Origin of the sequence: Variovorax nivicola (assembly GCF_051216475.1) — a bacterium.
Lineage (GTDB): Bacteria > Pseudomonadota > Gammaproteobacteria > Burkholderiales > Burkholderiaceae_C > Variovorax.
This window is the reverse complement of sequence record NZ_JBPJZK010000008.1, coordinates 223,836-325,431: the sequence shown is the minus strand read 5'-3', so window position 1 is coordinate 325,431 and position 101,596 is coordinate 223,836. Positions and strand designations below refer to the sequence as shown.

Sequence of the window (101,596 nt, the reverse complement as noted above, 5' to 3'; positions counted from 1 at the left end):
CTCCCCTCTGGCTGCGCCGAGGAGCGGAGCGTTTCGCGGATCAGGGCCGCAGCTGTTTGAGCGAAGCGAGTTCTGCGGACCCCGCGAAACGCGAGCACCGCAGGTTGCCCCGTAGCGAAGCGAAGGGGTCGCAGACAGTGGGGTCGCCTTTTCTTTGGCTACTTTCTTTTGGCGAAGCAAAAGAAAGTAGCTCGCCCGCCGGGGCGAGACCCGGCCTCAGCCCTCCGCAAGGAGAGCAGCGATGAATCTCTCATTACCTTTCGTCCGCCGCCCCATAGGTACAGTCCTGCTAACCATAGGCATAGCCCTGGCCGGCATAGCCGCGTTCTTCGTCCTCCCAGTCTCGCCACTACCCCAGGTCGACTACCCGGTAATTTCAGTACGAGCATCGATCCCAGGTGCAAGCCCTGAAACGATGGCAACCAGCGTAGCAACCCCGCTGGAGCGCCACTTAGGCACCATCGCAGGCGTCAACGAAATGACGTCCACCAGCTCGGTAGGCTCCGCCCGCGTCACCCTGCAGTTCGACCTCAGCCGCAACATCGACGGTGCCGCCAGAGAAGTGCAGGCCGCCATCAACGCAAGCCGCGTCGACCTGCCCGCCACACTGAGAAGCAACCCGACCTACCGCAAGGCAAACCCTGCCGCCTCGCCAGTCATCATCCTGGCCCTCACGTCCAAGACCAAGACCCCGGGCCAGATCTACGACGCCGTCTCGAACATCGTCAGCCAGCGCCTGTCCCAGGTAGACGGCGTGGGCGATGTCGAAATCGGCGGCGGCTCGCTCCCAGCCGTGCGCATCGAGCTGCTGCCGTTCGCACTCAGCCGCTATGGCATCAGCACAGAAGACGTGCGCGCCGCCATCCAGGCCTCGAACGCCAACCGCCCCAAGGGCACGGTCCAGGGCGAGGGCCGCAAGCTGCAGATCTACACGCAGACGCCGGCCCTGCGCGCCAGCGACTACGCGCCGATGGTCATCGCCTGGCGCAATGGCGCGGCCGTGCGGCTGCAGGACGTGGCCGAGGTGGTCGATGGCGTGGAAGACACGCGAACGCTGGGCCTGTTCAACGGCGAGCCCGCGATCATCGTGCTGATCACGCGGCAGCCCGCGGCCAACATCATCGAGACCGTCGACAGCGTGCGCGCGCTGCTGCCCGAGCTGCAGGCGCAGCTGCCGCCAGACGTCACGCTGCAGGTGGCGTCGGACAGCACCAACTCCATCCGCGGCTCGCTTCGCGAGGTCGAGCTCACGCTGGTCATCTCCGTCATCCTGGTGGTGCTGGTGGTCAGCCTGTTCCTGCGCAGCGTGCGCGCGACCATCGTGCCTGCGGTGGCCACGGTGGCGGCGCTGCTGGGAACCTTCGGGGTCATGTACCTGCTGGGCTTCAGCCTCAACAACCTGAGCCTGATGGCGCTCACGGTGGCCACCGGCTTCGTGGTGGACGACGCCATCGTCGTGCTCGAGAACACCAGCCGGCACATCGAGTCGGGCATGACGCGCATGAAGGCGGCGTTGCTGGGCGCGAAGGAAGTTGGCTTCACCGTGCTGTCGATCAGCGTGTCGCTGGTGGCGGTGTTCATTCCGCTGCTTTTCATGGGCGGACAGGTCGGCCGGCTGTTCCGCGAGTTCGCGATAACGCTGTCGGCGGCGGTGATGATCTCGCTCGTCATCTCGCTGACCACCACGCCCATGATGTGCGCGTGGCTGCTCAAGCCCGGTGGCGAGCATGACAAGAGCAAGCCGCAGGGGCGCTTCGGCCGCATGGCTGCAAGCAGCTACGACTGGGTGCTCAAGCGCTACGAGACCAGCCTCGACTGGGCGCTCGACAGCAAGGCGCTGGTCATGCTGATTCTGGTGGCGGTGGTCGGGCTCAATGTGTATCTCTTCAGCGCCGCGCCCAAGGGCTTCTTCCCGCAGCAGGACAGCGGGCAGCTCAACGGCGGCCTGCGCGCCGACCAGAGCATTTCGTCGCAGGCGCTGGCCGCCAAGCTGCGGCAGGTGGTCGACATCATCCGCAAGGACGAGGCGGTCGATACAGTGGTCGGCTTCACCGGCGCAGGCCGGGCAGGGGGCGGCTTCATGTTCGTCAACCTGAAGCCGGCCAACCAGCGCAAGGACAGCGGCCTGGCGGTGATCGCGCGGCTGCGGCCTCAGCTCAATGAAGTGACCGGCCTGCGCGTGTTCCTGGGCACGGTGCAGGACGTGCGCTCGGGCGGCCGCGCCAGCAATTCCACCTACCAGTACACGCTCAAGAGCGACAACCTCGCCGACCTGCGCACCTGGGCCCTGAAGCTGTCCGACGAGCTGAAGATGCAGCCGGTGCTGACCGACATCGACACGGACCAGGATGAGAACGGCGTGGAGACGGTGGCCAAGGTCGACCCCGACAGCGCGCGCCGGCTGGGCCTTACTTCAACGGCCATCGATAACGCGCTCTACAACGCCTTCGGGCAGCGGCAGGTGGCGACCATCTACACCGAGCTGAACCAGTACCACGTGGTGATGGAGTGGGCGCCGCGCTACTCGCGCAGTCCCAACGCCTTGAGCGACGTGTACGTGCCGGCCACCAAAACGACGGTGGTGGCGGGCCAGACCGTGACCACGCAGGTGGCGGCGAGCACCACGACGACGAGTTCAAGTTCGTCGTCGTCCTCGAGCACGGCCAGCACCACCACCGTGCCGGTGTCGGCCAACGCGGGCCTGCGCAGCGCGTCGACCGGCAACGTGCTGAGCAACACGGCCACCGCGCTCGTGCCGCTGTCGGCGGTCGCGAAGTTCGAGGAGCAGTCGGTGGCCACCTCGGTGAGCCACGAGGACGGCGAACTGGCCACGACCATCTCGTTCAACCTCGCTGAGGGCGCCAACCTTGGCGATGCGCGCGAGGCCATCGCCAAGGCCGAGGCCAACATCGCCATGCCCACCAACGTGCGCGGCTCGTTCGCTGGCACGGCGCTGAGCGCGCAGCAGTCGCAGGGGCAGCAGGCCATATTGATTCTGGCCGCGTTGATCGTGATCTACATCGTGCTGGGCATCCTGTACGAGAGCCTGGTGCACCCGATCACCGTGCTGTCGACGCTGCCGTCGGCCGGCGTGGGCGCGGTGCTGGCGCTGCTGATGTTCCGCATGGAGTTCTCGATCATTGCGCTGATCGGCGTGTTTTTGCTGATCGGCATCGTGAAGAAGAACGCCATCTTGATCATCGACTTCGCGCTGGAGGCCGAGCGCTCGCGCGGGCTCACGCCGCTGGAGGCGGTGCGCGAGGCCTGCCTGCTGCGCTTCCGCCCGATCCTGATGACCACGCTGGCGGCCGCACTGGGCGCGCTGCCGCTGGCCATCGGCTTCGGGGAGGGGGCCGAGCTGCGCCGGCCGCTGGGCGTGGCCATCATCGGCGGGCTGATCGCCAGCCAGCTGCTGACCCTGCTGACGACGCCGGTCGTCTACCTGCTGCTTGACAAATTGCGCCGCCGCGGCAAGAACGAACACGAACTGAGCCGGGTCGCGCCAGCTTGAGAACAACACCGCCATGAACGCACTGCTTTCCTTTTCCTCCTTCCGCGCGAGCCGCTTTCCGCTCTCGGCGCTCGCGCTGGCCGCTGTCCTCACTGGTTGTGCCGTCGGCCCGCGCTACGAACAGCCGACAGTCGCCGCCTCCGTCAACTGGAAAGAGCAGAAGGCCGCCGAAGGCTGGCTGCCCGCCGCGCCGGCCGATGCGCTCGACCGTGGCGAATGGTGGAAGCTGTTCGGCGACGCCACGCTCGACGAACTGGCCGGCCGCGTGCAGGTGTCGAACCAGAACATCGCCGCGGCGGTGGCCAATTATTCGCAGGCCCAGGCGCTGGTGCGGGGCGAGCGGGCGGCGCTGTTCCCGTCGGTGTCGCTCGACGGCAGCGGCAAGCGCTCCGGCACGGTGGGCGGAAGCAGCACGTCGAGCCCGTCGAATACCTTCTCGGCCACGCTCGGCGCGAGCTGGACGCCGGACGTGTGGGGCCGGCTGCGCGAAGCAGTAAGCAGTGCGCAGGCCAATGCACAGGCGAGCGAGGCCGATCTGGCCGCCGCGCGCCTGTCGGCCATCGGCGACCTGGCCACCAACTACTTCTCGCTGCGCGAGTCCGACGCCGAGATCGTGCTGCTCGACGAAACCATCCAGGGCTACCAGCGCGCCTTCGAGATCACGAGCAACCGCTACCAGGCCGGCATCGCCGCGCAGACCGACGTGCTGCAGGCGCAGACGCAGCTCGTCAACGCCAAGGCCGAGCGCGTGGGCTTGCAGCGCACGCGTGCCACCTACGAACACGCGATTGCCGCGCTGCTGGGCGTGGCACCGGCCGACTTCAGCCTGCCGGCCGCGCAATGGACACCCGTGGTGCCCGGCGTGCCGCTCGGCGTGCCCTCGACGCTGCTGCAGCGCCGGCCCGACATCGCGGCCGCCGAGCGCACGGTGGCGGCCGCCAATTCGCAGATCGGCATTGCGCGCGCGGCCTACTTCCCGAACATCGGCCTCACGGCTTCGGTCGGCAGCAGCGCCAGCCGCGTGAAGGATCTGTTCGGCTCCGCCAATACGCTGTGGGGGCTCGGGCTGTCGGTGGCGCAGGTGGTGTTCGACGCGGGCGCTATCGCGGCCAACGTCGATTCGGCCAAGGCCTCCTACGAGTCGAGCGTGGCGCGCTATCGGCAGACGGTGCTCACGGCTTTCCAGGCCGTGGAAGACCAGCTCACCGCGAGCGCGACGCTCGCCGAGCAGGAGGGCTTCCGCCGCGAGGCCTCGGCCGCGGCCGACAAGACCGAGCAGCAGTTGCTGAACCGCTACCGTGCCGCGCAGGTGAGCTACACCGATGTGGTCACTGCACAAGCCGCCGCGTTGAGCGCGCGGCGTACGCTGGTGCAACTGCAGGTCAGCCGCCAGACCACGGCCATCGCGCTGATTCAGGCGATGGGTGGAGGCTGGCAGGCTGGCTGGATGGGCGACAACAACAACGCCAAAGCAGACGCGGCAGCACCGCAACCCGCCGCTTCCCGCACGCAGTAAGCGGCTGATCGATATGGAGGATGGGCACGGAGCCCATCCTCCGGCCCGGCGCTCAGGTCAATGCGCCGGACGGTCGATGCTGTGGCCCAGATAGTCCTTGTCGGTCACCAGCACCCAGAGCGCCAGCACGAGGATCACCGCGGCGACGAGCACCGCATTGACCATCGCCGTCTCGGTGCCACGGAAGCCGACCACCCAGGGCGATATCGCGAGCCAGGCCGCCAGCGCGACCTCGGTCCATTCTTCCCACTGTCGGGGCACGAAGGTCGCACCGAGCGCCACCGCCCCGAGCACGATGCCGGTCGCCACCATCGTCCACATGGCGGGCGTCATGTCCGAAAAGCCCAGGACCCAGGGCGAGACGATCAGCCAGGCGCCGGCGACGGCGTTGACGGGGTCTTGCCAATGCTTCACTTGCTTCATGGTCATTACCTCCTGTCGCGACAAGGCGCCGCGACAAGCGGTTGGACCCGCGCTGACGAGGGAGGGTTCCTGGCCGTGCCGTACTAGAGTGGCAACTCCAATGTTTCCCACTTGCGCAGCATGGTCACCTGCCGGCGGAGGTAGTCGGTCGGTATGGTCTGGGAGCCCCAGACAGGAACCCGTCCTGCGCACTCTCCCAGCAGCCAGAACTGCCGCACCGCCATGAAGCGTGCGATGGCGGCGAGGTCGGCGTCAGCGACAGGCCGGGCCTCGCGATAGGCGGATATGAAGTTCCGCCACTGCCCCGCTGCCTTGTCGCTCAGTGCGCCGTCGGGCGTACGCGGATGCAGGCTCCACGGATAGACCGCCAGTTCATAGGCCAGGTAGCCGGGGCCTGCCTCGTCGAAGTCGAAGAACACCGCCTCGCGCTGGTCCTGCGCACCGCGCACGATGAAGTTGTTGCTGCCGTGCGCATCGCCATGGCACAGCACGCGGCTGAGATCGCCCAATGCCAGGATGTCGGCATGCAGACGCTGGCCCAGCTTCTCGAATTGGGGGCGCAGTTCGGCAGTCATGGTCGGAGCGCGCAGCAGGCCTTGCAGGGGGCGCAGCAGCAGGTAGTCCAGGTCCAGGCGATAGCTGCTGGCCGGCCCTTGGTAGCTTTCGCCCGCGACGTGCAAGGCGGCCAGCCCGTGCGCAAAGGCTTCGATGTCATCGGCCGAGTCGCCAGTGAACTCCCCGTCCAGATACTCGAACAGCATCAGCGCCCGGGAGCCCTCGGGCAGCGACACGTGGATGGCGACTTCACCGTCCGCGGTGGGCAGGCAACGGGATACGGGGCATCCGGCCTGCGCCCAATGCTGCAGCGCGGCCGATTCGAACAGCACATTGGGGCCGCCCCGGGGCCGCTCGGCACAGAGCCGCGCCACGGCACGTCGCCCGCTGGCAAAGCCCAGCCGATAGACTTGATTGAAGCTGCGCCGCAGGAACTCGCTCTCGACCACCTCGCCCAGGCCGTAGTGCGCCTGAACGAGCATCGCAATGCTTGCCGCCGTCGGCGTGGATTGCGCGATTTCCAGATTCATCTGGCGTCCCTAGGGAAAAAGGGCGCGATTATGCAGGTCGGCGGCAAACGGGCCTAAAGCTGTACTCCCAGGAGATCGTCGATGCGCAACATTGCCAGGTACTGGATCGCGGGCTTTCTCTTCCTGATTGCGCTGGTTTCGCCAGCTCAGGCGCAGACCACGCAGAAGGTGGTGGACATTCCCACCCGGCCCGGGGTAACGCAGCGGATGCTCGTGCTGTCACCGCCGGCGCCAAAGGCTGCCGTGATCCTGCTCGCGGGCGGGCATGGCGGGCTGCAGATATTTCCCAATGGTTCGTTCAACTGGGGCGCCGGGAATTTTCTCGTTCGCACGCGGCAGCTGTTTGCGGACCAGGGACTCATGGTCGCCGTCATCGATGCCCCATCCGATCGGCAGAGTCCACCGTACCTCAGCGGTTTTCGCCAGAAGCCGGAGCATGCGGCCGACATCAAGGCGGTCATTGCATGGATGCGCGAGCAATCCAAGGCGCCTGTGTGGCTCGTGGGCACCAGCCGGGGTACGCAGTCCGCGGCATACGTCGCGACCGAGCTTTCCGGCCCTGAAGGACCGGACGGCATCGTCCTGAGTTCGACCATCCTCACCGACGACAGGGGACGACCCGTTCCGGCAATGCCGCTGGAAAAGATCCGGGTGCCCGTTCTCGTCGTCCATCACGAGCAGGATGGCTGCCCGCTCTGCGCGTTTGCCAACGTGCCCACCCTCATGGGGAAGCTCGAAAACTCGCCGAGGAAGGCGCTACTGAGCTTCAAGGGCGGGGAGAACAGGGGCGACCCGTGCGAGGCCATGGCGTACCACGGCTTCAACGGGCTCGATCGCGAAGTTGTCCCGCAGATCGCCGACTGGATCCTTGCCCGATAGGCGGGCTGTCCGAAAAGGCTACCGGGGCGGGTTAATGCGTACAGCGGAAGAGAAGTTTACAAAAGTTAATAAATTTGAAGTAATCATCGAAAAAGTCCCGGAATAAAATTTTTACGGAAATCGGGGATATGAAGCTTTTGTACGCGGCCGTACCATCCGCGCGACCCGCTTCCGGCCGCCCCCAGTTCCCGACTTTCGATGACCCCCCAAGACCCCTCTCGGACACGAGCGTTGTCCGTGGCCGACACGCTGCGCAATCGCATCTTCGATGGTGTGATTGCCCCTGGCTCCCACTTGATGGAGATTTCGCTCGCCAACGAGCTTGGCGTGTCGCGCACCCCTGTGCGCGGCGCCATGGCGCGGCTGGCCGACGAGGGGTTGCTGTTGTATTTGCCCAACAAGGGCTTCCAGGTACGCCGCTTCAACGCCAAGGACGTGTTCGACGCCTTCAGCGTGCGCGCCACGCTGGAGGGCATGTGCTGCCGCCTGATCAGTGAGCGCGGCCTCGAAAGCGGGGCCCTGGCGCAACTGACGGCCATGCTCGACGAGCAATACGAAGTGCTGCACGGCAGAGGCGAATGGACCGACGCCCGGGCCGAGCACTGGCAGGACCTGAACCAGGCCTTTCACGGCAAGCTGCTGGCACTGGCGGACAACCGCTGGCTGACCGAGGCGGTGCAGCGGGCCAGCCAGCTGCCGATCATCTTCGACAGCAAGCTGCGCCCGCACAACCGCGACGCGTCGATGCAGCTGTACCGCCACGAGCAGGCCCTGCAGGCGCTGGAAGAGCACTGCCGCATCGTCGAAGCGCTGGGCCGGCAGGAAGCCTCCTGCGCCGAAACCGCCATGCGCGACCACATCATCGCCAACCGCGACCTGCTGGTGCTTTACCTGAGCCAGCAGGCGGCCGGCCGCACCCGGGCGCTGACCTGAGCTCCCGGCCCTAGCTGCCGCGCGCCGCCGGCGGCGTGAGGTAGGCCCCCGATTCGAACAGCTGCGCCTCGGCCTGGTCGATGCGCCGGATCACCGGCTTGCCCGCGCGGCTGGCCAGCAGCTCGACCAGCGCTTCGGTCACTGCCACCCCGGCCGCGACCGACGGGAAGAACGAGGGGCTGTTGATCGTGAAAAGCAGCGTCTCGTCCGCCAGCAGCGACAGCGGCGAGGTCACGCTGTCGGTAATGGCGACGATGCGGCAACCCGCCGCCTTGGCCGCCTGCGCCACCTGCAGCGCCTCGCGCGAGTAGGGCGCGAAGCTCGCCACCACCAGCGCGTCGCCCTTGGCGAAGGCGCGCTGCTGCATTTCCAGCGAGCCGCCCTGGCCGTCGACCAGATGCACGCTGGCCCGGAAGAGCCGGTACACGTAGACGAATGAAAAGGCTATGGGAAAGCACGCCCTGAACCCCGCGGCGTGCACGGCCGGCGCCTTCTCGATCAGCGCGCAGGCCTTTTGCAGCGCCTGCTCGCTCTGCTGGTGCGTAGCTTCGAGGTTGCGGCGCTGCACCTCGAACATTTCGCCGGTCAGCGTCTGGTCTTTCGCGCGGCCGACGAGCTGCTTGGCGCGCCCGCCATAGGTTTCGGCGGAGCCCAGGCCCATGTCGGCGGCGAAGGCCTCCTTGAGCTGCGGCCAGCCTTCGAAGCCCAGATGCTGCGCGAAACGCACGAGGGTGGCGGGCGTGCTCTGCGAGCGCGTGCCGACGTTGCGCATCGAGCCCGTGACCACCTCGTTCGGATGGTCGAGCACATAGCGCGCCACCTGCTGCAGGGCGGGGCTCAGTTCGTTGAAACGCTGACGGATCTGCTCTCGGGCGCCCATGGCGGTGTCTCTCTTCGGCTGTCGTTGGAACAAATGTACCGGAGGGGTCGAATGGCGGTAGTTGACGGAACAAATGTTCCAAACAATAATCCGCCGGAAACGTTAGTTCCAACCCGAGAGTCCAGTTGCCAGCCGCCATGACGCACGTCTTCCACCGCCACCTTCGCCAGACCCCACCCGTTGCCGCCGGCTCCCACGGCATGTTCATCCGCGACGCCGAAGGCCGCGAATACCTCGACGCCTCGGGTGGCGCGGCGGTGTCGTCGCTCGGCCATGCGCACCCCGAGGTGCTGGCCGCCATGCACGCGCAGATCGACAAGCTCGCCTATGCGCACACCAGCTTCTTCACGAGCGAAGTGGCCGAGCAACTGGCCGACGAAATGATCGGCTCCGCCCCCGAGGGCATGAGCCACGTCTACCTGGTGAGCGGTGGCTCGGAGGCGGTGGAGTCGGCGCTGAAGATGGCGCGGCAGTACTTCGTCGAAATCGGCCAGCCGCAGCGCACGCACTTCATCGCGCGCCGCCAGAGTTACCACGGCAACACGCTGGGCGCGCTGGCCGTGGGCGGCAACGCCTGGCGGCGCGAGCCCTTCGCGCCCATCCTCGTGCCGGCAACGCACGTCTCACCCTGCTATCCGTACCGCGAGCAGCGCGCCGACGAAAGCGCCGAGCAGTACGGCCTGCGTCTGGCGGCCGAGCTCGAGGCAGCCATCCTCGCGCAGGGCGCCGATCGCGTGATCGCCTTCGTGGCCGAGACCATCGGCGGCGCCACGGCCGGCGTGCTCACGCCGGTGCCGGGCTACTTCAAGGCGGTGCGCGCGGTGTGCGACAAATACGGCGTGCTGCTGATCCTCGACGAGGTGATGTGCGGCATGGGCCGCACCGGCTCGCTTCACGCCTGCGAGCAGGAGGGTGTGGTGCCCGACCTCATGACCGTCGCCAAGGGCCTGGGCGGCGGCTACCAGCCCATCGGCGCGGTGCTGGCGCAGCGCCGCATCGTCGAAGCCATGTCCAGCGGCAGCGGCTTCTTCCAGCACGGCCACACCTACCTTGGTCACCCGATGGCCTGCGCTGCCGCGCTCGCGGTGCAGCGGGTGATCCGGCGCGACGGGCTGGTCGCCAAGGTGCGCGAAGACGGCGATGCCTTCGGCGCGATGCTTGCCGAGGCGCTGGGCGCGCACCCGCACGTGGGCGACATTCGCGGCCGCGGCTTCTTCTGGGGCATCGAGCTGGTGGCAGACCGCGCGAGCAAGACGCCCTTCGATCCGGCGCTGAAGCTCAACGCCACCGTCAAGAAGGACGCCATGGCGCGCGGCCTGCTGTGCTACCCCTTTGGCGGCACGGTCGACGGCCGCCAGGGCGACCACGTGCTGCTGGCACCGCCCTTCATCGCCACGCGGCAAGACCTGCAGGAGATCGCCGCGCGGCTCGCGGCCTCCATCGACGCGGTCACGCGCGCCGCCGCTGCGCGCTGAGCACCACTTTCCCGTTCGTTTTTTCTTCAACCATCGTTCCGAGGAGCGTTCCATGCCCAAGCTTCGTCTGCCGTTTCCCTTTGGTGCCGCGCTCGCGGTGATCTTTGCGGCCTTCATGCCGCTCACGGCCGCGCAGGCCCAGGAAAGCGACACGCTCGCGAAGATAAAGGCCAGCGGTGCCATCACCTTCGGCTACCGGGAGTCGTCCTTCGGCTTCTCGTACCTCGACGGCAACCTCAAGCCCGTGGGCTACAGCATTGAGATCTGCAACCGCATCGTCGAGGCGGTGAAGAGCGAGCTGAAGATGCCGGTCGTTGAGATCAAGTACCAGGCCGTCACCTCGGCCAACCGCATCCCGCTGGTGCAGAACGGCACGGTCGACATCGAGTGCGGCTCCACCACCAACCTGGTCGAGCGGCAGAAGCAGGTGGCGTTCTCGCCGGACATCTTCCGCTACAACGTGCGCATGTTGGTGAAGGCCGATTCGGGCATCAAGAGCATTGCCGACCTGCAGGGCAAGACGGTGGCCACCACCAGCGGCACCACCTCGTTCCGCCTGCTGCGCGAGGCCGACCGCGGCCGCAGCCTCGAAGTGAACAACCTCGCGGGCAAAGACCACAGCGACTCTTTCCTGCTGGTGGAAAGCGGCCGCGCCCAGGCCTTCGTGCTCGACGACATCCTGCTGGCCGGGCAGATCGCGAATGCGCGCAGCCCGAAGGACTTCATCATCACCGGCGAGAGCCTGCGCACCGAGAACCAGTCGCTGATGTTCCGCAAGGACGACCCGGCCTTCAAGGCGCTGGTCGATCGCGTGGTGTCGGGCATGATGAAGTCGGGCGAGATGGAAAAGCTCTATGCCAAGTGGTTCATGTCGCCGATTCCGCCGAAGGGCATCAACATCAACTACCCGCTGAATGCCGAGACGAAGGATGCGTTCGCCAATCCTTCTTCGAAGGGCATCTGAGCTTCTGAAGAGCCTCTGAATTCATGACCCGCATCGCCCTGATCCACGCGCTCTCGCACTCCGTCTCGCCCATCAACGAAGCCTTCGTGCGCGACTGGCCAGAGGCCGTGCGCATGAACCTGCTCGACGACAGCCTCTCGGCCGACCTGGCGCGCAACGGCAAGGGGCTCGACGCCGCCATGCACGAACGCTTTCAGCGCCTGGCGCAGTACGCGGTCGATACGGGTGCGCAGGGCATTCTCTTCACCTGCTCGGCCTTCGGGCCGTGTATCGAGGCGGTGGCGCGGCGGCATGCGGGCATTCCGGTGCTCAAGCCCAACGAGGCCATGATCGACGAGGCGGCGCAAGGGCAGGGGCAGGGACGGCTGGGGCTGATCGCGACCTTCGCGCCCACGCTGGCTTCGATGCCGCCCGAGTTTCCGCAAGACACGGCACTCGAACTCGCGCTGGCCGAGGGTGCGCTAGACGCACTGAATGCCGGCGATGTGCAGCGCCACGATGCCTTGATCGCCGCGCAGGCCGCGGCTCTGCGCGAGCGCGGCTGCACGCGCATCGCGCTTGCGCAGTTCAGCATGGCCCGAGCGCGCGCTGCCTGCGAGGCCGCCGGCGGACTGCCGGTGCTGACCACGGTCGACAGTGCGGTGCGCGCGCTGCGCCGGCGCACCAGTCCCGGTTCAGTAGCGTGAGCGCGAGCCTTCGATGACCGTGAACAGCGCCGTGATCGCGATCTGGGCCGTGTCGCTGCGCCCCAGGTTGCGGGTGAGGCCGGTTTCGCGATCGGTTGCTTCCAGCCCCTGCGACAGGCGCCGGTAGATGTCCGCCGAAGGCATGCTCGCCGAGGTGCCCAGCGCGTCGCAGTAGGTGTCGGTGAGAACGCCCGCGAGCTGTTCGCTCTGCGCGTTCGACAGCTTCATTGGGTCCCCCGCGAACATGGCGGCAATGCAGTGCATCAGGTAGGCCTGTGTTTCGAGCGAGAACGACTGTTGCCGCACGTAGCATTCCACGGCCGCCCAGAAGAGCGGCTCCGAAGTGCGGCGCCAGCCCTCCAGCACCTTGCGCGCCTTGGCCACCAGGTCGGCGTGCGTGTCGCCGGGCTCGGTGGGGCGCAGCGCCAGGCCCTGCAGGGTGAGTGCGGCTTCGGAGCCGGACGCGCCGAGGATGAAGCTCCAGAACTTCCAGCGGGCGTACCACTTCTTGTCGTGCGCCGGGTCGAGCGGCTCGAGCAGCCAGAAGTCGATGCTCTGCGCGGCATCGCCGTGCTGTTCGGCTACATGGCCGTCGCCGAGGTCGAGTGCCTGCATGCCCGACTGCATGCGGTCGGCCGCGATGTGGCCCTGCGCGACGATGCCAGCGCTCGAACCCGAGCGGTCGATGTCGAGCAGCCGCTGCATCAGCTGCTGCAGTTCGTGGGCCGACGCGCCGGTGGCCTCGGTAACGCGCCGTATCGAGGCGCACTGCTCGCGCTCGAGGTCCTGTGCATTCTTGCGGCGGTCCTCGCCGTGGTCGTCGACGGTCGAGGTATGTTCTTCGTGCCCGTTGCCGGGCATTGGCGTTCGCATTTGGCACAAGCTCCTTCGGACATCACACATGCCCGGCAATGCACTACTTTGTGTTAACACGCCGCATCTGAACATCACCGGAACTGGGGAGTTTGAATTTCCCCTGACCGACCCATCGCGATAATGGCCGCTCTTAAAAGGAGTACGCGTGGATATTGTTTTGCTGGCCAAGGCCGCCGTCATGGGCATCGTCGAGGGGCTGACCGAATTCCTTCCGATCTCATCGACCGGCCATCTGATTCTTGCGGGCTCGCTGCTCGGCGGCTTCGGCGACAACCGGGGCAAGGTTTTCGAGATCGCCATCCAGACCGGCGCGATCTTCGCGGTGATCCTGGTCTATTGGCAGAAGATCAAATCGACCGTTGTCGCGCTGCCGCGGCAACCGAAGGCACAGCGCCTGGCGCTGAACATCTTCATCGGCTTTCTTCCCGCAGTGGTGCTGGGCCTGCTGTTCGGCAAGGTCATCAAGGAGCACCTGTTCATTCCGACCGTGGTTGCGAGCACCTTCATCATCGGCGGCTTCATCATTTTGTGGGCCGAGAAGCGGCCGCCGGGCTCGGTGCGCGTCGAGCACGTGGACGACCTGACGCCGTGGGATGCGCTCAAGGTCGGTCTGGTGCAATGCTTCGCGATGATCCCGGGCACCAGCCGCAGCGGCTCGACCATCATCGGCGGCATGCTGCTGGGCCTCTCGCGCCAGGCGGCGACCGATTTCTCGTTCTTCCTTGCCATTCCGACGCTGATCGGCGCGGGGCTCTACAGCATCTACAAGGAGCGCGCGGCGCTGTCGATGGCCGACATCCCGCTGTTCGCCGTGGGGCTGGTGTTCTCGTTCATCAGCGCCTGGCTGTGCGTGCGCTGGCTGCTGAAGTTCATCAGCACCCACAACTTCATTCCGTTCGCCTGGTACCGCATTGCCTTCGGCATCCTGGTGCTGGCCACGGCGTGGACCGGCACGGTGGTCTGGGCAGACTGATTCAGCCCTGAAACTTCAGCCCGCGGCGCCCAGCAGGGCGCTCGCGGCCCGGGCCTCCTGCCGCACGGCCGTGGCAATGGGCCCGTCGATGGCCGGATCGAAGCCGCCCGTGGCGCCCAGCGCGGTGATCACGGCGCATACCCGGCCCGCATAGTCGTACACCGGCGCCGCCACGGCGCTGATGCCGCGCAGGTAGGTGTCCTTGACGCTGGCGCAATGCGCCAGCCGCACCTCGCGGCGGAGCTGGCCGATCGGGTCTTTCGCATCGAGCAGCGAACGCATCTCTGGCGTGGCCTCGCCCAGCTCCTGCTCGGCCAGCGCCAGCACGCGCGATTCGTCGAGCAGCCCGAGAAAGGCGCGTCCGGTGGCCGACCACAGCATCGACATCACCGAGCCTGCGCGCACGTTCACCGTCACCGGCAGGCCCGGTTCCTCGAAACGCACGATGGTCGGACCCTTGTTGCCCATGACCGCGACGAAACACGTCACCTCCAGCGACTCGCGCAGGCGGATCAGGCAGGGCTCGGCCGCGCGGATCGGGTCGGCCTGCCGCATCGCGGCCAGGCCGATCTGGATGGCTTCGGTGCCCAGGTAGTAGTGCTGCGAGGCGGCGTCCTGCAGCACGAGGCCCGCTTCCATCAGGCTGGCGAGGTAGCGGTGCACTTTTGCAGGACTCTCGGCGACGTGCGCCGACAACGCCGTGAGGCTGCTGCGGCCGCCCAGGTGCGCCAGCCCCTTCAGCACGGCCATGCCGGTTTCGGCGGACTGCACGCGCTGGCGGCGCTCGCGGGCGGGGGAGGAAGGGCTGGGTTCCGGGGATGAGGTCATGACGCCTTCATGTTAGGTGCTCGGCCTGCGTGGCCGGGTAAACCCGTGATTTTGTGATTACGCTATGCGTATGATAATTACGCAATACACAATATCCAATTCGGAGACACCCCATGAAGAAGTGCATTGCCGTGATCCTTTCGCTGGTAGCTGCTGCCAGTGCAAGCGCCCAGACCTTTCCCGCCAAGCCGATCCGCTGGATCGTTCCGTATGCGGCCGGCGGCGGTTCCGACTTTCTCGCGCGCACGGTCGCCCAGACGCTCTCCACCCAGGTCGCGCAGCCGGTGCTGGTCGACAACAAGCCCGGCGGCAACACCGCGCTGGCCGCCGCCGAAACCGCACGCTCGCCGGCCGACGGCTACACCGTCCTCTCGGCCGACAACGGCACGCTGGTCTTCAACCCCGCGCTCTACAAGTCGCTGAGCTACAGCCCCACCAAAGACCTCGCCCCCGTCACGCTGATGGGCAAGTTCCCGATGATCCTGGTGGTCGGAGCCAACTCGGGCTTCAGCTCGGCCAAGGACTTCATCGCACAGGCCAGGGCCAAGCCCGGCGGCATCAACTACGCATCGGCCGGCGCGGGCAGCCCGCACCACCTCGCGATGGAGCTGCTGAAGGTGGAGGCCAAGCTCTTCATGGTCCACGTGCCGTACCGCGGCGCGGCGCCGGCACTGGCCGACGTGGTCGGCGGACAGCTGCCGGCGATGATGGTCGACCTGGCCGCGGGCTCCGGCTTCATCAAGGGCGGCAAGGTGCGCGCGCTGGCCGTGGCCAACCCCACCCGCCTGCCGCAGTTGCCCGACGTGCCCACCTTCGCCGAGCTCGGCTACAAGAATGTCGAGGCGGCCGCACTGGTCGGCGTGGTGGTGCCTTCGGCCACGCCCAGTGAGGTGGTGAACACGCTCAACCGCCAGATCGTCGCGGCCATCAACGAGCCCTCAGTGCGCACGCGCATGGTCGACTTCGGCGTGGAGCCCGCGGGCAACACGCCAGCCCAATACACCGAGCTGCTGAAGAACGAAACCGTGCGTTGGCACAAGCTGATCCGCGATTTGAAGATCACCCTCGACTGAGTCTGCCGCCATGCCTGACACCGCCATGCCACCTCGCGCTTCCGGCTGCCCCGTCGCGCACGGGCCGCTGTCTTCCGAGCGCACGCCCACGGGCTGTCCCGTGAGCCAGCGCGCCGCCGGCTTCGACCCTTTCGAGGACGGCTACCAGCAGGACCCGCCCGAGTACGTGCGCTGGGCGCGCGAGCAGGAGCCCATCTTCTACAGCCCGAAGCTGGGCTACTGGGTGCTCACGCGCTATGCGGACATCAAGGCGGTGTTCCGCGACAACATCACCTTCAGCCCATCGAATGCGCTGGAAAAGATCACCCCGACCGGCGAGGAAGCCAATGCGGTGCTCGCCTCGTACGGCTTCGCGCTGAACCGCACGCTGGTCAACGAAGACGAGCCTGCCCACATGCCGCGTCGCCGCGCGCTGATGGACCCGTTCACGCCCGAGGCGCTGAAGCACCATGAGCCGATGGTGCGCGAGCTGGCCCGCACGTATGTCGACCGCTTCATCGACGACGGCAAGGCCGACCTCGTCGACCAGATGCTGTGGGAAATTCCGCTCACCGTGGCGCTGCATTTCCTTGGCGTGCCCGAGGAAGACATGGACACGCTGCGCAAATATTCCATCGCGCACACCGTTAACACCTGGGGTCGCCCTAAGCCCGAAGAGCAGGTGGCCGTGGCGCATGCGGTCGGCAACTTCTGGCAGTACGCCGGCAAGGTGCTCGAGAAGATGCGGCAAGACCCCGACGCTCCCGGCTGGATGCAGTACGGCATCCGCAAGCAGATGCTGCACCCCGAGGTGGTGACCGACTCGTACCTGCACTCGATGATGATGGCCGGCATCGTGGCCGCGCACGAGACCACCGCCAACGCCACCGCCAACGCGATGAAGTTGCTGCTGCAGCACCCTCACGTGTGGCGCGAGTTGTGCGAAGACCCGGGGCTCATTCCCAACGCGGTGGAAGAGTGCCTGCGCCACAACGGCTCGGTGGCTGCATGGCGCCGCCTTGTCACCAAAGACACGCAGATCGACGGCGTCGACCTGCCCGCGGGCTCGCGCCTGCTGATCGTCACCTCGTCGGCCAACCACGACGAAGGGCACTTCGCCGACGCCGACCTGTTCGACATCCGCCGCGACAACGCCAGCGACCATCTCACCTTCGGCTATGGCTCGCACCAGTGCATGGGCAAGAACCTGGCGCGCATGGAGATGCAGATCTTCCTGGAGGAGTTCACGCGCCGGCTGCCGCACATGCGCTTTGCGGAGCAGCGCTTTACCTACGTGCCGAACACTTCGTTCCGCGGGCCCGAGCACCTGTGGGTGGAATGGGAGCCGGCTGCCAATCCTGAGCGCGCGAACAAGGGCCTGCGCGACGTGCAGGTGCCGGTGCCGGTCCGTATTGGCGAGCCCTCGGCGCATTCGATCGCGCGGCCCGTGGTGGTCGAGCGCGTGACGCCGGTGGCCGATGGCATCGTCAAGCTGCGCCTCGTGTCGCCCGACGGCAAGGCGCTGCCGCGCTGGGCGCCGGGCTCGCACATCGACGTTGAATGCGGCACGCCCGAGCTGTCGCGCCAGTACTCGCTGTGCGGAGACCCCGACGAGGCGGGCGTGCTGGAGATCGCCGTGCTGCACGAGCCCGAAGGGCGGGGCGGCTCGGCGTGGGTGCATGCGAACGTGAAAGCGGGCGACCGGCTGCGCATTCGCGGTCCGCGCAATCACTTCCGGCTCGACGAGTCGCTGAAGAAGGCGATCTTCATTGCCGGCGGTATCGGCATCACGCCGGTCAGCGCGATGGCGCGGCGCGCGAAGGCGCTGGCCATGGACTACGAACTGCACTACAGCGGCCGCAGCCGCGCGAGCATGGCCTTCGTCGACGAACTGGCCGCGCTGCATGGCGAACGCCTGCACGTGCACGCCGCTGACGAAGGGCGCCGCAACGACTTGCAGGCCCTGCTCGCTCAGCCCGTGTCCGGCGCACAGGTCTATGCCTGCGGCCCGCTGCACATGCTCGAAGCGCTGGAAAGCTGCTGCGCCGCGTGGCCTGAAGGCGCGCTGCGCGTGGAGCATTTCGAATCGACGCTGGCCACGCTCGATCCGTCGAAGGAACACGCCTTCGAGGTCGAGCTGAAAGACTCCGGCCTCGTCCTCACCGTGCCGCCCGACCAGACTTTGCTGACCGCGCTGCGCGCCGCGAATGTCGATGTGCAGAGCGATTGCGAAGAGGGCCTGTGCGGCTCGTGCGAGGTGCGCGTGTTGTCCGGCAAGGTCGATCACCGCGACGTGGTGCTGACGCGTTCGGAGCGCGATGCCAACACGAAGATGATGGCTTGCTGCTCGCGCGCCTGCGAAGGGCGCCTGGTGCTCGAGCTCTAGTCAGCTCGCAAGCGGCATCCGCAGCGCCACCTGCGTTTCGCCGGGGCGCGACTGCAGCTGCAGCTCGGCACCGAGGCGGCGCGCCCGCGTGCGCAGGCTGCGCAACCCTGCGCCGCCGGCTTCGCCCGTGCCTTCGACCGCAAAGCCGCGGCCGTCGTCGCGCACGCTGAGCCGGAGCTCGGCGCCCGCGCGCGCCACGGTCACGTCCACGCGCCGGCTCGCGCTGTGCTTGAGCACGTTGGTCAGCGCCTCCTGCAAAAAGCGCATCAGGTCGAGGCTCTGCGAGGGCGGCAGTTCGAGCGTGTCGATGCCGGACACCTGCCAGCGGCAGTCGATGCCGTTGGCGTCGAGCAGCTGCGCGCTGCGGTGGCGCAGCGGCGCGAGCAGTTCGCCCAGCGCGCGGGCGCCGTCGTCGCGGCCGGTGGCGTCGATGATCAGCCGCAGGTCGTCGCGCAGGCGCTTGAGCATGGCGAGCAGCTCGGGCGCGCTGAGGTTCTCGGGCGTGCGCTCCAGCGTGGCGATGCTGCCCACCAGCATGCCGCCGAGCCCGTCGTGCAGGTCGCTCACCAGGTTCACGCGTTCGCCGATGCGCGCATGCGTCAGCTCCAGTGCATGCTGCTGCGCGAGCGTGCCGGCCAACTCGGCCTTGGCTGCGTTCACTTCCTCGATCAGCTCGGTGTTGAAGTTCTCGATGCGCTTGAGGCTCTTCACGAACTGCGCGGCCAGGGTCAGGGCCATGCCCAGCAGCAGGATGTACGAGGACATCGTCGTGTAGTAAGTGTTGCTGTCGATCACCTGCGTGAACACCAGCAGGTCGTGCGCGTCCGTCAGCGCCGACACCGCCATGAACGGCGCGAGCGAGCGCATCGGGCTGTTGCGATGGCGCAGGGCGTGAACGATCGAGGTGCCGTTCACCGCGATGACGGTGAGGCCGCCCACCAGCGTCCAGATGGCGCGGTGCGCGATCAGGTCCGCGCCGGGCGCCAGCCACAGGTCGAGCACGCCGACCACTGCAACCAGCAGCGCCGCGCCTTCCAGCCGAGGCATGCGCCGTCCGCAGAAGCGCAGCGCGAAGATGACGTAGGACACGCCGAAGACCAGCAGCGTCGAGATGTTCAGCGCCTGCCAGCTGTGGTTGCTGGCAAAGGGCCAGGGGCTGGTCGCGATCTGGTTGTAGCCGAACAGCAGCCACAGCATGGACATCAGCGCGAACCAGCCGTAGGCCGTCTCGCGCCGGCGCAGCAGCCACAGGGCTGCGAAGAAGGCCGAGGCCGCCGCGCTCACCGCGAGGCCCAGCACCTGCAGGTCGCGGCGCACGAGGCGTTCTTGCTCGAACTCTGCCTGCATCGCGGCCGGCGTGCCCAGGCTCACCGGCCCCAGCCCCGCCTGGTAGGCGAACAGGCCCGACACACGCACCAGCAGCGTGTTGGTGCCGGGCTTGAGCAACGGCGGGGCCAGCAGCCAGTAGCGCGGCGTGTTCCAGGCGCGTGTGAGCGGTTCGACCAGGCTGTCGTCGCGCGAAATCGGCGTGCCATTGAGCGACACCTCGCCGGCCATGTTGAGGTAGTGCAACAGCAGGCCCGCTTCACGGACCTGCTCGGGCTGGTTCCAGGTGAGGCGGTACCAGACCACGCCGTCGAAGCCGGGCCAGCGCGTGGCCCAGCTGTCGGGCAGGGTGACGGGCGTCCAGCCTTCGGTGGGCGGGGCCGTGTCGTTCCAGCCGGTGCCGCGCACGGCTTCGACGTGGAGGGCAGGCGCGGCGTTTGCCTGGGCGAAAGCCGGGCAGGCCGCAAGGAGCAGGAGGAATACGCCCGTCAGCGCAGCAAGCCATGCCGTCGCGCCTGAAAGACGGCTTCGGTGCGCGAATTGACGGCCAGCTTGCGGTAGATGTTCTTGGTGTGGCATTCCACGGTCAGTCTGGAGATCGACAGCGACTCTGCCATGTCGCGATTGCTCAGGCCTTGCGACACGAGCTCGAGGATCTTGCGCTCGCGGCGCGTCAGCGGGGCCCGTCCATCGGCGGCGGGTGCGGCGTCGGGGGCGTGCACCTGCGCGTCGGCCGTCGGCTGGTGCGTCGCGAGCCACGCGAGGATGTGGCGCGCGATGCTCGGGTCGATGGGCGCGCCGCCCTGTTCGATGCTGCGCAGCGCGATGCCGAGTTCGACGTCGTCGCGCTCCTTCAGCAGGTAGCCGATGGCGCCCGCGCGCAGCGCCGCGAAGATGATCTCCTCGGTGCGCCAGGCCGAGATCACCACCGCCGGAATGCCCGGGTGGTGCACCTGCAGCCAGCCGATGAGCTCCACGCCGCTGCCGTCGGGCAGGCCGATGTCCACCAGCACCACGCCGTAGCCATGCTCGCCGACCAGTTGCTGCGCTCCGGCAACGCTGTCGGTCACCGCGATGTGTTCTGCGTCGCAGCCGAGGGTGGAGAGCACGTAGCGCAGGCGTGCCTGCATGGCGGGGTCGTCCTCGACGATGAGGGTGGGGCTCAGCGAGACGGGCTCGGCGTCTTCGATTGGGAGAGGGGACATTCGGCGGATTCTTCGGCCAACGGCGGAGCGATGGGTAGGAGTATTTGCTTATTTTCCGGGGTTGCTGCCAAGTATGTCCGCGGCGGGCCGGCACATGATCGCGTACGTCGAGTTCGTGACTGGCTCCAGGTGCTCTGCCGCGCTGCGGAAACCCAGCCTCTCGTAGAACGCCACGCTGCGGGGCGTGAAGGTTTCCAGGAAGCACGGCACGCCCGCCGCGTCGGCCTCGGCCAGCGTCGGCGCCAGCAGTTGCGCGCCCAGCCCGCGCCCTTGTGCGGCGGGCGAGATGCCGAGGATCGACAGGTACCAGGCCCCCACCGGCACCACGGCCGGCGAACGTGCGGCCATGAATTCGACGATGCGGTGGTAGTTGCGGTAGCCACGCGGGCCAAGCGTGCCCGCGAGGAATTCGTTCTTTGCCGCTGACTCGGCCGCGTCGATGGCATCCGTGCGCGGCAGCAGCCAGGCGGCCGCGCCGAGCTTGCCGTCTTCTGGCGTCGTCAGGTAGCGCCCGGTTCGCGCGGCCTCGCCCAGCGAATAGGCGAAGTACTTGGCGAGCACCGCCTTGCGGGCCGGCATGTCGTGCTCGAAGTCGACGGAGATCGCGAGATAGAACGGATCGACGATGAGTGCGTCGGCCAGTGCGGGCGTTGACGGAAATTCAGGTGGCATGCGGGTCGGCAGGGTGCGGATGACCCGCGCGATTCTTTCAGACCTGCGGAATCCGCGCCGGAATCACGCCCGGGTCGTACCAGGTGACCGGCCGGATCTCGAACACGCCGGTCTCGAAGGCCAGCCGGTGCGCGGCATGCGTGGCTTCCTCGACGGTCTCGCACTCCACGATGTACATGCCCATCAGTTGTTCCTTGGTCTCGGCAAAGGGGCCGTCGGTGACCAGCGGATGCATGTCGCCCGCTCGGCGCACCGTGGCGGCCACGTTGGGCATCAGCCGCAGCACCGTGCCGAGCCGGCCCTGCGCCTGCAGGTCGTCGCGCAGGTCGGCATGGCGGTCGAGCATTTCCTCTTCGACGCCGGGCTCCCAGGTAGCCACTGCGGATTCAGAACCGTAGATGAGGATGGAATAGAGCATGGTCTTCCTTTTCTTGCGGTGGTTCGTGGCGAGGGACGTGGCGAGAGAGGGGCTTCGGCGCGCGAGTATGCGTCGCGCTGACACGCTCGGCAAAATCGGACGCTCAGTCTTTGAAAAGAATGGAGCACCTTGGATGACGCTGGCAATGAGCTGGAACGAATGGGCCGATCACGACGGCATCGGGTTGGCGGAACGGGTCCACAAGGGCGAGGTGACGGCGGCGGAGCTGGCGACACAGGCGGCGGCCGGCATCGCGAAGCTCAACCCGCAGCTCGATGCGGTGGTCGAGGTGTTCGACGACGTGGTGGCCGATCCGCTGAAGGACGGCATGAACCCCGATGGCGTGTTCGCGGGCCTGCCCTACCTGATGAAGGATCTGGGGCCGACGCTGAAGGGCCGGCTGCAGGAGTTCGGCTCGATGCTGATGCAGGGCCATCGCCCGGCGGCCGACAGCTTTCTCACGCAGCAACTGCGCAAGGCGGGCCTCAACATCGTGGGCCGCAGCACGACGCCGGAGTTCGGCGTGTGCAGCTCGGCGGAGAACGCGTTCTGCACCACGCGCAACCCCTGGGACCTTGAATACACCACCTGCGGCTCGTCGGCCGGCACGGCCGCGGTTGTCGCTGCCGGCGTGCTGCCGCTGTCGCACGCCACCGACGGCGGCGGCTCCATCCGCATTCCGGCGGGCGTGAACGGCAACATCGGATTGAAGGTGTCGCGCGGCGTGTTCTCGCTGGCGCCGGGCCTGTCGGACCTCTCGGGGCTGGTGTCGATCCAGGGCTGCCACAGCCGTACGGTGCGCGACACGGCGGCCTTCGTCGACCACTGCCGCGGCGGCGCGCCGGGCGAATTCATGCCCTTCTGGTCGCCGGCCGAGCCATACAGCGAATTGATCCGGCGCGACCCGGGCTGCCTGCGCATCGCGCTGTCGCATGAGTGGGGCGACTTCCGCGCGACGCCGCATTTCGTGGCTGAGCTGGAGCGTGTCGGCAAGTTCCTGGAAGGGCTGGGCCATCACGTGGAATGGGTGCTGCCCGAGGTCGATTTCAGGGCTGCTTTCGCCGCGCAGACCACCTGCTACATCAGCAACTTCGCGCAGGTCATCGACGGCCACCTGCACCGGCTGGGGCTGGAGCGCCCCCCGGCCGAGCTGCTGGAGCCGATCAACATCAAGATCTGGGAAGCCGGGCTGCACACCTCGTACACCGAGCGCTCGAAGATGCAGGCGGTGTTCAACAGCACCTCGCGCGCCTTCGGCGACTTCTTCCAGCGCTGGGACATCATCCTGACGCCGATCACCGCGCTGCCCACGCCCAGGGTCGGCACCAGCGAGTACCTGACGACCAGCACGAACCCATCCGTCTACGACTGGTTCGCCAACCTCTGGCAGAACTTCGCGTACACGCCGCTGGCCAACCTGTGCGGCATGCCGGGCATCTCGCTGCCGATGGCGACGCAGGAAAACGGCATGCCGCTGGGCATTCAGGCACAGGCGGCGCAGGCGAACGACGGGCTGCTGCTGCAGCTGGCCGCGCAGATCGAGCGGGCGCTCGGGGGCAAGTGGAATGCGGGCCGGCGGCCGGGAGTGCACGTCACGCAGGGGTGACGGCGCGGTCGCTCAGAGCAGGTTGCGCAGCGCGGCTTCGATGGCCGCGGCTGTTGCCAGCGGCTTTTCCATCGGGAACAGGTGCGTGCCGTCCATCATGGCGATGCGGCCCTTGGTGACCTGCTCGGTCATCGTCATGCCCACCCGCTTCATCTCGGCCGACTGGCGCCCGCCGATGAAGGCCGCCTTGCACTTGAGCGGATGCGCGCGCAGCAGTGCGCCGAGGTTGTGGGGCAGGGTGTTGTAGATGGCGGTCTCGACATCGCGGTCGAAGCTCAGCGCACGGCCGTCTTCGCCGCCCTTGTCCGCATCGAAGGTGCCGTGGTCGATGTAGTCGTGCAGCACCTGCTCGTCCCACTTCGCGAACGCCTTCTTGCTGCGGAAATGCTCGAACACCGCCTCGCGATGCTCCCAGCTGTTCTTGCGTTTGCGGCTGATGGCGCCGGGCGAAATGCTCTTCATGAGCGGCGTGCGCTTGACCACGTTGAGCGTGTTCGCGCGCCAGCCGCCGAGGATGGGCGAATCGATCAGCACCACGCCGCGCGCCAGCTCCGGGTGCAGGGCCGCGCACATCAGGCTCAGGAATCCGCCAAGCGAATGGCCGATCAGGAACACGGGGGCGCCCGCGCGGTCGGCGCGCAGCTTGGCGAAGTCGGCCAGCTGCTGCACCAGGTGCGGCCAGTTGTCGGTGACGGGGTACTTCGGGTCGTGCCCGAATTTCTCGATGGCATCGACCTCGAAGCCGCGGTTGCGCAGGCTGTCGAGGACGACGCGGTAGGTGCTCGCGGGGAAGCTGTTGCCGTGCGAGAAGACGACCGGGGGCACGGGGCTCAGATCAGCTTTTCGTCTGGCGTGGAGATTTTCCGCAGCGGGCTGTGGCGCGTGGCAGGCATCTTCAGCGGGTGCTCGGTCTGGCTGTCGTCCCACACCGGGTCTTCGATGCTGTCGAACACCTCGCGCAGCTTCTGGCCCCAGCTGCTGTGCACCATGCGGTAGTAGGGGTTGTCGGCGTCGATGCAGATGACGCGGTCGGTTTCGAGCTTGTTGGCCTCGTACACCACCAGGTCGAGCGGCAGGCCGACCGACAGGTTCGACTTCATGGTCGAGTCCATCGACACCAGGGCGCACTTGGCGGCTTCGTCCAGCGGCGTTTCGGGCGTGAGCACGCGGTCGAGCACGGGCTTGCCGTACTTCGACTCGCCGACCTGGAAGTAGGGCGTCTCGGTGGTGGCTTCGATGAAGTTGCCGGCCGCGTAGACCAAGAACAGGCGCATACCTTCGCCCTTGACCTGCCCGCCGAAGATGAAGGACACGTTGAAGTCCAGCCCCGCATGCTTCAGCGCCTCGGCGTCGCGGTCGTACACGTGGCGCACCGCCGAGCCGAGCACGCGCGCGGCATCGAACATGCTTGTGGCGTTCCAGATGGTGATGGGCTCGCCCTGCGTGCCGTCTTCGCGTGTTTCGCGCAGCTCCTCGATCTGGAGGATTTCGCGCACCGACTGCGAGATGCTCAGGTTGCCCGACGACAGCAGCACCATGACGCGGTCGCCCGGCTGCTCGTAGACGATCATCTTGCGGAAGGTGCTGATGTGGTCTACGCCCGCGTTGGTACGCGAGTCGGAGAGAAACACCAGGCCGGCGTTGAGTTTGATGCCTACGCAGTAAGTCATGGGTTCGTCTTGCATGACCGGCGCCGGCTCATGCGGCACCGAGTTCACGTTTATTCAGTTTTTGAAGGGCATACAAGGCATCGAGGGCCTCGCGCGGGCTCATGGTGTCGGGGTCGAGCGCGGCCAGCGCGGATTCTACGGCGCTGGCCAGTGGTGTCTCGGCCACCGGGGGCGGTGCAAACAGGTCAACCTGTGCACGAGTTTGCGCATGCTGCGATTCAAGCGCTTCCAGTGCCTGCCGCGCATGGTTGACCACCGCTGCGGGCATGCCCGCGAGCCGCGCCACCTGGATGCCATAGCTCTTGCTGGCAGGGCCGGGCTGCATTTCGTGCAGGAACACGATGTCGCGGCCCGCTTCGGTTGCGCTCACGTGCATGTTTACCGCGCCGTGATGAGTGGCCGGAAACTCGGTCAGCTCGAAGTAGTGGGTGGCGAACAGTGTGAAGGCCTTGCTGCGGTCGTGCAGCTGGGCCGCGATGCCGGCGGCCAGCGCCAACCCGTCGAAGGTGCTGGTGCCGCGGCCGATCTCGTCCATCAGCACCAGCGACTGCGCGGTGGCGCTGTGCAAGATTTGCGCGGCCTCGGTCATCTCGAGCATGAAGGTCGACTGCGCATTGGCCAGGTCGTCCGCCGCGCCGATGCGGGTATGGATCGCGTCGATGGGCCCCAGCCGGCACGCGGCGGCCGGCACGTGCGAGCCGATGGAGGCCAGCAGCACGATGATTGCCACCTGCCGCATGTACGTCGACTTACCGCCCATGTTGGGGCCGGTGATGACCTGCATGCGCTGCTGCGGCCCGAGTTGCGTGTCGTTGGCGATGAAGCCGCCCGACGACTTCTCGGCCAGCCGCGCCTCCACCACCGGGTGGCGGCCCTGCTGGATCTCGATGCACGGATGCGCCACGAAGCTCGGCGCGCGCCAGTGCAGCGTGTGCGAACGCTCGGCCAGCGCGCACAGCGCATCGAGCGTGGCGATGCCGCCGGCCAGCTGCGTGAGTGCGGGCACCGAGGGCTGCAGAGCGTCGAGCAATTGCTCGTACAGCCACTTCTCGCGGGCCAGGGCGCGGTCTTGTGCGCTCAGGGCCTTGTCCTCGAAGGCTTTCAGCTCGGGCGTGATGAAGCGCTCGGCATTCTTCAGCGTCTGGCGGCGGCGGTAGTTGTCGGGCACCTTCGAGAGCGCGCTCTGCGTCACCTCGATATAGAAGCCGTGCACGCGGTTGAACTGCACCCGCAGGTTGCTGATGCCGGTGCGCTCGCGTTCGCTGATTTCGAGCTTCAGCAAAAAGTCATCGCAGTTGTCGCTGATGGCGCGCAGTTCGTCGAGTTCGGCGTCGTGGCCGGTGGCGATCACGCCGCCGTCGCGCACCAGCGCGGACGGGTCGGGCTTGATGGCGCTGGTCAGCAGGTCGGCGCAGCCGGGCGGCGGGGCCAGGCGTTCGGTGATCTGGGCCAGCAGCGCCGCAGTGCCGGGCAGCAGCGGCGCAAGCTGCTCCGCTTTCGATAGCGCCAGGCGCAGTGCCAGCAGTTCGCGCGGGCGCACCTGCCGTAGCGCGATGCGGGCGGCGATGCGTTCCACGTCGCTCGTGTTCTTGAGCTGCTCGCGCAGCGTGCGCCAGGGCGCGGCCGTGCCGCCGAGCACGGTCGATTGCAACGCGCCGATGGCTTCGAGCCGGGCTTGCGCCTCGGAGCGCTCGCGCCGGGGCGAGAGCAGCCAACGCTTCAGCAGGCGGCTGCCCATGCCCGTCATGCAGGTGTCGAGCAGCGAGAACATCGTGGGCGAGTCTTCGCCGCGCAGCGTCTGCACCAGTTCGAGGTTGCGGCGCGTGGTGGGCGGCAGTTCGATCAGGTCGCCGTCGCGCTCGACCGACAGGCGCTGCACGTGCGAGAGCGCGCGGCCCTGGGTGTGCTCGGCATAGCCCAGCAGCGCGGCGGCTGCGGCGTGTGCATTGGTCAGCGATTCGGCGTTCCAGGCGGCAAGGCTGTTGCTGCCCATCTGCTCGGCCAGCTTGCGTTCGCCCAGGCCGCCGTCGAACTGCCACGCCGGACGGATCGACAGCGTGAACGGCGTGGCGCTGCGCGCGGCCTTCAGTCGCTGCTCGAAAGCTGGCGTCACTTCAGCGCTGTACAGCAGCTCGCTGGGTGCGATGCGGGCGATCCAGGCTTCGAGCGCGTCGGCCGGACACTCGGCCAGCCGCAGTTCAGCGCCGGTCACGCTGAGCCACGCCAGCCCGCAGAAATTGCGCGAACCCGCATGCACCGCGAGCAGCAGCGATTCGCTCTTGTCGTTGAGCAGTTCGGAGTCGGTCAGCGTGCCGGGCGTGACCACCCGCACCACCTTGCGCTCGACTGGGCCCTTGCTGGCGCCGACTTCGCCCACCTGCTCGCAGATGGCGACCGATTCGCCCAGCTTGATGAGGCGGCCAAGGTAGGTGTCGACGGCATGGAAGGGCACGCCGCACATCACCACCGGCTGGCCGGCCGACTGGCCGCGCTGGGTGAGCGTGATGTCGAGCAGGCGCGCGGCCTTTTCGGCGTCGGCCCAGAAGAGTTCGTAGAAATCGCCCATCCGGTAGAACAGCAGGGTGTCCGGATGGTCCGCTTTGAGGCCTAGATACTGGGCCATCATCGGGGTGTGCCCGAGCGTTGCTTCTGCCCCGCCAGGGGATGCCGTCGATTTATCCTTCGAATTCAATGATTTCGCCTTGTGTCTGTGTCGGGGTATCCGAGCGAGCCTTGGCTCGGATTATCTTGTATGGGACATCCGCAAGGCGCCGGCTGGGCCTGCACTCACCACTCTAAAATCCCCCGACGCGACCCCCGCGTGAAGAACAAACAAGGCGCCCATGGCCCAGCTGGATGATTTCAAAGGCCTTGAAGCGAATGCGGCTGCGCTGCCCGGCAGCGCCACCTTGCCCGCAGAGCTTGCCGCGCTGTATCTGTGCATAACACCGGCGCAGCTTGCGGAGCTGCGAAAGTCGAAACGGCCCGAGGGGCGCGCGGGCCACAGCCCGTCTGTCATCAGGCCGGTGGAAGGCGGCGCAGCGGGTTCCAGGGACCCGGTGCTCTACAACTTGAGCTCCTTGCGCGACTTTGCGAAAGCGCACGCCGCTCCATCCGCCTTCGACACCGCGGCCAGCACCGGCATGCTGGGTTGGGTGTCGGCGAAGCTGCCTTTCTTCGCGGAACTCGAACCCCGCATCAAGCGCGGCAAGCGCGTGATCATCGGCGGTGCCTGGGACCGGACCGACCCCCTGCGCGAGGCGCGCTTCGTCGATCTCGCGAAAGGCCGCATCCGATTCGCATCGCTGACCTGCTCCGAAGCTGCGGCCAGCCTGTGGGCCGATGTTGCGAGCCATTCCGCGCTGGCTGAAAAGGGGCTCGCGCTGCTCAGGAGCGAAACGCAAGCCATCGAGGCTTCGCTGGCGGCCACCGCCCAACTGGCCGCAACTTCGAATTCCAACGCGACGACCTGATCGACGTCCAGATTGAACATGGAAGAGTACCGATGCTGATCAATTGCGTCGCTTATGAAAACGGCGCCAAGCTCGCCGACATCTCGGTCGAGGCCATCAGCGACTACATCAGCCGGCCGGGCTGCTTCGTCTGGGTGGCGCTGAGCGACGCCTCACCGGAGGAACTGAGCGTGATGCAGCACGAATTCGGCCTGCATCCGCTGGCAGTGGAAGACGCCCGTAATGGCCACCAGCGGCCGAAGATGGAGGAGTACGGCGACTCGCTCTTCGTCGTCATGCACATGGTCGAACCCTCGCCCGAGGGCGAGCACTGCACGAACGTGGGCGAGGTCGACGTGTTCGTCGGCAGCAACTACGTGCTGTCGGTGCGCAACCGCAGCAAGCAGGGCTTTCTTGGCGTGCGCGAGCGCTGCGAGCGCGAGCCGGAGCTTCTGCGCAATGGCGCGGGCTTCGTGCTGTATGCATTGATGGACGCGGTGGTCGACCGGTACTTTCCGGTGATCGACGCGCTGGAGGACGAGCTCGAGGTCATCGAGCAGCAGCTTTTCGGCCAGGGTGGCGCGGCCCGCGACAAGATCAAGCAGCTCTACGAACTGAAGCGGCGCAGCATGATCCTCAAGCGCGCGGTGGCGCCGCTGCTGGAGGCGTCCGGCAAGATGCACGGCGGGCGCGTGCCGCAGATCTGCGCGACCTCGCAGGAATACTTTCGCGACGTGGGCGACCACCTGGGGCGCATCAACGGCTCGATTGACGCGATGCGCGACACCATCGGCACGGCGATCCAGGTGAACCTGTCGATGGTCACCATCGAGGAAAGCGAAGTCACCAAGCGCCTTGCGGCCTGGGCCAGCATCTTCGCCGTGTGCACTGCCTTTGCCGGTATCTGGGGCATGAACTTCGAGAACATGCCGGAGCTGAAATTCCGTTATGGCTATGCGGTGGCGCTGGGGCTGATCGTCAGCACCTGCGGCTATCTCTACTACCGGTTCAGGCGCGCCGGCTGGCTTTGACTGTGAGTGAGGGCGGAGCTTGCTAAGGCCCAACTAATAAACATGTAGATAATCAAGTTCCTTATGAAAAGGGACTTCACCCAGCGCTTCGGCTTCCTCGTCAAGAGCGTGAGCAAGCTCTACAGCGAAGAGTTCGACCGCCTCGCGCTCGAGCGCATCGGCCTCACCAGCGCCCAGTGCCGCCTGCTCGGCGCGCTGGCCATGCACGGCGATGAAGAACCACTCTCGCAGGCCGAACTCGCGCAGCGGCTCGACCTGACCCCGATGGCGGTGGCCGGCCTGTGTGACCGCATGGCCGCAGCCGGCTGGATCCGTCGCGAGCCCAGCGCCACGGATCGCCGCGTCAACAAGATTCATCTGGAGCCGAGCGCCGAGAAAGCGCTCGACAGCGCGCTCAGTCTCAGCGACGGGCTCAATGCCCGCGTGATGGCGGTGCTGTCGCAACCCGAGCGGGTGCAGCTGCTTGGCCTGCTCGCCAAGGTGCGCGGTAGCCTGGTCGAAATCACCTCGAGCGAGGGCAAGAAGCCATGAGCGTCGCGCCCGGAACCAAGGTGCCGCACCGCGGCATGATCACCGTCTCGATCATGCTGGCGACCATCATGCAGGCGCTCGACACCACGATCGCCAACGTCGCCTTGCCCCACATGCAGGGCAGCCTGCAGGCCTCGCAGGACCAGATCACCTGGGTGCTCACCTCGTACATCGTGGCCTCGGCCATCGCGTTGCCGCTCACGGGCTGGCTGTGCGGCCACTGGGGGCGGCGGCGCGTGTTCATCATCTCGGTGATCGGCTTCACGGTGGCCTCGGCGCTGTGCGGGCTGGCGACCTCGCTGGTCGGCATCGTGGCCGCGCGGCTGCTGCAGGGCATCTTCGGCGCGGCGCTGGTGCCGCTGTCGCAGGCGGTGCTGCTCGACATCAACCCGCGCGAGAAGGTCGGCCAGGCAATGGCGATCTGGGGCGCGGGCATCATGGTCGGGCCCATCCTCGGGCCGCTGCTGGGCGGCTGGCTCACCGAGAACTTCGACTGGCGCTGGGTGTTCTTCATCAACCTGCCGGTGGGCATCTTCGCCTTCTGGGGCATCGCGCGCTACCTGCCGGAGAGCCGGCCGCAGGGCGAGAAGCTCGACATCTTCGGCTTTGTCACGCTGAGCCTAGCCATCGGCATGCTGCAACTCTTCCTCGACCGCGGCGAGCAGCTCGACTGGTTCGACTCGTGGGAGATCAAGCTCGAAGCCGCCGCCGCGCTGGTGGCCTTCGGCTTCTTCGTGGTCCACACGTGGACGGTGCAGGGCGTGTCTTTCTTCGACCGCGACCTGCTGAAAGACCGCAACTTCGTCACCGGCCTGCTGTTCGCGTTCATCGTCGGCATGATCTTGTTCGCGACGATGGCGTTGCTGCCCAACTTCCTGCAGGGGCTGATGGGCTATCCGGTGGTCTACACGGGCGAGGTAACGGCGCCGCGCGGCGTCGGCACGATGATCGCGATGATCATCGTGGGGCGGCTGGTGCAGAAGGTGGACGTGCGCGCGATCATGGCTGTGGGCTTTGGCCTCACGGCGTTCTCGCTCTACCAGATGACGCGGCTCACGCTGCAGATGGACAGCACGCTGATCATCGTCTCGGGCTTCATCCAGGGCCTGGGCATCGGCTTCACCTTCGTGCCGCTGTCGACCGCGACCTTCGCCACGCTGGCGCCGCGGCTGCGCAACCAGGGCACGCCGATCTTCAGCCTGCTGCGCAACATCGGCAGCAGCGTGGGCATCTCGATCGTGCAGGCGCTGCTGACCGAAGGCTCGAGCAAGGCGCACGCGCAGATCGCGTCGACCGTGGCGCCGGGCAACACCGCGCTGTCGACGCTGCCGCAGATGATGTCGCCCGACACGATGACGGGGCTGGCGCTGTTGAATGCGGAGGTGACGCGGCAGGGAGCGCTGATCGGCTACCTGGACGACTTCGCCATCATGATGATCATCACGGTGCTGGCGATTCCGCTGCTGTTGCTGATCAAGAGCCCGAGGCGCAATGCGGCGGCCTCAGGCCCGGCCGAAGTGCCGCACTGAAAGACCCGTCATTCGTCGTGCGTGTCGTGCGTTGCCACTGCACCGCGACGCCAGTAGCCCGAGGCCCGCGTCCACTTCGGATTCGCGCCGCGCTCGCCCACCAGGTGCGCGCGCAGCGCCTTGGCGATGGCCGATTCGCAACCCACCCACGCATGGAAGTCGCCGGCCGGCAGTTGGATGGTCTTCAGCGCATCGAGCAGCACGGGGCTCAGGCCCGGCTCGGTGCCGCGGCGGTGAACCCATTTCAGCGTGAGTTCGGCTTGCGTGTCGAACGGAATCTCGTCGGCTTCGTTGTCGACTTCCGCCAGCACCACCGCGCGAGAGCCGGCCGGCAGCTCGGCCAGGCGACGCGAGATGGCGGGCAAGGCGGTGTCGTCGCCGATCAGCAGGTGCCAGTCGAACTCGGTCGGCACGATGAACGAGCCGCGCGGGCCGCCCACACCGAGGATGTCGCCGGGCTTGGCCTGTTCGGCCCACTGCGTGGCTGGGCCGGCTTCGTGCAGCGCGAAGTCGATTTCGAGCGTGCCGGCCTCGGCGTCGTGGCGGCGCGGCGTGTAGTCGCGCATGGTCGGGCGGCCGCTTGCGGGCCACACGGGGCCATCGGGGCCGGCCGTGGGCAGCGTGAGCTTGCCGGTGGTGGCATCGGGAAAGAAGATCTTCGCGTGGTCGTCGAAGCCGGGGCTGGTGAAGCCCACGAGGTCGTCGCCCGTGAGGGTGATGCGGATCAGGTGCGGCGTCACGCGCTGCGCGGTTTTCACCGTGAGCTGGCGAAAACGCAGGTCGTGGCGCACCCGGCGCGGCGTGCGATCGGGTGCTGTGGAAGCAGATGAAGTACTGAAGTCAGTCATTGCAGAGGTCCTGGGTGAGCAGGGCGGGTTGAGATGGGGTTCAGATCTTTTCGATCTGCTGCGCGGCGCTGTCGAGCACCGCGGCGAAGTCGTGGGCCTGCTGCTCGGTCAGCACGCCAGACAGGCGCATGCGCATTGCGAGCTTGAGGTTCTCGATGGCGCGCGTGACTTGCGGCGGACGTCCACCGCGCGGGCCGGCGCCGTCGATGCCGCCGCTCATGCGGGACATCATGGCGTCGGCCATCTCGCGATTGGCCGTGAGGAATTCCTGGCCGCTGGCCGTGATGCTGTAGCGCTTGCGGCCGCTGCCGTCGGCGGTTTCCACGCTGAGGTAGCCCATTTCCTCGAGCAGCGTGAGGGTGGGGTAGACCACGCCGGGGCTCGGCGCATAGCTGCCGCCGAGGCGGTCTTCGATGGCCTTGATCAGTTCGTAGCCGTGGGCCGGCTTGTCGGCGATGAGCTGCAATAGTACGAAGCGCAGGCCGCCATGGCCGAACACGCGGCCGCCGCCACGTCCGCCACGGTGTCCGCGGCCGCCGGAAAGGCCGTCTTCATGTTCGCCGCGGGCGGTGTGGCAGTGGTGATGGTTGAGATGGAAATGTCTCATGGTGGGTATCCTTTGTGATGTGTATCGGAATTATTTTAGATATATCTAAAATAAAGTCAAATCGATACGCGCCGGGATACCCGGCACGGGTGTCAGGCAGCGCCGGCGCGGTGCTCCTGCAGGTGTGCCAGCGTCAGCGCTTCGCCGATGTGCGACATCTGCACGGCGGCGGCTTCGGCGGAGCCTTCCGCAGCATCGACCACGCGCTCGAACATCTCCATTTCGTAAGTGGCCACCGCTGCGGCCCAGTCGTCCTGTCCGGCGAGCAGGGCGGCCAGCTCGGCAGCGTCGCGCATCGCGGCGTTCACGCCTTCGCCGCCGAACGGCGACATCACATGTGCCGCATCGCCCAGCAGCGTGAGCCCGCGTCGGGGCGCCCAGCAATGGCCGACCGGCAGCGCGTGGATGAGGCGGGGAACGAACTGGTCGTTGCTCACCCGGAAGAGGTCGGTGACGGCATCGGCATAGCCCGAGAACTCCGCGAGCAGCGCGCTGCGCACTGCCGCGGGCGAAGAGAAGTCGAAGCGCTTCGCTGCCCAGTCCGTCGGCACACGGAAGATCGCGTAGCCGCGGATATGTGCGTTGCCGTTGCGCTGCACGATGATTTCCTTTCCGTCGCCTTGCACATCCAGCTTGCCCCGGCCGACGAGCTGCGCGATGGCCGGATGGCTGCGGTCGACGTCGTCGATGCCGAACTCGATGAAAGTCAGGCCGCTGTACTGCGGCTTGTAGGGCGATAGCAGCGGCCGCACGCGTGACCACGCGCCGTCCGCACCGACGATCAGATCGAACGGGCCGGCCTCGCCGCCGCCAGCGAACGAGAGGTTCCAGCGCCCGCCTTCCTGCAGCCGCATGTCGCTCAGCGCACGGCCCCACTGCACGCAGTTGGCCGGCAGCGACGCCAGCAGCATGTCGCGCAGCGCGGTGCGGTCGACCTCGGGGCGATTGCCGGCGGAGGCATCGGGTTCCTCGAACAGCACGCGGCCGGTCTTGTCGAGCAGCCGCGAGCCCTGGTCGTCGTAGCGCGCGATGCGCTGGAACTCGCTGTCGAGCCCGGCGCGTTGCACGGCCAGCAGGCCGGAGTCTTCGTGCAGGTCGAGCGTGCCGCCTTGGGGCCGCGCGAGCGGGCCTTCTTCGCGCTCGAACACGGTGGCATGAATGCCGGAAAGATGAAGGATGCGGGCCAGCGTGAGTCCGCCGGGGCCGGCGCCGATGATGGCTATGCGGGGATTGGTGTGCATTTGGATTGCTTTGCAATAAATGATAGGTTCCTATTTATATTAGCATAGGAGGCTATGCATGTAAGATATCCCGCATGACCGACACCGAGACACCCAACCCCCTGAAACTCATCGGCCGCGTGACGCGCGGCTTCACCCGCATCGCCGACGTGGGGGTCCGTGAACTCGGCTTTGCCGTGGGGCAGCTGCCGGTGCTGGTGTCGCTCAAGAAAAGCAAGGCGCTGTCGCAGGCCGAGCTCGCGCGCATCGCGCAGGTGGAGCAGCCCAGCATGGCGCAGCTGCTGGCCCGCATGGAGCGCGATGGCCTGGTCGAGCGCGTGCCCGACCCCTTGGACAAGCGCAGCCGCCTGATCTCGCTGACCCCGCTGGCCGCCAGGCGCTTGCCCAAAGCCAAGGCTGTGATGGACGCGCACACGCAGGAGGCGCTGGCCGGCTTTTCCCCCGAAGAGGTCGAGCAGTTGACTGCGCTGCTGGTGCGGCTCAACGCGAACGTCGAGAGAATGGGTGGCGGCTAACGGCTTGCGGTAGCGGGCGCGTTCTTCTGATCCGCGTCGGTCAGCGTGCGCAGGAACGCCGCCACATCGCGAATCTCCGCTTCGGTCAGCGCCGGCTTGTCGCCGCGTTTCTGCCCGAAGGGCGCATCGGTGTTGATGTTGGCGTGGTACTGCGGCGGCAGGTCGTCGTACTGCTGCACGATGCCTTTGGCCGAACGCGCATACCAGCGCTGCGGTGTGGTGTCGCGCTGCGCGTAGAAGCGGATGGCTTCTTCCAGCGTGTGGAACACCCCGTTGTGGAAGAAGCTCTGCCGCACCGCCACGTTGCGCAGCGTGGGTGTGCGGAACAGGCCGCAGTATTCGGAGCGGTCCTTCATGTCGGTGCGGTACGGGCCGCACAGGCCGAGGTCGTAGAACGCCGGATCGGCATTCGCCTTGAGCTTGCGATTGCGCGGCACGGCCAGCGCGATCAACCCGAAGTCGGTGAAGAGCGGAAACGCGCCGTCCTGCGTGCGTACGCTGATGTGGCACGAGGCGCAGTTGCCCTTGTTCTCGTCGTTGAAGAGCTGCAGCCCGCGCGCCTCGGCCACGCTGAGTTTGGCCTGGCCGCGCAGCACCGCGTCGTACTTGCTCGTGAACGGATAGAAGTCCTTCGGCGACTGCTGGAACACTTCCAGCGCAAGGCCCGCGGCCTTGAAGGCGGTGTCGGGGTTCTTGAACACGTCGTCGCCGAAGGCCTTGCGCAGTTCATCGGCGTAGGCCGCGCGCTCGAGCTTGGCCGACACCTCCGCCACCGACGCATTGCCCATCTCGGCGGGCGACAGCAGCGGCATGCCAGCCTGCTCGTGCGCGGAGCCGGCGCGGCCGTCCCACATGTGGCCGCCGGTGGGGCCGGCGTCGATGCTGTCGTCGCCGTCGTTGTCGTGGTGGTGCTCGGTGAAGGCGATGAGCGTTTCCAGGTATCGCAACGAGGGCGCGGCGCGCGGGCCTTCCTGCTTGCCGTCGGCGCCGCCGAGTTGCACCGACAGCGAATTGGGCGGTCCCCACGCGTGCTGCGGATCGTGGCAACTCGCGCACGAGGCCTTGCCCGTGGCCGAGAGGCTACTGTCGAAGAAGATGCGCCGGCCGATCTCGGTGAGCTGTGCGGCGCTGGGCTGTGGGCGGCCGGGCACGGGGGCGTAGGTGGCGCCGACGTAGGCGGGCTGAGCGGGGGGCGCTGCGGGGGCCGGCGTTGGCGCGGCTTGGGGGGGCGGTACCGGCGTCGAAGCAGTCAGCGATGCGGGCGCATCACGGCCACAGGCGGCAAGCACGCCACACAGCAAGGCAGCCGCGGCAAGCACGGCCAGTCGGCGAAGAGAGCGCGTCGTCGGGGGCACGTGGAGAAAGGATGGGCGGACGGAACCGCGAGGCAACCGGCGAGGATCGGTTTCGCACATGTCAACGGCGTGACATTTGGCGGAGATTTCTTAGCCCTGAATTAGCAAGCCCGGTGTACGACGAATTGCAACATGGCTGTCACGCGTCACGCCGAGCATCACGGCGCCCGGCCGCGGGTCTGGTTCATCCACATCTCATAACTCCACTCATGATGAATTCATCCCAACGTAGCAGCGCGTCCTTGCGCGGACGCAAACTCGTGCGTCACCTGACTCCCTGGCCGACAGCCATTGCGGCGGCGGCGATGGTCGTGGCCTGTGGCGGTTCCGACAACAACTCGGGCTTCTTCGGGTTCCCTTCCGGCGGCACCAGCACGACGACCACTTCGGGCGTTGTCACCGGCAGCTACTACCGCAATGCCAAGGTCTGTATCGACACCAACAACAACGGTCGCTGCGACAGCGGTGAACTCGCCACCACCACCGATGCCAACGGCGCCTTCACGCTCTCCGGCCAAGGCGCCGTGGTGGCCGAGATCGGCACGTCGAGCAAGCGTTTCGACCCCACGACCAATGCCGAGACCGCCGTCACGCAGCCGCTGGTGTTCCGCGCACCGGCCGCAGCCAACGGCGTGGTGAGCGCCATCACAACCGAACTGGTGGCGCTGATGGATGCCAACGGCGGCAACCTCGCCGCCGCGCGCACCGCGCTGGCCGCACGCCTGGGCGTGAGCGAAGCGCAACTGCTGGCCGATCACAACAAGATCACCGACGCCGGCATCAAGACCGCGCTGCAGAACGAGATCGACCAGGCTATCGAGCGCATCGCCGAGGCGGTGGCCGAGGCCGGTGCCGGCGGCGACGTAATTGCCGCGCTGCGCAACCGCTTCGCGCTCGACCAGATCACCAATGTCGTCGTCATCTACGCGGAAAACCGCGGCTTCGACAACCTGTACGGCCTGTTTCCCGGTGCCAACGGCATTCCGGGCGTGAACCCGACTTCGCTGACCAAAACGCCGGATCCGCAGAAGGACTTCGACGGCTCGACGCTGCCGACCCTGCCGCCTGTGTGGGGCGGTGTCACCGCGGCTGGCCAGACCACCACGGTCACGCAGGCGCAGACCGTGGGCATGCCCAACCAGATGTTCCAGATCGACGCCGAAGCGGGCTTCTTCAACACCGGCACCAAAGTCGACCAGACCGTCATCTCGCGCGACCTGGTTCATCGCTTCTACAACAACCAGATGCAGATCAACGGCGGCAAGAACGACAAGTTCACCGCCTACTCGGATGCCGGCGGCCTCAGCATGGGCTACTACGACGGCACCAAGATGAAGCTGTGGAAGGTCGCGCAGAGCTTCACGCTGGCCGACAACTTCTTCATGGGCGCGTTCGGCGGCTCGTTCCTGAACCATCAGTACCTCGTTTGCGCCTGCGCGCCGCTGTACCCCAACGCAGATGCTGCCTCGTCACCCGCCAAGGCCAGCATCTCGGCCATCGACACCGACGGCGCCGGTAACTTCGTGCGCCTCACGCCCGCCGCGGGTGCGTCGACCTCGGTGCTCAGCGCCGCGCCCACGTACCTGAACGACAGCACGCTGACGCCGAAGGACGCTGCCGGCAACTTCTACGCGGTCAATACCATGCAGCCGCCGTACCAGCCCAGCAACAACGCCCCGGCGGCCAGCGACACCAGCAAGCTCTTCGCCGACCCGACCAAGGCCAACACGCTGCCAGCGCAGACGCAGGCCACCATCGGCGACCTGCTCACGGCCAAGGGCCTGAGCTGGGCCTGGTATGGCGGCGCGTGGAAGGACACCACGGCCATCGCAACGGGCAGCCGCGTGTTCCCGGCCGCCGTGCCGCCGGCCGCGCAGACGCCGAACTTCCAGTTCCACCACCAGCCGTTCAACTACTACGCCGCGTTCGACCCGAGCGCCCACCCCGATGCGCGCGCCGCGCACCTGAAGGACTTCGACGCCGACTTCCTGAAGGACGTGTCCGCCGGCACGCTGCCCGCCGTGAGCTTCTACAAGCCGCAGGGCAACCTGAACCAGCACGCCGGCTACGCCAGCGTGGCCGACGGCGACGCGCACATTGCCGACCTCATCGCCAAGCTGCAGGCCAGCCCGCAGTGGAAGAACATGCTCGTGGTTGTCACGTACGACGAAAACGGCGGCTTCTACGACCACGCGACCGTGCCGAAGGGCGACCGCTGGGGTCCCGGCACACGTATTCCGGCGCTCATCATTTCGCCGTACGCGAAGAAGGGCTTCATCGACAAGACCCAGTACGACACCGCTTCGACGCTGCGCTTCATCACGCACCGCTGGTCGCTGCCGCCGCTGAAGGGCCTGGTCGAGCGCGACGCCGCGCTCGTGAAGAACGGCAGCCATCCGATGGGCGACCTGACCGCCGCGCTCGACTTCTCCCAGAAGCCCTGAGCTCTGGCATTGCTCTGAAGCGGAAGGGAGGAGGGCGTGGAGCCCGCCTCCCTTTTTTCATTTGCCGGCTGCTGTCGCCGCTGGCACGGGCAGATGCAGGCGCAGGCAGGTCTCTCCGGGCTGAGAGCGCACCGTGAGTGCGCCACCCAGCGCGGCGGCGCGCGTGTGCATGTTCGTCAGCCCCTTGCCAGCGAACTTGGCTTTTTCGTCGAAGCCGCGGCCGTTGTCGATCAACTCGATCTCGATGATTTCGCCGGTGCTGGCGGGCACCAGTCTCGCGCCGAGGCTGGCCCGCGTCGCCCGCGCGTGCGCCATCAGATTGGCGAACGCCTCGAACAGCAGCATCTGCGTCTGGTGGGACTCGCGCGCACTCCAGCCTGTCATCAGCGGCAGGGGGCCCACATCCCAGTGCAGTTCGATGCCGGCGGCCTGCAGGCGCGGCCCCAGGCGGTAGCGCACACTGCCAAGGGCCGAGGCCACGTCGCCCTCGCAGCCGTGCATGGCGTCCACCGTGAGCTTGAGCTGGTCCACCGCGTCGCGCAGGTGCAGCGCCACATCGCCGAGAGCCGTTCCCGGCTGCTGGGTCATCTGCAGCAGCCCGACCAGTTGCCCTCCGAGACCATCGTGCAGGTCCTGCGTCAGGCGCTGGCGTTCTTCCAGCGCGCCGCGTGCTTTTTCTCCTTCCCGCTCGCGGGCGAAGGAGGCTTCCAGGGCGGCGTTGCGCTCGGCGAGCTCAGCCTCCAGCGAGGCGTTCATTGCCGCCATCGCCCGGGCGTCCTTGCGCATGCGCTCGGCGATGACCCATGCCAGCGTGATGGCGAAGCCAACCCAGGCGAAGCGTATCCAGGGCACTATCGCGTAGGCCTCGGGCGAGGTGCGCATCACCCATACGTCGCGCACACCGCACAGCACGACCAACACCACCGCCAGAGCCAGCACGCGGTGTTCCAGTACGGCACTGCGCAGCGCCACACGCAACACGACGAACATCATCGCCATTGCCGCCAGGAGGCTCATCCCCCGCCACAGCGGCATCAGCCACACCAAAGGCACCATGATGCCCAGCACGGCCGCAACCGGCGCCAGCCAGGCCATCAGGCCCAGCAGGCGTGCCAGGCGGGTGTCGTCCCGTCCCACCACGGCCAGGGCGAAGCGGCACAGCAGCGGCACCGCTGCCTGGAACGCTGCCAGCGGCAGCACACCCCACAAGGGCCAGGGCAACGGTGCATGCGTGAACAGCACGCGCGCCGTCTGCAGCGACCACAGCAGTTCTCCCAGACCGTAGTAGAGGTAGATCGGTTCACGCTGTCGCAGCCACACCAGCAGCGACAACGCTCCCAACACCCCGCTCACGATGGCGATGAAACGCCCGCCGCTGACCTGCCAGAACAGGGCGCTTTCGTACAACGGAAGAACCTCGGCCTTGCTGCCCACCACCACCGGCGACAGCCCGCCCAGCCGTGCAGCCTGTGCCGCGATGACGACTTCGACGCGATGCGGTGTCGTCGAGCCCGAGGCCGGCAACACGAAGTACTGCGGCGCAACGACGGCATCGTCGTAGGGGCCCGGCGGGAAGGCGCCGAACCGCGCCAGCTCCTGGCCGTTCACCAGCACACGAAAACTGTTGCCCAGGCGTGGCACGAACAACGCCAGCGGCGCGGCAGGGTCGGCCACCGGTATGTCGAACGCGAACCGCGCCTCGCCGTCGACTGCGCCTTGCCGCTGATCCCAGTCATAGGGCAGTGCGACGGTCTGCGGCTTCTGGGCTTGCTCCGGCGCCTGACCGCGCAAGGTCAGCGTGAACTGCGCCTGCTCGATGAGCGTGACGGCCCGCGAAGGAGCAGCCCATCCGGCTCCCAGCACCGCGAGCATCAACAACAGCAGTGCCCTCATGCTTTCGCCCCGATGAGCGGATCCAGCTCCGCGCGTAGCCGCCTTATGGCCACTTCATGCCGCAGCGTTTGCGCCCCGCGTCCGTAGGTGCCGGCCTTGCGGATCAGCCGCAGTTGCTCTCGCTGCAGCTGCGTCTTCAGGCGCCTTGCTTTCCAGCCGAAGGTCCATCCCATCTCCCGGCGAACCTTGTAGCGCTGCATGGGCGCGCCCAGGCGAACCCATTCGTCGTCGCGGATCAGCTCGCGCTCCGGCACGAACCAGGCCGCGAGGGCATGCAGGTATGTGCCGTTCTCGCGAGCGGCAACCCGCCAGAAGAGCCCGGCCGCGATGACAACGGGAATGCCCTTGACGATCAGCAGCACGGCCATCTCGCCGTATCCGCCATCGAAAAGGTCTTCCAGAAACGGCGCGTTCCACACGAAGTGCATGGCCCATGCGAGGCCGAAGCACAGCAGCGCGCAAGCAACCCGCATCACCATCGGCCGCTCCGGGTGGAGCAGGAACCACGCAACGCCGAAGGACGCGATCGTCGTGTAGGCCGCGTGGCTCCACAGCCCGCTCAGCAACCCGCGCGTCAGCAGGTTGAGCAGCACCGGATACACCTGGTTTTCGAGCGGAAAGTGCATGGACGAATTGACGGTGTAGCTCAGGTTCTCGATCACCTGAAAGCCCAGCCCCGCCATCGCACCGACGATCAGCACAGAGAGATAAGTCTGAAACTGGTTGCGCGCGACCAGCACGAGCAGGATGACGCCGGCCAGCTTCAGGAATTCTTCCGTGATCGGCCCCGCAATTGCCGGCCCCCAGACCGCGACGAACTCCGGCGACACCAGCTTCGCGCACAGGCTCTGAATGGCAATGTTGGCCGGCGCTGCGAAATACACCGCGCCCATTCCGCCCCACGCAAAGGCCAGCACATAAGCCTCTGGCGGATGCTGCTCGAGCAAGTCCAGCGTGCGAAAGGCCTGAAAGAAAGCCAGGGAGTAGAGCCCCCACACCAGCAGCCCCAGAAACGCGGTAACGGGCACCACGCGGAACCCCATCGAGAACATGCTGATCGTGTAGAACAGCCCGTTGACGATCAACGCCGTCAGCACCCAGAACGCGGCGCGCTGCGGCTGGAAGAATGAATCGGTGCCAACCGGCCAGCCCGCGTCGTCCTGCTCGAAGACGGGCGAGCTCATTGCGGTGCCTCCAGGTCCATCGAGTCCAGCATGCGCCGCGCTTCCGTCAGCGCATCGTCCATGCCGTCGTTGGAGCCGTAGAAGTCGATCTGCACCAGCGACTTGCGCCGCAGGTCGACCACCTGCCAGAACCGGCCGGCCAGCTTCGAGCCGTAATAGGCGAAAGTCTTGCCCTGCAAGCCCCAGGAAGTGACGAAGTCGGACACGTCGCCGTCGATGCTCAGGCGCTGGCCGCGCTCCATCAGCCGCTGCTGCCGCACCAGTGGCCCGTCCGGTCCGCCCGCCCATGGGCCCGTGGTTACCAGAAACTTGTGGCCGCCCTTGAACAGCATCAGCGACTGGCCCGCTTTCGAGCGAGCCACGTCCATTTCCCATCCATCGGCGGGAATGAACCGGGCCTGGCCGACGTCGACCGTCTCCCCCACGGGCAACGGCCTGCTGCCCGAGGTATGGCGGTCCCAGAAAGTCAGGCCGCCCACGTAGACGGCAATGGCAAGAAGCACCGCGAGCGCGCCCGGCCAGGTGCGATACGGTATTCGGCGTGAGGGCTCGTGCATCCTTTGATCCTGCCATACGATCGCGTCTGCCCCGGTGGGCGCGGCAAGCGATGCGGCATACTCCCACCCCCCTCAAACTCACCAGAATTCCACTGAATGGACAAGGAAGTCGAACCCCACGTACTCGCCGTCATCGACGAAATGCGGCTCAAAGGACCACGGCTCACGCCGGTCGAGATCGTCGCCAAGATGGGTGTGTTCGACGCGCGGGACAAGCCATTCGACCACGCCTGGATGGCGACCGGCGACAACGTCATTGCCACCATCTGGGGCGAGTTCGTGAGTGTTGGTTCGGGCGGGCGCTGGTTCTGCATCGAGTCGCTCGATACCCAGCATCGCGTTGGCGGCGGCCCGCGCAACGCGCAGCAGGTGCAGCGCGCCAAGGACCGGCTCGCATTGCTCAAGCGCACCTTCGACGCAGGCCAGGGCTTCCGCGCCGTGCTGCAGACCAACCGCATCGCCATTGCCGAGCTGGAGAGCAACAAGGACGCCAAGGTTTCCACCCGCGTGCGCGACGACGACGAATGGCACGTCGCCACCTGGGAACCCGAGAAAAAGCTCGCGGTGCTGGTGCGCGGCTCGCGCGGCTGGGTACCAACCGAGGCCGACTTGCAAGCAGCGAAGGCGCGAGGCAGCGTGCCGAAGGTGGCCGAGCCCGCAGCTGCAGTCGCAACCGGCCAGGCTTCGCCCGAAGAAGTGCATGCAGCCGCCATCGAGTACGTGACGAAGCACTTCACCGGCTACGGCTACAAGGCCGAGAACGTGATCGCCCAGAACATCGGCTTTGACCTCGAGGTGTCGAACGCCAAGGGCCAGACGCTTCTGCGTGTCGTGGTGAAGGGCACCGCGCCCGGCGTGCCCAGCTTCAAGCTCACGAAAGAGGAGAGCGCGTGCTCGGTGCGCGAGCCGCTGTGGCGCTTGCTGGTGGTGACGGATGCGGGCAGCGGGGTGGCGCAGCACAAGATCTACAAGCCGAACGAGATCAGTTCGGCGCCGGGTTACGACCCGTCGTAAGCAAACGGTGCGCCGCGCTGCGGGTGCCCGCGCGTATCGCAAATGCCGGCCGGGTCTTTGCTATCCCGCTGCAACGATCACATGCGCCTGAATCTTGCCGGCCACCGGGCCTTGGCCATGGCGGCTGGCAATCGCCTCTGTCGCGCGGTCTGTAGCGAGCGGAAGCAAGCTGGCGTCACGCGTCTCGATTTCGTTGCGCAGCGGCGTTCCCTGGCAGTAGGCGGTGGCGACGTCGCGTGCCGAGGGCGCGCGGCTCACCTTCTCGCGGGTCTCGATCTCGATGCTGGCGAACCCTGCGCGGCTCAATTCCTCGCGAATCAGTGCGGTGTCGTGATAGCCGTGCGGCGTGCGGGCGAGGAACCGCGGAGGGTCTTGCGGAAACACCGTGGCAACGGCGTTGGTGACGTCGTCGGCAAAGGCGTTCTCTTCGATGCGGTCCCACACGCTGAAGACAAAGCGCCCGCCTGATTTCAGCACGCGACGTGCCTCGGCGTAGCCGGCGACCCGGTCGGGGAAAAACATTGCGCCGAACTGGCTGCAAACGACGTCGAACAAGGCATCTTCGAACGGCAGCTTGAGCGCGTCCGCCTGCCGCCACTCGATGCGGCTATCGGCGCCCTGGCGGGTGGCCGCATAGTCGAGCATGGGCTGGTTGAGGTCGGTCACCACGTAGCGCGCACCGGCGCCGAGTTGTGGCGCAAGCGCCCGCGTGACCACGCCGCTGCCGGCCGCCGTTTCAAGCACCGAGCCGGGCGAGAAGGCCGCGACAAGCTGCGCCATGTCGGCGCCATAGGCCTCGAAGATCAGGGGGACCATCAGCGTGTCGTAGAACTTCGGGATCGAGCCCGAGAACACCTTGTCGCTCTCAGCCATGAAGATCTCCTTGAAAGCTCCGAACGGGGCCCATAGTGACCCTGCATGCGACCCTCGTCAACGTCGCATCGCGATCTCGTAGGAAGCAGCTGACCACAACTCTGCAGATGGCCCTGCATCGAAGAATCCGTTGCGACTCGATCGTTGCTTTACCAAAGTACCCAGGAGACAGCCATGCAAGACAGCCGCCGCGAGCTCTTCGCTCTCGAAAAGAAATTCTGGCAGTCGATGGTGGACACCGACACGGACACCGCCATCGATTTGCTATGCGAACCAGCCTTCATGGTGAGCTCTCATGGCTCGATGAAGTTCGACCACGCTGGCTACCGAAAAATGGCGGAGCAAGGGACCATGGTGATCAAGTCGTTCGAGCTGAGCGATATGGAGGCCACCTTCCCCAACGATGGCACCGCCGTCCTGAGCTACAAGGTCCATCAGACTCTGTCGTCGAGGGGAAAGTCTGAAAAGGTGGAGCAGCACATGACAGACACGTCGACGTGGGTCCGTGACGGCGACGCCTGGCGATGCGTAATGCACACGGAAGCGCCTGCGCCAACGGGAAAGGCAAAGGGCGAATAGCTTGTCGGCGGCTCTGGGTCTTGCAACCAGCCTGCAGCCGCCCTACAGCCTCACGCCTTCGACAGCCGCCGCCGAGCCTTGACCGCCGAAGCCAGTCCTTCGAGCACCGGCACCGTCTGTGCAAAGCCGATGCATGCATCGGTGATCGACACACCGTGCTTCAGCGCGACGCCAGGCTTCAGGTCCTGCCGTCCTTCCTCGAGATGGCTCTCGATCATGATGCCCGTGATGCGCCGCTCGCCGGCCGCGATCTGCGTCGCCACGTCTTCCGCGACCACGATCTGCCGCTGATGCTGCTTGCTGCTGTTGCCGTGCGAGACATCGATCATGACCTGCGGCCGCAGGCCGTTCGCCAGCAGCGCCTCGCAGCTCGACGCGACATCCGCCGCCGAGTAATTGGGGGCCTTGCCGCCGCGCAGGATCACGTGGCAGTCGTCGTTGCCGCGCGTCTCGAAGATCGCCGCCATGCCCATCTTGGTCATACCCATGAAGGCATGCGGCGCGCGGGCCGCAAGAATGGCGTCGGCCGCGACCTTGACACTACCGTCCGTACCGTTCTTGAAGCCGACCGGGCAGCTAAGGCCTGACGCCAGCTGCCGATGGCTTTGGCTCTCGGTGGTGCGGGCGCCGATGGCACCCCAGGCGATCAGATCGGCAATGAACTGCGGGCTCAGCAGGTCGAGAAACTCGGTGCCGGTCGGCAGGCCCAGGGTCGTCAGCTCGAGCAGCAGGCGCCGCGCGCGCTCCAGCCCTTCGTTGATCGCGAAACTGCCGTCCAGGTGCGGGTCGTTGATGTAGCCCTTCCAGCCCACGGTGGTGCGCGGCTTCTCGAAATAGGCACGCATCACGATCAGCAGATCGTCCTGCAGGGAGTCGGCGACCTTCTTCAAACGCTGCGCGTATTCGATGGCCTGGTCGTGGTCATGAATGGAGCATGGGCCGACCACTACTACAAGCCGGTCGTCGCGATCGTGCAGCACGTCGGCGATGGCCTTGCGGCTGCCTTCGACCAGCGCCAGCGTGTTGTCGCGCACGGGCACGCGCTCCTGCAGCAGGGCAGGGGTGATGAGTGGACGAACGGCGCCGATACGCACGTCGTCGATCCGGGTGGTGTCGAGCGTGCTGTCGCGGGAGCCGATTTCGGCGTCGTGGAGGGGGTCGTCGAGGCGGGGCATGGTGTGGCTTGAGTTTGAATCGGGCTTCTTCGATTGTCCTCTTGAAAGTCTGCCGTCATGTGCGAAGCGCTGCTCAGAGAAAGGCACTCCAGGCCGACGCAGCCAGGACGGCCCTTGCTGGCGCCACGCCTCCCTTCTTGTAGGCATCGGCAACTGCAACAGCGGCAGATTGCAACTGAAGCAATTCGTCTGCCGTTGGCCCACGTCTCAGATTGGCAGGCTGCTTCGGGATGTTTGCGATGACATCGCGTAGCTCCCGAATGATTCTCTGATGCTCCGAGTGCCGCTCACAAAGCGAGCCGCGTATCTCGCTGAGGGCCAAATCTACGATCCATTCATTGTGGGGCGCCTTGTCGCGAGCCCGTCGCAGATAGCTTGCGTAGGCGGCATGGGGTTGGAGCGCTGCAAGAAAAGACGCCTGAACCACGCCTTGCCACGAATAGTGGGCAGTCAGATCGGAGATGAGCTCTTTATCGAGGGAGGCGGCCGCTTTTGCGCATGCGTACAGCGTGTCGAGTGGCTGGTACTTCACTGACGGAAACTGGCGAAGGATGTGAGTCAATTCCAGGCCGTCATCTCGCAGCTTCGTCCAGAATCGAAGTGCACTTTCCGCTTTCATGAAGCGGAAGTAAGGAACCTCGTGGAGGAGACGAAGCACATCGGATTCAACGTAGAACACATTGCACCTATCTGGTTCTGGCCGCACATTCGTCTAACCAGGCCAGCACGCGCAGCACCCCGACATTCTCTTCGCGCCCCAACGGGACCAAAGTGGGCAGGCTTCTGCGGGTGCTTCTGGCGGCGTAGAGGCTGCGTGAACTTGAGAGCCCGAGAGGATCTGCGCCGAGGCGGCACAGGCGCCGAAGCGTCGCAGGATGACCAGAACGCCGCCCCTCACCCCGAGACGGGCAATGGCCCGCTTCGCGAACTGCGAGCAGGAAGCTCCGCCTGTCAGCACCCGATGGGCGCAACTGAAGCCCTTGTATGGCGATATGAACCGCTGGTATCCGTCAATCGCAACTAGGGCAATGCGTTTCATGGTGGCTCGTTGAGGTTGTGTGCCGGGTGTCTGGTCTTGTCCGTTGGAAGTTCGCAGAAATTCCGTCACAAAACCAGATGTCCAATTGTCTTTGCCGAGTGCTGAAGTCTGCTCCTTGATCGAGGGAGTTCAAGAATTGCTACGCGACTTCATAGGGGCCGGAGTTCGCCGAAATGGCGCAGGTGCAGTTCCTCCGTCGCCTCGTCAGCAGGGAACATGCACTCCAGGCGCAGTTCCTCCGCAGCAATGGCCTGCGGAGTGCCGACGGTCGTGACCATCGAAAAGTAGTTCAGCACGCGCCCCTCGAAAAAAAAGCCTAGCGGGATGACAGGCAGCGACGGCCCCGCATCTCGCGCAGGTGCCGGCGGCCACTCTCTTGAAACGCCGGGAAAGGCAAGCAGCGACTCGACCAATGCGCGCGTGGCATCGTCGAGCGCGCGTCCTGCCGACTCACGGTGCACGCGTTGCAGCAGCACCTGCGCGGTCTGTTCCCAGTCGGCGATTGCGGGCCTCAGCGCCTGCGGGTCGAATACGAGGCGCATGAGGTTGCGCGGCGCCGGGTAACGAGCGAGGTCGACGAAGCGGCCGAAGAAGCGCGGAGCGGCGGCGTTGGTCATGAGCACGTTCCATTGCCGGTCCAGCACCAGTGCAGGGAAGGGGTCATGCTGGCGCAGCATTCGCTCGAGCGCGCGCGTCACGCTTCGCATTTCCTCCGCGTTCCATGGAGCCTCGGAGTAGGCGGGCGCGTAGCCGGCAGCCAGCAACAAGGCGTTGCGCTCGCGCAGCGGCACGTCGAGCGCACGGGCGAGCGCCAACAACGTTGGTCGGCTCGGCACGCTGCGACCGCTTTCGATGAAGCTGATGTGGCGCTGCGACACCCCGGTGTTGGTAGAGACGTCCAGCTGACTACGGCCGCGCAGGCCGCGCCAGCGGCGAAGCAGCGTGCCCAGTTCGCCGCTGGAGGCGATGGGAGGTTGCACGGAGGAAGGCATGGCGGCCATGGTAGGCACTTCATGAATCATGCTGATTACCTCCAACGTAATTGAGGCAACGACCTCGCGCAACTACTGTCCATGTCACGCGATCGGCCGATCCCGCCCACTGCAACCCAATTGACATGGAGAAAAGAAATGTCCCAATTCACTGTTTATGACATCGACGGCGCTCCTGAAAAGTCCAGGCCCGTGCTGCGTTCGCTGAAGGAAGCCTTCGGTTTCGTGCCCAACATCGCAGGCGCAATGGCGGGCTCGCCAACGCTGATCAACGGCTTCATCTCGGTGTTTCAGAACGCCCATTCCGGCTCGTTCAGCGAGGCGCAGATTCAGGTGCTGCTGCTCACCAACGCAGTCACCAATGCCTGCAACTGGGCGGTCGCGTTCCACACGCACCTCGCGCTGCAGCAGGGCATTTCGCTCGAGGACGTGCAGGCGATCCGCGTCGGACTGCTACCGCGCGACGCGAAGTACGCCGCGCTCTCGAGTTTGGCCAGACGGCTCATCGAGCGCCGCGGCCACGTCGAGGAGGCTCGACTGCAGGTCTTCCTGGATGCCGGGTTCACACGGGAGCAGGTACTCGAGGTCATCCTCGTCGTCTCGGCGTCGACGATCACCAACTACGTTGGCACTGTCGCGCTTCCGCCCCTGGAAGAAGCCTTCGAGCAACACGCCTGGCGGGATTCGTAGGCATGAGTCACGGCAGCATCGATCGGCGGCGTGCCGGTGCCTTCCCACCCAGCGCAGAGTGGCAATGAACCCGGCGGCGGCGTCGCTCAGCGCGTGATCGGAGCACGGGGCCGCAGACGTGCGCCTTGAGGCAAGGGCGAGTCAGGCGGCAGCGCAAGCGCGGGGCAGTGACTCCATCGATGAACGCACCCAGTCCTTGTATTCCGGGAACGCGCAGAACGGCGCCGCGTCGGCTTCGGCAGCGGCGATGACTTCTTCATATGCAGCGCCAGCCTTGAGTCCCGCGTACATGTACGCCACGGCCGACGCCCGCGGCCCGGTGCGGCACGAAATCAGCGTCGGCCGCGGCAGCGCGTCGAGGGCTTCCACGTGCTGCCGGGCCAGCGAAAGATCGAGAACCCGCGGAGGATCGCTGACGACGCGCGCGCTGTGTGGAACGGCCGCCTGCACCTGCTCGTATGACATGCCGCCCGGCATCGAAGCGAATTCCTCGCCGACGATGAACAACCACGACGCGCTGCCGCATTCGCGCGCATAGGCGCCCGGGTCGTCGATCCGCGCGCGGTTGAACATCAGGTCATCGGGCAGCCGAAAAGCAGCCATGTCGCCCTCCTTACTCGGCTGTGGCCGGGTCGATGACGCTGTACACCCGGTCCACCCGGTTGGCCGGAAAGCCGCCGAGTTCGGCGTGCCGGCGCACGAGGTCCTCGTCGGTCGCCTGGTAGACGCAATAGATCCGATCGCCCGTCACGTAGCTGTGGATCCATTGGATGTCGGTGCCCATGCTGCTGAGGACGCCGCAGGACTTTTGCGAGATGGCCTTCAGGTCGGATGGCGTGAGCTTGCCGGCGCCGGGGATGTCTCTCTCGATTACGAACTTGGGCATATTAATACTCCTGTTTGTAGAATCGGCCAAAGCGACCAGGCCCCATGGTGCCGAACCGATAGGCCCGTGGTTTGACTGCCCCTCCGGAGTTATTGACCGAAACCCCGGCCTTGCTGCTCGAGAGGTGACTATGGACGTGCTGTCGGACGTGCTGCGGACCATCCGGCTGGAGGGCGCCCTGTTCCTGAACGGAGACATGCGCGCGCCCTGGTGCTTCAAGGTCCCCAAGAGCGCGGACATGGCCCAGGTGCTCAAGCCCGGCGCGCCACGCCTGGCCATCTGCCATCTGGTGCTGCAGGGGCAGTGCTGGGCGCAACTCCAGGGGGCAGAGCCGATTCGCGTGAACGCCGGCGAAGTCATCGCTGTGCCGCACGGCGATCCGCATGTCCTGGGGAGCCACCTGCGCCACGCGGCCGTGGACGTTGAACATGTCGTGCGCCCACAGGTGCCCGCGGTGCAACGCATTCGCTACGGCGGCGATGGCGATCGCACGGTGCTCGTGTGCAGTTGGCTCACGTACGAAGGCGATGCACCCAACCCCGTCATGTCCAACCTTCCGGGCCTCTTCATCACGGCGCTGCGCAGCAGGCCGGCGGGGCCGTGGATCGAGCAATCCGTCAATTTTGTGCTGGGCGACGCGGCCGCGCGGGCGCCCGGCTCGGAGATGCTGGTCGCCAAGGTGGCCGAGTTGCTGTTCGCGGAAGTGGTGCGGGGCTATATCGAGTCCATGCCCGCCAACAACCCCGGCTGGCTGGCCGGCTTGCGCGACCCCCACGTGGGCCGCTGCCTGGCGCTGATGCACGGCGAGCCCGCACGCGCGTGGACGGTGGAGGCACTGGCGCAGGAATCCCACATCTCGCGCAGTGTGCTGGCGGACCGTTTCACAGAGCTGGTGGGCGCGCCGCCCATGCACTACCTGGCGCACTGGCGCATGATCCTGGCCGCAGGCATGTTGCGTAGAGACCAGGCCAACCTTGCGCGCATCGCCGAGGGCGTCGGCTACGAATCGGAAGCGGCCTTCAACCGCGCCTTCAAGCGAGAGTACGGTGTGTCACCAGGAGTTTGGCGGCACAACGGTTAGCCCGCCGCCTTGCGCCACCCGCACCCCGCACCCCGGATCTGAAGTTGCCCTTTTGCCCATCGTCGATGGAGACAGCAGACATGTACACAGAACAAGGCGGCGAAGGCCCAGACCTGCTCCTCATGCTGCACGGCATGGGCGCAACAGGCGCCGTGTGGTCGCCCATGTGCGCCGAGGCTGGCACTCGCTGGAGCGGCCGCTGGCTCGTTCTAGACCTGCCTGGCCACGGCCAATCCGATCGGCAAGACTCCTATGCCATCGGCCAATACGCAGCAAGCGTTGGGCGTGCCGTGCTGCCCCACATTCACGCCGAGGGCCGCCTCGTGGTTCTAGGGCACTCGCTGGGCGGTGTGATCGGCCTCGCCCTGGCAACGGGCTGGTTCGGCGTTACACCGCACCGCGTCTTCGCAGCCGGCATCAAGATCGCATGGAGCGATGAAGAGCTCCGCCGCATGGAAACGCTGGCATCCCAGCCTGCCAAGAGTTTCTCCACGGAAGCAGACGCGTGGGACAGATACCTGAAGGTCTCCGGCCTTGCCGGAATCGCCAGCGCATCGGCACCCGTCGTCACGCGAGGCATCGCGCACAACGACAACAACGACGGCTGGCGCCTCGCAATGGACCCAAGAGCCAACGCCGTAGGCAAGCCACCGCTGTCCGAACTGATGACTTTGGCCCGCTGCCCCATCCATCTAGCCCGCGGGGGCAACGACGCACTCGTAACGCTGGAGCAGACCCGCTCCCTCGACCCCGATGCCCGCAACCTTGGCCCGCATGGCCACAACGTGATGGTCGAGGCGCCCGGGCAGGTCTGGGATTGGGTGGCCTCCCTCACGTGAGATGAGGGAGCAGGCCGCCTTCAACGAGAGTCTTCAGCCCTTCGATGAAGCGTTACCCTCACTTCAGCCGCACGCGCCCTCAACTGACCACACCCGCCATCGACATCCTGCCCGGCTGAATTACGCAGCTTCGTCAGAATGCCCCGCTCGTGCAGCGTGCGGGCAATCTGCTCGCAACGCTCCCAAGACGGACGCCTGAACGCCACCCCATCCACCGCATTGAACGGAATCATGTTCAGCACGCCGTACTTGCCGGAGAGCAGCTTCACGATGCCGTCGATTTCATCCTGCCCGTCGTTCACGCTTTCCAGCAGCGTCCACTGGTACTGAATGGGGTAGCCGGTGGCCCGCGCATAGCGCTCGCCTGCATCGACCACTTCATCGGGCGTCATGTTCGGCGCGCGCGGAAGGAGCTTCTTGCGCAGCTCAGCATTGGTCGTGTGCAACGAGAGCGCCAGCGCAGGCCTCACGCGTTGCTGCAGCAGCCTCTCGAACGCACGCGGATCGCCCACGGTGGAGAACACGATGTTCTTGTGGCCGACGTTGCCCACCGTGCCGAGCAGGTCGATGGCTTCCATCACGTTGTCGAGGTTGTGGGCTGGCTCGCCCATGCCCATGAACACCACCTTGCGCACTGGCCGGCGCATGCGCGCGAGGGCAACCTGCGCAATGATCTCGGCGCTTCCTACCTGGCGCAGCAGGCCGTCGCGGCCCGTCATGCAGAACTGGCACCCGACCGCGCACCCGACCTGCGAAGACACGCACAAGCCATCGCGAGGCAGCAACACACTTTCCACCGTCTGGCCGTCCGCGAGGGCCACGAGCAGCCGCTCCGACCCGTCGGCGCCGGGGTGCACCGCGTGAATGCGCGCCAGCCCCGCAAGCTCGGCCTCGATGGCGGGCAGGGCCTCCAGCAGCGACGACGGAAAGAAGGTACCCGGCAGACGCCTGCCGCTGTTGCGGGGCAGCGCATGCGACCACAGTCGCAAGATGCGTTGCTCGTGGCTGGGGCCCGCGCCGGCTTCGCGGAGTCGTTGTCTCAGTTCGTGAATTCGCATGCGCCGCCTGGGGCAAATGGACTCTTGCGCACGTCAGCAGCCCAGCCGTGCTGGCGCCTGAAGGTGCAGAGTGATGGTCGTCGACATGCCGCAGATTGTGCCCGGCACGAAAAGCACGCTGCCTTTGCGCCGTGCCGAGCCGCTTTGGCGAGCGACAGCCGCCCGACTGTCAGAGCTTTGTGTCTCGCCGCAGCGCCCCGGCAGATATCTCTTCGATTCGAGAAATCCTCGACGAAATCTTTTCCCTTGCGCGGCTTCGCTTCTCTACAGTGAATGCCCCATCGACAAGTCGCCCCTCTCTGTGGGCGACGAACATCCACCGCAAAAGGAACACCCCCAAGACGACCGATTGAATGAACGAATGAACCGCCTTGCCTCACGGCGGGTTGCCGATGCCCTCGTGCATTGGTGCGAACGTGAGGCACAAATGGCGACGGCCAGGGTGCGTGAACACCCTGGCCGTCTAACCACATGACGTGCACTAACTTTCGAAAGCGAGCACACCAAATGGCTGAGCGAATTATGGCCGGGCGTTCTACGCCCCAATCTTCCCGCCGCCGCACACGCGGCCCGTCGAAACCCGCCACGCGGACAAGCGACGAAGCAAGGGCACTCCTCGAAATCAAACTGGCGCAGCTGAACTCGCTGCTGTGGTGTTGCTATGGCGACGGCAGCGGCTGGTTCGAGGAAGCAGGGGAGATGCACCGGGACCGCATGCTCTGGATAGCTGCGGATCTGGCGCGGGAGGCGGAGATGCTGCTGCAGGAGAGTGGGCTGGGGTAGGGCCCCGGGGGATCGGCTAGCCGGTAGGGGATGCCGGCTCCAGAGCTTTCCTCCCAGCCAATGTCGCGTCGCCGACGGCGCTCGCCGTCATTCAAGGCGACGCGATACCATGCTCGGTCCGTCCGCCGACCGCACGCTGAGATGGAGGGTTGTCTCATGATGGTTTCCCTGCGCCAATCAGACGAAGCCGCCGACTTGATAGAGGCGCTGGCCGTGCCCTATCGGGCGACCGCCGCCTACAGGGCCTTGCTGCAGTTGGGAGCGCGAGCGCTTCCCGCGGTTCGCGCCGGGCTGCGACATGGCAACGCCGACGTGCGTTTTCACTGCTGCCGGTTTCTCGACCGATATCTGCAGCCCGACACTCTTGCGGACTTGCTTGGAATGCTGGACGACAGCGATGAGCGAGTGCGGATGACGACACTGCACACATTGGCTTGCGATCGATGCAAGGAAGGATCGTGTCGGCCGGAAGAAGCCGAGGTTCTCCCCCGAGCGATGGGACTGCTGACGGAAGACCCCAGCGCTCATGTTCGCGCAATGGCAATCGAGGTCGTCGGCCAGTTCGTCCACAGCAATCGGCAGGCTGTGTCTGCGATTGAAGCAGTCGTGCAGTCGGACCCGAGTTCTGCGGTCCGGAAGAAGGCAGGGTGGTATGCCCCGGGAGGCGCTATCTATAGACGATCGGCTCTGAGACAGCCTGGAAGCGCTTCACTCCGCGCGCCAAAGAACTAAGCACCGGCATTTCAGCGGCAGCACCAACGTCCTGTGATGGATGGCGCTCCGGCATCGGCCGACCGGCGGGGCATCCCACAAAAGCGGGATGCCCTAGAACTTTCCTCTGAGCTAACGTGGCGCCGAGGAGGGTTCCTATGCCGATCCCGAACTTGTTCTACGGGCATCAAGATGCCCTGATGCGCGGTGCGTCTCCGACAACGCTCGCCGTGGGCGACTCCTGGTTCTGGTACCCGTTCGACAACCTGCTCGGCGAGATCGCGACGCGCCGCGTTTTGCAGTCGATAGTCGTGGCAGGCTACAACGGCTCAGAGGCTTCGGAGTGGCAGGGCAAGTACGCCGGGTCGATCAAAGCCACCTTCGATTTCTATGCACGCGGCCCCCTCATCAAAGCTCTTTTGCTCAGCGGTGGTGGAAACGACATCGTGGGGCAGAAGAATTTTCCAAAGCTGATCAAGGCCAATTGCTCGGCCTGTCAGTCGGTTCCGTCCTGCTACGCGGATGGGCAGCCTTCGACGGCACTGGACAAGATCATTGGCCACTACCGAAGGCTGATCAAACTCTTCAGAACCTATAACCCAACTGCCGTAGTCGTACTCCACAACTATGACGACGCGTACGCAACTGGCCATGGCGTTTTTGGTCCGGCAGATTGGCTCAAGGTGCCGATGGAGAAATGCCAAGTGCCGACCTCCTTGCGCAAGGATCTCTTTGCAGATCTTGTGGCTGCCTTTGGTAAAGCACAGGACGCATTGGTGGCAGAGCCTGGCTTGGGAAAGATCGTTGCGCTGAAGACGACTGGTACGTTGACGGAGGATCAATGGGCCAATGAATTGCATCCCACGCCTGAGGGGTTTCGACGGCTCGCGGAGTTGAAGTTTCTGCCGGCGCTGGATGCCGCTTGGTAGCACAAGGGCCGACGTCCAGATGAAAGGCCGCTCATGTCAAACATTCAGCGCCACAACTGCACCAGATCAACACACGAGAGGAGGTTTAGATGAATCAGTCGGACGTCCAGCAACTGATCGCCTCCCTCGGCTTCTTTAAAGACTGGACAAACTACCTTCTCGTAACCACCGTCGCGGCATTGGGTTGGGTTGCCACAAAGCCATTGATCTTGGATGGCCGAGCGCTGCGATGGACCATCGCTTTCTTTGGCCTTTCAATCGTCTTTGCAATTCTTACCCTTGCACTGATCCCACTAGTTGGCGAGAGACTTGTGGCAGGCAGTTCAATCTATGACATCAAGGCACGATTTACTGTCTTTTGGCTTTGGGGGCCTGAAGCTGAGGCAAAGATCAAATGGGTCTGCTGGCCGCAGCATGTTTTCTTTCTCGCTGGAATCATTGTTTTTAGCGTCGGAAGCATGCTCCGTGTGTCCACCGCGAGGTGACGTTAAGTCACTGCATCGATTGAACGCCCGGAGGCCGACGTTGTCGCCTGTCGGTCGTCGCATGTGCCATAGGTTGATGGCTCATTGCGGCATTCGTAGGGAAATCTGGGGCGTCTGCCATTTGGCATCTGGAGGATCTTCATGAGCTCACCTAAGACAACGAATTCTCTTCTGGCGGTGATTGCCGCCTGCCTACTGTTCATTGCTGGACGCGGCATTGTGGAGAGCGCTGTGCCATCTGCCAACGCACAGCCGAGCAATCGAATAATGATCTACGGATGCTTCAAGCAATACAGCCACAGTGATTGCGACCCGAAACCCATTGGTGTGACGGTAGAGGGTTACGTCATAAATATGCCTAAACATTAGGCGTGGTCCTAAGGCCACAAGCCTCCGAGGCTTGGCGTCTCCAAGCTTTGCCTGCCGAGTTTGGAGTCTTGTGTTCACACTGCCGGCGCCATACGCCGCCTAAGCGTTAGGCAAGGTGGCGTAGTAAAGAACTTCGAGGAGATAGCGATGCGTCACAGCGTGGTTTGTTCGGTATGCATCTTCTGTTCGGGACTAGTAACTGCATCTCTTGCGGCTGAGGCCGATCCTCCGCCCGTCGTCACCAGATACCTCGTCCAGCGCCATTCGGGCCCAAGCAACTACGATTTTGTTGCGCGCTACGCATCTGCATCGCCTGCAAGCAGGGGAAATAAGGTTGTCTTCTACGAGATATGCAACGTAGGAGAGAAGCCGTTCCTCTTTCGATGGGATGAACTTTGGGGTGTTGTTCAAGGCCAATCAATTCTGAAAGGGGAGTGTCCTTGGGTGGCCATTGCAACACCCAATGGCGTCAAAGAGGGAAATGCGTCGATCCTCTACAGTGCCGACGCGCGGAGAAATGCAGTTGTGCACGTGCCGATCCCAGATCCTCCTGCCGGAACAGTTACTGGCTTCCTCGAAAACTTCTTGGGAAAGAAAAAGAGCCCTTCGATGGTGGGACCCGACGACCCGAAGGCTACGGCCGCAAATGCGAGCGTTGTGATGGTAGAGAAGGATCAAGGCAAGGAAACGTACCACTGGGTCGAGATCAAGGAAGAGTCTGTGAGTCGTCTTGCCTTGAAGATGATCAGGGAAGATCCCGCGATTGCAAAGGAATTTGCGCGAACCTTCCGCGCGACGAATGGTGGTGCCACTGGTAGCGTGCTAAAGGCTGAGGAATTACGCAAATCGATCTCGAAGGAAGACTGGGAGGTTTTACCGGAGCGCTTTAGAAGCGGGGACTACATCGTTCTCGTGAAGACCACCGATCAAGCATCAGCCGAGTACAGCTTGCCTAAGAAAGGCGGGAGGTTGATGGTGGCACCAGCACAGGCAATAGCGATCGACAAGAACGGGAAAGTACAGGTGTACTACCACTATTCCACTTTCAAGAACGAGTAGCGGTATGTGGAAGAACATACTCGAGTTCATTTACAAGCATGGCCAGGAGTTGCTGTTCTTGGTTGTTCGCCCGGTTGTGTTCTTCGAAGAAGAATCGGCAAAGTGGGGAGTCCCGGCGATGTATCTGGCGATGCTCGTGACGGCGGTCTTTGCGCTCAGGAACCCATGGCTGGCGAGGAGGCTGCTGCGGAGCTTCCCGAAGTGGGTTCACTTCACCGTTTGGCCGGTGCTTTGCGGGGCAGCGTTCTTCCACGTGTTGATGGTGAAGCGACTCGCACCAATGGACGACTGGATGATTTCAGTCGAGAGGTTCGCCTACGTCGTCCTGGCCGCTGCGTATGGGGCCGTTTTGGCCTATGTGATTTGCCTGGCGGCCAATCATTTCAGGAAAAAGTGACTTCCCGTGGCTGCTTTGGCTCCTCAGTTGCGGCACCGAACTGCTCGCCACACATGGCCCATTCCACAGTTGCTCGCGCTCATCGGTAGGAATGTTGAAGCGAGTACACCACATGGCTGAGCGAATCATGGTCGGGCGTTCCACGCCCCAATCTTCCCGTCGCCGCACACGCGGCTCGTCGAAACCCGCCACGCGGACAAGCGACGAGGCAAGGGCACTCCTCGAAATCAAACTGGCGCAGCTGAACTCGCTGCTGCGGTGTTGCTATGGCGACGGCAACGGGTGGTTCGAGGAAGCAGGGGAGATGCACCGGGACCGCATGTTCTGGATTGCTGCGGATCTGGCGCGAGAGGCGGAGATGTTGTTGCAGGAGAGTGGGCTAGGGTAGAGCGGGTGCTAGCGCTCTCAGTCGGCTTCAACTGGGCATCCCACAAAGTAGGGATGCCCAGGACCTCTCACCCCCGCTACCGTAGTACAGGGGAGTACCACAAAGGTATGGGAGGCCGAAGATGCTTTGGAAAGCGGCGAGCGTAGCCACAGCGGCATTCATGTTGATGCCGGGCGCATCCTTTGCCTTCGAGCTATCGCCGGACGGAACGTCCTTCGAGAAGAAGCTCGCGAAGATGGGACAACCGACCGGAGACAAGTTGCTCAGCAAGCTCGTGGACTTGGGCGTTCGAAAGTTCGGCAGCCCAGTTCACGAAGAGATCGCAAACCGGTCATTGGATTGCGATGGAGACGCGGATATCTGCGCCGACCCTGATTGGGACCCGGCACAGGCCTACGTGCTCGCCGGAGTACGTTGGAATGATGACCCGCCATTCAGATTCGAATCTTCGTTCGGTAAGTACGGGGGATGCAAGGTCGGAGACACGGTGCGCCTTGTCGTGCAACCGGAGTGCTGGGGGCGAGTGTTCTACGACGGGAAGAAGAGGGCAGCCCGCGGTGAAGTACTGAATGCCAAGACGGCACCGCTACTTGTACGGTCCCACTTCGGGGACATGCAGTTTCTTCACGCGATGGGCTCGGTCGATGGTGAACCGCCAGACATTACCTACGGGCGCATCATGATGTGGGCCGAGTTCACGTGGAAGGTCGCGACCAGAAAGATCCCTGCCAATGGCATCGTTGCGAATCAAGACGTGGCGGGTGTTCGCGATGTCTTTGGCATGAACGGATGGAGCGTGCAGGACCTTTTTGCTCTCGGCAATCCGAACATCCGCAAGCCTTCCTATCTGGGTGCGGTCGCGTTCGGAAGCCTTTTGCATACCGTTCAGGATTCGTTCTCTCGCGCGCATGTCGAGCGTGAGCAAGTAACGAAGGGGGCCAAGTGCCCGGGCGCTGCTAGCGACTACGCGGCGCCGGGAGCCGTCAGAGAGTTTCACGCTTACGGTCACCAGGACGCGGACAAGCATTCCACTGCGGATGTTCGGGCCGCGTTTTCCGTGCACTGGTCTTCTGGAGCACCAAGCGCGGTGGACGTCGGGAGGGTGCTTGTGCAGTTTTATGACCGCCAAGCGGAATGGTTGGAGGTTCGGCCGTATGTGGAGTGCGTATTCCGATTGGCGCCGAATACGACGGTGGCGTCTCCTGGTGACTATGCGGTCAATTGACCGGCGCGCGACCCATTTTGAGCTTTCAAATGATTTGTCGCAGCTATCTCTTTGGTGACGCAGCAGGGAGTTCAGATAGGAGATGAGGGGCTTGCGCAACTTGGCTGCGATGTATTCGATGTGAGTACGCTGCTGGAAAAATGATGGAGGCAGGGAATGGTTACGGAAGCAGATATCGCTGCGGCAACGCATATTCGGTTGCCAACAAGATTCGCCTATCAGAACCGAGACGGCGTGGTAGACGCCTCGTGCATCGCGCGGGCGAGTGAGGTCCATGAGGCCACGATCACTTCGTATCGGTCTCGCGGTCCCAATTTCAAGCGGCTCAAAGCAGCCATAGCTGACGGCTCAACCTATGTTGTGGACTTAGTCGGCAATGGCTTCGACTTCACAGACTTGGCTCCAACGGGTGTGATACGTGGAACAAGTAGCGCAGTCATCGGTGGTGTATTGGAGATCGAAGACGTCCGCTTCCGAGAAATCGAGACACGCGTAGACGAAGGCAATCGCCTCAAGACAGAAGCGCATGCCTCGTGGCGGAATGGAATCAACTACGTCTCAGAGCTTGAAGCGGTCGAGGGGCACCCTGTGCGACCTGGTTTACGGTCCCCTCAGATCGGCGCGCTTCATGCAATCGCAGCACATTGGAGCTTGAGTAGCGATCCGGCAATCGTTGTGATGCCCACCGGCACCGGAAAGACGGAAGTAATGTTAGCTGTCACAGTCGAGTCGCGCGGAGATCGGGTGCTTGTCATAGTTCCCACAGATGCACTCCGTCAGCAGACCGCAGACAAGTTTCGCGAGTATGGGCTTCTCAGGAGGCTCGGCATCGTTGCCGACGTTAAGAATCCCGTGGTAGGCGTGCTCACCGGAAAACCGACAGCCGCGCAGTTCGATGTAATCCGGACGTGCAACGTCGTAGTAACAACGATGGCCTCCATCAATCGAGGTGACGACCATGAGCAAAAGGCATTCGCTGCTCTCTTCAGTGAAGTGTTCTTTGACGAGGCCCATCACGCTCAGGCGACGACGTGGAGCAGGTTCTCAGGGTTCTGCGGGCACGCACGGATGCTACTGTTTACTGCCACGCCCTTTCGCGAGGATGGTAAGGCGCTGAATGGGAAGATCATCTACAACTACCCACTCCAGTTCGCACAGGAGAACGAATTCTTCAAGCCAATCCAGTTCCTGCAAGTCTTCGAGCCGGACAGCTCTCTGGCTGACTTGAGGATCGCTGAAAAGGCGGTGGAGAAGTTGAGGGCCGACCTTGCGAACGGCTTAGACCACATGCTGCTGGCAAGAGCAAATACGATAGGCCACGCGCAACGTCTCTTTGAAGACATTTACAGCTCGGAATTCCCTGATCTGAACCCGATACTTGTCCACAGTCAAACGCGTGGCCGAGAGCAAGTCCTGCGGAACATTCGAAACGGGCAACACCGGATAGTGATTTGCGTTGACATGTTCGGTGAAGGCTTCGATCTGCCGCAGCTAAAGGTTGCTGCGCTGCATTCGGTGCACAAGAGCCTGGGCATCACATTGCAGTTCATTGGACGCTTCGCACGGGCTGCCGCGAATGTTGGGGACGCGAGCTTTGTTGCCAATACAGCAGAGGACGGTGTCCCAGAAGCCTTGGAAAGCCTGTACCAAGAAGACGCCGATTGGAACAATCTGTTGTCTGACTTGAGCTATGACGCTATCGACCCACAGGCTAGATTGTCAGAGCTGGTGGAAAACCTTCAGCCACTTGGGGATGTGACGTCTGAATTGGAAATATCCACACTGACGATGAAGCCCAAACTGAGCACCGAAGTGTTTCGAGTGCCGGACTTCGACCACACGGGATATCGCAAGGCACTTCGATCAGCTCAAATTATTTACCAGCCGATTTTCAGTCAGCAGGACCAGATGCTGGTCTTCATTGTCAATCAAAAGGACAAGGTTGACTGGACGGACTCCCGTGACATCGCTATTGATACCTGGGACTTGTTTGTCGTCTTCTACGATGAAGAACGAAGCCTTCTTTTCATCAACAGTTCACGAAAATATTTCGCCTCGAAGCTTGCGCAGAGCCTATCTACCGACCCTCAACCGGTGCGAGATGAGGATGTGTTCCGCGCGTTCAGCAACTTGCGGCGCTTGACTCTGCACAGTGTTGGCCTGACAGGCCTAAGTAGAAACGTCAGATATCAAATGTTCGCCGGGCTAGATGTTCGCGATGCAATCGATCCTGTTCTTCAACAGGACAAGATGAAATCGAACGTGATGGGCGTTGGGTATGAAGAAGGTCAAAGAGTGAGTATTGGGTGTTCGCGCAAGGGAAAAATCTGGTCGCTCCAGACCGACTCTCTGGCGGGATGGAGAGAGTGGTGTCGTGGTCTAGGCGTGAAGCTGTCGAATGACAATATCGAGCCGAACGACTTCCTCAAGTACACGTTGATTCCCGAGCTTCTAAAGAACGGTGTGCTTCCCAACCAACAGGCCATGATGGCCGATTGGCCGGATCAACTTTTCGAGTCAGCGAGCTTCAAAATCACGGTTGTGCATGGTGATGACAAATACAGCTTTCACGAATGCCAACTAGATTTGGTCGATTGGACTGCTGCTGGGAACGCATTAACCTTCAAGTTGAAGGCCGGCAGAGACGTAGAGTGCGTCTTCAAGATGATGCTTATCGCTGAAGAGGCTGCCCAAGGTCTGCTTTACTCAATCACGCGCGTTGAGGGGCCCGAAATTTTCATCGAGGCATTCAACAAAGTTGAGACCGCTGTTGAGTTCTTCACCACCAACCCTCCTCTGGTGCGGTTGGCAGACGGCTCGCAGCTCTCAGGTGAGATATTGCTGAAACCGCGTGAAGAGCTGACCGAGGTTTTTGACCATGATCTGATCGTTCAACTTGCCTGGGGCGATACGCTACTGAATCAAGAAAGTCGCTGGAGTGGTGAGGAGCTTAGGCCCCGCTCAATTCAACAGAAGTTCATCGAGCATCTAGAGCAAGGCTCATCGGCGTTCATCATTGATGACGACGATGCCGGAGAAAGCGCGGACATAGTTGCGATTGAAGATACCGAAGACACTATTACAGTCACCTTGTGGCATTGCAAGTTTTCTTCCGGTGCGGCTCCCGGCAATCGTGTGAAAGACCTCTACGAGGTTTGCGGGCAAGCGCAAAAATCCATTAAGTGGACTTGGAGCTTTGCCAATCTGGTTGCCCATTTGACCGAACGTGAAACCAAACATCGCGGTGGTCGCCCCTCAAGGTTTGTCAGGGGAAGTTTGGACAGGTTGGTTGTGCTCAGAAAGGCGTCACGGCGAAAGTACGCAGTCTTCCGGGTGGGCATTGTTCAGCCGGGCTTGTCGAAGGCTGGAATAGGAAACGAACACCTCGCAATACTGGGTGCCACAAGCCTCTTTCTGCGCACCGTCACTAATCATCCGCTGATGGTGGTTTCGAGTTGATGGCGGCAGCTTCTTGCAAGGACCGTTGTTGAACCGCACGACTGGAGTGACAGCCCCCCAGTCTTGAGCAGCCATTCGACGAGGCATAGGGTCGCATTACCGGGGCATCACAGTTTGGCAAAAGACGGCTCTATCACGTCTACCGATGCACGTCAGTAGCCTTGCGTTTTCGGAGGGCGAATGCATGTGTGGCAACAGCCCTTACTGCTGCCCCTCACCTCTGCGGCATATCCTTGACCGAGTAGCCAAGGCTCACCGTCGCATCCTCTGGAATAGCAGGCATCGTCGCATTCCAAGCCGCCCAGTCCGCCCGCATAGCAGCCAACCTCTCCGGCTCCTTCTTCCCCAGATTCGCCCGCTCGCGCTCGTCAGCAGGAATATTGAACAGGTACTCGTTCCCGTCCACCTTCAAATACTTCCAGTCCCCATCGCGCATCGCTTCCTGCCCGCGATGGTTCATGCGCCAGTGCAGCGGCCTGCGGAAGCTGTGCTTCGCGTCTTTCAACACGGGCATCAGCGACACGCCGTCCAGCGGATAGTCCGAGTGCGCTGAAACCCCGGCTGCGTCGAGCATGGTGGCTGACCAGTCCATGGTCATGCACAGCTGTGTGCTCTCGCCGCCCTTGCCAATTACTGCGGGCCAGTGCGCGATCCATGGCACGCGGATGCCGCCTTCGGTCAGGTCCATCTTGCCGCCCACCAGCGGCCAGTTGTCCGAGAAGCGTTCGCCGCCGTTGTCGCTGGTGAACACCACCAGCGTGTTGTCGGCCATGCCGTGCTTTTGCAGCGCGGCCATGATCCAGCCGATGCCTTCGTCCATGTGATGAATCATGCGGCTGTACACATGAATGTTGCCGCCGGCCAGGTCGAACAGGTTGTCCTTGACGGTGGGGGCCTTCTCCGCGTCGTCGCGGGTTTCCCATGGCCAGTGCGGGGCGGTGTAGTGCAGGCTCAGGAAGAAGGGCGCTTCCTGCTCTGACATGCGCTCCACGTACTCGACCGCGCGCTTGGAGAGGATGTCGGTGAGGTAGCCCTCTTCCTGCTTGTCTTCTTCGCCAAACCACAGGTCGTGGCGGCCGGTGGAGTCGCAGTGGGTGAAGTAGTCGACGCCGCCCGACATGGGCCCGAAGAATTCGTCGTACCCCGAGCGCAGCGGGCCGAAGGTGGGCGGGTAGCCCAGGTGCCATTTGCCGATGAGCGCGGTCTGGTAGCCGCTGGCTTTCAGCAATGAAGGCAGGGTGGGGTGGTCGGTGGGCAGGCCGAGGGTGGTGCTGCCGCGGCTCTTGCTGTTGATGGGCTCTTCGGCGGCGCCGCGCAGGCGGTACTGGTAGCGGCCGGTGATCATGCCGAAGCGCGTGGGCGAGCACACGGGCGAGTTGGCGTAGCCCTGCGTGAGCTTCAGGCCATTGGCGGCCAAGCCGTCGAGCACGGGCGACACGGGGCCGAACACGGCGTCGCGGCCGCCGTAGCAGCCGAGGTCTGCATAGCCGAGATCGTCGGCAACGATGAAGATGATGTTGGGTCTTGTGGTCATGTCTCTTTGACGTTCTTCTTGAAGGGGTTCAGGGCTGGTAGCCCGACTTCTGCACTACGGGCGCCCACTGCGCGCGGTAGGCTTTGAGCATGGCGGCGGTCTGCGTCTGTGTGCTCACCACCGGCGTCATGCCGGAGTCCTTGAACTTGCGTTGCGTGTCCGGGTCTTGCATGACTTCGCGGATCAGATTGGACAGGCGTTCGACCTTGTCCTTCGGCATGCTGTTCGGCGCGAAGAAGGTGTTCCAGCCGGTGGCGGCAAGGTCGAGGCCGGCTTCCTTGAAGGTGGGCACGTTCGGCGCAAAGGGCGAGCGCTTGGTGCCCGACAGCGCGAGGATGCGCAGCTTGCCCGCGGCGTGCTGCGGCAGCACCACGTCTTCGGTGTCGACGGCAATGGGCACCTGCCCGCCGATCAGGTCGTTCAGCAGCGGGGCCGAGCCGCGGTAGCCGATCACCTGGGTCTGCACGTTGGCCTTTTCGCCGACCATGAGGCCGAAGAAGTGCGGCAGGCTGCCCGTGGCCGGCACGCCGACGTTGGCCTGCTTGGGGTTGGCGCGCATCCAGGCCAGCAGGTGGTTCAGCTCGCGCACGGGCAGGGTGGGCGAGACGGACAGCGCAAAGTTGTAGTCGTTGACGTACGACACGGGCACGAAGTCGCGGTCGGGGTCGTAGTTGTTGTCCTTGAAGACGAGCGGCGCGACCACCATCACGGCGGGGTTGGCGAGCATCAGCACGTTCTGGTTGGCGGGCGTGTTCTTCACTTGCTGCGCCGCAAGGCGGCCGCCCGCGCCGGGCTTGTTGTCGACCACCACCGCCACGCCCAGCCTGGCGCCGAGCTTGTCGCCCACGATGCGCGCCACGCGGTCGGTGGCGCCGCCGGGTGCGTAGCCGACCACGATGTGCAGGGGGGTGTCGAACTTGGCCTGGGCGTTTGCATGCGTGGCGAAAGCAGCAGCAAAGCCGGCAATGGCCAGCAGGCCGGCGGCGCGGCGGGTGAGAAGGGAGGTCGGCAGCATGATGGGCAAGTCCTTGTCGTCGTCTTGGGTCGGGCGATGACCCGTGAGTGTGACCGCGAGGCTCGCGGTTTCGGACGATTCTGAAGACGCGGCGTTCGATTGATCAAATCAACCATTGCCGGGGTTTACCCCGCGGCAACAGTCCCATCAGTCCACCTTCATGCCGGTTGCCTTGACGATGCGGCCATAGCGCGCCTGGCTTGCGGCCAGGTGCTCGCTGGCTGCGCTGCCGGTTTCTCCGAGCGGCACCATGTCGAGCGAGGCCAGCCGGGCCTTGACCTCGGGCAGCGCCAGCGCTTTCTGCAGCGAGGCGCGCAGCGTTTGCATGACCGGTTCGGGCGTGGCGGCGGGCACCATCGAGATATAGAGCACCTCGAACTCCAGGCCCTTCAGGCCCAGTTCGCCCACGGTGGGCACCTGCGGCAGCAGCGGCGAGCGTTGTTTGCCGGTAACGGCCAGCGCGCGCAGCTTGCCCGACTGCACCTGCGGCAGCAGGCCCGGCGTGGCGAGGATGCCGGCCTGCACCTCGTCGCCCATCAGCGCCAGCACGGCCGGCGCGTTGCCCTTGTAGGGCACGTGCGTGATCTTCGCGCCGGTCTCGGTGGCGAAGATCTCGGCGGCAATGTGGCCGGGGCTGCCGTTGCCGGCCGAGCTGAAGGTGGCGGGCTCGGCCTTGGCCTGCGTGACGAACTCGGGCAGCGTCTTCGCCTTGACGCCCGGGGCCACGCCGAAGCTCAGGCCCGAAGAGCTGAAGATCATCAGCGGCTTGAGGTCTTTGGCCGCGAAGGGCATCGACGCGTACAGGTGCGGGTTGATGGTGAAGGTGCTGTCGATGCCCAGCAGCACCGAGTAGCCGTCGGCCGGGCTCTTTGCGACCAGATCGGCGCCGATGTTGCCGCCGGCACCGGGCCGGTTGTCGACGATGAAGGGCTGCTTCAGGTCTTTCTGCAGCGCGTCAGCCAGCGCGCGGCCGAGGATGTCGATGGGGCCGCCCGCCGGGAAGTTGGTGAGGAACTTCACCGCCTTGGCGGGGTAGGGCGCGTCGGCCGCGGCGGCGTGGGTGGCGACGCTTCCCAGGGCGAGTGCCGTGCAGGCGGCGATGGCAATGGCAAGGCGGCGGCGCGTGCCGCCGAAGGCTTTCGGTGAACCGGTGGTCATGTCTCTGTTTGTCTCCTTATTGGAGGCAACTCTAGGAGCGTGGCGCGGGCTGCACAACTGAAAGCTCTTCTGCCAGGTATTCCTGATGGTTATATTCAAACGGCCGCTCGCTCAAGGAAAGCCCCATGTCAGCCATGAACTTTGCGCGCCTGAAGCTGCGCCATCTGCAATGCCTCGTGATGGTGGCGCAAGAGCGCAACCTCGTGCGCGCGGCCGAGGCGCTGTCGCTCACGCAGCCGGCGGTGTCCAAGACCATCGCCGAGCTGGAAGAGATCGTCGGTCGCCAACTGCTGTTGCGTCGCCGACGCGGCGTGGAGCTCACGCCGGCCGCCGAGGTGCTGGTGCGCCATGCCGTCTCTGCCCTGCGCGGTCTGCGCGAAGGCATGGGCCTGGCCATGGACCAGCCCGAGGCCGACCAGTTGCGCGTGGCCGTCGGCGCCTTGCCGAACATGGTGGCCAACCTGCTGCCCGAAGCCGTCGCCCTGCTGAACGACGCGCACCCCGCGCTGCGTGTGCGCGTAGTGAGCGGCACCAACGCGCAGTTGATGACGCAGCTGCGCCAGGGCGAAATCGACGTCGTGCTCGGCCGCCTCGCGCAGGCCTCGGCCATGGCCGACCTGGCCTTCGAACAGCTCTTCAGCGAACCCCTGCTGCTGGTGGTGCGCCCCGGCCATCCGCTCGCGGCAAAGCGCAAGCCAACGCTAGACGCACTGGCCGCTCACCCGCTGGTGCTGCCAGTGTCGGGCACGCTCATCAGGCACACGGCTGATGCCTTTTTGATCGCGCAGGGCCTGGCGCTGCCCAACCGGCTGGTGGAGGCAACCGACACGAGCTTCGTGGTCGGGCTGCTGCAGCGCTGCGATGCGGTGTGGTTCGCGCCTCAAGGAGCGGTGGAAGGCTTTATCGCGCGCGGCGAGTTGAAGCGCGTGGCCATCGACACGTCGAGCACCGAAGGCCCGGTCGGTTTCACGGTGCGCCGCAGCGGCGAACTGGGGGAGGGCGCGCGGCTGCTGCTCGAAACGATCCGCGGGATCGTGCTCAAGCGAAAGGGTTGAGGCCCTAGGCGGGAGCCTTGAGGTCGTTTTCTCGCAGCATCACGGGCTCCATCGAGCCCTGTGCCAGACGGCGCCGCACGGCCGCATCGATTTCCTCGGCATGAAGGCCGTAGGTGTTCAGTGGGTCGGCGTCTTCGCCGGTGCGGTAGTGATAGCGCAGGGTTTCCCTTCCGATGCTCGCGTTCACGTCGTGGCCCTCCACCGTCACCGAAAAGCGCACCGTGCCCGAAGCGTCGTGAAAGAAGGGGGCGTCAGCCATCGCAAGGCCTGGTGTGTGTCATGGGAGTCCTTTCGGTGATGCGCAGAAAGACATCCGCGTGGGGCACTCTAGTCCTTAATGCCGGTGGCGTCTGTCCGGTCTCACGCTTATGCTTTCGCCGGCATGACCATGCACAGGAGAAGGAGAAGCCGATGAGTTCGTTGGAAGAAGTCTGGGCCTACCGCGAGGAGACCCTTTACACATGAACCGCGTGAAAGGAACCGCCGCACCAACAAAGTCCGAACCGTCGCGAGAGCGTGCGCTCGAATTGGCCGAGTCGCTGCATGCGATGGGCGCGATCGAGGTCAAGCGCTTCTTCGGCGGCTTCGGGCTGGTTATGCAGGGCGTGCAGTTCGCCTTCGTCATGAAGAGCACGCTCTACCTGCGCGTGAACGACACCACCCGCCCGGAGTTCGAACGCATCGGGGCGACGCCTTTCACGTATGCCACGCGGGCCTCGAACGTCAAGGTGGCGAGCTACTACCAGGCGCCGGTCGATGCGATGGACGACCCACACGTACTGCGCGAATGGGCCGTGAAGGCGTATGCGAGCGCGGTGGGCGCGCAGCGGCCGAAGTCCGCTGCGCCGCGCAAGAAGCGCCCCGCTCAGGCGCCGACGTAAGCCGCGAGGTGCTCGCCCGTGAGGGTGGAGCGGGCGGCGACAAGGTCGGCCGGTGTGCCCTCGAAGACGACCCGGCCGCCGTCATGGCCGGCGCCAGGACCGAGGTCGATGATCCAGTCGGCATGCGCCATCACCGCCTGGTGGTGCTCCACGACGATGACCGACTTGCCCGCATCGACGAGCCGGTCGAGCAGGCCGAGCAGTTGCTCGACATCGGCAAGGTGCAGGCCGGCGGTCGGCTCGTCGAGCACGTACACGCCGCCTTTCTCCGCCATGTGCGTGGCCAGCTTGAGCCGCTGCCGTTCGCCGCCTGACAGCGTGGTGAGCGGCTGGCCGAGGCTGAGGTAGCCTAGCCCGACGTCGGCGAGCCGGTCGAGGATGGCGTGCGCAGCCGGCGTGCGTGCATCGCCTGCGCCGAAGAATTCCCGGGCCTCGGTCACCGACATGGCGAGCACTTCGCTGATGTCGCGCCCGCCGAAGTGATGCTCGAGCACCGAGGCATGGAAGCGCTTGCCCTCGCACTCCTCGCAGGTGGTGGCAACGCCGGCCATCATCGCGAGGTCGGTGTAGATGACGCCCGCGCCATTGCAGGCAGGGCAGGCGCCTTCGGAGTTGGCGCTGAACAGCGCGGGCTTGACGCCGTTGGCCTTCGCGAATGCATTGCGGATCGGGTCGAGCAGCCCGGTATAGGTGGCCGGGTTGCTGCGCCGCGAGCCGCGTATCGAGCCTTGGTCGACCGACACCACGCCGGCGCCGGCGGGGATCGATCCGTGCACGAGCGAGCTCTTGCCGGAGCCGGCCACGCCGGTAACGACGACCAGCACGCCGAGCGGCACGTCGACGCTCACATTGCGCAGGTTGTGCGTCTTCGCGCCGCGGATCGGCAGCTTGCCCGTGGGCTTGCGCACCTTTTTCTTGAGGGCGGCCCGGTCGTCGAGGTGCCGGCCGGTGAGGGTGCTGCTGGCACGCAGTGCCTCGACGGTGCCCTCGAAGCAGACGGTGCCACCGGCAGTGCCCGCGCCGGGGCCGAGGTCGACGACGTGGTCGGCGATGGCGATGGCCTCCGGCTTGTGCTCCACCACGAGCACGGTGTTGCCCTTGTCGCGCAGCCGCAGCAGCAGGCTGTTCATGCGCTGGATGTCATGGGGGTGCAGGCCGATGGTCGGCTCGTCGAAAACGTAGGTCACGTCGGTGAGTGAGGAGCCGAGATGGCGGATCATCTTTGTGCGCTGCGCCTCGCCGCCGGAGAGCGTGCCGGAGGGCCGGTCGAGGCTCAGGTAGCCGAGCCCGATTTCCACGAACGAGTCGAGCGTGTGGGCCAGCTTGGCGAGCAGCGGCGCTACCGAGGGCTCGTCGAGGCCGCGCACCCATTCGGCCAGGTCGCTGATCTGCATTGCGCATGCATCGGCGATGTTGATCTTCTTGATCTTCGAAGACCGGGCCGCCTCGCTGAGCCGGGTGCCTTCGCACTCGGGGCAGGTGCTGAACGTTACCGCGCGCTCCACGAAGGCGCGGATGTGCGGCTGCATGGCATCGACGTCTTTCGCCAGGAAAGACTTCTGCACCTGCGGAATCAGCCCCTGGTAGGTGAGGTTGATGCCGTCTACCTTGATCTTGGTCGGCTCCTTGTGGAGCAGGGCGTCGAGTTCTTTCTTGGTGAACTTGCGGATCGGCTTGTCGGGGTCGAAGAAGCCGCAGCCGTTGAAGATGCGGCCGTACCAGCCCTCCATGCTGAAGCCGGGAATGGTGAGCGCGCCTTCGTTGAGCGACTTGCTGTCGTCGTAGAAGGCCGCCAGGTCGAAGTCGGTAACGGCGCCCCGGCCTTCGCAGCGCGGGCACATGCCGCCGGTGCGGTTGAAGCTTTGCTTCACGGTCTTGCTGGCACCGCGTTCGACTGTGATGACGCCGGTCGCCTTGACCGATGGCACGTTGAACGCGAAGGCGCTCGGCGAGCCGATGTGCGGCTTGCCGAGGCGGCTGAAGAGAATGCGCAGCATCGCGTTGGCATCGGTGGCGGTGCCGACGGTGGAGCGCGGGTCGCCGCCCATGCGCTCCTGGTCGACGATGATCGCGGTCGTCAGGCCGTCGAGCACGTCGACCTCGGGCCGTGCCAGCGTGGGCATGAAGCCCTGCACGAAGGCGCTGTAGGTTTCGTTGATGAGCCGCTGCGATTCGGCGGCGATGGTGCCGAACACCAACGAGCTCTTGCCCGAGCCGGAGACGCCGGTGAACACCGTCAGCCGCCGCTTCGGCAGCTCGACGCTGATGTCCTTGAGGTTGTTCACGCGCGCGCCCTGCACGCGGATCAGGTCGTGGTGGTCTGCGGCGTGTGGTGCGTTCTTCTGCGTGTCCTTCGAGTCCTTCTTCGGGGCCTTGCTCATCGTGTCTCCGTCTTTCGGGTGATGGGTCAGCGCAGCTGCTGGATGCGGATCATGTTGCCCGCCGGGTCGCGCACGGCGCAGTCGCGAACGCCGTAGGGCTGCTCGGTTGGCTCCTCGACGATCTCGGCCTTGCCGGCCTGCAGCCGCGCGAAGGCGCCGTCGAGGTCCTTGGTGGCCAGCAGGATCGTGGCGTAGGTGCCCTTGGCCATCATCTCGGCGATGGTGCGGCGTTCGTCCTCTGTGAGGCCGGGCGTGGCGGCGGGCGGAAACAGCACGATCGATATGCCGGGCTGGCCGGCGGGGCCGATCGTGATCCAGCGCATGCCGCCGTATCCGACGTCGTTGCGAATCTCGAAGCCGAGGGTGTCGCGGTAGAAGGCCAGCGAGGTTTCCGGGTCGTCGTGCGGGAGAAAGGTCGAGTGGATGGTGATGTCCATGGCGTGTTGCTGGTTGGCTATGTGGGTAGGGGTCGCCATGCTAGCTGCGGCTCGGGGGCCGGCGCTTCTCGATTCCTGATCGGTCGTGTCACCTGCTTGGCCACGCATGAAGGCATTCCCTCGGTCGCGCTCGCCTCCTGTCGCCGGTAGGTGCCGGGTGGCATGCCGACGAGTTCGGTGAAGCGGGTGGTGAAGGTACCCAGCGATCCGCAGCCGACCGCAAAGCAGACCTCGGTAACGCTGAGGTCGCCGCGGCGCAGCAGCGCCATCGCACGCTCGATGCGCCGCGTCATCAGGTAGGCGTAGGGCGGCTCGCCGTAGGCGATGCGGAACTGGCGGCTGAGGTGCCCGGCCGACATGCCGGCGTCGCGGGCGAGCGTTTCGAGGTCCAGTGGCTGCGCGTACTCCCGGTCGATCCGGTCGCGTACTCGGCGCAGCCGTGCGAGGTCGCGCAGCTGCTGCGCGGCGGTGGGTTTGCTGGTCATCCGGCGGATCGTGCCACGGTGCGCCGTGGTGCTCAAGCCGAGTGGGGCGTTCGAGATCAAGGGGCTTTCAAATAGCAGATCGACCACTTGGTCTAATGGTGGACTCATGAGAAAAGTCGACCCTGAACGCCAGTCGCTGGTCGACGCCCTGCGCGGCTTCGCGCTGCTGGGCATCCTGGTCGTGAATATTGCGAGCTTTTCCTCGACCTACTACGGCGTCGGCGTGCCCGACCCGATGGCGCAATCGGCGCTGGAGCGCGCGGCCCTGCTCGTCAGGACGCTGGTGTTCGAGACCAAGTTCTACCTGCTGTTCTCCTTCCTCTTCGGCTACAGCTTCACCTTGCAGATGCGCTCGGCCGAACGCGACGGCAAGCCCTTTGCGCCGCGCCTGCTGCGGCGCCTGGTGGCGCTATGGGTCATCGGCCTGCTGCATGCGGTGCTGCTGTACCACGGCGACATCCTCACCACCTATGCGGTGCTGGGCGCGGTGCTGCTGATGCTGCGGCGGCGCGGCGATGTGTTCCTCGCGCGCTACGCGGTCGGGCTGGTGCTGGTGACGGCGCTGCTCTGGGCCGGCATCGGCTATCTGTGGGCGCTGGCTGGCATTCCGCAGGACACGATGCGCAGTGCCTACGTCGAGGCGGCCGCGGCACTGGCGGCCTATCGCGGAACGCCTGCCACGGTGATCGTCCAGCACCTGCGCGAGCTGTCGCAGATCTGGTGGGTCACGGGGCTGGTGCAGGCGCCGACGGCGCTGGCGATGTTCTTCGCGGGCTTCATCGCAGGGCGGCGCGGGCTCTTCGCGAACGCCGATGCGCATCGCGCGCTGTTCCGGCGCCTGCTGTTCTGGGGGCTGGTCATCGGGCTGCCGGGGGCGTTGGTGTATGCCTTTCCGTCGATACGGCTGGACAACGCCGTCCGCGAGCTCTACGGCCTCGCAGCCACGCTGTTGACGGCGCCTTTCCTCGCCGCCGCCTATGCGTCCGGCCTGGTGCTGCTGATGCAGACGCCGCGCGGCCACGTGCTCGAAAGACTGCTGGCGCCGGCGGGGCGCATGGCGCTGACCAACTACCTGATGCAGTCGTTGGTGTGCGCATGGCTCTTCCTGGCGTATGGGCTGCGCTGGATCGGCACGGTCGGCCCGCTCGCTGCCACGGCCATCGCCTTTGCGATCTTCGCGGCGCAGTTGGTGCTGAGCCGTTGGTGGATGGGCCGCTTCGTCTACGGACCGGTGGAGTGGCTGCTGCGCGCGTTCACGAACCTTGCGCTTCCTGCGATGCGTCGCAGGCGCTGATCTCCGATTGCCGGGCTCACGGCGGCGGGGCAGGTGGAGGAGGAACAGGCCGCGACCACAGCCACGCCAGCACCGTCGCCATGCACGCGATGGCCAGCACGGCGAGCCACGTGCGGTGTGCGGTGAACGACACGATCACGGCGCACACCGCCATCGTGGCCGTCGCGCTCCACTTGGCGCGGCGACTCACGGTGCGGCCGTTGGCCCAGTTGTGCAGCAGCGGGCCGAACAGGCGGTGATTCAGCAGCCAGGCGTGCAGCCGCGGCGAGCTGCGGGCCGCGGCCCATGCGGCCATCAGGATGAACACCGTCGTCGGCATGCCGGGCACGACCACGCCGATGAGGCCGAGCACCAGGCACAGCAGCGCAAAGCCGTACAACAGGGCCCGCGTGAGCGCGGAGTTCCGTTCGGGGGCGGGCCGGCGGTCTGGCTTCAAGGCCGGATCAGGCCGGGGCCTGCTGCTGTTCGCGCTCCTGGAGGCCGTCGCTCGTGATGCGCATCTTCGGCAGGAACTGCGGGTACTCGCGCTGCATGTAGTCGATGAGCCCCTCGCGCACGCTGCAGCGCAGGTCGAAGGTAAGGCTCGATGTCGCGGCCGTGCACAGCACGCGAAGCTGCATGGTGCGTTCGGTGGCGTCGGTCACGCGCAGGTTGAAGAAGCGGCCGTCCCACTCGGGCGCGGCCTTCACGATGCGCTCGACCTCCTCGCGCAGCGGCGCAAGCGGCATGCCGTAGTCGACGTAAATGAACACGGCGCCCAGCAGTTGCGACGAATGCCGCGTCCAGTTCTGGAACGGCTTCTCGATGAAGTAAGTGAGCGGCAGGATCAGCCGGCGCTCGTCCCAGATGCGCACCACGACGAAGGTGCCGGTGATTTCCTCGACGCGGCCCCATTCGCCCTCGACCACCAGCACGTCGTCGATGCGGATCGGCTGCGCCAGCGCGATCTGCAGGCCGGCGATGAGGTTGCTGAACACCGGCTTGGCCGCAAGACCGGCCACGATGCCGATCACACCGGCCGAGGCCAGCAGGCTCGCACCCACCTGGCGCGCGCCGGGAAAGGTCATGAGCATCATCGCGCCGCCGGCCACCACGACCACCGACATGGCGGTGCGCGCGAGCACGCGGGTCTGCGTGAGCACGCGGCGGGCTTGCAGGTTGTCGGCGATGTCGGAGGGGTTCTGCGCCAGCACGCCGTCGGCAAAGCCGCTGATGGCCCTCACCGTGAGCCAGGTGGCGGCGGCGATGAGCAGCAGGCCGTTGAAGTGGCGCACGCTGCCGATGAAGCGCAGGTCTTCGGGCGCCGCCTGGAAGATGAGCAGCAGCGCCACCAGCGGCAGCACCAGCCGCGCCGGTGCGTTGCAGTTGAGCACCATCGCATGCACCGTGGGCAGGGGGCGGGTGATGCGCTTCAGGACAAGGCCGCCGATGCGGTGAACCAGAAGAGCGAGCGGAATGGCGACGAGGATGGCAATCCAGGTGCCGAACCAGGGGTGGGCAAGTATCTCTTTAGTCATCAGGCGGTGGTCGTCGTGGCTGCTGTTGTCTCGTTCAGGGGTTGAAGAATGCGCGCCGCGTCGTCGCGCAGCTGCGTGGCCAGGGCCGTGGCCAGGTCGAGTCGGCGCAGCAGCCAGGGGCTGATGTCGTTGTCGAACGGGTCGGGCAGGGGGATCGGGCCGCCCACGGTGGTCGAGCCGGCGCTCTCGGGGTGCGAGGGGCCGGTGGTGGGCGTGGTTCCGATGGCTGCCTCGATGCGTTGCGCGGTGCGGCTGATGGGGCCTTCGACCTCCGCCGGCGTGAGGCGGTCGCGCCGCAGCACGAGCATCGACTTCACCGCGCTCAGTTGGGCGAGCAGCTGGTAGCTGTGGGCCTGCAGGTGTTCGAGCGGCTCCAGCGGCGGCTGCACTGCGCGCGGCTCCGACAGCGAGCGCTGCGTAGCCTGCACCAGCGCCGAGAGGCTGTCGTAGGCCTCGCGGCGCGCAAGGCGCCATTCGAGCTCGGGGCTGCTGTCGATGGCCTGCAGCTGGCCCAGGCCGAGCGCCAGGCGCGCATGCCGGGCCTGCGCGGTGAGCACGCGTGACACCAGCGCCGGAATTTGCGTGCGCTCCCACGAAGGCAGCACGTAGCAGAAGCCCCAGGCCAGCGCGGCGCCGATGAGCGTGTCGGCGATGCGCTCGAACAGCGCGAAGATCGGCGCCACGCCCACGTTCAGCATGTGGGCCTGCACCAGGCCGAGCACGGTGGCGGCCACGGCGGTGATGAGGTAGCGCCGCACCGCGAAGCTGTGCGCAATGGCCTGCGCCACGGTCACGATCACCAGCAGCATCAGCGCAGACGGGTGCGCCGACAGCAGCCCGACCGCGAGCACGCAGCCCAGCAGCGTGCCGGCCACGCGCGCGTTACGGCGCTCCAGCGTCTGCGAGAGGCTGCCGCGCAGCACGACCACGATGGTCAGCAGGATCCAGTAGTCGTGCGAGCCCCAGGGCATCGACACCGCGATGGCGTAGCCGGCGGCAATGGCCAGCGCGGCGCGGATGGCGTGGCGCAGCGGCGGCTGGTCCCAGCGCCACAGCGTGAGGAAGGGGCGCAACGACCAGTCGGTCGGGCTCACGAACAGCTGCCAGTTGGCGCGCACCACGGCGAGGTTGGGCTCGGCGTCGCCGCGAGCCATGGCCGACAGGCGCAGCACCTCGTCGTTCATGTGGCCGATGCGGCTGGCCAGCCCGCGCGCCAGCATGGCGGCGGTGGGGCCGATGTGGCCGCCGCCGCCACCGTGCATGTTTGCGCTGTCGTCGGCCGAAACGTGGATGGCCGCGAGGCGCGGGCGCCGGTCGGCCACGACTTCGGGGTGGCGGCCCATCATGAGGGCGTCGGCCAGCGCGATGGTTTCGTCGGCCAGCTCTTCGAGCACGCAGCGCATTTCGATCAGCGCCTCGGCGTGCGCGGGGTGGGCGCGCAGGGTGTCGAGGTCGAGCTCGCTGGCCAGCAGCTGGTCGCGCATTTCGAGCACGATCACCAGCATAGCGGCCAGGCGCTGGCGGCGCGGGGTGCGCGGCGATTCGAGCACGATGTCGCGCGTGGCCTGCAGCTGGTCGGCCAGCGCGGCCTGTTCACGCAGCAGCTGGCCCAGCACGGGCGCGGGTGTGTCGCGCACGTCGCGGGTTTCGTCCTGCGGCAGGAACTGGCTGGCCTCGGTGCGCATCAGCGCGGCCAGCGAATACAGCACGTCGGCCACCGACTGGGTGCGAAAGCGCCCGTTGAGCGCCAGGTTGGCGAGCGTGGCCCAGATCACGTACAGGCCTGCGCCCAAACCGAAGTGCCAGGTGCGCTCCAGCGCGTCGGCCATGCCGGTGGGCGCCGGCGTGGCCATGGAGAACACCATCGAGAACATCACCGCGATGGCGATCGGGATGCCCCGCTTGCCCCAGGCCATGGCCAGGAAGGCCATGAAAGTGGCGGGCACCAGCAGCAGCCCGAGGCGAATGGGCGCGGTGTGCAGCATCTGCACGGCAAAGAACAACGGCAGGCCGATGAGCGGCGCCGGCAGCATCTGGAAGAACTTGCCGCGGCGCGGGCCCGGCAGGTCGGGCGGCGCGGTGACGATCACGCCGGTGGCGGCCGCCGAGGCCGCGATGGTGCCCAGCCAGAAGTGGATGCCGCCCGAGATGAACAGCAGGCCCAGCGCAACGGTGAGCCCGCTCGCGACGTAGTGGCTCAGCGCAACGCGCAGAGCAGCACGAACCCGGGGCGCGGCGTTGGGCCCCAGCATCGTCACTTGGCGGAAGCGTCGCCCTCACGGGGCTGGGGCTGGGGAGAGGCACCGGTGGCGGGCGCGTCACGGCGCACGCGCGTGAGCTTGCGAGGAGCGGGCTTCGCTTCGGCAGCGGCTGGAGTGGCGCCTTCGGCCGCTTCGTCGGCGAAGTCGACCACGGTGCTGCGGGCGTAGAGGTCGACCGAGGCATCGTCCGCGTTCGACTTGGTCGAGGCGGACACGGCGCGCACGCGGTCGCTGGCGCGCAGTTTGTCGTCGACGTTGGCGAACTTGGAGTACTTGGCGAGCAGCGGCACCAGTTGGCCGTAGATGCGCGGGGCGCCGGCCAGGCATTCGCGCTGCTCGAGGAATTCGGGCTCGCCCGTGAAGTTGCCGATGAGGCCGCCAGCCTCGGTGACCAGCAGCGAACCCGCGGCCACGTCCCAAGGGTTCAGGCCGGTTTCGAAGAAGGCGTCGGTGAAGCCGGCGGCCACGTAGGCCAGGTCGAGCGCTGCGGCACCGGGGCGGCGCAGGCCGGCCGCGCGGGGCATCATGTCCGCCATGATGGCCAGGTATTGCTTGAAGTTGTCGCCGGTGCGGAACGGGAAGCCGGTGGAAATCAGGCACTCGTTGAGGCGGGTGCGCTTCGAGACGCGGATGCGGCGCTCGTTCATGTAGGCGCCGCGGCCCTTGGTGGCGGTAAACAGGTCGTTGCGGGTGGGGTCGTAGACCACGGCCTGCTCGATCTTGCCGCGCACCGACAGCGCGATGGACACGCAGTACACCGGAAAGCCGTGGATGAAATTGGTGGTGCCGTCGAGCGGATCGATGATCCAGACGTAGTCGGAGTCTTTGGCGCCGTATTCGGTGCCCGATTCTTCGGCCAGGATGCCGTGCCCCGGGTATGCGCCAAGCAGCGTCTCGATGATCGCTTTCTCGCTGGCGTGATCGACTTCGGTGACGAAGTCGTTGACCTGCTTCTGGGAGATGCGCACGGCCTCGACGTCGAGGGCAGCGCGGTTGATGATCGCGCCGGCGGCGCGTGCGGCCTTGACGGCCACGTTGAGCATGGGATGCAGGTTGGGGGACGACATTCTGGATTGTGAGAAGAACGGTGGGGTTGGTCCCCCGGAGGCGGCCCGGCGATGCAGGCGGCGAGAATCGGGCATTTTACCGGCTCCGCCGTTTCGTGTCTCCTGACCCCCCCATGCGCACCCGTTTCATCCTGATCCAGACCAGCCACGCCGGCAATGTGGGCGCCGCCGCCCGCGCCATGAAAACCATGGGTTTCGACGACCTCGTGCTGGTGACGCCCCGCTGGGCCAACGTGCTGCGGCGCGAGGAAACCATCCAGCGCGCGAGCGGTGCGCTCGACGTGCTGACCAACGCCCGCATCGTCGAAACGCTCGATGAAGCCCTTGACGGCGTGACCCACCTGTGCGCCACGGCCATGATCCCGCGCGACTTCGGCCCGCCCACCCGTACGCCCCGAGAGCACCTGGAACCGCTGGCGAAGCAGGGCGACCAGCACGTGGCCTTCCTGTTCGGCTCCGAGCGTTTCGGCATGCGGAACGAGGACGTCTACCGCTGCAACGTGGCCCTGAGCATCCCGACCGACCCGAAATTCGGCTCGCTGAACCTGGGCGCGGCAATCCAGGTGGTCGCTTACGAATGGCGGCTGGCGCTGGGCGGCTACGAGGTGCGCGAGGCCATCAACCCCGTGCAGGCCGCCGATGCGCAGGCGGTGGCCGGCATGCTCGACCATTGGGAGCGCTCGCTCGTGGAGATCGGTTTTCTCGACCCCGAGGCACCCAAGAAGCTCATGCCGAGGCTGCAGCAGCTCTTCAACCGCGCCCAGCCCACCCCGGAAGAGATCCACATCCTGCGCGGCATCGCCAAGGCCATGAGCGACGCCACCCGCCCGCCGCGGGGCTCGTAGCCTTCTAAAACCTTATCGCCCGTAAGCGATGACGGCGGGTTATAGACTGCCCGCCCCATATCGATATAACGACAAAAGGCAGCGATGTTCTCTCGACTGCGCGCCGACATCCGGTGCATCCTCGAACGCGACCCGGCCGCCCGCAGCGCCTGGGAAGTGATCACGGTCTACCCCGGCTTCCATGCCGTGGTGCTGCATCGCTGGGCGCATGCCTGTTGGACGCATGGCTTCAAGTGGCCCGCCCGCTTCATCGCGCACTGGGCGCGCTGGATGACTGGTATCGAGATTCACCCTGCGGCCAAGATTGGTGAGCGGGTCTTCTTCGACCATGCCATGGGCGTGGTGGTCGGCGAGACGGCCGAGATCGGCGACGGCTGCACCATCTATCAGGGCGTGACGCTGGGCGGCACCTCGCTCTACAAGGGCGCGAAGCGGCATCCGACGCTGGGGCGCAATGTGGTGGTGAGTGCGGGGGCCAAGGTGCTGGGCGGGTTCGTCGTTGGCGACGGCGCGAAGATCGGCAGCAATGCGGTGGTCATCAAGCCGGTGCCGGCTGGGGCGACGGCGGTGGGCATTCCCGCACGCATCATCCTGTCGAAGACCGACGAGAGCGCCGATGTGGCCGCGCCGCAGAAGTTCTCCGCCTACGGCATTACGCAGGACGACGACCCGCTGAGTCAGGCGTTGCGCGGGCTGGTCGACAACGCATCCGGCCAGGAGCACCAGATCGCGCTGCTGTGGCAGGCCATCGAGAAGCTGTCGGCCCAGCCGGGGAGCAAGGACTGTGTGCCCGGTGATGCGGCACGCGACGAGAGCTTCGAGGCGGACAAGCTCACGCAGCTCATCGGCAAATAGCAAGCCCGGTCAGCCGGCCTGACTAGCCGGCGCGCTTGGCGGGCGCATGCAGCGCCCCATGCACGTGGCCCGCGTGCTGACCGAAGGTCTCGGGTGCGAGCGCGGCGGTGTCCAGTTCCTGCAGGATGCCGCAGGCGCTTGCCGACTCGGGGCCGCAGCACTGCTGGCGCAGCGCCTTCAACTGCTTTTCCAATGTCTTGAGTTCGGTGATGCGCGCGGCCACGTGGCCGATGTGGTCGTCCAGCAGCTGGTTGACCTCGCCGCAGTCTTCCTGCGGTGCGTCGCGAAATTTCAGCAGGCTGCGGATCTCGTCGAGCGTCATGTCCAGCGAGCGGCAGCGCCGGATGAAGCCCAGGCGCTGGGCGTGGTCTTCGTCGTAGATGCGGTAGTTGCCGTCGGTGCGCGCGGGCTCGGGCAGCAGTTGCTCGCGCTCGTAGTACCGGATGGTTTCGACCGGTGTATTCGCGACCTTGGCCAGTTCACCGATTTTCATGATGCGGCAAATGTACGAGTGGAAAAGAGCGGTTGACTCTACACCTGCTTCAGGGTTTCCAATCGATTCCATGACGAATCAGAACACTCTGAACCCGGTCACTCCGGCCCTCCACCCGCACGATCACGACCATGGCCACAGCCATGCGCACGGACACACGCACGCACGTGCACCGGCCGAAACCTCCTGCTGCGGCAACCCGGTCTGCGGCTCTTCGCCGGCCCCAGCCGTCGACACGGCCGATATTCCGAAGGGTGCCTTGCTCTTTCGCATTCCCACGATGGATTGCGCCGTCGAAGAGTCCGAGATCCGCCGCGCGCTGGAGCCGGTAGCTGGTGTGCAGGGCCTGCGCTTTCGCCTCGGCGAACGCACGATGGCAATCACGGCGGACGCCGCCGCCTTGCCCCTGGCGCTCGATGCAATCCGCAAGGCCGGCTTCAAGCCTGAGCCTGTAGTCGAAGCGACAGACGCGAAACCCGTCGCGCCAGTGCGCATTGCGGGCATGAGCCTGGGCCTCGCGCGCCTGGTCGCCGCATTGGTGCTGGCCATCGCGGCCGAGTCGATCTCCTTCATGGGGCTCGAGGGCAAGGGCTTCATGGCCGCCGAGATGGTGCTCGCGCTGGGCGCCATCGGCCTTGCGGGGCTCGACACCTACAAGAAGGGCTTCGGCGCATTGGTGCGCGGGCGCCTCAACATCAACGCCCTGATGGCCGTCGCCGTGACGGGCGCTTTCATCATCGGCCAGTGGCCCGAAGCCGCGATGGTGATGGCGCTCTACGCGATTGCCGAGCTCATCGAGGCCCGCGCCGTGGACCGCGCGCGCAACGCCATCCAGAGCCTGCTGGCGCTCGCGCCCGAGCAGGCCGATGTGAAGCAGGCCGATGGCGGTTGGAAGACCGTGATGGCCGACACCGTGGCACTCGACACCATCGCGCGCATTCGCCCCGGCGAACGTGTGCCGCTGGACGGCGTCGTCACCGCCGGCATCAGCGCCATCGACCAGGCCCCGGTCACGGGCGAGAGCATTCCGGTCGACAAGACCATCGGCGACACCGTGTTCGCAGGCACCATCAACCAGACCGCCGCGCTGGAATTCCGCGTGACGGCCGTGGCGGCCAACACCACGCTCGCGCGCATCATCCATGCGGTCGAAGAAGCACAGGGCTCGCGCGCGCCGACGCAGCGCTTCGTCGACAGGTTCGCAGCCATCTACACGCCCACCGTCTTCGTGCTGGCGCTGGCCGTCGCGACGCTCACGCCGCTGTTCATGGACTGGACGTGGCTGCAGGCCATCTACAAGGCGCTGGTGCTGCTGGTCATCGCCTGCCCGTGCGCGCTGGTGATCTCCACGCCGGTCACGGTGGTGAGTGCGCTCGCATCGGCTGCGCGGCGCGGCATTCTCATCAAGGGCGGCACGTATCTCGAAGAGGCGCGCAAGCTCAAGGCGGTGGCGCTCGACAAGACCGGCACGATCACCGAAGGCAAGCCGAAGCTGGTCGAGTCTGCGCTGATCGAAGCATCGGGCAACGAGGCAACCGTGTTCGCCATTGCCGCCAGCATCGCGGGCCGCTCCGATCACCCTGTGTCTAAGGCCATTGCCGAAGGCTTGAAGGGGCAGCGGGACGAGGTCGGCGACTTCACCGCGCTGCCCGGTCGCGGTGTGCAGGCCACGCACGCGGGGCAGGCCTACATGCTCGGCAACCACCGCCTGATCGAGGAGCGGGGCCTGTGCACGCCGTCGCTCGAAGCCGAGTTGAAGCGCCATGAAGAAGCGGGCCGCACCGTCACGTTGCTCGCATCGGACAAGGCCGTGCTCGCGCTGTTCGCCGTGGCTGACACCATCAAGGAATCGTCGCAGGCTGCGGTGGCGGAGCTGCGCGCACTCGGCGTCGTGCCCGTGATGCTCACCGGCGACAACACCGCGACCGCGAAGACCATCGGCGCACACGCCGGCATCGACGACGTGCGCGGCAACCTGCTGCCCGAGGAAAAGCTCGACGCCATCAAGGCCATGCAGCAGCGCTACGGCGCCGCCGCGATGACCGGCGACGGCATCAACGACGCCCCCGCGCTCGCACAGGCCGACATCGGCTTCGCGATGGGCGGAGCCGGCACCGACACCGCAATGGAAGCGGCCGACGTGGTCATCATGAACGACGACCTGCGCCGCATTCCCGAGACCATCCGCCTGTCGCGCCGCGCGCATTCTGTGCTGTGGCAGAACATCACGCTGGCGCTGGGCATCAAGGGCGTGTTCTTCGTGCTTGCAGTGTTCGGCAGCGCGACGATGTGGATGGCGGTGTTTGCCGACATGGGGGCGAGCCTGCTGGTGGTGGCGAACGGGCTGCGGTTGATGCGCGTGCCGAAATAGTTCGTTGCTGTCTGCCTTACCAGCGCGCAGCCCACTTCTCCAGCGGCACGCGAGCCGCGTTGCACACATAGCTCACCGAGTGATACCAGCCCGCGAGCATCATCAGCTCGATCAGCTGCGCGTGGCTCCAGTGCGTGCTGAGGGCCTCCCAGAGCGCGTCGTCGACGTCGCTCGTGTCGTGCAGCTGGTCGACCATCGACACCAGCAGCCGGTCGCGCGGCGCCAGCAATGAGAGGTCGCTGTCCGACGATGCCATCACCCGCCGGTCGGTCTCGCTGAAGCCGGCTGCATCGGCGAAGCCGGTCCAGTGCACGCCCCATTCGTACTCGGCCCCGCAGCGGGCGCAGACCCGCAGGATGACGATCTCGCGTTCGCGCAGGCTGATGGCTGCCTTGCGACCCAGCAGGTAGCGGCCCAGGTCGAGCGTGCGCTCGGCCAGCGCGGGGTTCACGGCCATCACGCGGAACAGCGCGAGGACTTCGGGCGCCTGCGGCGGCGTCATGCGCGTGAGCAGTTCGCCGATAGCGTCGGGATAGGGGGCTTCGAGCGGGGGGATCCGCGGGGCGCGGTTCGGGGCGGTGTCGGCCATGGGTGGTTCCTTCGATGAAGTGGATAGAATCGCTACGGAAAGCGTAGCGGTCAGGTGCAGTCTATCGCTACGAAATGCGTAGCGCAAGGACGTACACTCGCGCATCGATCATCTGAAGGGCTTCGCATGGAAGACGCACAACCCACGGCATCGCGACGACCCATCATGCGGCTGCTGGAGCAGCTCGGCCGCAAGGGCACGCTGCGCATCCTGTGGGAGCTGCGCGACGGGCTGCCGCAGAGCTTCAGGGCGCTGCGCGTCAGCACGGACGACATGTCGCCCTCGGTGCTGAACGACCGGCTCAAGGAGCTGCGTGCAGTCGGAGTGGTCGAGCTCGCCGACGCGGGCTACGTGCTCACGGAGTCGGGCAGCGAACTCGTCAAGCGCCTCACGCCGTTGAACCAGTGGGCCAACCGCTGGCTCGACGATGCGGCTTCGAACTAACATCGGCCGAATTTCTTCACCGATTCCAGCTCTTCGATGTCCGTCACTTCGCTCCTGCTGCAGCTCATCGTCATCCTGGCCACCGCGCGCTTCTGCGGATGGGTGCTCCGGCATGTGGGCCAACCCGGCGTGGTCGGCGAGATGGCGGCGGGGCTGATGCTCGGGCCGGTGGTGATGGGTGCGCTGTTTCCTTCGCTGCACGCACAGCTGTTCTCCAAGGAATCGCTGCAGGGGCTGTCTTCGCTGTCGACGCTGGGGCTGGTGTTGTTCATGTTTGTGGTTGGGCTTGAACTGCGAGCCTCGCAGGGCGTGCGCGAGCAGCTTCGCTCGGCGGGCTACGTGGGCGTGCTGAGCGTGGTCGTGCCGATGGCGCTGGGCATTGCGATCGCACCGGCGTTGCATCCCACGCTCGCACCGGCCGGAGTCGGCTTCTGGCCGTTTGCGCTGTTCATCGCGGCGGCGTTGTCGATCACGGCCTTCCCCGTGATGGCGCGCATCCTGAAAGACCGCGGCATGACGCGCACGCCCTTCGGCCAGCTCTCGCTGGGCGCCGCAGCGGTGGTCGATGTGTTCGCCTGGATCCTGCTGGCCTTCGTGGTCGCGATGGTCGGCGCGGGCGAGGGCTACCAGGGCCTGCTGAAGACCACGCTGGGCATGGCGGTGGTGCTGCTGGCGCTGTTCTTCGGGCTCAAGCCGGCCTTCGCGCGGCTGCTGCGCGCCAAGGCGCCCGAGGGCGAACCGTCGACCACCGTGATGGCAGCGCTGATGCTCGGCCTGCTGGCGACGGCGCTGGTCACCGAGTGGCTGCACCTGCATGCGGTGTTTGGCGCTTTCCTGTTCGGCGCCTGCCTGCCGCGCGACGACCGGCTGCTGAAATCGCTCACCGAGCGCATAGAGCCGATTTCCATCGTCGTGCTGATGCCGTTGTTCTTCGCGCTGGCGGGGCTGGGCACCACGTCCAACGCTTTCTCGGGCGCGAGCCTTGGGGCGATGCTGCTGATCGTGGGCGTTGCTACCGTCGGCAAGATCGCCGGCGGCGCGGCTGGTGCGCGCATGGCGGGCTACAGCTGGCGCGACAGCCTGGCCACCGGCTCGCTCATGAATGCACGCGGGCTGATGGAACTCATCGTGATGAAGATCGGCCTCGACGCAGGGCTGATCGGCCCCGAGCTGTTCACGATGCTGCTGGTGATGGCGCTCGTGACCACGGCGATGACGGGGCCGTTGATCAACCTGTTCATCGGCCGCAAGGGGGCGGTTGCGGCAGATGCCGCGCACGTCAAGCCTTAGTCCTGGTTGCTGTTGCGCCGCACCGTGAACCCGATGCGCGTTTCGCCGCCCTGGCTGGCCGCGAACACGCGTCCGCCGTGCATGCGCGCGATGGCTTCCACGATGGACAGGCCCAGGCCGTGGTGCCGGGTCGAACCGTCGCGAGCCTGTGCCACGCGGTAGAAGCGCTCGAACAGGCGGGGCAGGGCGGCGGGGTCTATCGGCTCGCCCTTGTTGACGACCGCGACTGCGAATTCATCGTCGTTCTCTTCCCCGATCTCGATGCGGATCGCCGAAGCCGGCGCCGCGAAGCGGATCGCGTTGCCCAGCAGGTTAAAGAGTGCGCGCCGGACCAGTGCGGCGTCCACGTCGGCCATGGCGTCGCCCTGCACTTCGGCGCGCAGGCCGGCCTCTTCCAGCATGGCGTCGTAGAAGTCGATCACGTCGCCAGCCTGCACCGCCAGGCTCGTCACCGCCCGCGTGCGCATTGGCGCACCGCGCTCGGCCTGCGAGAGAAACAGCATGTCGGTGACGATGCCCGAGAGCCGGCCGACCTCTTCGAGGTTGGAGGCGAGCACGCTCTGCAGCTCCTCGTTGCTGCGCGGGCGCGTGAGTGCGAGTTCGGTGGAGCCGATCAGGTTGGCCAGCGGCGTGCGCAGCTCGTGCGCCACGTCAGCATTGAATGATTCGAGCTGCACGTAGGCGCGCTGCACCCGCAGCAGCAGCGCATTGAACTGCGTGATCCACGGGCGCAGCTCTTCGGCGAAGTCCATCGCGTCGATGGGGCGGTTGGCCTTGTCGGGCGCCATTGCCGCAGTGCGCTCGGCCAACGCCTTGAGCGGGCGCAGGCCGCGCCGCACCAGCCACATGCCCGTGAGCGAGACCAGCGCCGTGCCCAGCACCACGGCGCCCAGCAGCGTCCATGCGAGCCGTTCAAGCAAGCGGGCTTCCTGTGCCGTGTTCACGCCGAGCTGCACCTGCAGCTGCGTCGTCAGGCCACTCTGCTGCCAGGGCACCACGAGGTCGCGCCGCATCCAGCGGCCGCCGGCCGTGGGGCTGGACTGGAAAAGCTGCTTGCCCGCATGCGAGATCGACAGGCTCACGTCGTCCTGCATCGAGAAGAAGTCGTCGAGCTTGTGCCGCAGGAAGACGAGGTCGCCGCCTTTCTCTGCCTCCTTCAGCAGGTGCTCCACCAGCACTGCCTTCTGGTTGAGCTCGTCTTCCTGCTTCTGCCCGAAGTTCCAGGCCGTGACGAGGTAGATGGCGAAGCAGATCACGCTGAGCCCGAACAGGGTCTGCGCGGCGAACCAGAGCGACAACCGGCTCTGGAGTGAGTGCGGCCGGGCAGTCAAGACCAGGAGCGGTCTTCGAGGACGTAGCCCATGCCGCGTACCGTATGCAGCAGCTTCACCTCGAACGGGTCGTCGAGCTTGCTGCGCAGGCGCCGGATGGCCACTTCGACCACGTTGGTGTCGCTGTCGAAGTTCATGTCCCACACCTGCTCGGCAAGCGTGGTGCGCGACAGGATCTGGCCGCGCCGGCGCAGCAGCACCAGCAGCAGCGTGAACTCCTTGGCCGTGAGGTCGAGGCGCGTGCGGTTGCGCACGCACTTGCGGCTGAGGAGGTCGACCTCCAGGTCGGCCAGCCGCAGCATGGTCGATTCCTGCGGTTTGCCGCGCCGCAGCAATGCCTGCACACGGGCCAGCAACTCGGAGAAGGAGAAGGGCTTGACGAGGTAGTCGTCCGCGCCCTGCTGCAGCCCCTGCACGCGGTCTTCGACCTTGTCGCGCGCCGTGAGCACCAGCACGGGCACGTTCTTGGTGCGCCGGATGGCCTGCAAGACGGTAAAGCCATCGATGCCGGGGAGCATCACATCGAGCAGCACCAATGCGTATTCGCCCTCGGTGGCGAGGTATTTCCCCTCGATGCCGTCGCGGGCGATGTCCACGACGTAACCGTTCTCCTCCAACCCCTTTTTTAGGTAGTCGCCCAGTTTGGGCTCGTCTTCTATGACAAGAATTCGCATTGCCGCATGGTATCGAAGCACTTTCAATACGCGGGTTACGTTTCGGTAATCCTATTGACGGACAAAGCCCCACTCGCATGTCATACATTGCGCCGGGCCTGCACCGCTCCGGGCCTGCGCCTTGCAGGGCCATTGCCGGAATGCCCGCCGCAGACCGTCGATATACTTTTTGCCTCCATGCGCCGCTGGCTCCTCATCTTCCTGCTCTTCCTGTTGCCGTTCCAGTTCAGCTGGGCGTCGGCATCGGCGTATTGCCAGCATGAGCGCGATACGCAACCCGAGCACTGGGGCCACCACGAAAGCGAAACCCGCGGCACCGACCGCAGCCACAGCGGCGAGGGCGCGCAGAAAAACTCCAGCACCCAGCCCAATGCCGTGGTCGGCGAATGCGCGGCCTGCCATGCCGGCTACGCCCAGCATGCGGATGCTTCGGTGGAGCCGGTGCTGGCCGTGGTGCGCGTGGCCCAGGCCCTGCGTGCAATGCCTGCCGAACGCTTCGCCTCGCACATCTCCGACGTTCCGGTCCGTCCCGACTGGTCTCTCGCCCTCTGATTCGGCGAGAGAACACAACCCCCTTCTGATCCCCATCATCAGCTGAGCTCTTCTCGCCGAATTCGTCCGTCCGTTGTTTCGCAACCCAGGAGAATTCGATGCGCACGCTCTTCGTGCCGCTGGCCTTGTTGGCCATGGCGGCGCCCCCGGCTTTTTCACAACAGGTCGCAGTGTCGGCCGCTGCCGGCACCCCTTATTCACAGCAGGCCAGCGCGGCTGCCCGCACGCTGGAGCCCGCGGGCCCGCTGACCCTGCGCAACGCCGTCGCGATGGCGTTGCAGGCCAACCCGGGCCTGTCTGCCGCATTCCGCGAGCAGGAGGCCACCGAGGCCGCCATCGTCCAGGCCGGTGCCTGGCCCAACCCCACGCTCGACGCGCAGGTGGAAGACCTGCGCCGCGACAACCGCACCACCACGCTGCAGCTGAGCCAGCCCCTCGAACTGGGTGGCAAGCGCGCGGCCCGCGTGACGGCGGCCGAGCGCGCGCGCGACCAGGCCGCGTCGGCGCTGGCCGGCCGCCGCGCCGAGGTGCGCGCGGCGACCGTTACCGCCTTCTTCGACGTGCTCACCGCGCAGGAGCGCCTGCGGCTCGCGCAGGATTCCGTGGGCCTTGCGCAGACGGCCACCCGCGCGGCGGCCAATCGAGTGGCTGTCGGCAAGGTCTCGCCGCTGGAAGAAACCAGGGCGCGCGTGGCCGAGGCCGGCATCCGCGTCGAGCTGCTGCAGGCCGAGGGCACGCTGCGCTCGGCGCGCCAGCAACTGGCCGCGCTGTGGGGCAACCCGAACCCGCGCTTCACGCAGGTGGATGGCGCGGTCGACCAGTTGCCGGCGATGGCGCAGGACGTGGCCAGCCGCCTGGGCGCGGCGCCCGTGGTGCAGCAGGCGCGACTTGAAGTCGAACGGCGCAAGGCGCTGTCTGACCTGGAGCAGGCCAAGCGCATCCCCGACGTGACCGTGTCGCTCGGCGCCAAGCGCGTGCCTGCGTCCGAGGGCGAGACCGGCAGCAGCCGGCGCAACCAGGTGGTCGTAGGCCTGTCGATTCCGCTGCCTATCTTCGATACCAACCGCGGCAACGTGGCCGAGGCCCTGAGCCGAGAAGAAAAGGCGCGCGACGACCTCGCTGCCGCCGAGCTGCAACTGGGCACCGACGTCGCGCAGGCTTCCGAGCGCCTGCGCTCTGCCCGCGCCACCGCCGAGACGCTGCAGCGCGACGCGCTGCCCGGTGCCGAGACGGCCTACAAGGCCGCCACCAAGGGCTTCGAGCTGGGCAAGTTCAGCTTCCTGGAAGCACTCGATGCGCAGCGCACGCTGTTCCAGGTGCGCGCGCAATACCTGCTAGCACTGGCCGACGCGCACCGCGCCGCCGGCGACCTCGACCGGCTCCTCGGCTACGAAGGCAACGACATCTCTGCCGCGACGCCACCCGTCGTGCGCTGACAAGCAAGCAAGGAACTCCACAGATCATGAACACCGAAGAACGTAAACCTTTCGCCGAGGGCGTCGGCAAGAAGCAGTGGATCGCCATCGCGGTCGTCCTGGCGCTAGGCCTTGGCGCGGGCGCGCTGATCCTGCGCACCTCGCCGGCCAAGCCCGAGGCGGCCGGCCATTCGGAGGCTGCCGGGCATGGAGACGGCGAGCATCACGAAGAAGGCGGCAAGGAAGCCAAGGAAGAGGGCAAGGACCACGACCACAGCCACGGTGAGGCCAAGGGCCATGCCGACAACGAGCACCACGAAGAGGGCAAGGGCGAGGAAAAGACTGCAGTGGCAGGGGAAAAGAAGGAGCCCGCCGGCCACAAGGAAGACGAAGAAAAAATCGCCTTCACTGACGAGCAGGTCAAGGCTGCCGACATGACCATCGAGAGCGCCGGCCCCGCGCGCATCAAATCGTCGTTGCAGCTGCCTGGCGAAATCAAGTTCAACGAAGACCGCACGGCGCATGTGGTGCCGCGCGTGGCGGGCGTGGTCGATAGCGTGTCGGCCGACCTTGGCCAGGAGGTCAAGCGCGGCCAGGTGCTGGCGGTGCTTTCAAGCCCCTCGTTGTCGGAGCAGCGCAGCGCGCTGCAATCGGCGCAGCGCCGGCTGGAGCTGGCCCGCTCCACCTACGAGCGCGAGAAGAAGCTGTGGGAAGAAAAGATCTCGCCGCAGCAGGACTACCTGCAGGCCCAGCAGGCCATGCAGGAGGCGCAGATCGCCGTGGCCAACGCCAACCAGAAGCTGCTGGCGCTCGGCGCCACGCCCGGCTCGTCGGCGCTGGGCCGCTACGAGCTGCGCGCGCCCTTCGACGGCATGGTGGTCGAAAAGCACATCTCGCTCGGCGAGTCGGTGGGCGAGGCCGTCAACGTCTTCACCATCTCCGATTTGTCGACCGTATGGGCCGAGATCAGCGTGGCCGCCAACAACCTGAGCCTGGTGCGCGTCGGCGAGCCGGTGAGCATCCGCTCCAGCGCCTTCGACCAGACTGCGACCGGCAAGGTGTCGTACGTGGGCTCGCTGATCGGCGCGCAGACGCGCACAGCCACCGCGCGCGTCACGCTGACGAACCCGCAGCGCATCTGGCGCCCGGGCCTGTTCGTGAACGTCGAACTCGTGGCCTCCGAAACGGATGCTCCCGTGACCGTCTCGGCCGAAGCGGTGCAGACGGTGGAAGACAAGCCCACCGTGTTCCTGCGCGTGCCCGGCGGCTTTCTGCCGCAGCACGTGCAGACCGGCCGCAGCGACGGCAAGCGCATCGAGATCGTGAGCGGCCTGAAGCCCGGTGCGGTCTATGCCGCCAGCGGCAGCTTCGTCGTGAAGTCGCAGCAGGGCAAGAGCTCTGCCACGCACACCCACTGAGGAAGCCCGCATGTTCGAACGCATCATCCGCTTCTCCATCGAGCAGCGCTGGCTGATCCTGCTTGCCGTGCTCGGCATGGCGGCACTCGGCATCTTCAGCTACCAGAAGCTGCCCATCGACGCCGTGCCCGACATCACCAACGTGCAGGTGCAGATCAACACCGCCGCGCCCGGCTACTCCCCGCTGGAGACCGAGCAGCGCGTGACCTACCCCATCGAGACCGTCATGGCCGGGCTGCCGGGCCTGCAGCAGACGCGCTCGCTCTCGCGCTACGGTCTTTCGCAGGTGACGGTGATCTTCAAGGACGGCACCGACATCTACTTCGCGCGGCAGCTCGTCAACGAGCGCATCCAGTCCGCAAGGGAGAGCATGCCCGGCGGCATCTCGCCGGTGATCGGGCCCATCTCGACCGGCCTCGGCGAAATCTACCTCTGGACCGTCGAGGCGGAAGAGGGCGCGAAGAAGGCCGACGGCAAACCCTACTCGCCCACCGACCTGCGCGAGATACAGGACTGGATCATCAAGCCGCAGCTGCGCAACGTGGCGGGCGTGACCGAGATCAACTCCATCGGCGGCTACGCCAAGGAGTTCCACATCGCACCCGACCCGGCCAAGCTGCTCGCCCACGGCCTCACGATGACCGACATCGTCACCGCGCTGGAGCGCAACAACGCCAACGTGGGCGCGGGCTACATCGAGAAGCGCGGCGAGCAGTACCTCATTCGTGCGCCGGGGCAGGTGAAGTCGGCCGAAGACATCGGCAACGTCATCCTCGGCAACGCCAACGGCATTCCGTTGCGCGTGCAGGACGTGGCCGAGGTCGGCATCGGCAAGGAGCTGCGCACGGGCGCGGCCACCGACAACGGCCGCGAGGTGGTGCTGGGCACCGTGTTCATGCTGATCGGCGAAAACAGCCGCACCGTGTCGCAGGCCGTCGACAAGAAAATGCAGGAAATCAACCGCACCCTGCCCGCCGGCGTGAAGGCCGTGACGGTGTACGACCGCACGGTGCTGGTCGACAAGGCCATCGCCACGGTGAAGAAGAACCTGTTCGAGGGCGCGGTGCTGGTCATCGCGATCCTGTTCCTGTTCCTCGGCAACATCCGCGCGGCGCTGATCACCGCGCTGGTGATTCCGCTGTCGATGCTCTTCACTTTCACCGGCATGGTGAACCAGAAGGTCAGCGCCAATCTCATGAGCCTGGGCGCGCTGGACTTCGGCATCATCATCGACGGCGCGGTGGTGATCGTGGAGAACTGCGTGCGAAGGCTGGCGCATGCGCAGGCCCACAAGGGGCGGCCGCTGACGCGCAGCGAGCGCTTCCACGAAGTGTTCGCGGCCTCGCAGGAGGCACGCCGGCCGCTGCTGTTCGGCCAGCTGATCATCATGATCGTGTACCTGCCGATCTTTGCGCTCACGGGCGTCGAGGGCAAGCTGTTCCACCCGATGGCTTTCACCGTGGTGATTGCGCTGCTGGGCGCGATGATTCTGTCGATCACCTTCATTCCCGCGGCCGTGGCGCTGTTCATCGGCAACAAGGTCAGCGAGAAGGAAAACCGCCTGATGGTGTGGGCCAAGCGCGGCTACGAGCCGCTGCTGGCGCGCGTCATGTCGGCCAAGCCGCTGGTCATTACCCTGGCCGCGGTGGCGGTGGTGCTGTCGGGCCTGCTGGCCACGCGCCTGGGCACCGAGTTCGTGCCAAGCCTGAGCGAGGGCGACTTCGCCATTCAGGCGCTGCGCATTCCGGGCACCAGCCTCACGCAGTCGGTAGAGATGCAGAAGCAGCTCGAACGCACGCTGAAGGCGAAGTTTCCGGAGATCGAGCGCGTGTTTGCGCGCACGGGCACGGCGGAGATTGCATCCGACCCGATGCCGCCGAACATCTCCGACGGCTACATCATGCTCAAGCCCGAGAGCGAGTGGCCCAAGCCCCGACGCACGCGCGACGAGATCCTTGCGGCGGTGCAGGAAGAGGTGGAGAAGCTGCCGGGCAACAACTACGAGTTCTCGCAGCCCATCCAGCTGCGCTTCAACGAGCTGATCTCGGGCGTGCGCAGCGACGTGGCCGTGAAGATTTTCGGCGACGACATGGACGTGCTGAACAAGACGGCAGCCGAAGTGTCGGGCGTGCTGGGCAAGATCGCCGGCGCGGCCGAGGTGAAGGTCGAGCAGACCACCGGCCTGCCGATGCTCACCGTGAACATCGACCGCAACAAGACCGCGCGCTACGGCCTCAACGTGGGCGACGTGCAGGACGCGATCTCCACCGCGGTAGGCGGGCGCGAGGCGGGCACGCTGTTCGACGGCGACCGTCGCTTCGACATCATCGTGCGCCTGCCCGAGAACCTGCGCACCGACCTCGAAGCCATCAAGCGCCTGCCCGTGGCCCTGCCCAAGGGGGCGGGCGCCGAAGGGCAGCGCACCAGCTTCATCCCGCTGGGCGAGGTGGCCACGCTCGACATTGCGCCCGGCCCCAACCAGGTGAGCCGCGAGGACGGCAAGCGCCGCATCGTGGTGAGTGCCAATGTGCGCGGCCGCGACCTCGGCTCCTTCGTGGCCGAGGCCGAGGAGGCCATGCGCAACGTGAAGATTCCCGCCGGCTACTGGACCGTGTGGGGCGGCCAGTACGAGAACCTCGCCTCGGCCACGCAGCGGCTGCAGATCGTGGTGCCGGTGTCGCTGCTGCTGGTGTTCACGCTGCTGTTCGCGATGTTCGGCAACCTCAAGGACGGCCTGCTGGTGTTCACCGGCATTCCATTCGCGCTCACGGGCGGCATCGTGGCGCTGTGGATGCGCGGCATTCCGCTGTCGATCTCGGCGGCGGTGGGCTTCATTGCGCTGTCTGGCGTGGCGGTGCTCAACGGGCTGGTGATGATCTCTTTCATCCGAAACCTGCGCGAGGGTGGCCTGCCGCTGGACGCGGCGATACGCGAGGGCGCGCTCACACGGCTGCGGCCGGTGCTGATGACGGCGCTGGTCGCCTCGCTGGGCTTCGTGCCGATGGCCATTGCCACCGGCACCGGCGCCGAAGTGCAGCGGCCGCTGGCCACGGTGGTGATCGGCGGTATTCTTTCGTCGACCGCGCTGACGCTGCTGGTGCTTCCGCTGCTCTACCGCATCGCGCACCGGCGCGATGAAGAAGAGGAAGAAGAGGAAGAAGCGCAGGAGCAGATCCACGGCGCGCCGCTAGACCCTGCACCTGCATCAGCACTTCGAGGTTCCCATGGCACATGAGCATTCACACGCTGTAGGTGGCAACGAGAAGGCGCTGCGCTGGGCGCTGCTGCTGACCTCGCTCTACCTCGTGGCCGAGGTGGTCGGCGGGCTGGTGTCGGGCAGCCTCGCGCTGCTGTCCGACGCGGCCCACATGTTCACCGACACCGTGGCGCTGGCAATTTCGCTGGCCGCCATCTGGATCGGCAAGCGGCCCGCGGACAAGCGGCGCACCTTCGGCTACTACCGCTTCGAGATCCTGGCTGCTGTGCTGAACGCGGTGCTGCTGTTCTTCGTGGCGATCTACGTGTTGTACGAGGCATACCGGCGCATCTCCGCGCCGGCCGAGATCCAGTCGACCATGATGCTGCTGGTGGCCGTGGGTGGCCTGGTCGTCAACCTGATCGGCATGCGGCTGCTCGCGAGCGGCAAGGACAAGAGCCTCAACGTGAAGGGCGCGTACCTGGAGGTGTGGGCCGACATGCTGGGCTCGGTCGGCGTGATCGTCGGGGCCCTTGTGATCCGCTTCACCGGGTGGGCGTGGGTCGATTCGGTGATTGCGGTTGCCATCGGCCTGTGGGTGTTGCCGCGCACCTGGCGGCTGCTGCGCGAGAGCCTCAACGTGCTGCTCGAAGGCGTGCCCGACGAGGTGGATCTGCCCGAGATCGAACGTGCGCTGCTGGCCGGCGAAGGCGTCGCCAGCCTGCACGACCTGCATGTATGGGCACTCTCGAGCGGCAAGGTGAGCCTGAGCGTGCACGTGGTGTGCACGCCGGAGGTGGGCGATCTGGCGCCGCTGACGCTGCGGCTGCGTGCGCTGCTGGCCGAACGCTTCGATATCCATCACTCGACCGTACAGGCCGAGCGGGTGCCTTGCGAGCAGGCGGCTGAGAGCCACGGCTTCGGCCCCGTGGCGAGCCAGCCCGGGGCCTAGCTGCAGGCCGATTTCTTGGGGAATTTCGATCCGGCTGTCACAAACCCGTACCGCCGGACGTCTTTAGGCAGGAGCGTCCGCAAGGAGGCGTTCTTTCTGCCACCAACCAGGAATCGACCATGAAAATCGTCATCATCGGAGGCTCCGGCCTCATCGGCTCAAAGCTGGCCGTGCTTCTGCGCAACGCCGGTCACGACGTTGTCGCTGCCTCGCCGTCCACCGGCGTCAATACCCTCACCGGGGAGGGCCTGAAGGAGGCGCTTGCGGGCGCCAAAGTCGTCGTCGACGTCGCGAACTCGCCCTCGTTCGAGGACGAACCCGCGCTGCGGTTCTTCGACACCGCGGGGCGCAACCTGCTGGCCGCCGAGGCGGAAGCGGGCATGGCGCACCACATCGCGCTGTCGGTGGTCGGCACCGACCGGCTGCTGGCCAGCGGCTATTTCCGCGCCAAGCAGCGCCAGGAGGAGCTGATCGAGGCCTCGCCCGTGCCCTGGACCATCGTGCAGGCCACGCAGTTCTTCGAATTCGTGGCCGGCATTGCCGACGGGAGCGTGCGGGACGGCGAAGTCCGGCTTTCGAACGCACTGATACAGCCGATGGCGGCCGACGACGTTGCCGCTGCGCTTGCCGCCGTGGCAGCCGAGCCGCCCGCACGGGGCCGGGTCGAGATCGCGGGGCCGGAGGCAGTGCCGCTCGACGCGCTGGTGCGCCGCCTGTTCGCGGCGACCGGCGACAAGCGCCCGGTCGTCACCGATGCCGCGGCGAGCTACTTCGGCGTGCAACTTGACGACCGCTCGCTGACGCCCGGCAACGCCCCGCGCCTTGGCACAACCCGCTTCGAGGACTGGCTTGCGCAGCGCGCACGGGCCTGAAAGGCAACCCATGACCCGATTTCAGAAAACCTGCATCTCCCTCGGCCTCGTGTTCGGCGTACTCGGCGTGTTCGCCGCGGCGCCCGCCTTGGCGGCACCCGAAGCCGCCGTGACCATGCTTATGACGAAAGATCTGGCGGACATGCCCGGCAAGGAAGCAGTCACGTTCGTTGTCGACTTTCCGCCAGGCTCAGTCGATCCCGTCCACCGCCACGATGCCCACGCCTTCGTGTACGTGCTCGAGGGATCGATCGTGATGGGCGTGAAGGGCAGCAAAGAGGTCACGCTCACCCCCGGCCAGACTTTCTACGAAGGCCCGGCCGACATCCATACCGTCGGCCGCAATGCCAGCGCCACCAAGCCCGCGAAGTTCCTCGTGACGATGGTCAAGGACAAGGGCGTGCCGTTGCTCACGCTGGTCAAGTAGCCGATCAGCGCGGCGGACGGATGGCCGACTTGGGCCTGAAAGCCTTGCAGACCGTGTCGTCCGTCTCCAGGTACGGCCCGCCGATCAGGTCGATGCAATAGGGCACCGCCGCGAAGATGCCCGGCACGACCTGCACTCCCTCGGTGTCCTTCAGTCCTTCGAGCGTTTCCGCAATCGACTTCGGCTGCCCCGGCAGGTTGATGATCAGGCTCTTGCCGCGGATCACCGCCACCTGCCGCGACAGGATCGCGGTCGGTACGAAGCGCAGGCTGATCTGGCGCATCTGCTCGCCGAAGCCGGGCATTTCCTTGTGGGCCACGGCCAGCGTGGCTTCGGGCGTTACGTCGCGCAGGGCGGGGCCGGTGCCGCCGGTGGTCAGCACCAGCGAGCAGCCGGCGTCGACCAATTCGATCAGCGTGGCGCTGATGCGCGCGGCCTCGTCGGGGATCAGCCGGGGCTCGAATTCGATGGGGTTCTTCAGCGCCCGGCCGAGCCATTCCTTCAGCGAGGGCAGGCCCTTGTCTTCATAGGTGCCGCTGGAGGCGCGGTCGCTGATGGAGACGATGCCGATGCGGACCGGGTCGAAGGAGCTCATGCGTCCTCTTCCCGGTCTTGGGCGGCGGCTGCCGCTGCATGGTCGGCGCCGCCGTGCACGGCCAGTTGTGCGCGCACCAGCTGGAAGATCTCGCGGTAGGCCTTGCCCTGGCGGGGCGCTTCGCCGGCCGGGCCGGTCTTCATGTCCTTGCGGGCCTGGCGCACCAGGGCGCGCAGTTGCTGGGAATCGGTGGCGGGGTGGGTTTCGATCCAGCCGCCGAGGGCGTCGTCGTCGGCAATCAGCCGGTCGCGCCAGCGTTCGGCTTCGTGCAGGGCGGCGGTTTCGGCGGCGGGCGCGACGCTCTGCTCGGACAGGGCCTGTTTAACGGCCTCCAGCACCTCGGGCTCGAGCTTGCGCATGAGCTTGCCGATGAACTGCATCTGGCGGCGCTTGCCCTCGAAATTGGTGATGCGCTTGGCCTCGGCGATGGCGTCGACCAGTTTCTCGTCGAGCTGGAGCGCGTCGAACAGGCCGGCGCGCAGCGTGAGCAGCTCGGTGCCTAGCTTCTGCAGCTCGTCGCTTTCGCGCTTGAGGTCGGTGCGGCTGGCTTCGTCGGTGCCCTTGAGCTCGCGCTTGAGCTCCAGGTCGAGTTCGCTGCCTTCGGCGACGAACTGGCCACGGACGAAATAGCCTTTTTTGGGTTTGCGGGACATGAAGTGGATTCTGGGCCGCACCGTGCGGCGTTGCAACGCGGTGGGAAGCTGGGGAGAAAACGTGAAACAGGGGGCGCAAGTATCATAGCCACCACATGACGACATCCTCCTCGCGCGCCGATTCCGGCTTCGCCTACAGCCGCTCCTTCTTCGAAAACCTGGTCGACACCGCCTTGGCGCATGCCAAGAAGCTCGGTGCCACCGACGCCGGGGCCGAGGCCTCCGAGGGCTGCGGCCTGAGCGTGTCGGTGCGCAAGGGCGAGCTGGAAAACGTCGAACGCAACCGCGACAAGTCGCTGGGCATCACCGTCTACGTGGGCCACCGCCGCGGCAATGCCAGCACCTCCGACTTCTCCGAGGCGGCCATTGCCCAGACGGTCCAGGCGGCCTACGACATCGCCCGCTTCACGGCCGAAGACCCCGTCAGCGGCCTGCCGGACGAAGAAGACATCGCCAAGGTGCACCCCGAGCTCGATCTGTTCCACCCCTGGGACGTGACGAGCGAACAGGCCGCCAAGCTGGCGCTGGAGTGCGAAGAAGCGGCCCTGACGACCGACAAGCGCATCACCAACAGCGAGGGCGCGGGCGTCTCGGCCCAGCAGAGCCACTTCTTCAGCGCCCACACGCACGGCTTTCGCGGTGGCTACGCCAGCTCGCGGCATTCCATTTCGGTGGCGCCCATCGCCGGCAAGGGCGACAACATGCAGCGCGACGCCTGGTACAGCTCCATGCGCGCGGCCGACGAACTGGCCAGCCCGCAGGCCGTGGGCCGCTATGCCGCCGAACGGGCGCTCAGCCGCCTGAAGTCGCGCAAGATCAAGACCACCGAATGCCCGGTGCTGTTCGAGTCGCCGCTGGCCGTGGGCCTGCTGGGCGGGCTGGTGCAGGCCGTGAGCGGCGGGGCGCTGTACCGCAAGAGCACCTTCCTGCTCGACTCACTGGGCAAGCCGGTGCTGCCCAAGCATGTGAATGTGGCCGAAGACCCGCACGTGCTGCGCGGCAAGGGCAGCTCGCCCTTCGACGACGAAGGCGTGACCACCCGGGCGCGCAAGGTGGTCGATGCCGGCCGCCTCGAAGGCTACTTTCTCTCGACCTACTCGGCCCGCAAGCTGGGCATGAAGACCACCGGCAACGCCGGCGGCTCGCACAACCTGACGCTGAGCTCGCGCCTCACCAAGCACACCGACGACCTCGACGCCATGCTCGCCAAGCTGGGCACCGGCCTGTTCGTGATCGAGCTGATGGGCCAGGGCGTGAACTACGTGACCGGCGACTACTCGCGCGGCGCCAGCGGCTTCTGGGTCGAGAAGGGCAAGATCGCCTTCCCGGTGCAGGAGATCACCATCGCCGGCAACCTGAAAGACATGCTCATGGGCATCGAAGCCATCGGGGCCGATGCCTACACCTTCGGCGCCAAGACCACGGGATCGGTCCTGGTGAACCGGATGAAGATCGCCGGCAGCTGAGACGCACCGCCGGCCACCGCGCGAAGGCTCGTACATCCATGAGACACAACGCAGCGCGCAAGCCGGAACTCGAGCACGAACTGCTGCGCGACCCGAGGCTCGGCTTCGAGCCGGCGGGCGGCAGCTCGGTGCGCTGCCTGCAGCACGGCGTGCCCTGGCCCTTCGACTGCTGGCACTACCACGACGAATACGAGCTGCAGTGCATCAACCGCAGCAGCGGCGACGCCTTCGTCGGCGACCACATCGGCCGCTTCGAGCCCGGCTACGTGGCCCTGGTGGGCGCCCGGCTGCCCCACACCTGGATTTCGCACGACGTGCCGCCCGAGGGCATTGCCGAGCGCAGCATGGTCATCCACTTCCGCGACGAGCCGCTGCGCAAGGGCACCGACCTGTTTCCCGAGCTGAAGGCGGTGCTGCCGATGCTCGACCGCGCCAGGCTGGGCATCGAGTTCTTCGGCATCCATGCGCTGGTGCGCGAACGCTTCCTGCGCGTGCAGGCGCAGGAGGGCATGGCCCGACTCGCGGAGTTCATCGGCCTGCTGCACGAGCTGGCCCGCTGGCCCGACTGGCGCCAGATTTCCAGCACCGCCGATCCGGCCGGCGAAGACCCGAGCGCCAACACCCGCATGCGCCGCGTGCTCGACTACCTCGACCAGCACCTGACCGAAGAGCTGTCGCTGCCGGCCGTGTGCGCCGTGGCCAACATGGCCGAAAGCAGCTTCTCGCGCTACTTCCACAAGCACATGGGCGCCACCTTCACCGACTTCGTGACGCGGCTGCGCATCGCCAAGGCCTGCGAGATGCTGCAGACCTCCGACCGGCTGGTGAGCGACATCTGCTACGAAGTGGGCTTCGCGAACCTCGCGAACTTCAACCGGCGCTTCCTGCAGCTCAAGGGCATGACTCCCTCGGCCTACCGCCAGCAGGCGCAGGACCGCTTCGGCCTGCGCACCGCGCAGAACACGCCGCTGGTCACCACCGCCTGAGCCCCATCAGGGGCTGGCATCCTGCGGCGTCAGGTGCCGGGTCATGGCCCAGAACGCCAGTGCCAGGCCGCTGGTGAGGGCCCCGGCCAGGCAGACGCTGTTCCAGCCGCCGTGTGCGTACAGCATCGTCGAGGCGATCGATCCGGTGGCGGAGCCGATGGAATAGAAAATCATGTAGCCGGCTGTCAGGCGGCTCTGGGCTTCCGGGCGCACGCGGTAGATCAGGCTCTGGTTGGCGACATGCACCGACTGCAGGCCGAAGTCGATCGTGACCACGCCGACCACCATCGCCCAGATGGACCACGGCAGCATGGCGATGAGCGCCCACGACAGCAGCATCACCGACAGCCCGATGCCGGTAGTGCGCTGTGCGCGGCCCCGGTCCGCCTGGCGGCCCGCGCGCGCGGCGCCCATGGCGCCGGCCGCGCCCGCCAGGCCGAACAGGCCCACCTGGGTGTGAGAGAGCGAGAACGGCGGCGCTGTGAGCGGCAGCACCATCGGTGTCAGCAGCATCGTGATGGCCATGAAGATCAGCATGGCGAGCACCGCGCGGATGCGCAGCACGGGCTCTTCGGCGAAGAGCGTGAACACCGACCGGATCAGCTGCAGGTACGAAATGCGCACCGAGGGCAGTGCGCGCCGGGGAAGCGCCTTCCACAACAGGCCGGCGACAACCAGCGTGGCCGCGGCGGACACCAGGTACACCGAGCGCCAGCCGACAAGATCCGACAACGTGCCCGACACCGCCCGCGCCAGCAGGATGCCGACGATGATGCCGCTGGTGACGATGCCGACCACACGGCCGCGCTCGCCCGGCGGCGCCATGAGCGCGGCGTAGGCGACCAGCACCTGCGTGACGACAGCCAGCAGGCCCACGGCGGCCATCGCCGGCAACAGGATCGCCGCGCTAGGCGCCAGCGCGACGCAGAGCAGTGCGACCACCGACAGCAGCGATTGCCCCACGATCAGCTGCCGCCGGTCGATCAGGTCGCCCAGCGGAACGACCAGCAGCAGCCCCAGGCCGTAGCCGACCTGGGTGATGGTGATCACGATGCCGACCGTGGCGGGGCGGATGCCGAAAGTGGCCGCCAGCGTGTCCAGCAGCGGTTGGGCGTAGTAGACGTTGGCCACGGCCAGCCCGCAGGCGACCGCGAACAGCAGCGCCATCGCGGCCGTTATCGGTGGTGCGGCAGGCCGTGCCTCTGCATTCCGGGCCGCGGCCGCATCGATGTTCAATTGCATGGCGATGTGCTGCCGTCAGGCATGTAAGGCGTCGTGGAAGCGCTCGATGTGGGCGGCGATCACTTCGCCCAGTTCCTCGAGCGCGAAATGCCCGGTGTCGAGCAGCTTGAAGTCGATCTGCCGCAGATCGCGCTGGTACGGGTACGCGCCCGACGGCGGAAAGATCACGTCGTTGGCGCCCCACACGACCAGGGTCGGCGGCTGGTGCTTGCGGAAGTAGGCCTGCCAGGCCGGGTAGTGTGAGAGGTTGTTGCCGTAGTCGTGCAGCAGGGCCGCCATCGCGTCCTTGTTGCCGGGGCGGGCCAGCAGGGCACGCTGCAGCAGCCAGTTGTCCGGGTCGATGCGCGTCGGGTCTTTCACGCCGTGGGTGTAGTTCCATTCCAGGGCTGCGTCCGACATGGCGGCTTCGCGGATCCTGGCGTAGTTGACCGGCGACGGGTCTCGCCACAGCTCGCGGGCCAGGCCCCAGAAGTCGTCCGGCAATCCTTCTTCGTAGGCGTTGGCGTTCTGCACGACCAGGAAGCTCACTTTTTCAGGGTGGCGGCTGGCCAGCCGGAATCCCACCGGGCCGCCGAAGTCCTGCATGTAGAGGCCGTAGCGCTTCAGGCCGAGTTGGTCGGTGAACTTCTCGACGATGTCGGCGAGGTGGTCGAAGGTGTAGCTGAACTCGACGACCGATGGCGCATCGCTGTGCCCGAAGCCGGGATAGTCCGGCGCGATGACGTGGAAGCGATGGGCCAGCCGCTCGATCAGCTCCCGGTACATGAAGGAGGAGGCCGGAAAGCCGTGCAGCAGGAGCAGGGTCGGCAGCGCCGGGTCTCCCGCCTCGCGGTAGAAGATGTTCAGGCCGTCGACGGTGGCGGTGCGGTAGTGGGTCATGGTGGATTCCAGAAATGGCATTCTTGGTTTCAAAACAAAACCACACGGATTCTATCTATCTGGTTTTACATTGCAACTGACTGGCGGATTCGCGCGCCACCCCATCCGGCAAAACCCCAAGCCTGCTGGTCATCGAAGTACCAGTCAGCCGGCGCACGTGTACGCGGCGCCGGCCCGCGGCTGCATACGCTTCGTCCCTCTCGCAAGCCCTTCACAAAGCAAGACCAGGAGACGAACGATGACGAACCGAACCACTCGCGGCATCAAGGCCGGGGCACTGTTGCTGGCGGCATTGGCCGCGGCGGGCCATGTGCAGGCGCAGCAGGCCTGCAAGGACGATGTGCGCGTGCTGTCCCAGCCGCGCGACGGCCTGACCCTGCTGGA

At 65.9% G+C, this 101,596-nt stretch carries 95 protein-coding genes (1 of these 95 running past the window's edge); 49 read left to right on the top strand and 46 right to left on the bottom strand.

Annotation, left to right across the window (positions count from 1 at the left end; all coding sequences use genetic code 11):
• The first annotated feature begins 241 nt into the window (after positions 1-241).
• Positions 242-3,511, top strand: coding sequence for an efflux RND transporter permease subunit (locus ACSFBF_RS28380; RefSeq protein WP_435472810.1), 3,270 nt, complete (start codon positions 242-244; stop codon positions 3,509-3,511).
• A 13-nt stretch (positions 3,512-3,524) separates the two neighbouring features.
• Positions 3,525-5,027 carry an efflux transporter outer membrane subunit gene (locus ACSFBF_RS28375; protein WP_435472808.1) on the top strand — a complete coding sequence of 501 codons (1,503 nt, stop codon included), beginning with the start codon at positions 3,525-3,527 and terminating at the stop codon, positions 5,025-5,027.
• Between the two features lie 57 nt (positions 5,028-5,084).
• Here ACSFBF_RS28375 and ACSFBF_RS28370 read toward each other — a convergent pair whose 3' ends face one another.
• Positions 5,085-5,450 (bottom strand): SPW repeat protein, encoded by a 366-nt coding sequence (locus ACSFBF_RS28370; RefSeq protein WP_435472806.1) that lies wholly within the window; start codon positions 5,448-5,450, stop codon positions 5,085-5,087.
• 83 nt (positions 5,451-5,533) lie between these two features.
• Positions 5,534-6,535, bottom strand: a complete 1,002-nt coding sequence (locus tag ACSFBF_RS28365; RefSeq protein WP_435472804.1) for a phosphotransferase enzyme family protein — start codon at positions 6,533-6,535, stop codon at positions 5,534-5,536.
• Positions 6,536-6,616: 81 nt separating this feature from the next.
• Here ACSFBF_RS28365 and ACSFBF_RS28360 point away from each other — a divergent pair, with 81 nt between their 5' ends.
• Positions 6,617-7,414 carry an alpha/beta hydrolase gene (locus ACSFBF_RS28360; protein ID WP_435472802.1) on the top strand — a complete coding sequence of 266 codons (798 nt, stop codon included), beginning with the start codon at positions 6,617-6,619 and terminating at the stop codon, positions 7,412-7,414.
• A gap of 198 nt (positions 7,415-7,612) precedes the next feature.
• On the top strand, positions 7,613-8,347 hold the full coding sequence (locus ACSFBF_RS28355; RefSeq protein WP_435472800.1) for a GntR family transcriptional regulator: 735 nt from the start codon (positions 7,613-7,615) through the stop codon (positions 8,345-8,347).
• Between the two features lie 10 nt (positions 8,348-8,357).
• On the opposite strand, the gene ACSFBF_RS28350 is transcribed toward ACSFBF_RS28355, so the two are convergent.
• Positions 8,358-9,227 (bottom strand): MurR/RpiR family transcriptional regulator, encoded by an 870-nt coding sequence (locus ACSFBF_RS28350; protein WP_435472798.1) that lies wholly within the window; start codon positions 9,225-9,227, stop codon positions 8,358-8,360.
• 137 nt (positions 9,228-9,364) lie between these two features.
• On the opposite strand from ACSFBF_RS28350, the gene ACSFBF_RS28345 reads away from it, so the two are divergent.
• Genes ACSFBF_RS28345 through ACSFBF_RS28335 form a run of 3 tightly spaced genes read left to right on the top strand, consistent with a single transcriptional unit; the run spans position 9,365 to position 12,352 of the window.
• Entirely contained in the window at positions 9,365-10,702 is a 1,338-nt protein-coding gene (locus ACSFBF_RS28345) for an aspartate aminotransferase family protein (RefSeq protein WP_435472796.1), read from the top strand.
• A 52-nt stretch (positions 10,703-10,754) separates the two neighbouring features.
• Positions 10,755-11,666: a transporter substrate-binding domain-containing protein gene (locus ACSFBF_RS28340; protein WP_435472794.1), complete on the top strand. Its 912-nt coding sequence runs from the start codon at positions 10,755-10,757 to the stop codon at positions 11,664-11,666.
• A 23-nt stretch (positions 11,667-11,689) separates the two neighbouring features.
• On the top strand, positions 11,690-12,352 hold the full coding sequence (locus tag ACSFBF_RS28335; RefSeq protein WP_435472792.1) for an aspartate/glutamate racemase family protein: 663 nt from the start codon (positions 11,690-11,692) through the stop codon (positions 12,350-12,352).
• On the opposite strand, the gene ACSFBF_RS28330 is transcribed toward ACSFBF_RS28335, so the two are convergent.
• Positions 12,341-13,225 carry a hypothetical protein gene (locus ACSFBF_RS28330; RefSeq protein ID WP_435472790.1) on the bottom strand — a complete coding sequence of 295 codons (885 nt, stop codon included), beginning with the start codon at positions 13,223-13,225 and terminating at the stop codon, positions 12,341-12,343. The two genes, ACSFBF_RS28335 and ACSFBF_RS28330, sit on opposite strands and share 12 nt — an antisense overlap.
• 148 nt (positions 13,226-13,373) lie before the next feature.
• On the opposite strand from ACSFBF_RS28330, the gene ACSFBF_RS28325 reads away from it, so the two are divergent.
• The gene (locus ACSFBF_RS28325; RefSeq protein WP_093059047.1) at positions 13,374-14,201 is read left to right on the top strand and encodes an undecaprenyl-diphosphate phosphatase; all 828 of its coding nucleotides are present in this window, start codon (positions 13,374-13,376) and stop codon (positions 14,199-14,201) included.
• 15 nt (positions 14,202-14,216) lie between these two features.
• Here ACSFBF_RS28325 and ACSFBF_RS28320 read toward each other — a convergent pair whose 3' ends face one another.
• Entirely contained in the window at positions 14,217-15,029 is an 813-nt protein-coding gene (locus ACSFBF_RS28320; protein ID WP_435472788.1) for an IclR family transcriptional regulator, read from the bottom strand.
• Positions 15,030-15,142: 113 nt separating this feature from the next.
• Between ACSFBF_RS28320 and ACSFBF_RS28315 the strand changes: the two genes are divergently transcribed.
• A complete protein-coding gene (locus ACSFBF_RS28315) occupies positions 15,143-16,102 on the top strand; it encodes a Bug family tripartite tricarboxylate transporter substrate binding protein (RefSeq protein WP_435472786.1) in 960 nt (319 codons plus the stop codon).
• Positions 16,103-16,112: 10 nt separating this feature from the next.
• Positions 16,113-18,467, top strand: coding sequence for a cytochrome P450/oxidoreductase (locus ACSFBF_RS28310; protein ID WP_435472784.1), 2,355 nt, complete (start codon positions 16,113-16,115; stop codon positions 18,465-18,467).
• Here the strand turns inward: ACSFBF_RS28310 and ACSFBF_RS28305 are convergent, their stop codons facing one another.
• The 4 genes from ACSFBF_RS28305 to ACSFBF_RS28290 form a co-directional block, all read right to left on the bottom strand.
• Positions 18,468-20,201 carry a sensor histidine kinase gene (locus ACSFBF_RS28305; protein ID WP_435472782.1) on the bottom strand — a complete coding sequence of 578 codons (1,734 nt, stop codon included), beginning with the start codon at positions 20,199-20,201 and terminating at the stop codon, positions 18,468-18,470.
• An 80-nt stretch (positions 20,202-20,281) separates the two neighbouring features.
• Positions 20,282-20,998 carry a response regulator transcription factor gene (locus tag ACSFBF_RS28300; RefSeq protein WP_435472780.1) on the bottom strand — a complete coding sequence of 239 codons (717 nt, stop codon included), beginning with the start codon at positions 20,996-20,998 and terminating at the stop codon, positions 20,282-20,284.
• Positions 20,999-21,046: 48 nt separating this feature from the next.
• Positions 21,047-21,670, bottom strand: a complete 624-nt coding sequence (locus ACSFBF_RS28295) for a GNAT family N-acetyltransferase (RefSeq protein WP_435472778.1) — start codon at positions 21,668-21,670, stop codon at positions 21,047-21,049.
• A 37-nt stretch (positions 21,671-21,707) separates the two neighbouring features.
• Positions 21,708-22,088, bottom strand: coding sequence for a YciI family protein (locus ACSFBF_RS28290; RefSeq protein ID WP_435472776.1), 381 nt, complete (start codon positions 22,086-22,088; stop codon positions 21,708-21,710).
• A gap of 133 nt (positions 22,089-22,221) precedes the next feature.
• On the opposite strand from ACSFBF_RS28290, the gene ACSFBF_RS28285 reads away from it, so the two are divergent.
• A complete protein-coding gene (locus ACSFBF_RS28285; RefSeq protein WP_435472774.1) occupies positions 22,222-23,694 on the top strand; it encodes an amidase in 1,473 nt (490 codons plus the stop codon).
• Between the two features lie 12 nt (positions 23,695-23,706).
• Here ACSFBF_RS28285 and ACSFBF_RS28280 read toward each other — a convergent pair whose 3' ends face one another.
• The 3 genes from ACSFBF_RS28280 to mutS are packed head-to-tail and all read right to left on the bottom strand — an operon-like array spanning position 23,707 to position 27,987.
• Positions 23,707-24,519, bottom strand: coding sequence for an alpha/beta hydrolase (locus ACSFBF_RS28280; RefSeq protein WP_435472772.1), 813 nt, complete (start codon positions 24,517-24,519; stop codon positions 23,707-23,709).
• A gap of 5 nt (positions 24,520-24,524) precedes the next feature.
• Positions 24,525-25,364 carry a proteasome-type protease gene (locus ACSFBF_RS28275; RefSeq protein ID WP_435472820.1) on the bottom strand — a complete coding sequence of 280 codons (840 nt, stop codon included), beginning with the start codon at positions 25,362-25,364 and terminating at the stop codon, positions 24,525-24,527.
• A gap of 28 nt (positions 25,365-25,392) precedes the next feature.
• Positions 25,393-27,987 (bottom strand): DNA mismatch repair protein MutS, encoded by a 2,595-nt coding sequence (gene mutS / locus ACSFBF_RS28270; protein ID WP_435472770.1) that lies wholly within the window; start codon positions 27,985-27,987, stop codon positions 25,393-25,395.
• 220 nt (positions 27,988-28,207) lie between these two features.
• Here mutS and ACSFBF_RS28265 point away from each other — a divergent pair, with 220 nt between their 5' ends.
• From ACSFBF_RS28265 to ACSFBF_RS28250, 4 genes are all read left to right on the top strand, one after another.
• Positions 28,208-28,837, top strand: a complete 630-nt coding sequence (locus tag ACSFBF_RS28265; RefSeq protein ID WP_435472768.1) for a hypothetical protein — start codon at positions 28,208-28,210, stop codon at positions 28,835-28,837.
• 32 nt (positions 28,838-28,869) lie between these two features.
• The gene (locus ACSFBF_RS28260; protein ID WP_435472766.1) at positions 28,870-29,847 is read left to right on the top strand and encodes a magnesium and cobalt transport protein CorA; all 978 of its coding nucleotides are present in this window, start codon (positions 28,870-28,872) and stop codon (positions 29,845-29,847) included.
• Positions 29,848-29,910: 63 nt separating this feature from the next.
• Positions 29,911-30,378, top strand: coding sequence for a MarR family winged helix-turn-helix transcriptional regulator (locus ACSFBF_RS28255; protein ID WP_435472764.1), 468 nt, complete (start codon positions 29,911-29,913; stop codon positions 30,376-30,378).
• Entirely contained in the window at positions 30,375-31,907 is a 1,533-nt protein-coding gene (locus ACSFBF_RS28250) for a DHA2 family efflux MFS transporter permease subunit (RefSeq protein WP_435472762.1), read from the top strand. The genes ACSFBF_RS28255 and ACSFBF_RS28250 overlap by 4 nt, the downstream gene beginning before the upstream one ends.
• A gap of 8 nt (positions 31,908-31,915) precedes the next feature.
• On the opposite strand, the gene ACSFBF_RS28245 is transcribed toward ACSFBF_RS28250, so the two are convergent.
• From ACSFBF_RS28245 to ACSFBF_RS28235, 3 genes are all read right to left on the bottom strand, one after another.
• A complete protein-coding gene (locus ACSFBF_RS28245; protein WP_435472760.1) occupies positions 31,916-32,755 on the bottom strand; it encodes a siderophore-interacting protein in 840 nt (279 codons plus the stop codon).
• Positions 32,756-32,795: 40 nt separating this feature from the next.
• Positions 32,796-33,362: a PadR family transcriptional regulator gene (locus tag ACSFBF_RS28240; protein ID WP_435472758.1), complete on the bottom strand. Its 567-nt coding sequence runs from the start codon at positions 33,360-33,362 to the stop codon at positions 32,796-32,798.
• Between the two features lie 92 nt (positions 33,363-33,454).
• Complete coding sequence (locus tag ACSFBF_RS28235) at positions 33,455-34,603, bottom strand: FAD-dependent oxidoreductase (RefSeq protein ID WP_435472757.1); 1,149 nt, start codon at positions 34,601-34,603, stop codon at positions 33,455-33,457.
• A gap of 74 nt (positions 34,604-34,677) precedes the next feature.
• Between ACSFBF_RS28235 and ACSFBF_RS28230 the strand changes: the two genes are divergently transcribed.
• Positions 34,678-35,118, top strand: a complete 441-nt coding sequence (locus tag ACSFBF_RS28230; protein WP_435472755.1) for a MarR family winged helix-turn-helix transcriptional regulator — start codon at positions 34,678-34,680, stop codon at positions 35,116-35,118.
• Here ACSFBF_RS28230 and ACSFBF_RS28225 read toward each other — a convergent pair.
• Positions 35,115-36,533, bottom strand: a complete 1,419-nt coding sequence (locus tag ACSFBF_RS28225) for a cytochrome-c peroxidase (RefSeq protein ID WP_435472753.1) — start codon at positions 36,531-36,533, stop codon at positions 35,115-35,117. The two genes, ACSFBF_RS28230 and ACSFBF_RS28225, sit on opposite strands and share 4 nt — an antisense overlap.
• Positions 36,534-36,778: 245 nt before the next feature.
• On the opposite strand from ACSFBF_RS28225, the gene acpA reads away from it, so the two are divergent.
• The gene (acpA, locus tag ACSFBF_RS28220) at positions 36,779-38,917 is read left to right on the top strand and encodes an acid phosphatase (RefSeq protein WP_435472818.1); all 2,139 of its coding nucleotides are present in this window, start codon (positions 36,779-36,781) and stop codon (positions 38,915-38,917) included.
• Positions 38,918-38,974: 57 nt separating this feature from the next.
• On the opposite strand, the gene ACSFBF_RS28215 is transcribed toward acpA, so the two are convergent.
• Genes ACSFBF_RS28215 through ACSFBF_RS28205 form a run of 3 tightly spaced genes read right to left on the bottom strand, consistent with a single transcriptional unit; the run spans position 38,975 to position 42,551 of the window.
• Entirely contained in the window at positions 38,975-40,810 is a 1,836-nt protein-coding gene (locus tag ACSFBF_RS28215) for a sensor histidine kinase (RefSeq protein ID WP_435472751.1), read from the bottom strand.
• The gene (locus ACSFBF_RS28210; RefSeq protein ID WP_435472749.1) at positions 40,807-41,994 is read right to left on the bottom strand and encodes a PrsW family intramembrane metalloprotease; all 1,188 of its coding nucleotides are present in this window, start codon (positions 41,992-41,994) and stop codon (positions 40,807-40,809) included. The genes ACSFBF_RS28215 and ACSFBF_RS28210 overlap by 4 nt, the downstream gene beginning before the upstream one ends.
• Positions 41,991-42,551: a hypothetical protein gene (locus ACSFBF_RS28205; RefSeq protein WP_435472747.1), complete on the bottom strand. Its 561-nt coding sequence runs from the start codon at positions 42,549-42,551 to the stop codon at positions 41,991-41,993. The genes ACSFBF_RS28210 and ACSFBF_RS28205 overlap by 4 nt, the downstream gene beginning before the upstream one ends.
• Positions 42,552-42,647: 96 nt before the next feature.
• Between ACSFBF_RS28205 and ACSFBF_RS28200 the strand changes: the two genes are divergently transcribed.
• Positions 42,648-43,565, top strand: coding sequence for a protein NO VEIN domain-containing protein (locus ACSFBF_RS28200; protein ID WP_435472745.1), 918 nt, complete (start codon positions 42,648-42,650; stop codon positions 43,563-43,565).
• 60 nt (positions 43,566-43,625) lie between these two features.
• Here the strand turns inward: ACSFBF_RS28200 and ACSFBF_RS28195 are convergent, their stop codons facing one another.
• Positions 43,626-44,438, bottom strand: a complete 813-nt coding sequence (locus ACSFBF_RS28195) for a class I SAM-dependent methyltransferase (RefSeq protein ID WP_435472743.1) — start codon at positions 44,436-44,438, stop codon at positions 43,626-43,628.
• 174 nt (positions 44,439-44,612) lie between these two features.
• Between ACSFBF_RS28195 and ACSFBF_RS28190 the strand changes: the two genes are divergently transcribed.
• Positions 44,613-45,017, top strand: a complete 405-nt coding sequence (locus ACSFBF_RS28190) for a nuclear transport factor 2 family protein (RefSeq protein WP_435472741.1) — start codon at positions 44,613-44,615, stop codon at positions 45,015-45,017.
• A 50-nt stretch (positions 45,018-45,067) separates the two neighbouring features.
• On the opposite strand, the gene ACSFBF_RS28185 is transcribed toward ACSFBF_RS28190, so the two are convergent.
• The 4 genes from ACSFBF_RS28185 to ACSFBF_RS28170 form a co-directional block, all read right to left on the bottom strand.
• Positions 45,068-46,192 (bottom strand): 3-deoxy-7-phosphoheptulonate synthase, encoded by a 1,125-nt coding sequence (locus ACSFBF_RS28185; RefSeq protein ID WP_435472739.1) that lies wholly within the window; start codon positions 46,190-46,192, stop codon positions 45,068-45,070.
• Between the two features lie 73 nt (positions 46,193-46,265).
• Entirely contained in the window at positions 46,266-46,871 is a 606-nt protein-coding gene (locus tag ACSFBF_RS28180) for a hypothetical protein (RefSeq protein ID WP_435472737.1), read from the bottom strand.
• A gap of 33 nt (positions 46,872-46,904) precedes the next feature.
• A complete protein-coding gene (gene yidD, locus ACSFBF_RS28175) occupies positions 46,905-47,231 on the bottom strand; it encodes a membrane protein insertion efficiency factor YidD (RefSeq protein ID WP_435472735.1) in 327 nt (108 codons plus the stop codon).
• A gap of 149 nt (positions 47,232-47,380) precedes the next feature.
• Positions 47,381-48,223, bottom strand: coding sequence for a helix-turn-helix domain-containing protein (locus ACSFBF_RS28170; protein WP_435472816.1), 843 nt, complete (start codon positions 48,221-48,223; stop codon positions 47,381-47,383).
• A 138-nt stretch (positions 48,224-48,361) separates the two neighbouring features.
• On the opposite strand from ACSFBF_RS28170, the gene ACSFBF_RS28165 reads away from it, so the two are divergent.
• A complete protein-coding gene (locus ACSFBF_RS28165; protein ID WP_435472734.1) occupies positions 48,362-48,913 on the top strand; it encodes a carboxymuconolactone decarboxylase family protein in 552 nt (183 codons plus the stop codon).
• A 141-nt stretch (positions 48,914-49,054) separates the two neighbouring features.
• On the opposite strand, the gene ACSFBF_RS28160 is transcribed toward ACSFBF_RS28165, so the two are convergent.
• On the bottom strand, positions 49,055-49,516 hold the full coding sequence (locus tag ACSFBF_RS28160; RefSeq protein WP_435472732.1) for a hypothetical protein: 462 nt from the start codon (positions 49,514-49,516) through the stop codon (positions 49,055-49,057).
• A 10-nt stretch (positions 49,517-49,526) separates the two neighbouring features.
• Complete coding sequence (locus ACSFBF_RS28155) at positions 49,527-49,799, bottom strand: DUF4242 domain-containing protein (RefSeq protein WP_093059083.1); 273 nt, start codon at positions 49,797-49,799, stop codon at positions 49,527-49,529.
• Between the two features lie 130 nt (positions 49,800-49,929).
• On the opposite strand from ACSFBF_RS28155, the gene ACSFBF_RS28150 reads away from it, so the two are divergent.
• Together ACSFBF_RS28150 and ACSFBF_RS28145 are read left to right on the top strand one after the other, a co-directional pair.
• Positions 49,930-50,880 (top strand): AraC family transcriptional regulator, encoded by a 951-nt coding sequence (locus ACSFBF_RS28150; protein ID WP_435472730.1) that lies wholly within the window; start codon positions 49,930-49,932, stop codon positions 50,878-50,880.
• An 80-nt stretch (positions 50,881-50,960) separates the two neighbouring features.
• Positions 50,961-51,719 (top strand): alpha/beta fold hydrolase, encoded by a 759-nt coding sequence (locus ACSFBF_RS28145; protein WP_435472728.1) that lies wholly within the window; start codon positions 50,961-50,963, stop codon positions 51,717-51,719.
• 20 nt (positions 51,720-51,739) lie between these two features.
• On the opposite strand, the gene ACSFBF_RS28140 is transcribed toward ACSFBF_RS28145, so the two are convergent.
• Positions 51,740-52,777 (bottom strand): RNA methyltransferase, encoded by a 1,038-nt coding sequence (locus tag ACSFBF_RS28140; protein WP_435472726.1) that lies wholly within the window; start codon positions 52,775-52,777, stop codon positions 51,740-51,742.
• Positions 52,778-53,284: 507 nt separating this feature from the next.
• On the opposite strand from ACSFBF_RS28140, the gene ACSFBF_RS28135 reads away from it, so the two are divergent.
• The 9 genes from ACSFBF_RS28135 (at position 53,285) to ACSFBF_RS28095 (ending at position 62,582) form a co-directional block, all read left to right on the top strand.
• Positions 53,285-53,560, top strand: coding sequence for a hypothetical protein (locus tag ACSFBF_RS28135; RefSeq protein WP_435472724.1), 276 nt, complete (start codon positions 53,285-53,287; stop codon positions 53,558-53,560).
• Positions 53,561-53,590: 30 nt separating this feature from the next.
• On the top strand, positions 53,591-54,292 hold the full coding sequence (locus ACSFBF_RS28130; protein WP_435472722.1) for a HEAT repeat domain-containing protein: 702 nt from the start codon (positions 53,591-53,593) through the stop codon (positions 54,290-54,292).
• A gap of 137 nt (positions 54,293-54,429) precedes the next feature.
• Positions 54,430-55,200, top strand: a complete 771-nt coding sequence (locus ACSFBF_RS28125; RefSeq protein ID WP_435472720.1) for a GDSL-type esterase/lipase family protein — start codon at positions 54,430-54,432, stop codon at positions 55,198-55,200.
• Between the two features lie 89 nt (positions 55,201-55,289).
• The gene (locus ACSFBF_RS28120) at positions 55,290-55,685 is read left to right on the top strand and encodes a hypothetical protein (RefSeq protein WP_435472719.1); all 396 of its coding nucleotides are present in this window, start codon (positions 55,290-55,292) and stop codon (positions 55,683-55,685) included.
• Between the two features lie 516 nt (positions 55,686-56,201).
• Positions 56,202-57,113: a hypothetical protein gene (locus ACSFBF_RS28115; protein WP_435472717.1), complete on the top strand. Its 912-nt coding sequence runs from the start codon at positions 56,202-56,204 to the stop codon at positions 57,111-57,113.
• 4 nt (positions 57,114-57,117) lie between these two features.
• A complete protein-coding gene (locus ACSFBF_RS28110; RefSeq protein ID WP_435472715.1) occupies positions 57,118-57,510 on the top strand; it encodes a hypothetical protein in 393 nt (130 codons plus the stop codon).
• 112 nt (positions 57,511-57,622) lie between these two features.
• Entirely contained in the window at positions 57,623-57,898 is a 276-nt protein-coding gene (locus ACSFBF_RS28105; RefSeq protein ID WP_435472713.1) for a hypothetical protein, read from the top strand.
• A gap of 121 nt (positions 57,899-58,019) precedes the next feature.
• On the top strand, positions 58,020-59,123 hold the full coding sequence (locus ACSFBF_RS28100; protein WP_435472711.1) for a hypothetical protein: 1,104 nt from the start codon (positions 58,020-58,022) through the stop codon (positions 59,121-59,123).
• Positions 59,124-59,279: 156 nt separating this feature from the next.
• A complete protein-coding gene (locus tag ACSFBF_RS28095; RefSeq protein WP_435472710.1) occupies positions 59,280-62,582 on the top strand; it encodes a DEAD/DEAH box helicase in 3,303 nt (1,100 codons plus the stop codon).
• A gap of 214 nt (positions 62,583-62,796) precedes the next feature.
• On the opposite strand, the gene ACSFBF_RS28090 is transcribed toward ACSFBF_RS28095, so the two are convergent.
• The 3 genes from ACSFBF_RS28090 to ACSFBF_RS28080 all read right to left on the bottom strand — a co-directional run bounded on the left by ACSFBF_RS28090 (position 62,797) and on the right by ACSFBF_RS28080 (position 66,289).
• Complete coding sequence (locus tag ACSFBF_RS28090) at positions 62,797-64,116, bottom strand: sulfatase family protein (RefSeq protein WP_435472708.1); 1,320 nt, start codon at positions 64,114-64,116, stop codon at positions 62,797-62,799.
• Between the two features lie 28 nt (positions 64,117-64,144).
• Entirely contained in the window at positions 64,145-65,131 is a 987-nt protein-coding gene (locus ACSFBF_RS28085; protein ID WP_435472706.1) for a Bug family tripartite tricarboxylate transporter substrate binding protein, read from the bottom strand.
• Positions 65,132-65,278: 147 nt separating this feature from the next.
• A complete protein-coding gene (locus ACSFBF_RS28080) occupies positions 65,279-66,289 on the bottom strand; it encodes a Bug family tripartite tricarboxylate transporter substrate binding protein (RefSeq protein WP_435472704.1) in 1,011 nt (336 codons plus the stop codon).
• A gap of 125 nt (positions 66,290-66,414) precedes the next feature.
• Here ACSFBF_RS28080 and ACSFBF_RS28075 point away from each other — a divergent pair, with 125 nt between their 5' ends.
• The gene (locus tag ACSFBF_RS28075) at positions 66,415-67,344 is read left to right on the top strand and encodes a LysR substrate-binding domain-containing protein (protein WP_435472702.1); all 930 of its coding nucleotides are present in this window, start codon (positions 66,415-66,417) and stop codon (positions 67,342-67,344) included.
• Between the two features lie 4 nt (positions 67,345-67,348).
• Here ACSFBF_RS28075 and ACSFBF_RS28070 read toward each other — a convergent pair whose 3' ends face one another.
• Positions 67,349-67,603 (bottom strand): DUF1488 family protein, encoded by a 255-nt coding sequence (locus tag ACSFBF_RS28070; protein WP_435472700.1) that lies wholly within the window; start codon positions 67,601-67,603, stop codon positions 67,349-67,351.
• Positions 67,604-67,805: 202 nt separating this feature from the next.
• On the opposite strand from ACSFBF_RS28070, the gene ACSFBF_RS28065 reads away from it, so the two are divergent.
• Positions 67,806-68,225, top strand: a complete 420-nt coding sequence (locus ACSFBF_RS28065; protein ID WP_435472698.1) for a TfoX/Sxy family protein — start codon at positions 67,806-67,808, stop codon at positions 68,223-68,225.
• Here the strand turns inward: ACSFBF_RS28065 and ACSFBF_RS28060 are convergent.
• From ACSFBF_RS28060 to ACSFBF_RS28050, 3 genes are read right to left on the bottom strand one after another with little or no spacing between them, the layout of a single operon-like run.
• Positions 68,210-70,606: an ATP-binding cassette domain-containing protein gene (locus tag ACSFBF_RS28060; RefSeq protein WP_435472696.1), complete on the bottom strand. Its 2,397-nt coding sequence runs from the start codon at positions 70,604-70,606 to the stop codon at positions 68,210-68,212. The two genes, ACSFBF_RS28065 and ACSFBF_RS28060, sit on opposite strands and share 16 nt — an antisense overlap.
• A gap of 26 nt (positions 70,607-70,632) precedes the next feature.
• Positions 70,633-71,043 carry a VOC family protein gene (locus ACSFBF_RS28055; protein WP_435472694.1) on the bottom strand — a complete coding sequence of 137 codons (411 nt, stop codon included), beginning with the start codon at positions 71,041-71,043 and terminating at the stop codon, positions 70,633-70,635.
• A gap of 17 nt (positions 71,044-71,060) precedes the next feature.
• Positions 71,061-71,528, bottom strand: a complete 468-nt coding sequence (locus tag ACSFBF_RS28050; protein ID WP_435472692.1) for a helix-turn-helix transcriptional regulator — start codon at positions 71,526-71,528, stop codon at positions 71,061-71,063.
• Positions 71,529-71,634: 106 nt separating this feature from the next.
• On the opposite strand from ACSFBF_RS28050, the gene ACSFBF_RS28045 reads away from it, so the two are divergent.
• On the top strand, positions 71,635-72,822 hold the full coding sequence (locus ACSFBF_RS28045) for a DUF418 domain-containing protein (RefSeq protein ID WP_435472690.1): 1,188 nt from the start codon (positions 71,635-71,637) through the stop codon (positions 72,820-72,822).
• Between the two features lie 16 nt (positions 72,823-72,838).
• Here the strand turns inward: ACSFBF_RS28045 and ACSFBF_RS28040 are convergent, their stop codons facing one another.
• The 4 genes from ACSFBF_RS28040 to ACSFBF_RS28025 are packed head-to-tail and all read right to left on the bottom strand — an operon-like array spanning position 72,839 to position 77,667.
• Positions 72,839-73,258, bottom strand: a complete 420-nt coding sequence (locus ACSFBF_RS28040; RefSeq protein ID WP_435472688.1) for a YbaN family protein — start codon at positions 73,256-73,258, stop codon at positions 72,839-72,841.
• A gap of 7 nt (positions 73,259-73,265) precedes the next feature.
• Positions 73,266-74,339: a mechanosensitive ion channel family protein gene (locus ACSFBF_RS28035; RefSeq protein WP_435472686.1), complete on the bottom strand. Its 1,074-nt coding sequence runs from the start codon at positions 74,337-74,339 to the stop codon at positions 73,266-73,268.
• Positions 74,339-76,591, bottom strand: a complete 2,253-nt coding sequence (locus ACSFBF_RS28030) for an FUSC family protein (RefSeq protein WP_435472684.1) — start codon at positions 76,589-76,591, stop codon at positions 74,339-74,341. Before ACSFBF_RS28030 ends, ACSFBF_RS28035 begins: the two co-directional genes overlap by 1 nt.
• 2 nt (positions 76,592-76,593) lie before the next feature.
• Complete coding sequence (locus ACSFBF_RS28025) at positions 76,594-77,667, bottom strand: inositol monophosphatase family protein (protein WP_435472682.1); 1,074 nt, start codon at positions 77,665-77,667, stop codon at positions 76,594-76,596.
• Between the two features lie 113 nt (positions 77,668-77,780).
• On the opposite strand from ACSFBF_RS28025, the gene ACSFBF_RS28020 reads away from it, so the two are divergent.
• Both ACSFBF_RS28020 and cysE read left to right on the top strand, forming a co-directional pair.
• Positions 77,781-78,512 carry an RNA methyltransferase gene (locus ACSFBF_RS28020; RefSeq protein WP_435472680.1) on the top strand — a complete coding sequence of 244 codons (732 nt, stop codon included), beginning with the start codon at positions 77,781-77,783 and terminating at the stop codon, positions 78,510-78,512.
• Positions 78,513-78,596: 84 nt separating this feature from the next.
• Complete coding sequence (cysE, locus tag ACSFBF_RS28015) at positions 78,597-79,367, top strand: serine O-acetyltransferase (RefSeq protein WP_435472678.1); 771 nt, start codon at positions 78,597-78,599, stop codon at positions 79,365-79,367.
• Between the two features lie 22 nt (positions 79,368-79,389).
• Here cysE and cadR read toward each other — a convergent pair whose 3' ends face one another.
• A complete protein-coding gene (cadR, locus tag ACSFBF_RS28010; protein WP_435472676.1) occupies positions 79,390-79,860 on the bottom strand; it encodes a Cd(II)/Pb(II)-responsive transcriptional regulator in 471 nt (156 codons plus the stop codon).
• Between the two features lie 70 nt (positions 79,861-79,930).
• Here cadR and ACSFBF_RS28005 point away from each other — a divergent pair, with 70 nt between their 5' ends.
• Positions 79,931-82,231, top strand: coding sequence for a heavy metal translocating P-type ATPase (locus tag ACSFBF_RS28005; RefSeq protein ID WP_435472674.1), 2,301 nt, complete (start codon positions 79,931-79,933; stop codon positions 82,229-82,231).
• A gap of 16 nt (positions 82,232-82,247) precedes the next feature.
• Here the strand turns inward: ACSFBF_RS28005 and ACSFBF_RS28000 are convergent, their stop codons facing one another.
• A complete protein-coding gene (locus ACSFBF_RS28000; protein WP_435472672.1) occupies positions 82,248-82,820 on the bottom strand; it encodes a carboxymuconolactone decarboxylase family protein in 573 nt (190 codons plus the stop codon).
• Between the two features lie 126 nt (positions 82,821-82,946).
• Here ACSFBF_RS28000 and ACSFBF_RS27995 point away from each other — a divergent pair, with 126 nt between their 5' ends.
• Together ACSFBF_RS27995 and ACSFBF_RS27990 are read left to right on the top strand one after the other, a co-directional pair.
• Complete coding sequence (locus tag ACSFBF_RS27995; RefSeq protein ID WP_093057898.1) at positions 82,947-83,264, top strand: winged helix-turn-helix transcriptional regulator; 318 nt, start codon at positions 82,947-82,949, stop codon at positions 83,262-83,264.
• A gap of 36 nt (positions 83,265-83,300) precedes the next feature.
• Positions 83,301-84,554: a cation:proton antiporter gene (locus ACSFBF_RS27990; protein ID WP_435472670.1), complete on the top strand. Its 1,254-nt coding sequence runs from the start codon at positions 83,301-83,303 to the stop codon at positions 84,552-84,554.
• Here the strand turns inward: ACSFBF_RS27990 and ACSFBF_RS27985 are convergent.
• Positions 84,551-85,885 carry a heavy metal sensor histidine kinase gene (locus tag ACSFBF_RS27985; RefSeq protein WP_435472668.1) on the bottom strand — a complete coding sequence of 445 codons (1,335 nt, stop codon included), beginning with the start codon at positions 85,883-85,885 and terminating at the stop codon, positions 84,551-84,553. The two genes, ACSFBF_RS27990 and ACSFBF_RS27985, sit on opposite strands and share 4 nt — an antisense overlap.
• Positions 85,882-86,559, bottom strand: a complete 678-nt coding sequence (locus ACSFBF_RS27980; RefSeq protein ID WP_435472666.1) for a heavy metal response regulator transcription factor — start codon at positions 86,557-86,559, stop codon at positions 85,882-85,884. Before ACSFBF_RS27980 ends, ACSFBF_RS27985 begins: the two co-directional genes overlap by 4 nt.
• A 177-nt stretch (positions 86,560-86,736) precedes the next feature.
• Here ACSFBF_RS27980 and czcI point away from each other — a divergent pair, with 177 nt between their 5' ends.
• The 7 genes from czcI to ACSFBF_RS27945 all read left to right on the top strand — a co-directional run bounded on the left by czcI (position 86,737) and on the right by ACSFBF_RS27945 (position 95,391).
• On the top strand, positions 86,737-87,111 hold the full coding sequence (gene czcI / locus ACSFBF_RS27975) for a cation efflux protein, CzcI family (RefSeq protein ID WP_435472664.1): 375 nt from the start codon (positions 86,737-86,739) through the stop codon (positions 87,109-87,111).
• A gap of 98 nt (positions 87,112-87,209) precedes the next feature.
• A complete protein-coding gene (locus ACSFBF_RS27970; RefSeq protein ID WP_435472662.1) occupies positions 87,210-88,547 on the top strand; it encodes a TolC family protein in 1,338 nt (445 codons plus the stop codon).
• A gap of 26 nt (positions 88,548-88,573) precedes the next feature.
• Complete coding sequence (locus tag ACSFBF_RS27965; RefSeq protein ID WP_435472660.1) at positions 88,574-89,944, top strand: efflux RND transporter periplasmic adaptor subunit; 1,371 nt, start codon at positions 88,574-88,576, stop codon at positions 89,942-89,944.
• A 10-nt stretch (positions 89,945-89,954) separates the two neighbouring features.
• On the top strand, positions 89,955-93,179 hold the full coding sequence (locus ACSFBF_RS27960) for a CusA/CzcA family heavy metal efflux RND transporter (protein WP_435472658.1): 3,225 nt from the start codon (positions 89,955-89,957) through the stop codon (positions 93,177-93,179).
• Positions 93,169-94,092, top strand: coding sequence for a cation diffusion facilitator family transporter (locus tag ACSFBF_RS27955; protein WP_435472656.1), 924 nt, complete (start codon positions 93,169-93,171; stop codon positions 94,090-94,092). The genes ACSFBF_RS27960 and ACSFBF_RS27955 overlap by 11 nt, the downstream gene beginning before the upstream one ends.
• Before the next feature lie 119 nt (positions 94,093-94,211).
• Complete coding sequence (locus tag ACSFBF_RS27950; protein WP_435472654.1) at positions 94,212-94,964, top strand: SDR family oxidoreductase; 753 nt, start codon at positions 94,212-94,214, stop codon at positions 94,962-94,964.
• A gap of 10 nt (positions 94,965-94,974) precedes the next feature.
• Positions 94,975-95,391: a cupin domain-containing protein gene (locus tag ACSFBF_RS27945; RefSeq protein WP_435472652.1), complete on the top strand. Its 417-nt coding sequence runs from the start codon at positions 94,975-94,977 to the stop codon at positions 95,389-95,391.
• 4 nt (positions 95,392-95,395) lie between these two features.
• Here the strand turns inward: ACSFBF_RS27945 and mog are convergent, their stop codons facing one another.
• Positions 95,396-95,986 carry a molybdopterin adenylyltransferase gene (mog, locus tag ACSFBF_RS27940; RefSeq protein ID WP_435472650.1) on the bottom strand — a complete coding sequence of 197 codons (591 nt, stop codon included), beginning with the start codon at positions 95,984-95,986 and terminating at the stop codon, positions 95,396-95,398.
• Positions 95,983-96,639, bottom strand: coding sequence for a ribosome biogenesis factor YjgA (gene yjgA, locus ACSFBF_RS27935; RefSeq protein WP_258350215.1), 657 nt, complete (start codon positions 96,637-96,639; stop codon positions 95,983-95,985). Before yjgA ends, mog begins: the two co-directional genes overlap by 4 nt.
• Before the next feature lie 95 nt (positions 96,640-96,734).
• On the opposite strand from yjgA, the gene pmbA reads away from it, so the two are divergent.
• Both pmbA and ACSFBF_RS27925 read left to right on the top strand, forming a co-directional pair.
• Positions 96,735-98,105: a metalloprotease PmbA gene (gene pmbA / locus ACSFBF_RS27930; protein ID WP_435472648.1), complete on the top strand. Its 1,371-nt coding sequence runs from the start codon at positions 96,735-96,737 to the stop codon at positions 98,103-98,105.
• 38 nt (positions 98,106-98,143) lie between these two features.
• Positions 98,144-99,091, top strand: a complete 948-nt coding sequence (locus tag ACSFBF_RS27925; RefSeq protein ID WP_435472647.1) for a helix-turn-helix domain-containing protein — start codon at positions 98,144-98,146, stop codon at positions 99,089-99,091.
• Positions 99,092-99,097: 6 nt separating this feature from the next.
• On the opposite strand, the gene ACSFBF_RS27920 is transcribed toward ACSFBF_RS27925, so the two are convergent.
• Positions 99,098-100,333 carry an MFS transporter gene (locus tag ACSFBF_RS27920; protein WP_435472645.1) on the bottom strand — a complete coding sequence of 412 codons (1,236 nt, stop codon included), beginning with the start codon at positions 100,331-100,333 and terminating at the stop codon, positions 99,098-99,100.
• Positions 100,334-100,348: 15 nt separating this feature from the next.
• The gene (locus tag ACSFBF_RS27915) at positions 100,349-101,212 is read right to left on the bottom strand and encodes an alpha/beta fold hydrolase (RefSeq protein WP_435472643.1); all 864 of its coding nucleotides are present in this window, start codon (positions 101,210-101,212) and stop codon (positions 100,349-100,351) included.
• A 238-nt stretch (positions 101,213-101,450) separates the two neighbouring features.
• Between ACSFBF_RS27915 and ACSFBF_RS27910 the strand changes: the two genes are divergently transcribed.
• A protein-coding gene (locus ACSFBF_RS27910) for an ABC transporter substrate-binding protein (protein WP_435472641.1) crosses the window boundary here: on the top strand, positions 101,451-101,596 show its beginning. 1,135 nt of this gene lie beyond the right edge of the window; the window shows 146 of its 1,281 coding nt (coding positions 1-146); it begins with the start codon at positions 101,451-101,453; its stop codon lies beyond the right edge, outside the window.

Excerpts from the sequence above, each read along its gene's own strand:
- ACSFBF_RS28255 (WP_435472764.1), top strand. The coding sequence starts at position 29,911 with ATGAAAAGGGACTTCACCCAGCGCTTCGGCTTCCTCGTCAAGAGCGTG.
- acpA (WP_435472818.1), top strand. The coding sequence starts at position 36,779 with ATGGTCGTGGCCTGTGGCGGTTCCGACAACAACTCGGGCTTCTTCGGG.
- ACSFBF_RS28025 (WP_435472682.1), bottom strand. The coding sequence starts at position 77,667 with ATGTCGTCCCCCAACCTGCATCCCATGCTCAACGTGGCCGTCAAGGCC.
- ACSFBF_RS28160 (WP_435472732.1), bottom strand. The coding sequence starts at position 49,516 with ATGGCTGCTTTTCGGCTGCCCGATGACCTGATGTTCAACCGCGCGCGG.
- ACSFBF_RS28265 (WP_435472768.1), top strand. The coding sequence starts at position 28,208 with ATGGCCCAGCTGGATGATTTCAAAGGCCTTGAAGCGAATGCGGCTGCG.
- ACSFBF_RS28320 (WP_435472788.1), bottom strand. The coding sequence starts at position 15,029 with ATGACCTCATCCCCGGAACCCAGCCCTTCCTCCCCCGCCCGCGAGCGC.
- ACSFBF_RS28065 (WP_435472698.1), top strand. The coding sequence starts at position 67,806 with ATGAACCGCGTGAAAGGAACCGCCGCACCAACAAAGTCCGAACCGTCG.
- ACSFBF_RS28005 (WP_435472674.1), top strand. The coding sequence starts at position 79,931 with ATGACGAATCAGAACACTCTGAACCCGGTCACTCCGGCCCTCCACCCG.
- ACSFBF_RS28110 (WP_435472715.1), top strand. The coding sequence starts at position 57,118 with ATGTGGAAGAACATACTCGAGTTCATTTACAAGCATGGCCAGGAGTTG.
- ACSFBF_RS27955 (WP_435472656.1), top strand. The coding sequence starts at position 93,169 with ATGGCACATGAGCATTCACACGCTGTAGGTGGCAACGAGAAGGCGCTG.
- ACSFBF_RS28295 (WP_435472778.1), bottom strand. The coding sequence starts at position 21,670 with ATGCCACCTGAATTTCCGTCAACGCCCGCACTGGCCGACGCACTCATC.
- ACSFBF_RS27995 (WP_093057898.1), top strand. The coding sequence starts at position 82,947 with ATGGAAGACGCACAACCCACGGCATCGCGACGACCCATCATGCGGCTG.
- ACSFBF_RS28140 (WP_435472726.1), bottom strand. The coding sequence starts at position 52,777 with ATGCGAATTCACGAACTGAGACAACGACTCCGCGAAGCCGGCGCGGGC.
- ACSFBF_RS27950 (WP_435472654.1), top strand. The coding sequence starts at position 94,212 with ATGAAAATCGTCATCATCGGAGGCTCCGGCCTCATCGGCTCAAAGCTG.
- ACSFBF_RS28035 (WP_435472686.1), bottom strand. The coding sequence starts at position 74,339 with ATGACTAAAGAGATACTTGCCCACCCCTGGTTCGGCACCTGGATTGCC.
- ACSFBF_RS27925 (WP_435472647.1), top strand. The coding sequence starts at position 98,144 with ATGAGACACAACGCAGCGCGCAAGCCGGAACTCGAGCACGAACTGCTG.
- czcI (WP_435472664.1), top strand. The coding sequence starts at position 86,737 with ATGCGCCGCTGGCTCCTCATCTTCCTGCTCTTCCTGTTGCCGTTCCAG.
- ACSFBF_RS28235 (WP_435472757.1), bottom strand. The coding sequence starts at position 34,603 with ATGCACACCAATCCCCGCATAGCCATCATCGGCGCCGGCCCCGGCGGA.
- ACSFBF_RS28100 (WP_435472711.1), top strand. The coding sequence starts at position 58,020 with ATGCTTTGGAAAGCGGCGAGCGTAGCCACAGCGGCATTCATGTTGATG.
- ACSFBF_RS28350 (WP_435472798.1), bottom strand. The coding sequence starts at position 9,227 with ATGGGCGCCCGAGAGCAGATCCGTCAGCGTTTCAACGAACTGAGCCCC.
- ACSFBF_RS28185 (WP_435472739.1), bottom strand. The coding sequence starts at position 46,192 with ATGCCCCGCCTCGACGACCCCCTCCACGACGCCGAAATCGGCTCCCGC.
- ACSFBF_RS27990 (WP_435472670.1), top strand. The coding sequence starts at position 83,301 with ATGTCCGTCACTTCGCTCCTGCTGCAGCTCATCGTCATCCTGGCCACC.
- ACSFBF_RS28215 (WP_435472751.1), bottom strand. The coding sequence starts at position 40,810 with ATGAGGGCACTGCTGTTGTTGATGCTCGCGGTGCTGGGAGCCGGATGG.
- ACSFBF_RS28330 (WP_435472790.1), bottom strand. The coding sequence starts at position 13,225 with ATGCGAACGCCAATGCCCGGCAACGGGCACGAAGAACATACCTCGACC.
- ACSFBF_RS28335 (WP_435472792.1), top strand. The coding sequence starts at position 11,690 with ATGACCCGCATCGCCCTGATCCACGCGCTCTCGCACTCCGTCTCGCCC.
- ACSFBF_RS28375 (WP_435472808.1), top strand. The coding sequence starts at position 3,525 with ATGAACGCACTGCTTTCCTTTTCCTCCTTCCGCGCGAGCCGCTTTCCG.
- ACSFBF_RS28300 (WP_435472780.1), bottom strand. The coding sequence starts at position 20,998 with ATGTCCCCTCTCCCAATCGAAGACGCCGAGCCCGTCTCGCTGAGCCCC.
- ACSFBF_RS28155 (WP_093059083.1), bottom strand. The coding sequence starts at position 49,799 with ATGCCCAAGTTCGTAATCGAGAGAGACATCCCCGGCGCCGGCAAGCTC.
- ACSFBF_RS28165 (WP_435472734.1), top strand. The coding sequence starts at position 48,362 with ATGTCCCAATTCACTGTTTATGACATCGACGGCGCTCCTGAAAAGTCC.
- cysE (WP_435472678.1), top strand. The coding sequence starts at position 78,597 with ATGTTCTCTCGACTGCGCGCCGACATCCGGTGCATCCTCGAACGCGAC.
- ACSFBF_RS28200 (WP_435472745.1), top strand. The coding sequence starts at position 42,648 with ATGGACAAGGAAGTCGAACCCCACGTACTCGCCGTCATCGACGAAATG.
- ACSFBF_RS28370 (WP_435472806.1), bottom strand. The coding sequence starts at position 5,450 with ATGAAGCAAGTGAAGCATTGGCAAGACCCCGTCAACGCCGTCGCCGGC.
- ACSFBF_RS28275 (WP_435472820.1), bottom strand. The coding sequence starts at position 25,364 with ATGACTTACTGCGTAGGCATCAAACTCAACGCCGGCCTGGTGTTTCTC.
- ACSFBF_RS28105 (WP_435472713.1), top strand. The coding sequence starts at position 57,623 with ATGGCTGAGCGAATCATGGTCGGGCGTTCCACGCCCCAATCTTCCCGT.
- ACSFBF_RS28360 (WP_435472802.1), top strand. The coding sequence starts at position 6,617 with ATGCGCAACATTGCCAGGTACTGGATCGCGGGCTTTCTCTTCCTGATT.
- ACSFBF_RS28240 (WP_435472758.1), bottom strand. The coding sequence starts at position 33,362 with ATGAGACATTTCCATCTCAACCATCACCACTGCCACACCGCCCGCGGC.
- cadR (WP_435472676.1), bottom strand. The coding sequence starts at position 79,860 with ATGAAAATCGGTGAACTGGCCAAGGTCGCGAATACACCGGTCGAAACC.
- ACSFBF_RS27980 (WP_435472666.1), bottom strand. The coding sequence starts at position 86,559 with ATGCGAATTCTTGTCATAGAAGACGAGCCCAAACTGGGCGACTACCTA.
- ACSFBF_RS28045 (WP_435472690.1), top strand. The coding sequence starts at position 71,635 with ATGAGAAAAGTCGACCCTGAACGCCAGTCGCTGGTCGACGCCCTGCGC.
- ACSFBF_RS28000 (WP_435472672.1), bottom strand. The coding sequence starts at position 82,820 with ATGGCCGACACCGCCCCGAACCGCGCCCCGCGGATCCCCCCGCTCGAA.
- ACSFBF_RS27965 (WP_435472660.1), top strand. The coding sequence starts at position 88,574 with ATGAACACCGAAGAACGTAAACCTTTCGCCGAGGGCGTCGGCAAGAAG.
- ACSFBF_RS28195 (WP_435472743.1), bottom strand. The coding sequence starts at position 44,438 with ATGGCTGAGAGCGACAAGGTGTTCTCGGGCTCGATCCCGAAGTTCTAC.
- ACSFBF_RS28315 (WP_435472786.1), top strand. The coding sequence starts at position 15,143 with ATGAAGAAGTGCATTGCCGTGATCCTTTCGCTGGTAGCTGCTGCCAGT.
- ACSFBF_RS27915 (WP_435472643.1), bottom strand. The coding sequence starts at position 101,212 with ATGACCCACTACCGCACCGCCACCGTCGACGGCCTGAACATCTTCTAC.
- ACSFBF_RS28090 (WP_435472708.1), bottom strand. The coding sequence starts at position 64,116 with ATGACCACAAGACCCAACATCATCTTCATCGTTGCCGACGATCTCGGC.
- mutS (WP_435472770.1), bottom strand. The coding sequence starts at position 27,987 with ATGGCCCAGTATCTAGGCCTCAAAGCGGACCATCCGGACACCCTGCTG.
- ACSFBF_RS28130 (WP_435472722.1), top strand. The coding sequence starts at position 53,591 with ATGCCGGCTCCAGAGCTTTCCTCCCAGCCAATGTCGCGTCGCCGACGG.
- pmbA (WP_435472648.1), top strand. The coding sequence starts at position 96,735 with ATGACGACATCCTCCTCGCGCGCCGATTCCGGCTTCGCCTACAGCCGC.
- ACSFBF_RS28230 (WP_435472755.1), top strand. The coding sequence starts at position 34,678 with ATGACCGACACCGAGACACCCAACCCCCTGAAACTCATCGGCCGCGTG.
- ACSFBF_RS28150 (WP_435472730.1), top strand. The coding sequence starts at position 49,930 with ATGGACGTGCTGTCGGACGTGCTGCGGACCATCCGGCTGGAGGGCGCC.
- ACSFBF_RS28135 (WP_435472724.1), top strand. The coding sequence starts at position 53,285 with ATGGCTGAGCGAATTATGGCCGGGCGTTCTACGCCCCAATCTTCCCGC.
- ACSFBF_RS27920 (WP_435472645.1), bottom strand. The coding sequence starts at position 100,333 with ATGCAATTGAACATCGATGCGGCCGCGGCCCGGAATGCAGAGGCACGG.
- ACSFBF_RS28285 (WP_435472774.1), top strand. The coding sequence starts at position 22,222 with ATGACGCTGGCAATGAGCTGGAACGAATGGGCCGATCACGACGGCATC.
- ACSFBF_RS28340 (WP_435472794.1), top strand. The coding sequence starts at position 10,755 with ATGCCCAAGCTTCGTCTGCCGTTTCCCTTTGGTGCCGCGCTCGCGGTG.
- ACSFBF_RS28060 (WP_435472696.1), bottom strand. The coding sequence starts at position 70,606 with ATGAGCAAGGCCCCGAAGAAGGACTCGAAGGACACGCAGAAGAACGCA.
- ACSFBF_RS27960 (WP_435472658.1), top strand. The coding sequence starts at position 89,955 with ATGTTCGAACGCATCATCCGCTTCTCCATCGAGCAGCGCTGGCTGATC.
- ACSFBF_RS28225 (WP_435472753.1), bottom strand. The coding sequence starts at position 36,533 with ATGTGCGAAACCGATCCTCGCCGGTTGCCTCGCGGTTCCGTCCGCCCA.
- ACSFBF_RS28075 (WP_435472702.1), top strand. The coding sequence starts at position 66,415 with ATGTCAGCCATGAACTTTGCGCGCCTGAAGCTGCGCCATCTGCAATGC.
- ACSFBF_RS28310 (WP_435472784.1), top strand. The coding sequence starts at position 16,113 with ATGCCTGACACCGCCATGCCACCTCGCGCTTCCGGCTGCCCCGTCGCG.
- ACSFBF_RS28380 (WP_435472810.1), top strand. The coding sequence starts at position 242 with ATGAATCTCTCATTACCTTTCGTCCGCCGCCCCATAGGTACAGTCCTG.
- ACSFBF_RS28260 (WP_435472766.1), top strand. The coding sequence starts at position 28,870 with ATGCTGATCAATTGCGTCGCTTATGAAAACGGCGCCAAGCTCGCCGAC.
- ACSFBF_RS28085 (WP_435472706.1), bottom strand. The coding sequence starts at position 65,131 with ATGCTGCCGACCTCCCTTCTCACCCGCCGCGCCGCCGGCCTGCTGGCC.
- ACSFBF_RS28030 (WP_435472684.1), bottom strand. The coding sequence starts at position 76,591 with ATGCTGGGGCCCAACGCCGCGCCCCGGGTTCGTGCTGCTCTGCGCGTT.
- ACSFBF_RS28205 (WP_435472747.1), bottom strand. The coding sequence starts at position 42,551 with ATGCACGAGCCCTCACGCCGAATACCGTATCGCACCTGGCCGGGCGCG.
- ACSFBF_RS28245 (WP_435472760.1), bottom strand. The coding sequence starts at position 32,755 with ATGACTGACTTCAGTACTTCATCTGCTTCCACAGCACCCGATCGCACG.
- ACSFBF_RS28080 (WP_435472704.1), bottom strand. The coding sequence starts at position 66,289 with ATGACCACCGGTTCACCGAAAGCCTTCGGCGGCACGCGCCGCCGCCTT.
- ACSFBF_RS28145 (WP_435472728.1), top strand. The coding sequence starts at position 50,961 with ATGTACACAGAACAAGGCGGCGAAGGCCCAGACCTGCTCCTCATGCTG.
- ACSFBF_RS28055 (WP_435472694.1), bottom strand. The coding sequence starts at position 71,043 with ATGGACATCACCATCCACTCGACCTTTCTCCCGCACGACGACCCGGAA.
- ACSFBF_RS28115 (WP_435472717.1), top strand. The coding sequence starts at position 56,202 with ATGCGTCACAGCGTGGTTTGTTCGGTATGCATCTTCTGTTCGGGACTA.
- ACSFBF_RS28170 (WP_435472816.1), bottom strand. The coding sequence starts at position 48,223 with ATGCCTTCCTCCGTGCAACCTCCCATCGCCTCCAGCGGCGAACTGGGC.
- ACSFBF_RS28290 (WP_435472776.1), bottom strand. The coding sequence starts at position 22,088 with ATGCTCTATTCCATCCTCATCTACGGTTCTGAATCCGCAGTGGCTACC.
- ACSFBF_RS28070 (WP_435472700.1), bottom strand. The coding sequence starts at position 67,603 with ATGGCTGACGCCCCCTTCTTTCACGACGCTTCGGGCACGGTGCGCTTT.
- yidD (WP_435472735.1), bottom strand. The coding sequence starts at position 47,231 with ATGAAACGCATTGCCCTAGTTGCGATTGACGGATACCAGCGGTTCATA.
- ACSFBF_RS27970 (WP_435472662.1), top strand. The coding sequence starts at position 87,210 with ATGCGCACGCTCTTCGTGCCGCTGGCCTTGTTGGCCATGGCGGCGCCC.
- ACSFBF_RS28190 (WP_435472741.1), top strand. The coding sequence starts at position 44,613 with ATGCAAGACAGCCGCCGCGAGCTCTTCGCTCTCGAAAAGAAATTCTGG.
- ACSFBF_RS28250 (WP_435472762.1), top strand. The coding sequence starts at position 30,375 with ATGAGCGTCGCGCCCGGAACCAAGGTGCCGCACCGCGGCATGATCACC.
- ACSFBF_RS28020 (WP_435472680.1), top strand. The coding sequence starts at position 77,781 with ATGCGCACCCGTTTCATCCTGATCCAGACCAGCCACGCCGGCAATGTG.
- mog (WP_435472650.1), bottom strand. The coding sequence starts at position 95,986 with ATGAGCTCCTTCGACCCGGTCCGCATCGGCATCGTCTCCATCAGCGAC.
- ACSFBF_RS27945 (WP_435472652.1), top strand. The coding sequence starts at position 94,975 with ATGACCCGATTTCAGAAAACCTGCATCTCCCTCGGCCTCGTGTTCGGC.
- ACSFBF_RS28050 (WP_435472692.1), bottom strand. The coding sequence starts at position 71,528 with ATGACCAGCAAACCCACCGCCGCGCAGCAGCTGCGCGACCTCGCACGG.
- ACSFBF_RS28095 (WP_435472710.1), top strand. The coding sequence starts at position 59,280 with ATGGTTACGGAAGCAGATATCGCTGCGGCAACGCATATTCGGTTGCCA.
- yjgA (WP_258350215.1), bottom strand. The coding sequence starts at position 96,639 with ATGTCCCGCAAACCCAAAAAAGGCTATTTCGTCCGTGGCCAGTTCGTC.
- ACSFBF_RS28355 (WP_435472800.1), top strand. The coding sequence starts at position 7,613 with ATGACCCCCCAAGACCCCTCTCGGACACGAGCGTTGTCCGTGGCCGAC.
- ACSFBF_RS28210 (WP_435472749.1), bottom strand. The coding sequence starts at position 41,994 with ATGAGCTCGCCCGTCTTCGAGCAGGACGACGCGGGCTGGCCGGTTGGC.
- ACSFBF_RS28345 (WP_435472796.1), top strand. The coding sequence starts at position 9,365 with ATGACGCACGTCTTCCACCGCCACCTTCGCCAGACCCCACCCGTTGCC.
- ACSFBF_RS28120 (WP_435472719.1), top strand. The coding sequence starts at position 55,290 with ATGAATCAGTCGGACGTCCAGCAACTGATCGCCTCCCTCGGCTTCTTT.
- ACSFBF_RS28365 (WP_435472804.1), bottom strand. The coding sequence starts at position 6,535 with ATGAATCTGGAAATCGCGCAATCCACGCCGACGGCGGCAAGCATTGCG.
- ACSFBF_RS28125 (WP_435472720.1), top strand. The coding sequence starts at position 54,430 with ATGCCGATCCCGAACTTGTTCTACGGGCATCAAGATGCCCTGATGCGC.